This window comes from Paenibacillus silvestris (assembly GCF_009882985.1).
GTDB lineage: Bacteria > Bacillota > Bacilli > Paenibacillales > NBRC-103111 > Paenibacillus_E > Paenibacillus_E silvestris.
The window spans coordinates 230687-346029 of record NZ_WTUZ01000021.1; the positions used below are offsets into that span (position 1 = coordinate 230687).

At 45.6% G+C, this 115343-nt stretch carries 128 protein-coding genes, 1 tRNA gene, 1 riboswitch and 1 other annotated feature (2 of these 131 running past the window's edge); of the genes, 121 read left to right on the plus strand and 8 right to left on the minus strand.

Going from position 1 to position 115343, the window contains the following annotated elements:
• From fur to GQF01_RS19750, 15 genes are all read left to right on the plus strand, one after another.
• On the plus strand, window positions 1–485 hold the 3' portion of the coding sequence (gene fur, locus GQF01_RS19680; RefSeq protein WP_145655390.1) for a ferric iron uptake transcriptional regulator. It extends 1 nt beyond the left edge of the window; 485 of the gene's 486 nt are visible here — the last part of the coding sequence; only part of the start codon is in view: it crosses the left edge, with 2 bases visible at window positions 1–2; its stop codon occupies window positions 483–485.
• Between the two features lie 181 nt (window positions 486–666).
• Window positions 667–1782 carry an alanine dehydrogenase gene (ald, locus tag GQF01_RS19685; RefSeq protein WP_161408553.1) on the plus strand — a complete coding sequence of 372 codons (1116 nt, stop codon included), beginning with the start codon at window positions 667–669 and terminating at the stop codon, window positions 1780–1782.
• A 59-nt stretch (window positions 1783–1841) separates the two neighbouring features.
• Window positions 1842–2081 carry a DUF4227 family protein gene (locus GQF01_RS19690; RefSeq protein ID WP_161408436.1) on the plus strand — a complete coding sequence of 80 codons (240 nt, stop codon included), beginning with the start codon at window positions 1842–1844 and terminating at the stop codon, window positions 2079–2081.
• A 77-nt stretch (window positions 2082–2158) separates the two neighbouring features.
• On the plus strand, window positions 2159–3055 hold the full coding sequence (gene xerD, locus GQF01_RS19695) for a site-specific tyrosine recombinase XerD (protein WP_161408554.1): 897 nt from the start codon (window positions 2159–2161) through the stop codon (window positions 3053–3055).
• Between the two features lie 108 nt (window positions 3056–3163).
• Entirely contained in the window at window positions 3164–4336 is a 1173-nt protein-coding gene (gene deoB / locus GQF01_RS19700) for a phosphopentomutase (protein ID WP_161408437.1), read from the plus strand.
• Window positions 4337–4373: 37 nt separating this feature from the next.
• Window positions 4374–5201: a purine-nucleoside phosphorylase gene (locus GQF01_RS19705; protein ID WP_161408438.1), complete on the plus strand. Its 828-nt coding sequence runs from the start codon at window positions 4374–4376 to the stop codon at window positions 5199–5201.
• A 38-nt stretch (window positions 5202–5239) separates the two neighbouring features.
• Window positions 5240–6094, plus strand: coding sequence for a purine-nucleoside phosphorylase (locus GQF01_RS19710; protein ID WP_161408439.1), 855 nt, complete (start codon window positions 5240–5242; stop codon window positions 6092–6094).
• A 136-nt stretch (window positions 6095–6230) separates the two neighbouring features.
• Window positions 6231–6668 carry a flagellar protein gene (locus GQF01_RS19715; RefSeq protein WP_202556512.1) on the plus strand — a complete coding sequence of 146 codons (438 nt, stop codon included), beginning with the start codon at window positions 6231–6233 and terminating at the stop codon, window positions 6666–6668.
• 178 nt (window positions 6669–6846) lie between these two features.
• Window positions 6847–7230 carry a cupredoxin domain-containing protein gene (locus GQF01_RS19720; protein ID WP_161408440.1) on the plus strand — a complete coding sequence of 128 codons (384 nt, stop codon included), beginning with the start codon at window positions 6847–6849 and terminating at the stop codon, window positions 7228–7230.
• 83 nt (window positions 7231–7313) lie between these two features.
• Window positions 7314–8615 (plus strand): pyrimidine-nucleoside phosphorylase, encoded by a 1302-nt coding sequence (locus tag GQF01_RS19725; protein WP_161408441.1) that lies wholly within the window; start codon window positions 7314–7316, stop codon window positions 8613–8615.
• 173 nt (window positions 8616–8788) lie between these two features.
• Window positions 8789–9967 (plus strand): D-alanyl-D-alanine carboxypeptidase family protein, encoded by a 1179-nt coding sequence (locus tag GQF01_RS19730; protein ID WP_161408442.1) that lies wholly within the window; start codon window positions 8789–8791, stop codon window positions 9965–9967.
• Between the two features lie 170 nt (window positions 9968–10137).
• Window positions 10138–10491: an anti-sigma F factor antagonist gene (spoIIAA, locus tag GQF01_RS19735; protein WP_161408443.1), complete on the plus strand. Its 354-nt coding sequence runs from the start codon at window positions 10138–10140 to the stop codon at window positions 10489–10491.
• Window positions 10488–10934 carry an anti-sigma F factor gene (spoIIAB, locus tag GQF01_RS19740; RefSeq protein WP_161408444.1) on the plus strand — a complete coding sequence of 149 codons (447 nt, stop codon included), beginning with the start codon at window positions 10488–10490 and terminating at the stop codon, window positions 10932–10934. Before spoIIAA ends, spoIIAB begins: the two co-directional genes overlap by 4 nt.
• A gap of 11 nt (window positions 10935–10945) precedes the next feature.
• A complete protein-coding gene (gene sigF, locus GQF01_RS19745) occupies window positions 10946–11701 on the plus strand; it encodes an RNA polymerase sporulation sigma factor SigF (RefSeq protein ID WP_029192952.1) in 756 nt (251 codons plus the stop codon).
• Window positions 11702–11908: 207 nt separating this feature from the next.
• Complete coding sequence (locus GQF01_RS19750; RefSeq protein WP_161408445.1) at window positions 11909–13339, plus strand: SulP family inorganic anion transporter; 1431 nt, start codon at window positions 11909–11911, stop codon at window positions 13337–13339.
• Window positions 13340–13435: 96 nt separating this feature from the next.
• Here the strand turns inward: GQF01_RS19750 and GQF01_RS19755 are convergent, their stop codons facing one another.
• On the minus strand, window positions 13436–13645 hold the full coding sequence (locus tag GQF01_RS19755; protein WP_161408446.1) for a DUF378 domain-containing protein: 210 nt from the start codon (window positions 13643–13645) through the stop codon (window positions 13436–13438).
• Between the two features lie 144 nt (window positions 13646–13789).
• Here GQF01_RS19755 and GQF01_RS19760 point away from each other — a divergent pair, with 144 nt between their 5' ends.
• The 15 genes from GQF01_RS19760 to ytfJ all read left to right on the plus strand — a co-directional run bounded on the left by GQF01_RS19760 (window position 13790) and on the right by ytfJ (window position 28202).
• Window positions 13790–14455, plus strand: a complete 666-nt coding sequence (locus GQF01_RS19760; protein WP_235960050.1) for a stage V sporulation protein AA — start codon at window positions 13790–13792, stop codon at window positions 14453–14455.
• Window positions 14455–14874: a stage V sporulation protein AB gene (locus GQF01_RS19765; RefSeq protein WP_161408555.1), complete on the plus strand. Its 420-nt coding sequence runs from the start codon at window positions 14455–14457 to the stop codon at window positions 14872–14874. Before GQF01_RS19760 ends, GQF01_RS19765 begins: the two co-directional genes overlap by 1 nt.
• A 153-nt stretch (window positions 14875–15027) precedes the next feature.
• Complete coding sequence (locus GQF01_RS19770) at window positions 15028–16515, plus strand: spore germination protein (RefSeq protein WP_161408557.1); 1488 nt, start codon at window positions 15028–15030, stop codon at window positions 16513–16515.
• A gap of 166 nt (window positions 16516–16681) precedes the next feature.
• Window positions 16682–18013: a diaminopimelate decarboxylase gene (lysA, locus tag GQF01_RS19775; RefSeq protein WP_161408447.1), complete on the plus strand. Its 1332-nt coding sequence runs from the start codon at window positions 16682–16684 to the stop codon at window positions 18011–18013.
• Window positions 18014–18449: 436 nt separating this feature from the next.
• Complete coding sequence (locus tag GQF01_RS19780; protein WP_161408448.1) at window positions 18450–18881, plus strand: peptidylprolyl isomerase; 432 nt, start codon at window positions 18450–18452, stop codon at window positions 18879–18881.
• A 220-nt stretch (window positions 18882–19101) separates the two neighbouring features.
• The gene (locus GQF01_RS19785) at window positions 19102–20682 is read left to right on the plus strand and encodes a sensor domain-containing diguanylate cyclase (RefSeq protein WP_161408449.1); all 1581 of its coding nucleotides are present in this window, start codon (window positions 19102–19104) and stop codon (window positions 20680–20682) included.
• A gap of 68 nt (window positions 20683–20750) precedes the next feature.
• A riboswitch (FMN riboswitch) is annotated at window positions 20751–20931 on the plus strand.
• A gap of 234 nt (window positions 20932–21165) precedes the next feature.
• On the plus strand, window positions 21166–22275 hold the full coding sequence (ribD, locus tag GQF01_RS19790; RefSeq protein ID WP_161408450.1) for a bifunctional diaminohydroxyphosphoribosylaminopyrimidine deaminase/5-amino-6-(5-phosphoribosylamino)uracil reductase RibD: 1110 nt from the start codon (window positions 21166–21168) through the stop codon (window positions 22273–22275).
• A 16-nt stretch (window positions 22276–22291) separates the two neighbouring features.
• Window positions 22292–22963, plus strand: a complete 672-nt coding sequence (ribE, locus tag GQF01_RS19795) for a riboflavin synthase (protein WP_161408451.1) — start codon at window positions 22292–22294, stop codon at window positions 22961–22963.
• A 42-nt stretch (window positions 22964–23005) separates the two neighbouring features.
• Complete coding sequence (locus GQF01_RS19800) at window positions 23006–24232, plus strand: bifunctional 3,4-dihydroxy-2-butanone-4-phosphate synthase/GTP cyclohydrolase II (protein ID WP_161408452.1); 1227 nt, start codon at window positions 23006–23008, stop codon at window positions 24230–24232.
• 55 nt (window positions 24233–24287) lie between these two features.
• Window positions 24288–24758 (plus strand): 6,7-dimethyl-8-ribityllumazine synthase, encoded by a 471-nt coding sequence (ribH, locus tag GQF01_RS19805; protein WP_161408453.1) that lies wholly within the window; start codon window positions 24288–24290, stop codon window positions 24756–24758.
• Window positions 24758–25396, plus strand: coding sequence for a site-2 protease family protein (locus tag GQF01_RS19810; protein ID WP_161408454.1), 639 nt, complete (start codon window positions 24758–24760; stop codon window positions 25394–25396). Before ribH ends, GQF01_RS19810 begins: the two co-directional genes overlap by 1 nt.
• 16 nt (window positions 25397–25412) lie before the next feature.
• A complete protein-coding gene (locus tag GQF01_RS19815; RefSeq protein WP_161408455.1) occupies window positions 25413–26204 on the plus strand; it encodes a segregation and condensation protein A in 792 nt (263 codons plus the stop codon).
• Entirely contained in the window at window positions 26188–26790 is a 603-nt protein-coding gene (gene scpB, locus GQF01_RS19820) for an SMC-Scp complex subunit ScpB (protein ID WP_145656000.1), read from the plus strand. The genes GQF01_RS19815 and scpB overlap by 17 nt, the downstream gene beginning before the upstream one ends.
• A gap of 93 nt (window positions 26791–26883) precedes the next feature.
• Window positions 26884–27591 carry a DUF2953 domain-containing protein gene (locus GQF01_RS19825; protein ID WP_161408456.1) on the plus strand — a complete coding sequence of 236 codons (708 nt, stop codon included), beginning with the start codon at window positions 26884–26886 and terminating at the stop codon, window positions 27589–27591.
• Between the two features lie 116 nt (window positions 27592–27707).
• Complete coding sequence (gene ytfJ, locus GQF01_RS19830; RefSeq protein WP_161408457.1) at window positions 27708–28202, plus strand: GerW family sporulation protein; 495 nt, start codon at window positions 27708–27710, stop codon at window positions 28200–28202.
• 52 nt (window positions 28203–28254) lie between these two features.
• Here the strand turns inward: ytfJ and GQF01_RS19835 are convergent, their stop codons facing one another.
• Window positions 28255–29550, minus strand: a complete 1296-nt coding sequence (locus GQF01_RS19835; protein WP_161408458.1) for an ArsB/NhaD family transporter — start codon at window positions 29548–29550, stop codon at window positions 28255–28257.
• 257 nt (window positions 29551–29807) lie between these two features.
• Here GQF01_RS19835 and GQF01_RS19840 point away from each other — a divergent pair, with 257 nt between their 5' ends.
• From GQF01_RS19840 to GQF01_RS19880, 9 genes are all read left to right on the plus strand, one after another.
• On the plus strand, window positions 29808–31001 hold the full coding sequence (locus GQF01_RS19840) for a D-alanyl-D-alanine carboxypeptidase family protein (RefSeq protein WP_161408459.1): 1194 nt from the start codon (window positions 29808–29810) through the stop codon (window positions 30999–31001).
• Between the two features lie 24 nt (window positions 31002–31025).
• A complete protein-coding gene (locus GQF01_RS19845; RefSeq protein ID WP_145655343.1) occupies window positions 31026–31625 on the plus strand; it encodes a nucleoside recognition domain-containing protein in 600 nt (199 codons plus the stop codon).
• A 6-nt stretch (window positions 31626–31631) separates the two neighbouring features.
• A complete protein-coding gene (locus tag GQF01_RS19850; protein WP_145655342.1) occupies window positions 31632–32165 on the plus strand; it encodes a spore maturation protein in 534 nt (177 codons plus the stop codon).
• Window positions 32166–32226: 61 nt separating this feature from the next.
• Window positions 32227–32973 carry a pseudouridine synthase gene (locus GQF01_RS19855; protein WP_161408460.1) on the plus strand — a complete coding sequence of 249 codons (747 nt, stop codon included), beginning with the start codon at window positions 32227–32229 and terminating at the stop codon, window positions 32971–32973.
• 87 nt (window positions 32974–33060) lie between these two features.
• Window positions 33061–33594: a redoxin domain-containing protein gene (locus GQF01_RS19860; protein ID WP_161408461.1), complete on the plus strand. Its 534-nt coding sequence runs from the start codon at window positions 33061–33063 to the stop codon at window positions 33592–33594.
• A gap of 35 nt (window positions 33595–33629) precedes the next feature.
• The gene (gene resB / locus GQF01_RS19865; RefSeq protein WP_161408462.1) at window positions 33630–35291 is read left to right on the plus strand and encodes a cytochrome c biogenesis protein ResB; all 1662 of its coding nucleotides are present in this window, start codon (window positions 33630–33632) and stop codon (window positions 35289–35291) included.
• Window positions 35288–36547, plus strand: a complete 1260-nt coding sequence (gene ccsA / locus GQF01_RS19870) for a cytochrome c biogenesis protein CcsA (RefSeq protein WP_161408463.1) — start codon at window positions 35288–35290, stop codon at window positions 36545–36547. Before resB ends, ccsA begins: the two co-directional genes overlap by 4 nt.
• Window positions 36548–36586: 39 nt before the next feature.
• On the plus strand, window positions 36587–37300 hold the full coding sequence (locus tag GQF01_RS19875; RefSeq protein WP_127451191.1) for a response regulator transcription factor: 714 nt from the start codon (window positions 36587–36589) through the stop codon (window positions 37298–37300).
• A gap of 1 nt (window position 37301) precedes the next feature.
• The gene (locus GQF01_RS19880; RefSeq protein ID WP_161408464.1) at window positions 37302–39197 is read left to right on the plus strand and encodes a HAMP domain-containing sensor histidine kinase; all 1896 of its coding nucleotides are present in this window, start codon (window positions 37302–37304) and stop codon (window positions 39195–39197) included.
• 125 nt (window positions 39198–39322) lie between these two features.
• Here the strand turns inward: GQF01_RS19880 and serA are convergent, their stop codons facing one another.
• The gene (gene serA / locus GQF01_RS19885) at window positions 39323–40903 is read right to left on the minus strand and encodes a phosphoglycerate dehydrogenase (RefSeq protein ID WP_161408465.1); all 1581 of its coding nucleotides are present in this window, start codon (window positions 40901–40903) and stop codon (window positions 39323–39325) included.
• Window positions 40904–40976: 73 nt separating this feature from the next.
• Window positions 40977–41209, minus strand: a binding site (T-box leader).
• Window positions 41210–41447: 238 nt separating this feature from the next.
• Here serA and GQF01_RS19890 point away from each other — a divergent pair.
• A complete protein-coding gene (locus GQF01_RS19890) occupies window positions 41448–41771 on the plus strand; it encodes a rhodanese-like domain-containing protein (RefSeq protein ID WP_328803491.1) in 324 nt (107 codons plus the stop codon).
• Between the two features lie 76 nt (window positions 41772–41847).
• On the opposite strand, the gene GQF01_RS19895 is transcribed toward GQF01_RS19890, so the two are convergent.
• On the minus strand, window positions 41848–42768 hold the full coding sequence (locus tag GQF01_RS19895; protein ID WP_161408466.1) for a hypothetical protein: 921 nt from the start codon (window positions 42766–42768) through the stop codon (window positions 41848–41850).
• Window positions 42769–42857: 89 nt separating this feature from the next.
• On the opposite strand from GQF01_RS19895, the gene GQF01_RS19900 reads away from it, so the two are divergent.
• The 3 genes from GQF01_RS19900 to GQF01_RS19910 all read left to right on the plus strand — a co-directional run bounded on the left by GQF01_RS19900 (window position 42858) and on the right by GQF01_RS19910 (window position 45433).
• On the plus strand, window positions 42858–43469 hold the full coding sequence (locus GQF01_RS19900) for a CPBP family intramembrane glutamic endopeptidase (protein ID WP_161408467.1): 612 nt from the start codon (window positions 42858–42860) through the stop codon (window positions 43467–43469).
• Complete coding sequence (locus tag GQF01_RS19905) at window positions 43466–43669, plus strand: hypothetical protein (protein ID WP_145655334.1); 204 nt, start codon at window positions 43466–43468, stop codon at window positions 43667–43669. The genes GQF01_RS19900 and GQF01_RS19905 overlap by 4 nt, the downstream gene beginning before the upstream one ends.
• 105 nt (window positions 43670–43774) lie before the next feature.
• Window positions 43775–45433 (plus strand): stalk domain-containing protein, encoded by a 1659-nt coding sequence (locus GQF01_RS19910; RefSeq protein WP_161408468.1) that lies wholly within the window; start codon window positions 43775–43777, stop codon window positions 45431–45433.
• A 59-nt stretch (window positions 45434–45492) separates the two neighbouring features.
• Here the strand turns inward: GQF01_RS19910 and GQF01_RS19915 are convergent, their stop codons facing one another.
• Window positions 45493–46350: a polysaccharide deacetylase family protein gene (locus GQF01_RS19915; RefSeq protein ID WP_161408469.1), complete on the minus strand. Its 858-nt coding sequence runs from the start codon at window positions 46348–46350 to the stop codon at window positions 45493–45495.
• A gap of 165 nt (window positions 46351–46515) precedes the next feature.
• Here GQF01_RS19915 and GQF01_RS19920 point away from each other — a divergent pair, with 165 nt between their 5' ends.
• From GQF01_RS19920 to GQF01_RS20220, 63 genes are all read left to right on the plus strand, one after another.
• Entirely contained in the window at window positions 46516–46857 is a 342-nt protein-coding gene (locus GQF01_RS19920; protein WP_161408470.1) for a hypothetical protein, read from the plus strand.
• Between the two features lie 247 nt (window positions 46858–47104).
• Complete coding sequence (locus GQF01_RS19925; protein WP_127451207.1) at window positions 47105–47710, plus strand: genetic competence negative regulator; 606 nt, start codon at window positions 47105–47107, stop codon at window positions 47708–47710.
• 145 nt (window positions 47711–47855) lie between these two features.
• Window positions 47856–49364, plus strand: coding sequence for a DnaB-like helicase C-terminal domain-containing protein (locus tag GQF01_RS19930; protein WP_161408471.1), 1509 nt, complete (start codon window positions 47856–47858; stop codon window positions 49362–49364).
• 91 nt (window positions 49365–49455) lie between these two features.
• The gene (gene prsW / locus GQF01_RS19935; RefSeq protein WP_161408472.1) at window positions 49456–50151 is read left to right on the plus strand and encodes a glutamic-type intramembrane protease PrsW; all 696 of its coding nucleotides are present in this window, start codon (window positions 49456–49458) and stop codon (window positions 50149–50151) included.
• Window positions 50152–50222: 71 nt separating this feature from the next.
• A complete protein-coding gene (locus GQF01_RS35975; RefSeq protein WP_164819461.1) occupies window positions 50223–50378 on the plus strand; it encodes a hypothetical protein in 156 nt (51 codons plus the stop codon).
• 109 nt (window positions 50379–50487) lie between these two features.
• Window positions 50488–51861: a germination protein YpeB gene (gene ypeB / locus GQF01_RS19940; RefSeq protein ID WP_161408473.1), complete on the plus strand. Its 1374-nt coding sequence runs from the start codon at window positions 50488–50490 to the stop codon at window positions 51859–51861.
• Window positions 51862–51964: 103 nt separating this feature from the next.
• Entirely contained in the window at window positions 51965–52618 is a 654-nt protein-coding gene (locus tag GQF01_RS19945; protein ID WP_161408474.1) for a flagellar brake protein, read from the plus strand.
• Window positions 52619–52678: 60 nt separating this feature from the next.
• Window positions 52679–52951, plus strand: coding sequence for a hypothetical protein (locus GQF01_RS19950; RefSeq protein ID WP_235960054.1), 273 nt, complete (start codon window positions 52679–52681; stop codon window positions 52949–52951).
• Window positions 52952–53090: 139 nt separating this feature from the next.
• Window positions 53091–53774, plus strand: a complete 684-nt coding sequence (gene cmk / locus GQF01_RS19955; RefSeq protein ID WP_161408475.1) for a (d)CMP kinase — start codon at window positions 53091–53093, stop codon at window positions 53772–53774.
• 1 nt (window position 53775) lies between these two features.
• Window positions 53776–54357, plus strand: coding sequence for a lysophospholipid acyltransferase family protein (locus tag GQF01_RS19960; protein ID WP_161408476.1), 582 nt, complete (start codon window positions 53776–53778; stop codon window positions 54355–54357).
• A 152-nt stretch (window positions 54358–54509) separates the two neighbouring features.
• Window positions 54510–55820 carry a 30S ribosomal protein S1 gene (gene rpsA, locus GQF01_RS19965; RefSeq protein ID WP_161408477.1) on the plus strand — a complete coding sequence of 437 codons (1311 nt, stop codon included), beginning with the start codon at window positions 54510–54512 and terminating at the stop codon, window positions 55818–55820.
• A gap of 30 nt (window positions 55821–55850) precedes the next feature.
• Entirely contained in the window at window positions 55851–56909 is a 1059-nt protein-coding gene (gene fni, locus GQF01_RS19970; RefSeq protein ID WP_161408478.1) for a type 2 isopentenyl-diphosphate Delta-isomerase, read from the plus strand.
• A 128-nt stretch (window positions 56910–57037) separates the two neighbouring features.
• Window positions 57038–57664 carry a YphA family membrane protein gene (locus GQF01_RS19975; protein ID WP_161408479.1) on the plus strand — a complete coding sequence of 209 codons (627 nt, stop codon included), beginning with the start codon at window positions 57038–57040 and terminating at the stop codon, window positions 57662–57664.
• On the plus strand, window positions 57664–58569 hold the full coding sequence (locus tag GQF01_RS19980) for a YIEGIA family protein (protein WP_161408480.1): 906 nt from the start codon (window positions 57664–57666) through the stop codon (window positions 58567–58569). Before GQF01_RS19975 ends, GQF01_RS19980 begins: the two co-directional genes overlap by 1 nt.
• A 6-nt stretch (window positions 58570–58575) precedes the next feature.
• Window positions 58576–58755, plus strand: coding sequence for a capping complex subunit for YIEGIA (locus GQF01_RS19985; RefSeq protein WP_161408481.1), 180 nt, complete (start codon window positions 58576–58578; stop codon window positions 58753–58755).
• 129 nt (window positions 58756–58884) lie between these two features.
• Entirely contained in the window at window positions 58885–60210 is a 1326-nt protein-coding gene (gene der, locus GQF01_RS19990) for a ribosome biogenesis GTPase Der (protein WP_161408482.1), read from the plus strand.
• A gap of 14 nt (window positions 60211–60224) precedes the next feature.
• Window positions 60225–60833 (plus strand): glycerol-3-phosphate 1-O-acyltransferase PlsY, encoded by a 609-nt coding sequence (gene plsY / locus GQF01_RS19995; RefSeq protein ID WP_202556522.1) that lies wholly within the window; start codon window positions 60225–60227, stop codon window positions 60831–60833.
• 55 nt (window positions 60834–60888) lie between these two features.
• Complete coding sequence (locus tag GQF01_RS20000) at window positions 60889–61932, plus strand: NAD(P)H-dependent glycerol-3-phosphate dehydrogenase (protein WP_161408483.1); 1044 nt, start codon at window positions 60889–60891, stop codon at window positions 61930–61932.
• Between the two features lie 92 nt (window positions 61933–62024).
• Window positions 62025–62291: a stage VI sporulation protein F gene (locus GQF01_RS20005; protein WP_145655996.1), complete on the plus strand. Its 267-nt coding sequence runs from the start codon at window positions 62025–62027 to the stop codon at window positions 62289–62291.
• A 101-nt stretch (window positions 62292–62392) separates the two neighbouring features.
• Complete coding sequence (locus GQF01_RS20010) at window positions 62393–62572, plus strand: DUF2768 family protein (RefSeq protein ID WP_145655316.1); 180 nt, start codon at window positions 62393–62395, stop codon at window positions 62570–62572.
• Window positions 62573–62590: 18 nt separating this feature from the next.
• Window positions 62591–62884, plus strand: a complete 294-nt coding sequence (locus tag GQF01_RS20015) for a 2Fe-2S iron-sulfur cluster-binding protein (RefSeq protein WP_161408484.1) — start codon at window positions 62591–62593, stop codon at window positions 62882–62884.
• A gap of 21 nt (window positions 62885–62905) precedes the next feature.
• Window positions 62906–63490 carry a nucleotidyltransferase family protein gene (locus tag GQF01_RS20020; protein WP_161408485.1) on the plus strand — a complete coding sequence of 195 codons (585 nt, stop codon included), beginning with the start codon at window positions 62906–62908 and terminating at the stop codon, window positions 63488–63490.
• Window positions 63491–63525: 35 nt separating this feature from the next.
• The gene (locus tag GQF01_RS20025; RefSeq protein WP_161408486.1) at window positions 63526–63879 is read left to right on the plus strand and encodes a 2Fe-2S iron-sulfur cluster-binding protein; all 354 of its coding nucleotides are present in this window, start codon (window positions 63526–63528) and stop codon (window positions 63877–63879) included.
• Window positions 63880–63904: 25 nt separating this feature from the next.
• Window positions 63905–64654 (plus strand): hypothetical protein, encoded by a 750-nt coding sequence (locus GQF01_RS20030; RefSeq protein WP_161408487.1) that lies wholly within the window; start codon window positions 63905–63907, stop codon window positions 64652–64654.
• 264 nt (window positions 64655–64918) lie between these two features.
• A complete protein-coding gene (gene spoIVA / locus GQF01_RS20035; protein WP_145655311.1) occupies window positions 64919–66397 on the plus strand; it encodes a stage IV sporulation protein A in 1479 nt (492 codons plus the stop codon).
• Between the two features lie 247 nt (window positions 66398–66644).
• Window positions 66645–66917 carry an HU family DNA-binding protein gene (locus GQF01_RS20040; RefSeq protein ID WP_145655310.1) on the plus strand — a complete coding sequence of 91 codons (273 nt, stop codon included), beginning with the start codon at window positions 66645–66647 and terminating at the stop codon, window positions 66915–66917.
• A 155-nt stretch (window positions 66918–67072) separates the two neighbouring features.
• Window positions 67073–67146, plus strand: a tRNA-Pro gene (locus GQF01_RS20045).
• Window positions 67147–67241: 95 nt separating this feature from the next.
• On the plus strand, window positions 67242–68168 hold the full coding sequence (locus GQF01_RS20050) for a phosphatase PAP2 family protein (protein ID WP_235960058.1): 927 nt from the start codon (window positions 67242–67244) through the stop codon (window positions 68166–68168).
• 66 nt (window positions 68169–68234) lie between these two features.
• Window positions 68235–68483 (plus strand): trp RNA-binding attenuation protein MtrB, encoded by a 249-nt coding sequence (mtrB, locus tag GQF01_RS20055; protein WP_235960061.1) that lies wholly within the window; start codon window positions 68235–68237, stop codon window positions 68481–68483.
• A gap of 126 nt (window positions 68484–68609) precedes the next feature.
• Window positions 68610–69143 carry a hypothetical protein gene (locus tag GQF01_RS20060; RefSeq protein ID WP_161408488.1) on the plus strand — a complete coding sequence of 178 codons (534 nt, stop codon included), beginning with the start codon at window positions 68610–68612 and terminating at the stop codon, window positions 69141–69143.
• Window positions 69144–69240: 97 nt separating this feature from the next.
• Complete coding sequence (locus GQF01_RS20065; RefSeq protein ID WP_161408489.1) at window positions 69241–70107, plus strand: heptaprenyl diphosphate synthase component 1; 867 nt, start codon at window positions 69241–69243, stop codon at window positions 70105–70107.
• A gap of 19 nt (window positions 70108–70126) precedes the next feature.
• Window positions 70127–70876, plus strand: a complete 750-nt coding sequence (locus GQF01_RS20070; RefSeq protein WP_161408490.1) for a demethylmenaquinone methyltransferase — start codon at window positions 70127–70129, stop codon at window positions 70874–70876.
• A gap of 7 nt (window positions 70877–70883) precedes the next feature.
• Window positions 70884–71759, plus strand: coding sequence for a UbiA-like polyprenyltransferase (locus tag GQF01_RS20075; RefSeq protein ID WP_161408491.1), 876 nt, complete (start codon window positions 70884–70886; stop codon window positions 71757–71759).
• Window positions 71756–72358 (plus strand): UbiX family flavin prenyltransferase, encoded by a 603-nt coding sequence (locus GQF01_RS20080; RefSeq protein ID WP_161408492.1) that lies wholly within the window; start codon window positions 71756–71758, stop codon window positions 72356–72358. Before GQF01_RS20075 ends, GQF01_RS20080 begins: the two co-directional genes overlap by 4 nt.
• Window positions 72351–73214, plus strand: a complete 864-nt coding sequence (locus tag GQF01_RS20085; RefSeq protein ID WP_161408493.1) for a menaquinone biosynthesis protein — start codon at window positions 72351–72353, stop codon at window positions 73212–73214. The genes GQF01_RS20080 and GQF01_RS20085 overlap by 8 nt, the downstream gene beginning before the upstream one ends.
• Window positions 73211–74188, plus strand: coding sequence for a polyprenyl synthetase family protein (locus GQF01_RS20090; RefSeq protein ID WP_161408494.1), 978 nt, complete (start codon window positions 73211–73213; stop codon window positions 74186–74188). Before GQF01_RS20085 ends, GQF01_RS20090 begins: the two co-directional genes overlap by 4 nt.
• 173 nt (window positions 74189–74361) lie before the next feature.
• A complete protein-coding gene (ndk, locus tag GQF01_RS20095) occupies window positions 74362–74805 on the plus strand; it encodes a nucleoside-diphosphate kinase (RefSeq protein WP_161408495.1) in 444 nt (147 codons plus the stop codon).
• A 128-nt stretch (window positions 74806–74933) separates the two neighbouring features.
• A complete protein-coding gene (locus GQF01_RS20100) occupies window positions 74934–75719 on the plus strand; it encodes a CheR family methyltransferase (protein WP_161408496.1) in 786 nt (261 codons plus the stop codon).
• Between the two features lie 96 nt (window positions 75720–75815).
• Window positions 75816–75980 carry a hypothetical protein gene (locus GQF01_RS35980; RefSeq protein ID WP_202556524.1) on the plus strand — a complete coding sequence of 55 codons (165 nt, stop codon included), beginning with the start codon at window positions 75816–75818 and terminating at the stop codon, window positions 75978–75980.
• Window positions 75981–76219: 239 nt separating this feature from the next.
• The gene (gene aroC, locus GQF01_RS20105; RefSeq protein ID WP_127451384.1) at window positions 76220–77383 is read left to right on the plus strand and encodes a chorismate synthase; all 1164 of its coding nucleotides are present in this window, start codon (window positions 76220–76222) and stop codon (window positions 77381–77383) included.
• A gap of 1 nt (window position 77384) precedes the next feature.
• Entirely contained in the window at window positions 77385–78479 is a 1095-nt protein-coding gene (gene aroB / locus GQF01_RS20110) for a 3-dehydroquinate synthase (protein WP_161408497.1), read from the plus strand.
• A gap of 3 nt (window positions 78480–78482) precedes the next feature.
• Window positions 78483–78869: a chorismate mutase gene (gene aroH / locus GQF01_RS20115; RefSeq protein ID WP_157319999.1), complete on the plus strand. Its 387-nt coding sequence runs from the start codon at window positions 78483–78485 to the stop codon at window positions 78867–78869.
• A gap of 292 nt (window positions 78870–79161) precedes the next feature.
• A complete protein-coding gene (gene trpE, locus GQF01_RS20120; protein ID WP_161408498.1) occupies window positions 79162–80709 on the plus strand; it encodes an anthranilate synthase component I in 1548 nt (515 codons plus the stop codon).
• 24 nt (window positions 80710–80733) lie between these two features.
• Window positions 80734–81774: an anthranilate phosphoribosyltransferase gene (trpD, locus tag GQF01_RS20125; RefSeq protein ID WP_161408499.1), complete on the plus strand. Its 1041-nt coding sequence runs from the start codon at window positions 80734–80736 to the stop codon at window positions 81772–81774.
• Window positions 81764–82570 (plus strand): indole-3-glycerol phosphate synthase TrpC, encoded by an 807-nt coding sequence (trpC, locus tag GQF01_RS20130; protein WP_161408500.1) that lies wholly within the window; start codon window positions 81764–81766, stop codon window positions 82568–82570. The genes trpD and trpC overlap by 11 nt, the downstream gene beginning before the upstream one ends.
• Before the next feature lie 15 nt (window positions 82571–82585).
• On the plus strand, window positions 82586–83284 hold the full coding sequence (locus tag GQF01_RS20135) for a phosphoribosylanthranilate isomerase (protein WP_161408501.1): 699 nt from the start codon (window positions 82586–82588) through the stop codon (window positions 83282–83284).
• Entirely contained in the window at window positions 83281–84477 is a 1197-nt protein-coding gene (gene trpB, locus GQF01_RS20140) for a tryptophan synthase subunit beta (protein ID WP_161408502.1), read from the plus strand. The genes GQF01_RS20135 and trpB overlap by 4 nt, the downstream gene beginning before the upstream one ends.
• A gap of 3 nt (window positions 84478–84480) precedes the next feature.
• On the plus strand, window positions 84481–85290 hold the full coding sequence (gene trpA / locus GQF01_RS20145) for a tryptophan synthase subunit alpha (protein ID WP_161408503.1): 810 nt from the start codon (window positions 84481–84483) through the stop codon (window positions 85288–85290).
• 225 nt (window positions 85291–85515) lie between these two features.
• Window positions 85516–86616, plus strand: coding sequence for a histidinol-phosphate transaminase (gene hisC, locus GQF01_RS20150; RefSeq protein ID WP_161408504.1), 1101 nt, complete (start codon window positions 85516–85518; stop codon window positions 86614–86616).
• A gap of 23 nt (window positions 86617–86639) precedes the next feature.
• Window positions 86640–87728: a prephenate dehydrogenase gene (locus GQF01_RS20155; RefSeq protein WP_161408505.1), complete on the plus strand. Its 1089-nt coding sequence runs from the start codon at window positions 86640–86642 to the stop codon at window positions 87726–87728.
• 171 nt (window positions 87729–87899) lie between these two features.
• The gene (locus GQF01_RS20160; protein ID WP_161408506.1) at window positions 87900–88757 is read left to right on the plus strand and encodes a polysaccharide deacetylase family protein; all 858 of its coding nucleotides are present in this window, start codon (window positions 87900–87902) and stop codon (window positions 88755–88757) included.
• Between the two features lie 438 nt (window positions 88758–89195).
• Window positions 89196–89777, plus strand: a complete 582-nt coding sequence (locus tag GQF01_RS20165; RefSeq protein ID WP_145655289.1) for an RNA polymerase sigma factor — start codon at window positions 89196–89198, stop codon at window positions 89775–89777.
• A 7-nt stretch (window positions 89778–89784) separates the two neighbouring features.
• Entirely contained in the window at window positions 89785–90414 is a 630-nt protein-coding gene (locus GQF01_RS20170; protein WP_161408507.1) for an anti-sigma factor family protein, read from the plus strand.
• A 50-nt stretch (window positions 90415–90464) separates the two neighbouring features.
• Window positions 90465–91046: a histidine phosphatase family protein gene (locus GQF01_RS20175; RefSeq protein WP_161408508.1), complete on the plus strand. Its 582-nt coding sequence runs from the start codon at window positions 90465–90467 to the stop codon at window positions 91044–91046.
• 139 nt (window positions 91047–91185) lie between these two features.
• The gene (locus GQF01_RS20180) at window positions 91186–92340 is read left to right on the plus strand and encodes a hypothetical protein (protein WP_161408562.1); all 1155 of its coding nucleotides are present in this window, start codon (window positions 91186–91188) and stop codon (window positions 92338–92340) included.
• 174 nt (window positions 92341–92514) lie between these two features.
• Window positions 92515–92703 carry an IDEAL domain-containing protein gene (locus tag GQF01_RS20185; protein WP_127451411.1) on the plus strand — a complete coding sequence of 63 codons (189 nt, stop codon included), beginning with the start codon at window positions 92515–92517 and terminating at the stop codon, window positions 92701–92703.
• Window positions 92704–92852: 149 nt separating this feature from the next.
• Window positions 92853–93905 carry an LCP family protein gene (locus GQF01_RS20190; RefSeq protein WP_161408509.1) on the plus strand — a complete coding sequence of 351 codons (1053 nt, stop codon included), beginning with the start codon at window positions 92853–92855 and terminating at the stop codon, window positions 93903–93905.
• A gap of 72 nt (window positions 93906–93977) precedes the next feature.
• A complete protein-coding gene (locus GQF01_RS20195; RefSeq protein ID WP_145655285.1) occupies window positions 93978–94409 on the plus strand; it encodes a DUF2487 family protein in 432 nt (143 codons plus the stop codon).
• A gap of 281 nt (window positions 94410–94690) precedes the next feature.
• Window positions 94691–95236, plus strand: coding sequence for a QcrA and Rieske domain-containing protein (locus tag GQF01_RS20200; RefSeq protein WP_161408510.1), 546 nt, complete (start codon window positions 94691–94693; stop codon window positions 95234–95236).
• Window positions 95237–95253: 17 nt separating this feature from the next.
• Window positions 95254–95925 carry a menaquinol-cytochrome c reductase cytochrome b subunit gene (gene qcrB, locus GQF01_RS20205; RefSeq protein ID WP_127451419.1) on the plus strand — a complete coding sequence of 224 codons (672 nt, stop codon included), beginning with the start codon at window positions 95254–95256 and terminating at the stop codon, window positions 95923–95925.
• 20 nt (window positions 95926–95945) lie between these two features.
• Entirely contained in the window at window positions 95946–96836 is an 891-nt protein-coding gene (locus tag GQF01_RS20210; protein WP_161408511.1) for a menaquinol-cytochrome c reductase cytochrome b/c subunit, read from the plus strand.
• Window positions 96837–96898: 62 nt separating this feature from the next.
• Window positions 96899–97561, plus strand: coding sequence for a DUF1405 domain-containing protein (locus GQF01_RS20215; RefSeq protein ID WP_235960066.1), 663 nt, complete (start codon window positions 96899–96901; stop codon window positions 97559–97561).
• A 65-nt stretch (window positions 97562–97626) separates the two neighbouring features.
• Window positions 97627–98517, plus strand: a complete 891-nt coding sequence (locus tag GQF01_RS20220; protein WP_161408512.1) for a sporulation protein YpjB — start codon at window positions 97627–97629, stop codon at window positions 98515–98517.
• 333 nt (window positions 98518–98850) lie between these two features.
• On the opposite strand, the gene GQF01_RS20225 is transcribed toward GQF01_RS20220, so the two are convergent.
• Window positions 98851–99723, minus strand: coding sequence for a YitT family protein (locus tag GQF01_RS20225; RefSeq protein ID WP_161408513.1), 873 nt, complete (start codon window positions 99721–99723; stop codon window positions 98851–98853).
• A 114-nt stretch (window positions 99724–99837) separates the two neighbouring features.
• On the opposite strand from GQF01_RS20225, the gene GQF01_RS20230 reads away from it, so the two are divergent.
• From GQF01_RS20230 to GQF01_RS20295, 14 genes are all read left to right on the plus strand, one after another.
• On the plus strand, window positions 99838–100176 hold the full coding sequence (locus tag GQF01_RS20230) for a nucleotide pyrophosphohydrolase (RefSeq protein ID WP_145655280.1): 339 nt from the start codon (window positions 99838–99840) through the stop codon (window positions 100174–100176).
• Between the two features lie 62 nt (window positions 100177–100238).
• Window positions 100239–100748 (plus strand): tetratricopeptide repeat protein, encoded by a 510-nt coding sequence (locus GQF01_RS20235; protein ID WP_161408514.1) that lies wholly within the window; start codon window positions 100239–100241, stop codon window positions 100746–100748.
• Window positions 100749–100774: 26 nt separating this feature from the next.
• Complete coding sequence (dapB, locus tag GQF01_RS20240) at window positions 100775–101578, plus strand: 4-hydroxy-tetrahydrodipicolinate reductase (RefSeq protein ID WP_161408515.1); 804 nt, start codon at window positions 100775–100777, stop codon at window positions 101576–101578.
• 27 nt (window positions 101579–101605) lie between these two features.
• Window positions 101606–102025: a methylglyoxal synthase gene (locus GQF01_RS20245; RefSeq protein ID WP_161408516.1), complete on the plus strand. Its 420-nt coding sequence runs from the start codon at window positions 101606–101608 to the stop codon at window positions 102023–102025.
• Between the two features lies 1 nt (window position 102026).
• Window positions 102027–102719 carry a bacillithiol biosynthesis deacetylase BshB1 gene (gene bshB1, locus GQF01_RS20250; protein ID WP_161408564.1) on the plus strand — a complete coding sequence of 231 codons (693 nt, stop codon included), beginning with the start codon at window positions 102027–102029 and terminating at the stop codon, window positions 102717–102719.
• A 19-nt stretch (window positions 102720–102738) separates the two neighbouring features.
• Window positions 102739–103911: an N-acetyl-alpha-D-glucosaminyl L-malate synthase BshA gene (gene bshA, locus GQF01_RS20255; RefSeq protein WP_161408517.1), complete on the plus strand. Its 1173-nt coding sequence runs from the start codon at window positions 102739–102741 to the stop codon at window positions 103909–103911.
• Window positions 103912–103937: 26 nt separating this feature from the next.
• The gene (locus GQF01_RS20260) at window positions 103938–105224 is read left to right on the plus strand and encodes a CCA tRNA nucleotidyltransferase (RefSeq protein WP_161408518.1); all 1287 of its coding nucleotides are present in this window, start codon (window positions 103938–103940) and stop codon (window positions 105222–105224) included.
• A gap of 57 nt (window positions 105225–105281) precedes the next feature.
• On the plus strand, window positions 105282–106250 hold the full coding sequence (locus GQF01_RS20265) for a biotin--[acetyl-CoA-carboxylase] ligase (protein WP_161408519.1): 969 nt from the start codon (window positions 105282–105284) through the stop codon (window positions 106248–106250).
• A gap of 258 nt (window positions 106251–106508) precedes the next feature.
• Window positions 106509–107363 (plus strand): 3-methyl-2-oxobutanoate hydroxymethyltransferase, encoded by an 855-nt coding sequence (gene panB, locus GQF01_RS20270; protein WP_145655272.1) that lies wholly within the window; start codon window positions 106509–106511, stop codon window positions 107361–107363.
• Between the two features lie 27 nt (window positions 107364–107390).
• On the plus strand, window positions 107391–108254 hold the full coding sequence (gene panC / locus GQF01_RS20275) for a pantoate--beta-alanine ligase (RefSeq protein WP_161408565.1): 864 nt from the start codon (window positions 107391–107393) through the stop codon (window positions 108252–108254).
• Window positions 108255–108259: 5 nt separating this feature from the next.
• Window positions 108260–108643, plus strand: a complete 384-nt coding sequence (gene panD, locus GQF01_RS20280; protein WP_161408520.1) for an aspartate 1-decarboxylase — start codon at window positions 108260–108262, stop codon at window positions 108641–108643.
• 79 nt (window positions 108644–108722) lie between these two features.
• Window positions 108723–109316, plus strand: coding sequence for a tetratricopeptide repeat protein (locus GQF01_RS20285; RefSeq protein ID WP_161408521.1), 594 nt, complete (start codon window positions 108723–108725; stop codon window positions 109314–109316).
• A gap of 89 nt (window positions 109317–109405) precedes the next feature.
• Window positions 109406–112267 (plus strand): ATP-dependent DNA helicase DinG, encoded by a 2862-nt coding sequence (dinG, locus tag GQF01_RS20290; RefSeq protein ID WP_161408522.1) that lies wholly within the window; start codon window positions 109406–109408, stop codon window positions 112265–112267.
• The gene (locus GQF01_RS20295) at window positions 112264–112884 is read left to right on the plus strand and encodes a redox-sensing transcriptional repressor Rex (protein WP_161408523.1); all 621 of its coding nucleotides are present in this window, start codon (window positions 112264–112266) and stop codon (window positions 112882–112884) included. Before dinG ends, GQF01_RS20295 begins: the two co-directional genes overlap by 4 nt.
• Window positions 112885–113209: 325 nt before the next feature.
• Here the strand turns inward: GQF01_RS20295 and GQF01_RS20305 are convergent, their stop codons facing one another.
• A complete protein-coding gene (locus tag GQF01_RS20305; RefSeq protein WP_161408525.1) occupies window positions 113210–114211 on the minus strand; it encodes an inorganic phosphate transporter in 1002 nt (333 codons plus the stop codon).
• Window positions 114212–114274: 63 nt separating this feature from the next.
• Window positions 114275–114901 (minus strand): DUF47 domain-containing protein, encoded by a 627-nt coding sequence (locus tag GQF01_RS20310; RefSeq protein WP_127451452.1) that lies wholly within the window; start codon window positions 114899–114901, stop codon window positions 114275–114277.
• A 244-nt stretch (window positions 114902–115145) separates the two neighbouring features.
• On the opposite strand from GQF01_RS20310, the gene GQF01_RS20315 reads away from it, so the two are divergent.
• On the plus strand, window positions 115146–115343 hold the 5' end (the start) of the coding sequence (locus GQF01_RS20315) for an amidohydrolase (protein WP_161408526.1). Its footprint extends 1098 nt past the window's final position; 198 of the gene's 1296 nt are visible here — the first part of the coding sequence; its start codon is at window positions 115146–115148; its stop codon lies off the right edge, out of view.

Consider the following 115343-nt stretch of genomic DNA (forward strand, 5'->3'; position numbering starts at 1 on the left):
TGGAAGCAAGGATTGAGAAAATTAAGCAGCAGTTGCAATCCCAAGGGTACAAGCTTACCCCTCAACGGGAAGCGACTGTGCGTGTACTTTTAGAAAATGAACAAGATCATCTTAGTGCCGAAGACGTGTTTATGCTTGTGAAGGACAAAGCTCCGGAAATCGGTCTGGCAACCGTGTACCGAACATTAGAGCTGCTGAGTGAGCTGCATGTCTTGGAGAAAATGAATTTTGGCGATGGCGTAGCTCGTTATGATTTGCGCGATGACAGCACTCGTCACCATCACCATCACCTAATCTGCGTCCAATGCGGGACTGTGGATGAAATTATGGAAGACTGGCTAGGGCCTTTAGAAGAAAGGCTGGATACGGATTTTCATTTTCAAGTATTAGATCATCGACTTGATTTTCAAGGTATATGCTATCGCTGTAACGAACGAGGGAAACCGGACTCATTGGACAAATCCAAGAATAACAGCTCGGAATAGAGCTGTTCATACTAAGAAAATGCCTGTAAGCACATGTTGTGCGTACAGGCATTTTTGCATCTTTCTCATATACTGGATATTAGGTAATAGAATCTCCTTCCACATAATTGGACTGGAAGCATGGGTACATTATGACTAACGTTCATGAGAAAGAAGGTAGACGCGAGTGGCTGAACAATCGATGGTGATCGGCGTCCCAAAGGAAATTAAAAATAATGAAAACCGCGTCGCACTGACCCCTGGCGGAGCAACGATGCTGATGATGGCTGGACATCAAGTGCTCGTTGAAGCCGGCGCTGGAGCGGGCAGCGGGTTTAGTGACGAGGATTATGCCATGGAAGGCGCCATACTTATTGCGGATGCCGCGGAAGTATGGGCTCGCAGCGACATGATCATGAAAGTGAAAGAGCCGCTTCCAGCCGAGTATGGTTATTTTCGAGAGGGCCAGCTGCTTTTCACGTATTTGCACTTGGCTGCAGCGGGTGATTTGGCAGAGCACTTGCTTAACAAGAAGGTGACAGGGATTGCTTATGAAACCATCCAGCAACCCAATGGATCGCTTCCCCTGTTAACACCAATGAGTGAAGTTGCAGGACGTATGTCGGTCCAGATTGGCGCTCATTTTCTGGAGAAATTTTATGGCGGGCGCGGGATTCTTCTAGGCGGTGTGCCTGGCGTCCCATCAGCTAATGTGGTCATACTCGGAGGTGGGATCGTTGGAACCAATGCAGCCAAGATGGCGCTTGGGCTAGGAGCTAACGTCGCCATAATTGAACGGAGCGCGGAACGGATGCGTGCTTTGGATGATATCTTCGGCGGACAGCTCAATACCTTAATGTCGAATCCCTTTAATATAGCACGCGCCGTTGCCAAAGCCGATCTCTTGATCGGGGCTGTACTTATTCCTGGGGCGAGAGCGCCAAGATTAGTGACAGAGGCGATGGTCAAAACGATGAAGCCAGGCGCTGTCATTGTGGATGTTGCCGTGGATCAGGGAGGCTCTATCGAAACGATCGACCGGGTGACCACACATAGCAACCCTACGTATGAGACACATGGCGTGCTGCATTATGCGGTAGCGAATATGCCGGGGGCAGTTCCGCGAACATCGACACTTGCTTTAACGAATGTAACGCTGCCCTATGCCTTGGAGCTGGCGAGCAAAGGATTAACAGAGGCGATTACAGCTAACTACGCTCTGCAATTGGGGGTTAATACGTACAAAGGCAGTGTAACCCATCCAGCTGTTGCAGAAGCGCTAGGAATGCCTTATGTGAAGTTGTCCGATCTGTCATAATCAGGGCCTGAGCCTCATATCCTGTCCTAAAGAAAGGGACAGAAATGGGGACCTGGCCTATGATTTTTTCTTATCGAAAATTGCTTGTTCGTTTGCGCTTTATCCTGCTTTTCATGACATTAACGGTTGTTTTGTATCAAGTGATGTTGGTGCTCTCCAGCTGGATTGAGCCAGTGAATCGCTACCGCACGCCAGCAGGAAACTCCGTCAAGGTGTTTGGACAGCACGAGCATGCAGCACTACCAGAGTCAGGCAGAATGAGCGACAGGCTACGTTTATTTTATTGGTATGGTGAATAAAAGAGGAGTTCCTAGATCCATCGTTGAATGCTATCAATTAGAAATATGGCATGTTAACGAAGGAGCTACATTACATGATGATGGTTGATTTGCAATCCTTCATCCGATTTTTATCTGTAGAACGCGGATTATCTAAGAATACGCTGGAATCTTACGAAAGAGACCTGCAGCAATTTGTTGACTATTTACATCGGCAGGGAATCACAGCTTGGAAAGAAACAAGTAAAACCAACATTGCGGGTTTCATGGCTCAGTTGAAATCACTTGGCAGGGCTGCAGCAACCTTGTCGCGGAATCTTGTTTCAATCCGTGCTTTCTATCAGTATCTCGTGAGAGAACGTTTGGTGGATGCAGATCCATCCCTTTTCATTGAATCGCCTAAGCTGGAGAAGAAGCTGCCCAAGGTGCTTTCCGTCGAAGAGGTTGGTCAATTGCTGGATGCACCTCATCTAGAACTTGTAAGCGGCGTGCGCGATAAAGCGATGCTTGAACTGCTGTATGCAACGGGGATTCGCGTCTCAGAACTTATCTCGATGAACGTTGATGATGTTCATTTACAGCTTGGCTTTATTCGCTGTATGGGGAAAGGAAATAAAGAACGCAATATCCCGCTTAGTTCCATTGCTATCCGCTGCTTAACCGCCTATATACATAAAGATCGCAAGAAGTTGTTGAAGAAGTCGGCAGATGAAGAAGCTTTGTTTATTGGACATTTGGGGACTCGGATGACGAGACAAGGCTTTTGGAAAATTTTGAAAAGGTATGCAAGTGAGATCAACATTGAGAGTGATATTACGCCTCATGCCTTGCGGCATTCTTTTGCTGCCCACCTGATTGAAAACGGCGCGGATTTAAGATCCGTCCAAGAGATGCTCGGGCATTCGGATATTTCCTCCACTCAGCTGTATGTTCAAGTCACCAAGCTCAAAATGAAGGATGTTTACAATCACGCTCATCCCAGAGCGAATATGTAAGTGATGGCAGCGGCGTTTCCTCGAGGAAAAGCTGCTGTTTTGCATTCATAGAGTGGAAGTGCGATAATCAAGGGTGGATAACATTGTGAACAATTTGGAGGGACAAGAGTGCGCTTTGAACGAATCGGTTTAATCGTATTGGATAGCGTAGGCATCGGCGAATTACCGGATGCCAAAGAGTTTGGCGACACAGGTAGTCACACGCTTGGACATATTGCTGAAAGAGTGAGCGGATTCTCGCTTCCTAATTTACAGCGCATGGGTCTAGGCAGTATTGCTGAGATAAAAGGCATCCCGGCTGCTGAGGTGCCAGAAGCCTATTATGGCAAAATGGCCGAGGTATCGGTTGGAAAAGACACGATGACAGGGCACTGGGAATTGATGGGGCTTCGTATTTCTACGCCGTTTAACGTATATCCGGATGGATTTCCGGAAGCATTGATTTCTCAGTTTGAGCAGGAAACAGGACGCAAGGTTATTGGCAATAAACCGGCCTCAGGGACAGAGATTCTCGATGAGCTTGCCGAAGAACAGATGAAAACAGGAGCATGGATCGTCTACACGTCAGCTGATAGTGTATTTCAATTAGCGGCTCACGAAGATGTGATTCCACTGGAAGAGCTGTATCGTGCATGTGAAATTGCCAGACGTTTGACGCAAGGTGAATTTGCTGTAGGCCGAGTTATCGCAAGACCTTATCTTGGTGAGCCGGGCGCATTCAAGCGTACGCCGAATCGGCATGATTATGCCGTGAAGCCGCCGGAACCGACAGTGATGAATCACTTGAAGGACGCTGGATATGATGTGATTGCCATCGGCAAGATCAATGATATTTTTGACGGTGAGGGTGTCACCAAAACAACATCTACCAAAAGCAATTTGGATGGCATTCAGAAGACCATCGAAGTGCTTGGTGAGCCGTTCAAAGGGTTGGCTTTTACAAACCTTGTTGATTTTGACTCGTTGTACGGTCACCGTCGCGATCCTGAAGGTTATGGCCGAGCGCTGGAGGAATTCGACAGCTTCGTGCCACAGCTCAAAGAAAAGCTAGGGCCCAAAGACCTGCTGATCCTAACAGCAGACCACGGTAATGATCCCGTGCATCCGGGAACAGATCATACACGCGAGTATGTGCCTATTTTGTTATACAGCCCGAGCTTTGAGGCGCCTGTCTCTCTAGGTATTCGCGGAACTTTTGCCGATCTAGGGGCTACAATTGCCGATAATTTCGGCGTAAAAGCTACAGATCAGGGCGAGAGCTTCCTGCACCTTCTCAAATAGTGATTGTTGAACCGAAAAAGCCAAGGAGGAATATAACATGTCAGAAACATCCATGATTCTTAAGATTCAAGAGGCCGCTGCCTTTATTTCGAAGGAAACGAACATTAAACCACAAATCGGTCTTATTCTAGGTTCAGGACTGGGCGTCCTTGCCGACTTAATCGAGCAGCCGATTGTCGTTGACTATTCGCGCATTCCACATTTCCCAGTATCAACGGTTGAAGGCCATGCGGGAGAGTTGGTCGTTGGAACGATTAAAGGTAAGCAAGTATTAGTCATGAAAGGACGCTTCCATGCCTATGAGGGCTATGGTGCTGAAACAGTTTCTTTCCCTGTTCGCGTTATGAAAGAGCTAGGTGTAGAAACGCTGATCGTAACGAATGCAGCTGGAGGCATTAACGAGTCATATCAAGTCGGCGATTTGATGGTTATCAGCGATCACTTGAATTTGACGTACCGCAATCCATTGATCGGACCTAATGACGCTGCGCTTGGCGTTCGGTTCCCGGATATGTCGGAAGCGTACAGCAAACGTCTGCGTAAAGTGGCGCATGAAGTTGCGGCGTCGCAAGATTTTAAACTGCAAGAAGGTGTGTATGTTGGACTTCTTGGTCCTAACTACGAAACCCCTGCTGAGATCCGGATGTTCCGAACGCTGGGCGGTGACTCAGTAGGTATGTCTACTGTGCCTGAAGTTATCGTTGCCCGCCACGCCGGCATTGAGGTGCTTGGGTTCTCCTGTATTTCCAATATGGCTTCAGGGATTTTGGATCAACCCCTTTCTCACGCAGAAGTGATGGAAACGACGGAGAAAGTTAAACCTAAGTTTTTGAAATTGGTATTGGGCATTATTGAAGCTATTTAATTAGAAATTAAGGGTATTTAACAGATAAGGAGATCAACATGGAACTGACTTACATAGAGAAAATTAATGAGGCAGCAGCGTTTATTAAACAAAAATTAGACGGAGTCGCGCCTGTCATCGGTTTAGTACTGGGTTCGGGCCTTGGCGATATGGCGAATCAGGTGGAGAATCCGATTGCGATCGATTACAGCGAAGTGCCGCATTTCCCCGTTTCAACGGTTGAAGGGCATGAGGGACGTTTTGTTGCAGGGACACTTGAAGGTAAGCAAGTCATTGTGATGCAAGGTCGTTTTCATTATTACGAAGGTTATGATATGAAAAAGGTTGTCTTCCCTGTGTACGTGATGAAAGCGATCGGCGTTCATTCTGTTGTCATGACGAACGCAGCAGGGGGCATGAACCGCGGCTTCAAAGCCGGCGATCTCATGGTGATTAGCGACCATCTCAATATGACAGGCGATAACCCGTTAATCGGACCTAACCACAGTGAGCTGGGTGTTCGTTTCCCGGATATGTCCGAAGCGTATAGCCGCGATTATCGGGCACTTGCGCACAAGCTGGCACTAACGGTAGTTGGAGAAGACGGCGTGCCTCTGAAGCTTCAGGAGGGCGTATACGCAGGGATTACAGGACCTACCTACTGTACACCAGCTGAGCTGATGATGCTCGCTCGTATTGGCGGCGATGCAATCGGTATGTCTACCGTGGGTGAAGTCATCGCAGCACGTCATGCAGGACTGAAGGTGCTTGGCATATCGTGTATTACGGACATGGCGGTTGGCGAGGAGCTAGAGCCCCTAACGCATGAGCAGGTTGTAGCGGTAGCTAATCGGACGAAACCGAAGTTCATTGCTTTGGTGAAAGCATTTGTACGTGACGTGCAATTGGGATAAAATTTTAAAGATTTTTGTGTAAATGCACATCTTAGGACCTATCCATCTATGGCGACCCGTGTTAATATGTAGTTAATTAGAACTATATATGAGGGTAATTCATTAAGGGTTACCCGTTCCGGGGATGTGATGGAGCATGTCAGTCCAACAATTACTGGTAGCCAACTGTCCGCGCTGCGGAAGAGTATTCCAGAAAAACTTGCGAAATCAATGTACAGATTGCAGCAGAAGTCTGGACGCCAAGCTACAGGGGTGTCTAGATTATTTGCGCCGCAATTATCGCTCTACCAATGAGCAATTATATGCTGCTGGAGGTATTACTAGCGAGCAGATGTATGCGTGGATCAAAGAAGGAAAGCTGCTGCTCACGGATTACCCGAATTTGAGCTATCCGTGTGGATCTTGCATGAAGCCGATTCGGCAGCATAAGCTTTGTCAGGAATGTGCGTACCGAATCAGCCGCGATATTAAAGAGCTTCATGAGAAGCAACAAATTTTACAGCCTTTAGCGCGGACCAAACAAACAACAATGTCTGGTGGTTTCCGAATTCTCGATAGACGAAGTGGTGTGTAATTTACTTCAGTGTGGGAAATAGTAAGGGTAATGTCCCCCGTTAAGGGGGATGTTTTTACGAAGACCCATTCACAATTCCGTCACAAAATATTCAAAGATTTGCCACTAAACCTGTATGGGATTGTCTCGCGATGTTAGGTAGAATAGATGAAGTGAACACATTATGAGGGGGATATGCATGCAAAAGTGGATTTTCTTTGTGTTATTTATACTTGCGGGCGCACTGGGGCTGGGAGTCCTTTTTCAAGATATCTCTGATCGCCAAGAGGCGAAAGCAGCAGAGGAAGCCGGCAGCAAAATTCAACAGCTTAAGATTGCAGCTTCTAACTGGCAATTTGACGCTACGGACTACACGATCAAAAAGGGTGAACCTACGAAAGTTTCTTTGTCTCTAAAAGAAGGCGTACATGCGATTGAAATCAAAGGTTTGGATATCAAACTGGACAAAGAAAACCCTTCAAAAGAAATTACGTTCGACAAACCAGGGACTTATGAGATTGAGTGCGTACTTCCTTGTGGTGAAGGTCATACCAAAATGAAATCCAAATTAGTTGTACAATAAAAGAGAATACTAGTACAAAGGGGGCTCATGCAGCTCCCTTTTTTCGATTTATGATTCGATTTATGATTGAAGGAGGAACGTTTATGAGAATGGTTGATTTAATACATAAGAAACGGTCTGGCGAGGTGTTAACGGAACAAGAAATCACTTTTATCGTTCATGGGTACACCAAAGGAGATATCCCGGACTACCAAATGTCAGCGCTGTTGATGGCGATTTTCTTCAATGGCATGATAAGTGAGGAAATTTCTGCGTTAACAATGGCGATGGCAGGATCAGGAGAAATGATTGATCTCTCGGAGATTGCCGGGATTAAAGTAGATAAGCACTCGACTGGCGGAGTAGGGGACAAAATTAGTCTGATTGTTGGGCCGATCGTCGCTTCCCTAGGAATTCCCGTTGCCAAGATGTCTGGCAGAGGTCTCGGTCATACGGGCGGAACCGTGGATAAGCTGGAGTCAATTCCGGGATTCCAAATTGAATTATCGAAGGAAGATTTTATTGCAGCTGTCAATACAAATAAAATTGCCATTGTTGGTCAGAGCGGTAACTTGGCTCCTGCCGATAAGAAGATGTACGCGCTGAGGGATGTAACCGCGACGGTTGATTCCATCCCGCTGATTGCCAGCTCCATCATGAGCAAGAAGATAGCATCTGGGGCCGATGCCATCGTTCTTGATGTGAAAATCGGATCAGGCGCTTTCATGAAAACCGTTGATGACGCAAGAGTGCTAGCCCGGACGATGGTGGATATCGGCGTCAAACTGAATCGCAATACCATTGCAATGATCACCGACATGGAGCAGCCGCTTGGCCGCGAAATCGGCAATGCCAACGAAATTCGCGAATCCATCGAAGTGCTGCGCGGCACTGGCGACAAGGAGCTGACCGAGGTCGCCATTTCCGTAGCGGCATATATGTCGCTGCTGGGTAAGGTATTTGAGAGCTTCGAGCAGGCGCAGGAGGCTGTTCGTGACATTGTGATGAACGGGAAGGCGCTGGACACGTTCAAACGCTTTGTAGCGAGCCAAGGGGGAGATCCAAGGGTAGTGGATCAACCTGAGCTGCTGCCGACAGCGAGCTATCACTTTGAGGTACTTGCCGAGCAAGATGGCTATGTGAATCAAATCGATGCCGAACAAATCGGGATCGCCGCGATGCTGCTTGGAGCAGGGCGCGCCAAGAAGGAAGATCAGATCGACTATGCGGTAGGTCTCACCTTGAATAAGAAGATCGGTGACGCTGTTCAGGCAGGGGAGTCGATTTGCACGATTCATGCGAATCGCGAGGATGTGAAGGAAGTCACGTCGATGATTCAAGGGGCTTATCGCATCGCAGCTAGTAAACCAGCACCTGTTCAGTTGATTTATGATGTAATTGTTTAGTACATGCTTGGTCAATAAGCTATCTCAAGGGTCTTCAAGGCCTGAGGGATAGCTTTTTTATTTTCCCTCCTTTGGAATATTTTGATGGAAAATCGTCAAGACTGATTAGCAGTCATTCAAGCTGCAAGTGTCTGGTTTTCACTTCATAATCTCACAGGAGGGGTACAAAGGCTATGCGAAAAAAAGGGCTAATAAGTTTAATCTGTTTACAGTTATGTGTGATGCTGATCTTACCGGTTGCTTTTGCGGAAGAGAAGAAGGCGCCGACAGTCGATTTAACGCCGAATGCGCAATCCGCGGTATTGATGGACGCAGACACGGGCACAGTCATTGCGGAGAAAAACAAAGACACCAAACTTCCGCCAGCTAGTATTACGAAAATCATGACGATGCTTCTCATTATGGAAGCCATTGACAAAGGCAATATTAAAATGGATGAGAAAGTCCGGGTCAGTGAGTATGCCGCTTCTATGGGAGGTTCACAAATCTTTCTGGAGCCAGGCGAAGAAATGACGGTTCAGGAAATGCTGAAAGGCATTGCTATGGCTTCTGGTAATGATGCTTCTGTGGCTATGGCCGAGAAAATCGCAGGATCCGAAGAAAATTTTGTGCAAATGATGAACGAGCGCGCGCAGCAGTTGGGAATGAAAAATACGCATTTTTCAAACTGTAACGGTCTGCCTGTTGCTAATCACTATACAACAGCGAATGATATTGCTGTCATGTCCAGAGAACTGCTTAAGCATGAGGGGATTACGAAATTCACAGGTGCTTATCAGGATTATCTGCGCAAAGAATCACCAAATCCATTCTGGTTGGTAAATACGAATAAGCTTGTACGTTTCTATAGCGGCGCAGACGGGCTCAAAACCGGTTACACCAGCGAGGCAAAATTCTGTTTATCAGCAACGGCCAAGCGGGATAATTTGCGTGTTGTGGCTGTGGTGCTGGGTGAACCTAACACCAAAACACGGAACGCTGAGGTCACGAAGCTGTTTGATTACGCTTTTGCCCAATACACCAACTATCCTTTATTCAAATCAGGAGATAGTCTGGGGAATTTTACGGTAAACAAAGGGCAAGTTTCGACAGTACCGCTAGTTGCGAAGCAAAATTATAGCATTTTAATGAAAAAGGGAACTGCTACAGATAACATTCGACATGAGCTGCAACTGGAGCCGAACCTGAGAGCGCCAATTACGATGGGCCAACCTATCGGCAAAATTGTCGTGTACAGCGGGGATGATGTGCTGTCGGAGTACCCACTTGAGTCACCAGTTGCTGTGGATAAAGCGTCCTGGTGGAAGCTATTTAAGCGTACGACCTCACATATGTTCCACACAGATAATTGATGAGATTTCGTCGAATAAACAGGCTTTTCTTCTAGTTTTAGCGGTTTTCTTCTAGTTTTGTCGGTGGTGCAGGAGTTCCTAACTCAGTTGTAGAAACTTAAGTTTCATGACTTAATATAGAGATCTTTGAGTGTTGTTCAAGGTCTCTCAGCTGAGAGGAGTGAACATGGTTGAGCCTGCAAATTGAATTCGAGCAAGGCCGAAGAGCGCTGATTGTTAGATTAAAAGGCGAGCTTGATCACCATACTGCCGATGTAGTAAAGGCCAGGATGGAGGAAGCGATTGCCAAAGAGCATACGCTTCACTTAATCCTGAGTTTGAAAGATCTTACTTTCATGGACAGCTCAGGTCTAGGCGTTATTCTCGGCCGCTACAAGCAGATTACGAATAAAGGCGGCAAGATGGTCGTTTGTGATGTTTCTCCTGCCGTTTACCGATTGTTCGAGCTCTCCGGAATGTTCAAAATCGTATCGATCCAGGATAACGAACGTAATGCAATGTCCAGTCTGGAGGTTGCACTATGAGCGAACACAATTTTATGACGCTGCAGTTTGCCAGTCGTTCGGAGAATGAAGCTTTTGCACGTGTTGCTGTTGCTGCTTTCGTCTCGCAATTGGACCCAACCTTGAATGAGCTAACCGATATCAAAACGGTTGTTTCTGAAGCTGTGACGAATTCGATTATTCATGGGTATAACAATAAACCAGATGGTGTAATTACCATTACAACGCAAATTGATGATGACATGGTCCGAATTACGATTGAGGACAAAGGTTCAGGCATTGATGACTTGGAACAAGCGAAACAGCCACTCTACACATCCAAACCAGAACTCGAACGTTCCGGAATGGGCTTCACGATTATGGAAAATTTCATGGACGAAGTGGAAGTTGTGACGGCCGTCGGAATCGGAACCAAAATAAACATGTTGAAGCGAATAGAATCTAAAAAAGCTTTATACAATTAGGGGTTTGATCTATGGATGTCGATCTGAAGCATGCTTCTCACAGTTATTTAGACGATTCGGAAGTCAAACGGTTAATCGCCCTCAGCCAATCCGGAGATGGACTCGCCAGAGAAACACTCGTCAGCTGCAATATCCGCTTGGTCTGGTCTGTGGTTCAGCGCTTTTTGAACCGGGGATACGAAGCCGAAGATTTGTTCCAGATCGGTTGCATCGGACTGCTCAAGTCCGTTGATAAATTCGATCTGTCCTATGATGTGAAGTTTTCAACCTATGCGGTGCCGATGATTATCGGCGAAATTCAGCGCTTCCTTCGGGATGACGGTACACTCAAAGTTAGCCGTTCGCTCAAAGAACTGGCTAATAAGATTCGCAAGACGAAGGACGAGTTATCTAAAAGGCTTGGCAGGCTTCCTACGATTAAAGAGGTGGCAGAAGAGCTTATGATCACAGCGGAGGAAGTTGTCTTCGCGCAAGAGGCGAATAAGCCGCTTTCTTCGATCCATGAGACTGTTTTTGAGAACGACGGAGACCCCATTACGCTAATGGATCAAATCTCCGATGAAAGCGGTGAAAAGTGGTTCGAAAAGTTGGCGCTCAACGAAGCCATTGGGACGCTCTCCGAGCGGGAGCGGCTCATTGTCTACCTCCGCTATTTCAGGGATCAAACACAGTCGGAGGTTGCTAGCAGATTGGGCATTTCCCAGGTGCAAGTATCACGATTGGAAAAGAAGATTTTGCAGTCGATCAAAGATCAGATTGCACAATAACGGTATTGGAATGAGGCTCTCCCAAAAAAGAGGCATGTCCCGCGGTCATTGGATGACTGGGACGGCCTCTTTTTTGTGTGCCTTATTATTTGGTATAGAGACACTTGCAAGATTTATGTATAATAGGTACTGCCAATAACGGTATGGATTTTTCTGAAAGTGGAAAATCAATCAATGATTTTTATCAGTTGGGGAGTGTGCGTTTTGTTGTACGAGAAGTGGAAGGATTCGTGGTTTTTTAATGTCCGGAAGGATGTCTTGTCAGGGATAACGGTGGCTTTAGCTTTAATACCCGAGGCTATTGCTTTTTCCATTTTGGCTGGTGTAGACCCCATGGTTGGCTTATATGCCTCATTTATCATTGCCCTTGTGATTTCATTTACCGGTGGACGGATGGGGATGATTTCCGCAGCAACAGGCGCGATGGCCTCACTGATGGGGCCTTTGGTCGCGAAGTATGGCATTGAATATCTATTCGCTGCCAGTATTTTAACAGGTGTCATTCAATACCTCATGGGCGTTTTTAAATTTGGTAAATTTATTACATTCATCCCGCATTCTGTTGTTATTGGATTTGTTAATGCCCTCGCCATTATTGTTTTCATGGCTCAACTCCCTAGTTTTGCAGGTGCGAACTGGCAGATGTACGCCATGGTAGGAGGCACTCTGCTCATTGTGTACGGACTACCGAGGATTACCAAAGCCGTGCCTTCTGCGCTAGTCGCAATTATTGTAATGACGATCATCTCGATCAATCTGCATCTGGATGTTCGCACGGTAGGAGATATGGGGGAAATTACGCAGACCCTGCCCTTCTTCCATATCCCTGACTTCCACCTGTCCCTGCAAGCGATCGGAGTGATTCTTCCGATATCCTTGGCTTTGGCTGTTGTCGGTATAACGGAATCCTTGATGACGGCTACGATCGTAGATGAAATGACGGAAACAAAAAGTGACAAGAACAAAGAAGTTCGCGGGCAAGGGATCGCGAATGTGTTTTCCGGTTTTTTTGGCGGGATGGCAGGCTGTGCGATGATTGGCCAAACGGTGATTAATGTGAAATCAGGAGGAAGGTCGCGTCTATCCACTTTTGTATCCGGCGTGTTTTTGCTATTTTTGATTATGGTGCTTGGTAATGTCGTTAAGCAAATTCCGATGGGTGCATTAGTCGGTGTCATGTTCATGGTGTCCATCGGCACTTTCGATTGGAAATCCCTAAGAACGATTGCCAAAATTCCAAGAAGCGACGCGTTGGTTATGGTGATCACTGTCGCAATCGTTGTTGCAACGTCCAATTTAGCCATTGGGGTCTTGTCCGGTGTTGCGTTAAGTGCGCTCATTTTCGGTTGGAGATCGGCAAAGATCAAGGCCTTCTCTTCTCTAGAATCTAATGGATCCAAAACATATCGCATTTCCGGTCAGTTATTTTTTGGCACGATGACCTACTTTATTGATTTATTTGATTATAGAAATGACCCCGACACAATAACAATTGATTTCAGCAGCTCTCACGTATGGGATCACTCTGCTGTTACGGCTATCGCTAAAACGATTGCGAAATATGAGCAACTTGGTAAAACGGTGACTTGCATCGGCTTGAATGAGGAAAGCAAGCTTTTGGTGAAACAAGCAAGTTAAACTTAACTAAACATGCTAGGTATTCTAATATAAAAAAGAGCCGCTATTTACCCGTCGATCCACTGGGTATGGCGGCTTTTTCGTTCACCTATACACTTATCGTGCAGAATATCTGGTGTCAGCATAAAATCTTACGCAGTAAATTCCGCATATACCGACGATAGTATAGATGATTCGACTTATCGCCGAAGATTCCCGATGAGAATCCCCGCCCAGTATAGCTGAAACTAAATCCCATTCGAAGAGCCCAACTAAAAGCCAATTCAGCGCACCAATTATCACTAGTGTTAACGCTAGTTTTGCCATGTTATCACCTTCTTTGTATGGAATAAGTTATCGTTATTCATTTCTTACTATGCCAAGTAGAGATAGGCTTTATTCCTGGAGAATTTACCATTGAAGCGGGCGATTATGGGTAGGAAACATTTTGCATACTACTCCTATACATGGATGATACCCGTAAGTATTGAAGGGAGTGAGACCATGGTGATGACTGGAGCTCCATATCTATATATCCGGCTCAGGCGTAGAGCGAATGTTCGCAAAGGAAGTGTCGTACAGCTTCGGCATATCGCTCAAATTATCGTGGAACCTGAATATGAAACAGCTCTTAACGAGCTGATTATTCATAAGCCGCAGCAGGAGGATGGCAACCGCGTCCTGATTGATATGATGCTGATTGTTCGAAAAGTGAAAGAGCGGTATCCGGAGCTGCAAATTGAGCATTTCGGGGAACCGCATGTGCTCCTTGAAATTTTTGCTGATAATAAAAAAGCTAGTCCAGTGCTTATCGGATTAGTATGGCTTCTGCTGTTCATTGGATCAGGTCTGGCCATTATGAATTTCCATGCAGATGTCTCCATGCTGGAGGTTCACCAACGGATCTACGAGCTGATGACGGGGAAAAAGGTGGAGCACCCGCTCATCCTGCAAATTCCGTATTCCCTTGGCATAGGTGTTGGGATGGTTATTTTCTTCAACCATTTGTTCAAAAAGAAATTTAATGAGGAACCTAGTCCGTTAGAAGTCGAGATGTTCATGTACCAAGAGAATATAAACCATTATGTGATCACCGAAGAGTATATGAAAATTCATGAGGAAGGGGAGTCGAAGTGATGACTTTCCTTGGGGAAATCCTTTTGATTGCCTTTATCGGTTTAGCAGGAGGAATTGCCGTTGGAAGCGGTATGGTGGCATTCCTGGTGGTTCTGGACATTATCCCGAGGCTAGCGCAGATTACACGATCATTTTCCAAAATACACGCCTATGAAGCTGCGGTTGTTCTGGGTTCCCTTTTGTTTACCTGGGTAGATTTTAGCGATATGAAAGTGCATCTATTTCCTATCAGTACTGCGCTCGTTGGACTATTTGCCGGTTGCTTTGTTGGTATGCTGGCAGCTGCGCTCACGGAAATTATTAATGTGCTGCCGATCCTTGCCAAGAGGGTGGGCATGGGTTCCTATATGATTTTGCTGCTCATGGCGATGATTTTCGGCAAAGTGTTTGGATCCTTGTTTGAATGGTTGTTTTATTAAGGATTGAAGGAGGCGCTCGGTGTGAAGGTGATTGTTAAAACAGGACATGACAACGAACATGAACATGAGAATAGGGATGAATCTAAAGAAAAGTTAGATAAATTAGCGATTGATGAGGAAGGGAATTTATCCGAATATAATCCAATTACGAATATGACCCCTGAGGAAAAGGAACTCAAAATTCAGGAGGACATTCCAGATAATCTAGAGGATGTAACACGAGTTCTGGAGGAGCGCGTTGGCCTCAACCGCAGCTTCGATCTTGTACTTAGAGAAATGGTGTTCGGTTCCAAAAGAGTGGGGATCTTCTATTGTAATGGGTTCGTCAAGGATACGGTATTGACCGATATCCTAACGCGTCTGTCCTATGCCCCAGAAGAGAGTGTTTCTCACAATACCCTTGAAGCTTTCATGGATAAGCTAATCCCACATAATCAGGTCAAGTCCTATAAGAAAATGTCCGAAATCGTGGGTCAGGTGTTAATGGGCGGGACCGCATTTTTTATTGAGGGGGAGACGGCTGCTATCGCCGTCGATGTCAAGAGCTTTCCTGTCCGTTCGATTGGCGAGCCGGATTTGGAACGGGTAGTCAGAGGTTCACGGGACGGTTTCGTAGAAACCTTGTTATTGAACGTGACCCTCGTTAGACGAAGAGTACGAGATGAGCGGCTGAAGCTGGAAATTATGCAAATTGGCAAGCGAACCAAAACAGATGTCTGCATTGGTTATATCAACGATATTGCCAATTCGGATTTAGTCGATGCTGTGAAAGATAAAATCAGCCAAGTGAAAATTGATGGTCTTCCCCTTGCTGAAAAGCAGTTGGAGGAAGCTATCGTTAGTAAAGGCTGGAACCCTTATCCGATGGTGCGCTACTCAGAGCGTCCTGATGTCGTATCCGCCCATTTGCTGGAAGGTCACGTCTGCTTGTTTGTAGATACATCCCCAAGCGTCATGATATTGCCGACGACCTTCTTTCACCATGTACAGCATGCAGAAGAGTATAGGCAAACGCCGTTTATTGGCACCTACTTGAGGTGGGTGCGGTTTGCAGGGATTATGTCCTCCATCTTCCTGCTTCCCCTTTGGTTTATGATGGTGATGGATCCTTCTTTAAAACCAGCCGGTTTGGAGTTTCTTGGCCCACAGAAAGAAGGAACACTGCCGCTGATTGTGCAATTCCTAATCGCCGATATTGGGATCGATCTGATGCGGATGGCCGCGGTGCATACCCCGTCTCCGCTCGCCACTGCGATGGGCTTGGTGGCCGCCATTCTCGTAGGAGATATTGCCGTTAAAACAGGATTGTTCATCAATGAAGTGATCCTGTATCTGGCTCTCGCATCTATTGGGATGTTTGCTACGCCAAGCTATGAGTTGGGGCTTGCCAACCGAATCGTCAGGCTGGGACTGCTGATTGCCGTGGCCATCTTCCATGTGCCGGGTTTTGTTGTCGGATCGACGGTATGGCTGATCTGGCTTGCTACAAGAAAGTCCTACAATGCCCCTTACATGTGGCCGCTCATTCCATTTAACGCGAAAAGCTTTTTCGCGATCCTTGTTCGCCGTCCTGTACTGGCAGCCAAAACGCGTTTAAGCATTACAAAACCGATTGACGGCACACGTCAACCTAAACCGTAATAGACTAAAAGGACAAGGGATTTTCATCTTGTCCTTTTTACGATTTAAGGCAGGAGGGATATTGTCAAATACGCTTTTCCTATGTTACTTTAAATAGTAATGCGCATTCGGCCGTTTGAGCGGAATATGAGTAGCAGCAGGTTCAAGGTGAGGGGGAAATGAAGCTATGTATTTGCATGGTACAAGTAAAATTAACGGTCAAGGTCACCTTGAAATCGGTGGTGTCGATGCAACGAAGCTGGTTGCTGAATATGGTACACCTTTATATGTGTTTGACGAAACGCTTGTGCGTGAACGTTGTCGCGAATTTGTAGATGCTTTCAGGGCGTCTGGTCTCAAATTCCAAGTGGCTTACGCAAGTAAAGCTTTCTGTGTGATGGCAATGTGCCGCATTGTTGAAGAAGAAGGAATGTCCCTTGATGTTGTTTCTGATGGTGAGCTATACACGGCTCTTCAAGCTGGATTCCCAGCTGAGCGGATTCATTTTCATGGCAATAACAAGACGATTGATGAAATCGAAATGGCGATTGATGCGAAAATCGGCTGTTTCGTCGTAGATAACTTTATCGAGCTTCAAATGCTGAACGCTATTGCTGGTGAGAAGCGTCAGAAGGTGAAAATTTTACTGCGTATTACGCCAGGTGTTGAAGCACATACGCATGAATATATTTCCACAGGCCAAACGGATTCCAAGTTCGGTTTCGACTTAGGCAACGGCTCCGCATTCCGCGCGGTAGAAGAGGCTTCCAAGCTTAGCCATTTGGAGCTGCTCGGTATTCATTCGCACATTGGCTCGCAGATTTTTGAAGTGGAAGGTTTCCGCATGGCTGCTGAGAAAATGGCAAGCTTTGCCGTTCAAGTTCGTCAAGAAATTGGCGTTACGTTCAAAGTTATTAATCTTGGCGGAGGCTTTGGCATCCGTTATGTGAATGAAGATACACCTCTTCCGGTTTCTGTGTACGTGAAAGCTATTACGGATGCGATCAAAGATAATTTCGGGCGCAACGAATATCCGCTTCCAGAAATTTGGGTAGAACCAGGCCGCAGCATCGTGGGAGATGCTGGAACGACTCTCTACACGGTTGGAACATCCAAAGATATTCCGGGAGTACGCAAATATGTATCCGTTGATGGCGGTATGACAGATAATCCGCGTCCTGCCTTGTATGAGGCTGTGTATGAGGCTATGCTGGCGAACCGTGCTTCAGAGGAGCCTACAGAGGTCGTATCGATTGCTGGCAAATGCTGTGAGAGCGGCGATATGCTTATTTGGGATTTGAACCTCCCGAAAGTAAACTCAGGTGATGTGCTTGCAGTCTCTTGCACAGGCGCTTATAACTATGCGATGGCAAGCAACTACAATCGTATCCGCCGTCCAGGCGTAGTTTTCGTAAGCGAGGGGCAAAGCGATCTCGTCGTGAAACGTGAAACATTCGACAACATTGTCGGGAACGATCTGATTCCTGCAAGAATGAAACAAGTGAGCAAAACGGTATAAAATAGACAACAGCCTGGATCTCCAGGCGGCGTATAGGCTATCCCTCAGGTTATTCGCGACCTGAGGGATGGTTTTTTGAATTTGAGGGAACTATGGTCCGCTAATTCACTGAAAATGCGCTATTTCCACGTGTGTGGGGAACTACGTTCCGCTATTTTACCCCATTCCTCTGATAAACCTGCTTTGAGGGCAATCTAAGTGCTTGCAGTTCCGCTCAGAGAGGAAACAACCCATTTTCCTCCAGATAGAGGACTCCAGTTCCCTCCGTCTGGGTAAAGCTGTAGCGGTACAGTCCATCACACTACGTTATTTGGGAATTTGTACTAGCCAAGCCGGTCTTATTCAAGGCAGAATTATACGTGAGATGTAGCTATGTTTGTGAAATGCATGTTTTCATAGTAGAATAAGATATTATTGTCTAAAGGAGTGGACCACAATGGCCAAACAAGCAAAAATTAAACTAGCAGGCGGTGGCGAAGTTCTAATCGATCTATTCGAGAATGACGCGCCAAATACCGTTGCCAACTTTGAAAAATTAGCAAACTCCGGTTTCTATAACGGACTTGTTTTTCATCGTGTAATTCCAGGATTCGTCGCACAAGGCGGTTGTCCATCCGGCACAGGAACTGGTGGCCCAGGCTACCAAATCAACTGTGAAATCAACCCTAACAAACATGAGCGCGGCTCCTTGGCTATGGCTCATGCAGGCAGAAACACTGGTGGAAGCCAATTCTACATCGCTTACCAACCACAGCCGCACCTTGATGGACAACATACTGTTTTCGGTAAAGTGTCCAAAGGTATGGAATTAGTCGATGCTTTCAAAGGCAAAGATTTGATGGAAAAAGTAGAAGTTGTAGAAGTTTAATTCTTACAGCTCTGCATAGGGAAGAACCTGCTGATAACTTTCAGCAGGTTCTTTTTTGTGCGCCAACCTCCCTTCATGTGAAAGGTTTCGAGGTTTATATTTACAAATAAATACATAAGTGTGTTGAAAACTAATATTCTAACTCGCTCTTAACGTAATTTTTCTAACACTTCTCTAAGAAAATAGGAGCCGTAGCCAAATTGCTAACGGGAGAGAAGTTATGGCACGTAGAAGAGATTTTAAACTGAGGGCTTTGGTCGACATCCTGATTCTTGTATCTGTTCTGACGACGTTAAGTGTAAGTATTATTGTGGCGTATCATCACGAGAAGAAATCGTTAACGCAAACGACATTTGAGTTGAATAAAATATATGCCGATAAAATTACAGATACCGTTAACGGTCTTTTCGTTAATTTGAAACAAGGATTTGAGGTCACAGGGGCTTATATTGTCAAGGATATGCAGAGTGAGAAAATGGGGGAAATACTAGATTTACTTCAGCAAAATCATACAAGTCTGGATTCGATCACTCTGATTGACCGTTCAGGAGTAATAATCAACACGACCTCAAATCTGAAACGTATGAAGGGAAAGAAAATCGCAGGTGCCATAGAAGGGTTATTTTCTCAGCATCTAGCAGGGATTTCCGATCCTTTCCTGATGGATTCTGACGTACTATCTATTGCTATCCTTCAACCTCTCCTAAGTGACGACGGAGAGTTTCAAGGAGCGTTAAGCGGGACAATCCGGCTGCATGAGTCGAACTTGTTTAATACGCTGCTCGGGGACTATATGCAAGATGTAGATGGCACATATGCCTATGTGGTGAGCTCCTCAGGAAAGCTGATTTACCATCCTGACCCCACCCGTATCGGTGATGACGTTTCGCGCAATGCGGCCGTACAAGATGTTTTGAGAAGGATTGGCGGCGTGCAGAGGGTTACAAACACCAAAGGAGTTGATATGCTGGCTAGCTATACGTATATCAAAGAGTCCGGCTGGGGAATTATTGTGCAGACACCAACGGAATCCGTGCTTGACGACTCTCGCCATCTGGTACGGCAAATATTGATTTATGTTGTCCCCATTTTGCTTGCATTTCTAGTAGTCATTTATGTGGTTATCGGTAAAATGGCGGAGCCGCTGGTGAAGCTGGCTAATTATGCTCAGAGGCTTACGGCTAGCAATTTGATCCAAGATGAGCCTCCACGCATTCATTCTTGGCTATATGAGGCTAATAAACTTCACAGAGCGTTTGGACTGGCTGTAAGACATTTGCGATCAGACTTTGACCATCTTTCACTCGATGCACAGACGGACGCCTTAACGGGCTTATATAACCGCCGAACGCTCGAAGCTTATTTGCATAATTTGATTTCAAATGAGAAGTCTTTTGGATTTCTTGTCATGGATATTGACCGTTTTAAATTAGTAAATGATAAAGATGGTCATGAAATGGGGGATAGAATCCTGCAATTCGTTGCTGCAACGATGCAAGCTTATGTGAATAGCCAAGGGGCTTGTTTCCGCTATGGCGGCGAAGAGTTCGTTATTTTATTACCGAATATGACGATGGGAGAAGCCATGGCAAAGGCTGAATGCATTCGAAAGTTAGTTCAATCATCCAAAGGACCCAAAGGGAAAAAAGTAACTTTGTCCATCGGAGTAGCGTCATATCCCGAGACAACCCATGAAGCTGATAAACTGTTTGAATTAGCAGATAAAGCGTTATATCGAGCTAAAAACTTAGGACGCAACCGGGTTGAGGCGGTGCAAAAAGAGTCGCTTTTTGGAGGGTGAGGTAAAAAAGGCCTTGCTTTTTCGATGAGTGAGTGATAAATTTTTCATAAGTTACTTTTCATATGTGTGCAAACCTTCGGGGCGTGGTGAAATTCCACACCGGCGGTGATTCGACGGCAGGTTCTTTATCTGCTATCGATTAGTCCGTGACCCGTTTTGAAGCTAGCGGTACCTGATATACAGCTTCGCTACGGCTGACCCGGTGAGAATCCGGGACCGACAGTATAGTCTGGATGGGAGAAGGAATACGCGAACATTAGATTCGCTATGCATGCTTGTACATTTTTTCACGAGAACAAAAATTCGGCAGGTCTATGCTTTCGCATGGCTGCGTCGTGCTTGTTTGATTTGATCAAAAATGCAGCAAGTGTGGATGGATGAAGCTTCTTCGTGTTACCTAAACAATCTCTGGCCCCTATCCGATATACGGAGGGGCCTTTTTGCATTCTTATTACAAATAGCTTGGAAAGGCAGTGAACACACATGCATGTCATGAATGATGAAGCTTATATGAGGCTGGCTCTGCAAATGGCCGAGAGTGCTCTTGGTCAAACAGGGATTAATCCCGTTGTCGGATGCGTTCTGGTGAAAGAGGGACGTATCGTGGGGATGGGGGCGCATCTGAAGCGCGGACATGGCCATGCTGAAGTTCTTGCCTTGCAGATGGCAGGCGAGGAAGCGAAGGGCAGTACGGCATATGTTACACTCGAGCCGTGCAGTCACTTCGGCAAGACGCCGCCGTGCAGCGACCGTCTCATTGAAGCCGGTGTTACCCGTGTTGTCGTTGCGGGTACAGATCCGAACCCGCAGGTTGCGGGCACGGGAATCGCCAAACTGCGTGCCCATGGCATCGACGTGTCCGTTGGGCTGCTGGGAGAGGAAGCCTCAGTTATGAATGAGGCATTCAATAAATACATCGTCACGCGGATGCCCTTCGTTACACTGAAAACGGCCAGCACGCTCGATGGCCGCATTGCTTCCAAGACAGGCGACAGCAAGTGGATCACGTCGCCTGCATCTCGCGCATTCGTCCATACCCTGCGCCATCGGCATCAGGGTATCATGGTCGGCGTCGATACCGTCATCGCCGACGACCCACGCTTAAGCGCGCGCGGCGACGTACCGGCTGTGCAGCCGGTGCGGATCATCGCGGACTCGCGCTTGCGAGTCCCGCTGGGCGCCCAGGTGCTCACCGAGCAGGATCGTCAGCCGACGATCCTGCTCGCCACCGCACAGGCGCCCGCCGAGCGGCGTGCCGCGCTGGAAGCGCGCGGCATCACGGTCCTCACCTGCGGGGACGGCCCGCAGGTGGACCTGACGCTCGCTATGCGGCAGCTCGGCGAGCGCGAGATCGGCTCCATCCTCCTCGAGGGTGGAGGCAAGCTGAGCGGCGCCATGCTGGAGCGGCGCCTGCTGGATAAGCTGGTGCTGATGTTTGCGCCGAAAATTATCGGCGGGGGGCAGGCAGCACCTATGAACATCACCTTCGAAGGCTTCGCGAAGATGGATGAAGCAATTACGCTCGACCGGTTGAAGGTCGAGCAGTTCGGACCGGATGTATGCCTAACGGGGTATCCGGTTTATCAAAGCTAACGAATGGAGGGCTGTCATGTTTACCGGCATTATTGAAGAAATCGGCCACATGCGCCGCATTCATAGCGTAGGTCAAGCTATGGTATTAACGATAGGTGCGAGAAAGATCCTGGAGGATGTTCATCTGGGAGACAGCATTTCGGTGAATGGCGTTTGTCTGACGGTCATTTCGTTTGATAATGAATCTTTTTCCGTAGACGTCATGCCAGAAACATACCGGAAGACGAATTTACGCAAACTGCAAGCTGGCACGCGCGTGAATTTGGAGCGAGCGATGGCGGCGAACGGCCGCTTCGGCGGTCACATTGTGCAAGGACATGTGGATTCAACAGCAACGATCATTTCACGTATCCCCGAAGAAAATGCGGTTGTTTATCGGTTCGAACCAGAGGATAAACACATTTTCCGATATATCATAGCTGGCGGCTCGATCACCATTGACGGGATTTCCCTAACGGTGGTTGATGTCACAGAGCGCGACCTGGCGGTTTCGATTATTCCACATACGCTGGCTCAAACTGTTCTGTATGATAAAAAAGCAGGAGATACTATTAACATGGAATGCGATGTTCTGGGCAAATATATGGAACGACTGCTAAAGTTCGGCCCTGCTGATGCCTCAGAAGGCAGCGGCAGAAAGCAAAGTACGCTTACTGCAAGCTTTTTGGCGGATCACGGCTTTATGTAAGGAGACTAACTTACAAAGATAGTTTGGTTAGGAGAGGTGAATATGACAGAAATCAAATTCAGTACAATCGAAGAGGCACTGAAAGATCTTAGTTTAGGGAAAGTAATCATCGCTGTGGATGATGAGGATCGTGAGAACGAAGGGGACTTTATCGCACTGGCGGATAAATCGACGCCGGAAGTGATTAATTTCATGATCAAAGAAGGCCGCGGGCTTGTTTGCACGCCGATTACGGAAGAGCGGGCTCAAGAGCTTGACTTGCCGCCGATGGTCGCTAGAAATACTGACTATCATGGAACTGCCTTTACGGTCTCTGTAGACCATATGGAGACAAGTACAGGAATCTCCGCACATGAGCGTTCAAGAACGGTTATGGGCTTGATCCATCCTGATACCAAGCCGCAGGATTTCCGTAGACCAGGACATGTGTTCCCGCTTATCGCCAAAAAGGGTGGCGTACTTCGCAGAGCTGGACATACAGAAGCAGCAGTTGATTTGGCTATATTATGCGGTTCTTATCCTGCTGCAGTTATTTGTGAAGTCATCAAGGAAGACGGGACAATGGCTCGGGTACCGGATCTTATGGAACTTGCCCAGAAACATGATTTGCGTATTATCACGATTCAAGATCTGATCCACTATCGCAACCAGCAGGAGAAATTAGTTGAGCGTGAGGTCGAAATCAAGCTTCCTACGGATTTCGGTACTTTTAAAGCGATCGCCTATACGAATCAACTGGATAACAAAGAGCATGTTGCTCTTGTCAAAGGGACAATTGACCCTTCCAAACCAACGTTGGTACGCGTACATTCCGAATGTTTAACTGGCGATGTTTTCCATTCTCACCGCTGCGATTGCGGTCCTCAACTTGATGCTGCATTAAAACAGATTGATGAAGAGGGCAATGGTGTATTATTATATATGCGACAGGAAGGTCGCGGCATCGGTCTAATCAACAAATTAAAAGCTTATGCTCTGCAAGAGCAGGGATTAGATACCGTAGAAGCGAATATTAAGCTTGGATTCGCTCCAGATCTTCGTGATTATGGCATTGGCGCGCAAATCCTCAAAGATCTTGGTATTACACAACTGCGTTTGTTAACGAACAACCCTCGCAAAATTAAGGGGCTCGAAGGCTACGGTCTTGAAGTCGTTGAACGCGTTCCGATTCAAATGGCCAGTAAAGAAGACAACGTGAATTATTTGCGGACGAAAAAACAAAAACTTGGGCACCTCCTGAGTTTTCACGATTCCGGCAGCGGGATCTAAATGGCATGACAAACTAACTAATAACGGTTTTTATATAGAAAAGGAGAATTTAATCATGGCTACAATTTATGAAGGACATTTAATCTCGCAAAATTTGAAATATGGTATCGTCGTAGGACGTTTCAATGAATTTATTACTTCCAAATTGCTTGGCGGCGCTCAAGACGCTCTGAAACGTCACGGTGTCTTGGAAAGTGAAGTTGATATTGCATGGGTACCAGGGGCTTTCGAACTTCCACTTATTGCTCAAAAAATGGCGGAGAGCGGGAAATACGATGCTGTTATTACCCTTGGTGCTGTCATTCGTGGGTCAACGCCTCACTTTGATTATGTGTGCAGCGAAGTTGCGAAAGGTGTATCTGCCATTAACTTGAAAACAGGTGTACCAACGATCTTTGGTGTTTTAACGACGGATTCCATCGAGCAAGCCGTTGAGCGTGCGGGAACGAAAGCTGGCAACAAAGGTTGGGAAGCGGCAGTAACGGCAATTGAGATGGCCAACTTGACGAAGCAATTCACTTCCTAATGCTTTCTTATTATCATCTGGAATCACTGCTTCCCAGGCTGCTCGCCTTCCTGATTGCTATGACGCTCCATGATGCTGTACATGCAGGAGTTGCTTGGCTGCTCGGTGATCGAACAGCGCGGGACAGCAAACGTTTATCGCTTAACCCCTTGGTACATTTAGATGCCTTGGGGTTGGCGATGATTGTTTTTGGACCATATGGCTGGTCGAAGAAAATGCCCGTGGAGGCTTTGCAGTTTAAAAAGCCGAAATTATATCATACAATCGTGTATGCAGCAGGTCCTTTTACCAATTTGCTGCTCGCTTTGTTCTTCTGGTGGCTCTATTTCTTTCTTCCATCATTTTTTGGAGGAGCATCCGAGTCGATCGTTGTGGAACAGTGGCGAGTCTATTTGCAGTACGGCGTCATTGTTAATCTCATGATTACATTCATACATATGTTACCGCTTTATCCGCTAGATGGCTGGTATATACTGAAAGGCCTTATTCCTCCGCAAAATCAAAGATGGATGGATCGCAATCGGCGATATGCACTTATTCTTGTCATCGTTTTGATGATTACACCTACAGGGCAATGGGCGCTAGAACATGTCTATCCGTTTGCCGCGCAGTTTGTTATGAATATATTTTCACTATGACAAGGGGGAGATTAACATGAAAGTTACCTATAAGTTAGAAGCTTTTGAAGGCCCCCTTGATCTTTTGCTGCATCTAATCGATAAAGATGAACTTGACATTTATAATATTCCAGTCAAAGAAATTACAGATCAATATCTGGCTTATGTACAAGCTATGCAAGAGTTGGAGTTGGAGATTACAAGTGAGTTTCTTGTTATGGCTGCTACGCTTCTCTCTATCAAAAGCAAAATGCTGCTGCCTAAGCCGCCTGTTATTGAATTTGACGAATATTTTGACGATATGAACGATGAGCTTGATCCTCGCGCAGAGTTGGTCGCTAAACTTATTGAGTACAGAAAGTACAAGTCTATCGCTGATATGCTCAGAGACAAAGAAGTAGAGCGGAGCTTGGTGTATACGCGTGAGCCCGAAGACTTGACGCCGTTCTTGCCTCATGTGCAGGAGAACCCTGTTGAGGGGCTGGACGTGGCTGATTTGTTATTCGCTTTTCAGCGGACACTTCGCAAGCTGGTGAACCGCAATATTGTTACTAGAATTCGAAGAGATGAGATTTCCGTCAAGGAACGGATTAGAGAGGTTATGGATTTGCTAAAAGTAAAAGGCGGCAAGCTGCTTTTCTCGAAGTTGTTCGATTACGAAATGACCCGGGAAGAGATTGTCGTCACCTTTTTAGCCATTCTTGAATTGATGAAAATGAAAAAAGTCGTATGCTATCAATATCAATTATTTGAAGATATCGTTATTCAAGCCAAAGAGGAGGTCTCTGACATTGACACTCAGTTTTCCACAGATGAAATCAATTATTGAAGGACTGCTCTTTGCCTCTGGTGACGAGGGATTGGACGCCAAGCAGTTAGCTGAGGTCATGGAGCTTGATTTGTACATCGTTCGTGATTTGCTTAAAGATATGCGAACGGAATTTAAACGCAAGGGAAGAGGAGTTCAGATTGTCGAGGTGGCAGGTGCTTACCAGTTAACCACATTGGCTGAGCATGCGCCCTATTTTGAGCGTCTGGCTTATACGCCTTCTCGTTCCTCTTTATCTCAAGCTGCACTTGAGACTTTATCCATTGTTGCTTATAAGCAACCAATTACAAGGGTAGAAATCGAAGAAATACGTGGCGTGAAATGTGATCGTGCTTTGGCAACCTTAGTAGGAAAAGATCTTATTTTAGAAGTCGGACGGGCAGATGCTGTAGGTAAACCAATCTTGTATGGGACATCCAAGCAATTTCTCGAGTATTTCGGGCTCAGCTCCATCCAAGAGCTACCGGATTCAGGCAGCTTCCAAGGCAATTTTGATTTGGAGGAAGAGACTCGCATGTTGTTTGACCGGATGGGCGGGGATCAGAAACAGATTACGCTCGATGATGTTTCGGAGGAAACCGAATAACCTAAATGCATTTCATTTCCTAAATTAGCTCATACTAACTCTACTTGCCAGAAGATATCTTCTAGCTGTGGAGTTTTTTTGTTAAGGGGGAGAATGGGGTTGTTGTGGGTAGGATTCGTGCTTCTAGTCGTCATCCTTGCCATTATCATTGTGCTGCTCAGTTTCATTCGGGGAGAGTTTTATTTCTCTAGGGTGAAAGATAATGACACACTTTCTTTGGAGATGCGTGCGTTATTTGGGTTAATCCGTTATCGCTACGTCATCCCCATTATACAGTTCAAGGGATTCACGAAAGGAATCCTTATTAAATCTGAAATCGTGAGTAAAACATACGCGAAGCTGAAAGATGAAAGCAAGGATCATATTACGAAGGACAAAGTGATTCAATTTTATAAAGAGACAAAAGACGTCCTGGTTCATACTCTTAATCTGTATGATTGGACGAAACAAACCTTAGCTAAAGTGGAATGTACAGAGCTCAAATGGATTACACGCGTGGGTGTGGGAGATGCCCCGGAAACGGCTATTACGACGGGAGCGATTTGGGGGATCAAATCTTCGCTTCTAGGGTTTACCATGCGTTATGTTCAGGTGAAAGCAACACCGCGGGTAGATGTGATACCGCAATTCAATGAGAAACATTTCTCAACGGAAGTAAGAGTTGCGGCCCGAATCCGCGTCTGGCATATGGTTTTTGCAGGTGTGAGGCTGATGGTTAGGGCATCTAAAGTAAAAGGCGGCATCCGCACCTGGATTCAAATAGCCCTCAAAGCAAGGTCGCGGCTTAAAACAGCTTCATGATGTACATAACGATATTCCTCTAAGGGTACTCTAAAAAAGAACCAATATTGGTCTTAGACGATTAAGCTTCCGATGCCAGTTTTTAATGGCGAAAAACGCTAAGGAGGAATATTATCATGTCAGAACACCCAATTCAAGGTCTCATGAAAGTCGCCATGGAAAATATCAAAGAAATGGTCGACGTGAACACGATTGTCGGAGACCCGGTTGAAACCCCGGATGGCAGTGTCATAATGCCAATATCCAAAGTCGGTTTCGGATTTGCGGCGGGAGGCAGTGAGTTCGTGACCGATTCCGAAATTGAGATTGATGGCGGCTCGATGGGCAAAAGCGATGCGCTGAATGCGAAGGTTTCCCTTCCATTCGGAGGCGGCAGCGGCGGAGGGGTTTCCATTACACCAATTGCCTTCCTCGTTGTTGGCAAAAATGGCGTTAAGGTTGTTCCTCTCGACAACCAGACGCATATTCTGGAGCGCCTCATAGATTCTGCGCCGCAAGTCGTAGACCGGATTCAAAGTATGATCAAAGGCTTCAACACGAAGCAAGGCACAGTCGGAACAAACGGCGCGAACAACGTAACGAATATCGAGAATCAAAATTTCATCGTTTAAGTGATCGGTTATCGTCTGGGCTGTCCTCTGTGACAGCTTTTTTTCATTGTGCTCACAGTAGGTAACGAAGATAAATATAAACATGCGCTAGAAGCAAAGAGACCAACGTAATAGGAACGCCTACTTTTAAAAAATCCAAATAGCTAAAACCCTTCCCCTCTTTGGCCGCGAGGCCAGCCACGATGACATTCGCTGATGCACCGATAATGGTGCCATTTCCACCTAAACAAGCCCCTAAAGCAAGTGACCACCATAGCGTGTTGATTGGCGCTGAATCTACGGCAAGGCCGAGTCCGTCAGCCATATCTTTGATGAGAGGTATCATGGTAGCGACAAACGGAATGTTGTCAATGGTTGCTGAAGCCAGACCGGAGCCCCAAAGAATAAGCAAAGAGGCGCTTTGCATATTGCCTTCTGTCACGTCCAGCGCAAGCATGGCCAGCTTTTTAATGAGTCCAACCTCTTGAAGTCCCCCGACTAGGCTAAATAATCCCGCGAAGAAGAAAATCGTCACCCACTCAATCGAGGCCAAAGCTTTTTCCACATCGTGCTCTTTTAATCCGAAAAGCATGAGTAAAACCGCCCCTGTAATCGCAACAACTGCCGCGTCTACATGAATAACTGCATGTAGCATAAACCCGATAAGGGTCAGAGCTAAGATAATAAGAGATTTGATCATTAGCCGCTGATCTTTGATAACCTCTCTCTCATTCATCTCCATCAATTTGGCTTGGCGCTCAGGATTGGGATGCATCTGCTTCCGGAACATGAGGTAAAGCATGACAAGCGATACAATCATAATGAGTAGAGCAATCGGACCGAGGTGGAGCGCAAAGGCATTAAACGTTAAATGCGGATTCGCGGACCCAATCATGATGTTAGGCGGATCGCCTATTAGCGTAGCAGTTCCACCGATATTAGAAGCAATAATTTCAGCCATAAGAAAAGGGACAGGATTTATTTCCAATATGCGTGTGATGGCGATTGTAACGGGGACAACTAGTAAAACGGTAGTTACATTGTCCAAAAGGGCAGAACCAAACGCAGTTAATGTGGCTAGAACAAGCAAGATCTTCATAGGATCACCTTTGACAGCTTTGGCGGCGCGTATGGCAACAAACTGAAATACACCTGTTTGGTTTGTAACACCGACTAGAATCATCATCCCGATTAGCAAGGTGATGGTTTCCCATTCGATGTACTGCTTGAATACGTTGTGAACATCCAGAATACCCGCGAATACCATGATCACTGCACCTAGTAAAGCAATTACCGCACGATTAATTTTTTCCGAAATAATGAACGCATAAGTGACTAAAAAGATAATTAAAGCTATCCATGTAAGCATCGTTGACCTCCATCATGTTCCAATTTAGTTATGACACAAGCGAGCGGTTCTTAACCAGATTTCCCGGGAGTACCCGAAAACGGCAAAAAGGAGCCTGTAATGACAGACTCCTCCGGTGATCTCGTTATTCAATTCCAACTCATTATACCGATGCATGCTCATTTTGTAAATAACAGGACTTGGACATATCCCCATTTCAAAAGCATATACTTGTACAAAGTTTTTGTCTTGTCTATTTGGTAAGTAGGGGGATAACGATGAAGAAAAGATCTAGGTTCATCATCTTGTGCAGCGCACTGATCAGTCTATTGCTCGCACCTTGGGCGCAAGTGGATGCAGCGCCTCCGGGCATTCGTACCCATGCAGTTGGCGCTTCGCTAATTGACGTAGAGTCCGGACGCATCCTTTATAGTGAAAAAGGGGACACGCCTATGCGAATTGCCTCCTTGACCAAAATCATGACCGCCATTATCGCGATTGAACAAGGGAAGCTGAATGATAAAGTGAAGGTCACGAAAACGGCCTTCGGCAAAGAAGGCTCATCGATTTATCTAAAACTCGGTGAAGAGATGAGGCTGCATGATATGCTCTATGGCTTAATGCTGCGCTCAGGGAATGACGCTGCTACGGCCATTGCGGAAAATGTAGGCGGAAGCGTGGAAGGTTTTGTCTACCTAATGAACGAGAAAGCGCGATCGCTTGGCATGGATCATTCGCATTTTACGAATCCTTCCGGGCTTGATGAGGGGGAAGGTCACCGTTCCAGTCCAAACGATATGGCCAAGCTTACCGCTTACGCGCTTAAGAATCCAGTGTTCAAGGAAATTGTCTCGACGAAGCTGAAAAAAGTGCCAAACCCGAATGAAGCATGGGACTATTCGTGGTTGAACAAAAACAAAATGCTCTCCCTCTTCGAAGGAGCAGACGGTGTGAAAACAGGTTACACGAAGCTGGCTAAGCGTTGTCTTGTGTCCTCAGCGACCAGGAACGGCCAACAGCTCGCTGTCGTCACGCTCAATGATGGCGATGATTGGGCAGATCACGCAAGGCTGCTGCAATACGGTTTTAATTATTACCCTCTGCAGACGATTGTGAACAAAGGCGATACCGTCGAAGGGACGCCTTGGGTAGCGGGCAGAACGTTCTCTTATCCTTTAGCAGAAGGAGAATCGGCCCAATTGACGCATCAAGTGAAACTGGTTGATCCTGCTTCGACGTCGTATCGATTAGCCGAGCGGGGGACTATACAGTTTTCACTTCAGCAGAAACTGATTCAAACGGTGCCAATCTACGATAAGGCGAGTCCGTTGTTACAAGCGCAGAGTCAGTCTACATTCTCTTTTCAAGAGAGTAAGCCTTATCAAGAGACGCTGCTCTCCCATTATAGTTTAATATGCCGGATGTTAATTCAGGAATTGTTTTCGATCTCTAGATCAGAGTGGGCGGACTAGAGAGTTCGCAAGGAGGCCATCGATATGGTGAACTGGATTTGGTTGTTTTTTATCGTCATCGGCTTCGTTGTTGCTGCTTTGAATGGGAATATTGAAGCCGTGACACAAGCAGCTTTCGACGGTGCGAAGAGCGGCGTGACGGTCTGCTTCGGACTCATTAGCGTGCTTGTATTTTGGATGGGCATGATGCGGATCGCCGAGGATGGAGGCCTTCTGAGCAAGCTTGCCAGATTACTGCAGCCAGCCGTTCGTTTCTTGTTCCCGAGCGTCCCCAAAAACCATCCGGCTATCGGTTACATCATGTCGAACATGAGCGCTAACATCCTTGGTCTGGGTAATGCGGCAACGCCGATGGGGATCAAAGCCATGCAAGAGCTGCAGAAGCTCAATGGGGATAAGGACACAGCAAGTACTGCGATGTGTACGCTGCTTGCATTGAATACTTCAAGCATTACGTTAATTCCTACTACGTTAATTGCCATACGAATGAATTATAACTCCGTCAACCCCGCGGAGATCGTGGGAACAACGCTGATTGCTACGATAATCTCGACGGCTGTTGCTATTTTTGTGGATCGATGGTACCGAAGGTCTCGCTCTCCCATCCCTCCTCTGAAAGGATGATTACGCATGTATGCCTTCGTTTCTCTCATCTCTGCATGGGCCATCCCCATCATGATCGTGTTCATCCCTTTATATGCGGCTTATCGGAAGGTGCCTGTCTATGAATCGTTCGTCGACGGCGCCAAGGAGGGCTTTGACACAGCAATCAAAATCATTCCGCATCTGGTCGGCATGATGGTAGCCATTTCGGTATTCCGCGCATCGGGTGCGATGGATTTGTTAATTGGCTGGATGCGGCCCTTCTTTGAGAGTATCGGCGTTCCTACCGAAGTTCTGCCGCTGGCCATTTTACGCCCGATAACTGGAGCGGGCTCCCTCGCTTTTACGACCGATTTAATCGAGCAATTCGGTCCTGACTCTATGATTGGCCGAATTGCCTCTACCGTACAGGGAAGTACAGATACAACCTTGTATGTGATTACGGTGTATTTTGGAGCGATTGGCATTCGTAAGGCAGGGTATGCCTTGAAAGTAGGGCTGATTTCCGATCTCGTTGGCTTCGTTGCGTCGATTGTCATCTGCTATTTAGTGTTTAGCTGAGCCCGTGCTCTTGTGATTTGCAGTCAACTCCGTTATCATTAGCTTGAGGTGAAAGCGGATAATGGAAAGACTGCAAAAGGTATTAGCCGAAGCGGGGGTCGCATCCCGCCGGAAATGTGAAGAAATCATCACTGCGGGACGTGTACAAGTGAACGGTGAAGTTGTCACGACGCTTGGCGTTAAGGTGAACCCGGCTGAGGATGAAATCAGAGTCGATGGACGAGCTATCGGCCAACAAAAGAAGATATATGTGATTTTACATAAACCAAAGGGTGTCATTACAAGCGCGACAGACCCTGAGGGACGTAAAGTAGTTACAGACTTCTTGCCAGGCATAAGAGAACGCGTGTATCCAGTCGGTCGATTGGATTATGATACGGAAGGCTTGCTCATTTTAACAAATGACGGGGAATTTGCTCATCTGCTCACGCATCCTAAGCATCATGTACCGAAGACGTATCAAGCAACTGTCAAAGGCGTGCCGCACGGAACGTTATTAGATAAGCTAAAAACGGGCATACAGTTAGAAGACGGGCTGACAGCACCTGCTGAGGTTGAGTATGCGGATGTGAATTTAGAGAAGAATGAGTCCGTCATTCAGATAACGATCTACGAAGGCAGGAATCGACAAGTCAGACGGATGTTCGAGGCAATTTCCTTCCCAGTGATCCGCTTGAAACGGATTAAATTCGGTCCAATCTTTCTTACAGGCCTGCCAAGATCGAAGTATCGCCACTTGACGCCCAAAGAGGTTGAGGAGCTTAGGAACGAGGCTCTCAAGACACATAACGTTCAAAAAGGCCAATAAGAATTGGCCTTCTTTTCGTTATAATAAAGATATTCCCTCTATGTGAAAAAACTAACATAGCTAAAGAAAAAGCGAAGGTGATTAATCGTGGGTGCAAGAAAGAAATGGGTACAGATCGGGATCTTTGCGATCGTGCTTATTATTGGCGTGTTTACCATTATTACGAATTTGTCGGCTTCTGACAGTAAAAAATATCCCCAAGTTGGCGACAAAGCGACGAACTTCTCGTTAGTCGGCTTAGATGGCAAGACACATGAGCTATCGGAATACAAGGGAAAGCCGGTGTTGATTAATTTCTGGGGCACTTTCTGTCCGCCGTGCAAGGAAGAAATGCCTGCTCTGCAAAAGCAGTATGACAAATGGAGCAAAGAAGGCGTCGTATTCTTAGAAGTAAACGTCGACAAAAACAAAGTGACAGTACAAGGCTTCATGGATCAGTATAGCTTGAATATGCCTGTGCTGCTGGATGCGAAGGAAGTTGTGCGCAAGCAATATGGCGTAATGGACTATCCGACGACTTTCTTTATTAGTGCAGACGGCAAAGTAGCCGTCAAAAAAATTGGGCAAATGACAGAAGCTTTTGTTGATGAAACACTCGCGAAGCTTGCCGTTAAGTCTTAATCAGATTGAATGCTTAGAGTTTTCAGGAGGTCATCATGTTCTACAACACCAAATGCGATTGTGGGCATCAGAACCCCACAGGAACAACGCTCTGTGAATCCTGCGGGAATCCGCTGATCGATACGGATGGCAGAGATATACTTGAAATGCGCTATGACGGTATGGCCCGCCGTTCGCAGAAATCCAACCCCTCTATTTTAGATAAAGTCTGGAATTTCTTCTCCTCGGTTAAAATAGCGGTATGGATTATTTTCATCACCTTGCTGGCTTCTGCCGTTGGTACGATCTATCCACAAGAGAACACGTTTTTAGATATGGATCCTGCGCAGTATTATTCGGAAACGTACGGGAAATTGGGAACGATATATCACTTTCTCGGTTTATCACACACATTTAACTCATGGTGGTTCATCACCTTGCTGTTTATGATCGGAACATCACTTGTCATTTGCAGTTTGGACCGTGTATTGCCGCTTTACCGTGCTTTGTCCAAGCAACAAATCCGCAAGCATCTTAATTTCTTGACTCGGCAAAAGGTTACCCTAGTGACAGATTTGCCACAAGGAACAGATGAAGCAGCGTGGACGGATAAGCTTGGCGTGCTTTTACGCAAAAAAAATTACCGCATACATAAGGATGGGACGGCACTTCTGGCCGAGAAATACCGTTTCAGCCGTTGGGGCCCTTATATTAACCACATTGGTCTTATTATTTTTCTGATCGGTGTCTTAATGAGAAGCATCCCAGGTTGGCATATGGATGAGTATATGGGTATTCTGGAAGGTGAAACCAAAGCCATCCCCCATTCATCTTATTTTATTAAAAACGAAAAGTTTACTTTAGAGCTTTATGACGAAAAGGATTTACCTGAAAGCATCAAGTCCAAGGGACAAGTCGTACCCAAAACGTATGAAACTCAGGCTGTTCTGTATCATTGCACGGCGAATTGTGATGATTCTACGAAAGAGCCGGTTTTGGAAGAAGTGCATAAAGCGAATATTTTGGTGAATCATCCTCTAGATTATAAAGGTTTGCAAGCGTATCAATTTGACTACAAAGCGACGCCGCTACTGATCTCGGTCAAACCAACATTAAGCAATCCTACAACGGGTGAAACGTATGGAAGTTTCGATTTGCCGATGAATAACCCGAAGGATGTTTATCAAGTAGGGCCTTACAAGCTGACATTAAAAGGGTTCTTCCCTGAGTTTGGCTTAGAGAAAGGACAACCTATCTCCAAGTCGAATGAGCCGAAAGCTCCAGCATTTATTTTTAGTATTACAGGCCCGGGGTTAGCTGCAAATGGTGAACCGTACTTGTATTTCCCAAGACAAATTGATAAAGAAGCATTCTCCCAAGACACGATCAACGGAGCGATTAGCCAGAAGCTGAAGATCGCGGTCGGAACCATGGAAGGCGTGCAGTTTGCCAACTATACCACTTATCTGAACATCCGTGTAGACAAAGCAATGCCTTATATTTGGGTTGGTTCCGCGATATTCATGATTGGGGTCATTATGGGCTTTTACTGGCAGCACCGCCGTATCTGGATTCGCATCGACGAAGGTAAACTTACGCTCGGTGGACACACGAACAAGAACTGGTTCGGCTTACGTAATGAGGTTGCAGCAGCCTTAAAGAAAAATAACTTGGAAGTACTGCCGAAATCATTAGACAATGGAGGGAACCAGGGGTGAATGTCAATTCAGTCAGCAGCACCTTTTTACTTATAGCGTTTTTCGTTTACCTGGCAGCATTTTTGCTTTTCGTCCTCTCGATTACAGGTAAAAAGTGGAGTAATCGTGATCCGGAGCAGCATCAGAGACAGTGGGGGTTCGCAGCCTTCCTGACCTCAGTTGTCGGCTTTGCCTGCCAAGTGACGTTCTTTTTTACAAGATGGGCGGAAGGGAATCATATTCCGACTTCGAATATGTATGAATTCATGACCTTCTTAGGGATGATGATCATGTTTGCTTTCTTGATCGTTTATCTCATTTATCGCACACCAGTACTTGGTGTTTTCGCATTGCCGATCGGATTTATTATCATTGCTTATGCCTCTGTTTTTCCGAGCGAGGTACAGCCTCTGATTCCGGCTCTGCAGAGTTACTGGCTGAAGATCCACGTAACGACAGCTGCAACTGGAGAAGCATTCTTCGGCGTCGGTTTCGCTGGCGGACTTATGTATCTGCTGCGTGCTGTGGACTTTAAAGGCACAAGCAAAACGGAAAAGCGCGAACAAAGAGGCGTAGAGCTAACCCTCTTTTTTATCCTAATGCTAATCGCATTTATTGCTTCTATTTTTACATTTAACGGTTCAGGCTATAAAGCTGTATTCTCCAAAGAGGTCACCGTTATGGATGCGCAAGGCCAGCAGCAAACGAATATTCAAAACGAGACTTACGTACTTCCTCCAATCGTGAAGCCTTACAATACGAAAGTGGTTGAAATGAAGCCGTTCTTAGGTGTGAAGGAACCTTTATTTACAGCACCATCTTGGATGGAAGGCGCGAGTGCGGGGCGTAAACTGAACACGGTAATTTGGTCCATTCTCGGTGGCCTTGTGCTTTATTGGCTAGCCAGACTAGTTGCTCGCAAACCTCTAGGGGCTGCTATTGGTCCAATCGTCAAAGGCATGGATCCTGAGGATCTCGATGAAATCAGCTATCGGGCTATTGCTATCGGCTATCCGATTTTTACACTGGGCGCATTGATATTTGCGATGATTTGGGCTCAGGAAGCGTGGGGACGATTCTGGGGCTGGGATCCCAAAGAAGTATGGGCATTGATAACTTGGTTATTCTACGCCGTATTTTTACATCTTCGGTTGTCCAAGGGTTGGCAAGGTAAGAAGTCAGCATGGTTAACCGTTATCGGCTTTATTGTGGTGATGTTTACGTTAGTTGGGGTAAACCTTGTTATTGCGGGGCTGCACTCCTATGCAGGTGTATAAAACAATTCGAACTTAATTTAGATAAGGATGTGAAGCTCCATGGAAATGAAAGCTAGCATACTCGTTGTTGATGATGAAGAACGTATTCGGAGATTGCTCCGCATGTATTTAGAAAAAGAGGGCTATATCATTGAAGAAGCAGAGGATGGCGAGAATGCCCTGCGCATGGCGACAGAAACAGACTATGACTTAGTGCTGCTTGATGTCATGCTCCCTGGCATTGACGGAATTGAAGTTTGTGCAAGGCTTCGCCAGGTGAAGTCTACACCCGTCATCATGCTGACAGCCAAAGGGGAGGAAACGAACCGGGTCAGCGGATTTGAAGTTGGGGCGGATGACTATGTCGTGAAGCCGTTCTCGCCACGCGAAGTTATTTACCGCGTTAAAGCGATTTTGCGCCGGTCTTCAGCTACGGCGTATCTATCCAAGGATGCGAGCTCGAGCAACAACATTGTGTTTCCAAACTTGATCATTGAACATGATGCACACCGCGTTACTGCAGGTGGTCAGGAAGTGGCTTTAACGCCAAAAGAATACGAATTGCTGCATTACTTGGCTGTTTCACCGGATAAAGTATTCTCACGTGAGGAGCTCTTGAAGGATGTTTGGAACTATGAGTTTTTTGGAGATTTGCGGACGGTCGATACCCATGTCAAAAGACTGCGTGAAAAATTAAACAAGGTTTCCCCGGATGCTGCTGCGATGATTACGACCGTGTGGGGAGTAGGCTATAAGCTAGAGGTGCCTAAATAACGTGTTTATATTCAGAACCGTCGTAGGTAAGCTTTGGTTGACAATCATTGGCCTAGTTGGGGTAGTACTGCTCATACTAGGTCTTTTTCTTGTTAATTATATGGAAAATTATTTCTCCCAAGCGAAGGATCAAACCGCAAACATTGAGAAGCTAGCTCGGAACTTTTCAGAAGAAGCCTCTCATCATATGTATAATGAACAGTTTTATCAGCTAAGCAACGAGCTTTTAGGCTTTCAGGATGCGAAAATGCTGGTTATTTCTAGGGAAATGAAGGAAATGACGCTGCCTTCCACCTTAGGAAATACGTTAGGTGGTTTCCATGCTACGGATTTGTATACGGATGCTGAACTACAACGTGTATTTGCTGGGGAAACCATCGATAAATCGATTAATAAGTCTAAAATTGGTCGTTTAAAAGCCGGGGAAGAGTATCTGGTTGTAGCTGTTCCATTGAAAAATTTGCAGGGCAGCATTGCTGGGGCAACCATTATTTATCAATCCCTGCAATCGCTTGAAGCGACACAGTCCTACATGCTCAGATTGTTCATCTATGTATCCATCGTTGGTTTCCTGATGACTACTTTCTTCGCTTTCTTCTTGTTCGCAAAAATCACAAGGCCGCTTCAGCAGTTGAAAAAAGCTGCGGATTTCATCACTAGAGGAGAATACGGGACTAGAGTACCGATTATATCCAAGGATGAAATTGGTGAATTGGCTAAGACGTTTAATCATATGGGAGAGAAGATGCAGGAAAGTATTCGAGAGCTTTCCCAAGAGAAAGAGCACTTATCGAGTATCTTGCACAGTATGACCGATGCGGTAATCACGTTGGATGCGAATGGTTCAGTTATGCTGACCAATCCGCAAGGGGAGAAGATCGTGCAGGAGTGGAGCACGATCGAATGGTCGGAGGATGATGAGGAGACCAAACGGTACCGGAAACCTGATACAGCGCTCGGTGATTGGGGTTTAACGAGCTACAGCAATCCGTTTTTGATTCCGATTCCTGTTCCGCTGATTCCCCTCTTTGAAGCGGTTGTGGACGAATCAACGGAAGCGGCAACCAAGCTGCATGTCCAGAACGGCGTATGGTCAGTTGCCATGACGCCATTATACATGAGCGAACAAAGCGAAGAAGTACGCGGCGCGGTAGCGGTTCTCCGTAATGTGACGGAGGAAGAGCTTCTCGATAAGCTGCGCAAAGACTTTGTGGCGAACGTCTCGCATGAGCTGCGTACGCCGATCTCGATGCTGCAGGGCTATAGCGAAGCCCTGCTGGATGACATTCCCTCCACGCCGGAGGAGCGCGTGGAGCTTGTGCAGGTCATCCACGACGAGTCGCTCCGCATGGGGCGACTCGTCCGTGACCTGCTCGATCTGGCGCGGATGGAAGCCGGCCATCTCGAGCTTGCCATCAGTGAGGTCGATGTCGACTCACTGATTAAGCGGATGCACCGCAAGTTTTCGGTGCTGGCCAAAGAGCGCGGCATCGCGCTAAGCGTGACGCTGCCGGATAAGCCTCTCATCCTCGGACGAGGGGATGAGGACAGGCTGGAGCAGGTGCTGACGAACCTGCTCGACAATGCTTTCCGGCATACGGCCTCAGGGGCCAGTATTGCCATGAAAGCGGAGCCGGCTACGTATAAGAATAAGCCGGCGATTCGCATTGAGGTCTCCGACCAGGGGCAGGGGATACCTGCCAATGACCTGCCGTTCATCTTTGAACGGTTCTACAAAGCGGATAAAGCCCGTACGCGCGGTTCATCGGGAGGCACGGGCTTGGGTCTGGCGATCGTGAGAAATATTATAGAATCACATTTCGGGATTGTCACGGCGCAGAGTGTGCTGGGGCAAGGCACAACGTTTACCATATTACTACCTTGCGAAACCAATTAATGTCACAATTTCGACACAAAAGAGGCGTTTGCTGTGAAAACTCACAGCAAACGCCTTTCATTTTGTAGAATATTCAGACAAAATCTTGTTGTTCGTGAAACACTTTGTACCTTTTGGTGATCGGATTATACGGTAAGTGCACGAACATTCACGATTTCAGCTTGTGTCGACAGGTCGGCCAACACTTCAGATGGTGCTGGTTTGTCGATTGTCAGAACCATGATGGCAGATCCGCCGATCACTTTACGGCCTACTTGCATCGTTGCAATGTTCACATTGTTGCTTCCTAACAGCGTTCCTACACGACCGATGATACCTGGTTTATCGTTGTGGGAGATAAGCAGCAGGTTGCCTTCAGCGGCAAAGTCAACTGGATATTGATCGATACGTACGATACGTTCGCCGTAACCAGAGAGCAAAGTTCCAGCAAGCGTTTTTTCTTCTTGTTTTGTTTTAACGGTAACTGTTACAAGGTTTGTGAAAGTGCTTGATGAACTCGATGTTTGAACAACGATGTTCACATCGCGTGATTTAGCCAAGTGCATGGCGTTAACGATGTTAATGCCTTCCAATTGGTTCTGGAAAACACCTTTAACAATGTAACGAGTTAATTGGCTTGTATCGACATCAATCAAATCACCAGCATAATTGACAACAATTTCATAGACAGCGCCTTGTGCGATTTGACCAAGAATGGAACCGATTTTTTCGCCAAGTCCGAAGTAAGGTTGAAGTTTGTTCAAGACATTTGCTGGTACTGGCGGCAAGTTAACCGCATTTTTGAATGGCTCATTGCGCAAAATGTGAAGGACTTCTTCCGATACGTCAATTGCAACGTTTTCTTGCGCTTCAATTGTAGAAGCACCAAGGTGAGGAGTTACGATAACTTTCGGATTGTTCAAGAAAGGGTGATCCTTTTGTGGAGGCTCTACTTCAAATACGTCAAAAGCGGCGCCAGCAACGATACCTTGATCGATTGCTTCAACCATCGCCATTTCATCAATAATTCCGCCGCGTGCACAGTTAATCAGGCGCATGCCTGGTTTCATGATTTCGAATTGAGGCTTGGAGATCAAGTGACGTGTTTCAGGTGTAAGTGGTGTGTGGACAGTAATGAAGTCGGCTTTCGCAACGATCTCATTAACAGTTCCAAGCTTAACGCCTAGTTTCTCTGCACGCTCTTCCGTTAAGAACGGGTCATACCCGATAACTTCCATGCCGAATACTTTCGCGCGTTTGGCTACTTCGCTTCCGATACGTCCCATTCCTAGGATACCGAGTGTTTTGTAACGAAGCTCAACACCGATGAACTTACGGTCCCATTCACCGCCAACTGTTTTCTTATAAGCTTGTGGAATCATACGAGCAGTGGACATCATCATGGCAAAAGTAAGCTCGCAAGTGGCGATTGTATTACCGTCTGGTGCATTGATAACAATAATACCGCGTTTTGTTGCTGCTTCCAGATCAATGTTGTCTACGCCAACGCCTGCGCGGCCAATTACTTTTAGTTTAGCTGCCGCATTCATAATTTTCTCTGTAACTTTCGTTTGGCTGCGAACCAGGAGAGCGTCATATTCACCAATGATGGAAACGAGCTCATCTTCGGATAGACCAGTTTGTTTTACCACTTCAACATCAGCTGCATCATAAAGCATTTGAATTCCCATGTCACTAATTGGATCGGATACTAGAACTTTAAACATCATTCGAACCTCCTTAGAATATGAACATAAAAAAAACTCCCAACCCTCCGGAATAGACACGGATGTCTATATCCAAAGGGACGAGAGATTGCTTTCGTGGTACCACCCTAGTTCGCTCCCCATTCGCATGAGAAGCCTCAATCGGTCTAATGACCTGGAACTGTAACGTGTTCCTGTTCCGACTGCATCTACTAAACTTCAATGCAATAACTCTGGAGTGCTCCGCAAAATGTTCGTTACCGATTCTCACCAACCATCGGCTCTCTGAAAACTACTTTACTTGCTTGGCTCCGTCAACGCTTTACTGTGATAGAATTTTCATTAGATTACCATGCTGTTGAAATCGTGTCAATACATGTCGAATCATTTTCATCAAATCTACATAAAAGCCCTGTTTGACATCGATGTGATAGCATTTTTGTTTATTTTAAAGCAACGACCCTTAGAAAGCAATGCTATTTTTGCTTGTATTTTGTCACGATTTTCGCTAATGTACTGATAAATAGGAATTGTATTTGCAGCAGGCTAGGGAGGAAGTGCATAAGTGGACATATCAAGTATTCACCCGCAGAAATTTGTTGAAGCACTTGATCAACAGACGTTGAAGGACAGCATCATTATTGATGTGAGGGAACAACATGAATGGGATTTTTATCATCTTGATGAAGCTAAGCTGATCCCCATGGGGCAGATTCCACATCGTTTAGGAGAGCTGCCAGAAGATCAAGATATTTATCTCGTATGTGCGCATGGCGTGCGCAGCTATCGGGTTGCTGAGTATTTGCAAGAGAATGGGATCGATCGCGTTATTAATGTAGATGGCGGCATGGCCGCAGTAGCGATGCTCCGCGGTTTTCAATACGACTGAGTAGTATCTATTGGCACCAAAAAGGAGTTAAGCACCTTGAGGCCGCTTAACTCCTTTTGCTATCATAATCGATATATTAATTGACATCCGAGAAGAACGGCAGCTGTGGCAGCTGTTCGTTCGTATACCATTTGGCCTTGCCTTTCACAAAATCGCCGGATCGAACGGCATTTGTACTTAGCAGAAGATCCATCGTTTGATTGACGTCATTGACGTTCAGTTTCTTGGCTTGTCCAGAAGCGATAAACTCATCAATGCGGATCGTCAAATCTTGTGGGTAAAAGGGTGCAAACGATTTGTTTTTTAGAAGTTTTGCGGTTATGTATAGATTTTTGACATTTAAATTCATTGCACGCCACTGATCTAAGTTAGCATTATTAGCAGGATCGAAATTTTCAATGTCAGGATCAATTGTTCCGTTCCAAGCAACAATAGAATCAAAGTAATTTTTCTGAGCCGTTAGCGCCTGGGTTTTCGCTTCTACGAAATAAGCGTCTTTTTGAATGGCATCGAGCAGTTGTGGTCCGCTCAGCCCATTGGCCTTGCTCTGATAACTTTTCAGCGTGTCCGCAAAAAGCTTCAAGCTTTTGAGATACCCTTGATGCGACTGAACGAGAAGCGGTGAGGTTGCCGGCATGTTCTTGCTTTGGAGGGCAGCATATTTCTCGTCAGCTAGCTTGTTTAATTCTTTCAGCACGGCAGAGGCGTCAATGGTTGAATTGCCAGCTTCGATTTGACTCATCAATTCAAACCATTTATTCTGAAATTCCCTAAAGGGCAAAAAGATGGTATGGTAGTAAGAAACGAGTACTTGCTGGTCGTAGGCTCCATATTCTTGCGCCACCGCCTTGTCAGCGTGCAATATTTTTTCGTATTTCTGATCCGATTTTTCCTGCCCGATTTTCAATCCGTAGAAGAAGGCGCCGAGGATACAAACAAGCATAAAGATAAACATGAGGGCAAATAAATAATCAGTGCGGGTAAGACGCTTATCCATAATCAAGCTCCTTATTCTCTCTTTTTCTTTTAACTTAGTATAGGTGAAATAGGTATAAAAGGGAATATGTGAGGAAAGAGGCTGCAGGTATGAAAAAATTCGATTTTAAGAATATCCGTTTCGGAAAAGTCGATGTGAATGATCTCAATGACCGAACTTTACTGCTCAATCTGTACATAACCCAACTACTTACGCTTATTATCGGAATCATCATCATTTTTTTTCAGAGCAATCATAAGTTTATTTCAATGTTTACGATTCAGGGCGGTTGGAAAATCCCAATTTGGGGGAGTTTATTTGCAATAGCTGTTCTTGGGATCGATATGTTAATCTCAAGATGGGTGCCTAAGGAAGTATCTGATGACGGCGGAATCAATGAAATGATTTTCGGACAGCGTCCGATCTGGCACATTGCGCTCATTTCATTTATTGTTGCTATCTGCGAAGAAGTGTTGTTTCGCGGTGCCATCCAACATGCTTGGGGACCTTATTGGACCAGTATATTGTTCGCGGCAATCCATATCCGTTATTTGCAGCATTGGCTCATGACAGGGATGGTATTTAGTATAAGCTATGGTCTTGGCTGGATTTATTTACAAACCGGGAGTCTCTGGGCACCGATTATTGCCCACTTCATCATTGACTTTGTCATGGGATGCATACTTCGTTTTGGTAAGGAGGAGGAAGAACAGAGCACATGAATGCAGAGGGAAAGATGCCTTCTCGTTCTCAGCGAAGGCCAATTGAAATGGAGGAAGATGACACCTATTTACCGCCGCGGAAAGCGGTGCATCCCTCTGAACGGGGAAAATGGACCCAAATCTTTTACGTGACATTACTTTGGTTATTTGTCATTCTTGTTATTAGTTTAACGGTATGGGGGATTAGGTATTATTCATAAGATCTCCCAGTTGAGTAAAGTTGTGTAAATCAAATAGAGAAGCTATGATAGATTCATAGCTTCTTTTTTTATGGGCTCACTTTTTAATAGGGGGATATTATTGCAATGAATGTGATTCAAGTAAGAAGAAAATGGACAACTTCAGTGAAAATAATAGCAGCTTTGTTCGTTTTGTTATCTAGTTTGATTTGGTCGTCAAAGCCGTCTTATGCGTTGTCATATGGATACTTGACCTATCCGCAAGGAGATGTAGGACTATTACGTCCGGATATTGGGGTGAATATAGATCTAAGTGAAGGGAGAACACCAGAAAGCTATCATTTTTACCTCAATAATCAGGAAGTGACGGCGACTTACGATCCTGTTTCTGTTAAATATGTGTATCAGCCCAAAGCGGATTTGGCACCTGGCAAGTATTCGGCACGTTTATCTTTTAGCTTCACCGGTTATGAACCTGTTCAGATTTATTGGGATTTTACTGTAGTAGACGGTGCTGTCACCCTTTCTTCAGAGACAAGTAAAGAGCAGCAAGCAGGTCTGCAAGCGATTAATGACTATCGGGTAAAAATGGGCTTAACAAAAGTGAAGTTTAGCGATGCCCTGAATGTAGCTGCTAAGAAGCATGCGCAATATTTGTCGCAAAACAAAATCGATCCGATTAAAACGGCCGTTTCCTTGCATGATGAGGACCCAGCGCTGCCTGGATATATTGGAAAGTCCTTGAAAGAACGAGCTCAATTTATTGGATATGCTCGCTCAAGCAGCGAGGACGTAGCTTACAATAATGTGTCCCTTGTTGAAGCCATTGATAGTTTATTTGATGCTCCTTATCATCGAACACCATTCATGGTACCTGGACTCGTCGAAATTGGTGTTTATAAAGATGGGCCTTATCATGTCATAGAATTCGGATTTTCAGAAGGGGTATCACCTGAACTGGTTGTTTCTCCAGGAAGTAACGATGTCTATGTCCCTACTATGTTTGATGGTCATGAAACACCGGATCCCATCCGTAATCATGCTGCAGCGTCATATCCAGTCGGCTACCCGATCATGGCCTCCATCTATGGACCTGGTGTGAAGAAAGTTAGGTTGGATGAGGCAGAATTAAAGGATGAAGCTGGGAAAGCGGTCAGCTTGCTGAAGAATGAGCCTGGCACGGACGATCATCTGGATACTGAAGTTATTATCATGCCATCGAAACCGTTAGAGCTCGATTCAACCTATAAAGCGAAAGTCAAACTAACGGCAACCATGGAGGATGGCACCACCAAATCTTACAGTAAGGAATGGATGTTCCGTACAGAGCCTCGCGAGGGCGTAGGTGTGCTCAAACTGCATAATGATGCGGTTTCTTACACACTGCAAATGGGCAATTTCGGACTAAATCGAAGTCACCTCGTTTCTTTTGCCTTAGCTGGCGACAAATATGTTCTTGATCTCATTCCATATCCGATGAAACAGAAGCCTTACATTCAAGAGGGGACCTCATTCCTATATATCCGTGATCTCGCCGCGGCCCTTGGTGCAACGGTGGAGTGGGACGATAAGCAGAAGGCAGCGGTGTACAAGAAGAAAGACAAGACGATTATTTTCTACACAAGCCGGAATGCTTATAACTTAAATGGTGTGGAGCATCAAACGGAGTCCGCGGCAAAATTAGTGAATGAAACAACGATGATTCCAGTTCGTTTGCTGTCAGAAGCGCTTGGAGCCAAGGTAACCTACGTAGAAAGCACGAAAACAGTCAATATTAGCTATTAAAAGAAAAAAGCTTTGCATGCCCCTGTAGATGCTTGAGGGAGCTGCAAAGCTTCTTTTTGTTATCTCATTTCTAGCTCAATGGCATTCGGATCCACGAACGAATACCCTTTTTCCTCAAGCTGTGTGAGGAGAGTGTCTAATATTTTGACCGTCCAAGGCAGTTCATGCATGAGAATATTGCTGCCGCCGTGCAGCTGCTTCATAACATTCTCGATGACTTTGTTGGGATCATTTTTTTGATTGGTCATTTCCCAATCCAATGATCCATTTGACCATGTCATATAAAGCATTTTATTATCTTTGATTTTGGCTTTCAAATAATCGTTCCCCGCACCAAAAGGAGGGCGGAAAAACTGCGGGGCTTGCCCCGTTAATTCTTTAATAATTTTCTGAACATCGTCCACTTGCTGATCAATCTTGGCATTCGGCATGTCTTTCAAATTGTCATGGTCCCATGCATGATTGCCAATGATATTCCCGCTGTCGTGGATGAGCTTAACGAGCTCGGGCTTTTGTTTGATCCGGTAGCCGTTCAAAAAGAAAATGGCCTTCGCGTTATGTTTTTTGAGAGTATCGATTAGCGACTGATTCATCTCTTGCTCTTTGGGGCCGTCATCAAACGTTAAGAGGATAATTTTCTTGTTCCCGTTCGGGTCGTTGGGGACGATATCATAATTTTTGTTCATATGATAGTCCTTCTTTACTTCTTGTGGAACTGGTTTAGTTGGCTCTGGTGTAGGTGTGGGAGCGGGCGTTACTGTTGATGCAGCCGTAGGAGCAGGGCTGGCAGCTGTCGTAACTGCCGTTGTTGGTGTCGCACTGGTTGTGGTAACTGGGCTTTTGGCCGGTTGGCTATCACTGCAGGCAGCTAGGAATATCATCATGCTGATTAACAGGATACTGGCTTTGTTAGTCATTTCTCGTTCTCCTCAGGCAAATTAACTTCAATTGTCTCTCCTTATAGTACCACATTTCGCATGGATCATATCTCCTTTGTTTTCCTATTGTTTGAACGTATGCCCTCTCTTCAACTCGCGCAACCTATGAAGGATTCATACTAAATTAACATGGAGGGAGACCCAATGAAGATAGGTACTTTCTTGTTAGGCGGTATTGCCGGAGCAGCAGCGGTCGTTTATCTGAATCGCAAAAGTAAATCAATGTTGTTCTCCGCGTTCAGCTCATCCAGTGAGTCGATGGGGAAAGTAGTAGATAAAGCGAAAGACACTTTTGCGAATAAATCATTCAGCAGCGATTCACCAGTTCGGAATTTCTCAAGTACAAGTACAAGTACAAATGCAGGCGCAAACTCAAGCGGCGGGCTTGGCACGGTGGAGAAAATCGTGAAGGAAGATCCGCATTTGAGTGTGACCGTGAACGAAATTTTGCAAGCCAACAAAGAAAATTCGTCGACAATTCAATAAATACTCACGGCAGGCACAGTCAGGCATACCCACGGGGCCGGCTGTGCTTTTTCTTTTTATACATAACTTGCGCGTGCAATTGGAATCAAATAGTGTTAACATGGTAGGTGAAAACGATAAAAGAATACTTGTCCAAATCTTGCTTCAAGGTTCACATTTTTATTTTTTTATCATATTCTGTTTTAATAAGATGACCATGCTTTCGATGCAAGCTTTCCAATCGGGAGGCTCAAAGGAGGATCCTATCATGAAAATAGAACGCTTAAGTCAGGATAAGATACGGATTTTCCTAACATTCGATGACTTAACTGAACGCGGAATTCAAAAGGACGACATGTGGAGAGAGATCCCCAAAGTACACGAGTTATTCAGTGAAATGATGGATCAAGCCTATTCAGAGCTCGGATTTGACCCGTCCGGACCTCTTGCTGTTGAGGTGTTTGCACTGCCAGCCCAGGGAATGGTTGTCATTGTGACAAGAGGCAAGCTTGATTTGTATGCGAATTCAGATTCGTATGATGATCATGAAGCTGAAGAAGTGTATGAGATGGAAGTAACGCTTGAACAAAGCGATTTAGTCTCCTATGCGTTCCGTGACTTTGAAGATCTGCTGCGTGTCTCCAAAGTAATCAATCCGCTTCTCATTGAGGGCGGCACCCTTTATTCCTACAAAGGGAAATATATTTTACAACTAGAGCCTGTTGACCTTGAAGATACGAAGTACCAAGCGTTAATCGCGGTCCTGTCCGAATTCGGGGAAGCTGCTTCCGTAACACAAGCGGTGCTTGAAGAGTATGGGAAGACGATTATTGCCGATGACGCCGTGAAGGTGCTTTGTCAGCACTTTAAATAAAGGCCATCCTCTTTTCTTTTGTTGTTGAATGAAACAAGCATCTTCAAAAACAACCGTTTTTGTTGATGCTTTTTTTAATTGGCTTTTTTATATGAGATAGAAAGTGGTTTTGCATCCTTGCGAAGAGATGATGGGGGAGAAAATCATGACGAATTTAGAGCATAAGCGCCTAGCGCCAACGTTGGCAGCGGTTGATTTGGACAGTTTGCTAAGCTACTACCAGAAACAGATGCGAGAAGAAGCTTATTTATATTTGCAAAAAAGGGGAATTACCGAAGAGACCGCGCAATTGTTTCGGATTGGTTTTGAAATCGGAAAAATCGGGTTCTACGTCGATCAGAATCAACTGGGCGATTACTTTGAACACAGAGTGATCCTGCCCATTCGTAATTACGAGGGCGAAATTGTCGACTTAATCGGACGTTCTGTTGATAATAAGGAGCCGAAATATAAGGCCTTGTATGGGGTTGACCAGTATCTTTTTAATTACGATGCCATGGAAGATTCGGATGAAGTCATTTTGTGCAGTGGCATTTTCGATGTGCTTTCTCTTACGCAGGCCAAAGTCCCGGCTGTTTGTGTACCGGATTATGGGATATTCAAAGAACACCATCTTTCCCTGTTTACAGGAAAACGTGTATACATTTGTATGGGGAACGATGAGTACGGGCGGAGAGAGTCTACACGGATTGAATCCGTCTTACGAGAACAAGGAAACGAAACGTATATTATTTCCTTGCCAGAGACCATTCGCGACATCAATGATCTATTCGTAAGAGCTAAGAGTCCGGTAGAGACATTCCTCACACTGGTTAATCAATCTGTTGAAGAGGCTATGTTAGCTCCTGTAGCGCCAGATATTAAGAATAGCACGGTTTATTTGGAAGAATACATGAAGAGATTCCGTGGGCAGGTAGCCTCGATTCGAACGGGCTTTGACAAACTGGACACGCTCCTATTCGGTGGCTTTGGAAATGGCTTGTATCTTCTTGCGGGATCAGGATCTATAGGCAAAAGCATGCTGCTGAAGCAAATGGCTGATCATATCGCACTTGAAGAAACTCCAGTCATATTTGTTTCCTGGGACATGACGAATTTTGAATTATGGTCTCGCAGCATCGCGCGGATTATTGGTGTAGCACCTCAGAAGGTGCTTGGCGGGAAAATAGATCCCGAACAAGTGGCTGAGGCGAATAAGCAGTACGCCAAAATTAGTAAGATGTTGTGGATGCTTGAGTGTACGATGAGTACAACGCTCGATCAAGTAGCTGCTAACATAGAAAGAATAGCCGTCATCGTGGGCAAAGAACCTGTTATTTTCATCGATCATTTGCAGCGAATTCCGATGGGCGAAGGTGCGGCGGCGCTGACTTGGCAACAGCAACAGGCGGCCATAGCGTTTACGCTTAAGCAGTGGTCCCGGGAATGGGATTGTCCGATTATCGCAGCAACTGCTCTGGAGTTAGGCGAAGATAACGTACCAGACCGTGTGCAGGCTTCTGCTGATGTCGTGATGATTATGCAACCTGTGAAATCGGATGTGGATGGTCAACAGGCGATTTCGCTTGCACTAACGAAGAACAGAAATGGCACAATAGGGAATATCCCTCTCGTTTTCCATAATGATTGTGCACTTTTTACGGATAAATCATAGAAATATCGTTCCAAAATGACTATAATGTAAGATGACATAACTGTACTGAGGGTACTTCATAACTACTTCTAGCATAAGGGGGAAGCCGCATTTGCAAATATTACCGATTGTTCTTGCAGCCGTAGCCCCAGGTCTCTCACTGCTTGCATACTTTTATTTAAAAGATCGTTACGAAACGGAACCCATCCATTTGGTTATCCGCATGTTCTTATTTGGTGTGCTGCTCGTATATCCAACGATGGTGCTTCAGAATGCTCTGATTCAGGAAGTAGGCGAGGGTACCTTTATTTCGTCGTTTCTCCTATCGGGGGGCATTGAAGAGTTCATGAAATGGTTCATTCTGTATCATTTGATCTTCAGGCATGAAGCCTTTGATGAACCTTATGACGGGATCGTATACGCGGTTGCGGTAAGCTTGGGTTACGCGACTTTAGAAAATATCATATATGCTTTCTTAAATGCAGCATCTTTCTCTGCGCTAATGATCCGCGCTCTTCTGCCGGTTTCGGCGCATGCGCTTTTCGGAGTCATGATGGGCTATTACTTGGGGAAGGCCAAATTCGTTCCTCACAAGGCCCAGAAGTATCTGTGGTTCTCGCTCCTGCTGCCGATTTTCTGGCATGGATTGTTTGACTACATCCTGCTCTTCTTTAAATCCAACTGGATCTGGGTCATGATACCGGTAATGACATTTCTATGGATTCGTACCATTTGGCGGGTTGACCGGGCAAATGCTCATTCGCCGCTGCGCGTCGCATCAGCAGATGAGAAGATTAAAATGAGTTAATTTGGGCAATACTGGACATTATAGAAGGCGATTCCTGGCTCAAAGAGCTTGGAACTACCGGGAGGGTGTACATGTCCATAACACGAGTGAAAGTAAAGATCCGCTGCAGACAATGCGGGGAAAAGTTCGTGCTGAAAGGTAAGAGAGAAAAAGGTAAGATCGAAACAGGATTTAGGCAATGTATTTGCAGCAATGAGCATGATTTCGAAATAGAGACAGACGAATAATGAGAGGCCATTCTTTATGAATAGGCCTCTTTTTTGTTGTCATTCTTGTATAAACCTGTCTATTCGCGCAAAAACTAAGCCAAGTTTAGGGGATGAAAGGGGTATTCACGTGTATAAAAGATTGAGCATTGTCATGTTTCCATTCCTTTTGATTGCTTTAATCGGTGCGTCCGTTTGGGGGTACTTGGAGCATCAGGAGAAAAATACGATTTTGATTAAAGCAGAGAACCAATATCAGCGCGCTTTCCATGATCTCTCTTTCCATATGGACAAACTGCATACGGAGTTAGGAAACACGCTTGCTGTTAACTCGACGGCTGAGCCTTCCTACCGCAAAGGGCTTGTGAATGTGTGGCGGTTGACCAGTCAGGCACAGGGGGATATCACACAGCTTCCATTAACACTGCTGCCTTTTAACAAAACTGAGGATTTCTTGGCGAATATGGCTAATTACTCTTACCGAATGTCAGTTCGAGATATGACCAAGCAGCCGTTAACGGAGAGTGAAATAAAAACGCTAAGTTCGCTTTACGATCATTCCGCCGAGATTACGAAGGAGATACGCGGAGTCCAGGATAAAGTAATGACGAACAATTTGCGCTGGATGGACGTAGAACTGGCACTTGCTTCGGAGAATGAAGTGCATGATAATGCGATCATTGACGGTTTCTCCATCGTAGACAAAAAAGTAGGCGCCTATGAGGAGTTGAACTGGGGACCAGGCAGTATGGGGATGCTTTCCCAGAAAAAGATTAGCATGCTGTCCGGCAATGATATGACGGCAGATCAGATTAAGCAAAAAGCGGCTCAATTCCTTGGTCAATCCGATACAGCTGCTATGCAAGTGGTAGAAAACGGCGGGAATTCGCCTGAGAATCAAAGCTTCAGTGTTGTGGTCCCGAGCGGAACAAACGGAGCTGATAATGTTCAAATGGATTTTACGAAAAAAGGCGGTCAACTGATTTATTTCATGAAGCCGCGAGACGTCAAAGAGTCGAAGTTTGACCTTCGGCAAGCCCGTGATATATCAAATGAGTTTCTGGATCAACATGAATATAAAGATATGAGTGCTGTAAGTTATGATCAATATCAAAACATTGCGAATATAATTTTCGCTAAGCGTGAGAAAGATGTGACCATTTATCCGCAACAAATTAGTGTTAAGGTTGCACTGGACACGCTTGAAGTGATTGGACTTCAAGCAGCTGATTATATTTATGGACAGGTTCAGCGGAATATTGGACAACCCAAAATTACAGCGGCTGAAGCACGGAAGCAACTTAGTCCGAATATGAAAGTGACGGCGGAATCTCTTGCTATCATCAAAAATGATCTAGATGAAGAGGTTCTCTGTCATGAATTTGTCGGGAAAATGAACAATAATTTATATCGTGTGTATATCAATGGTGATTTAGGAATGGAAGAGAGAATCGAAACGATTCGTCCAGATCAAGCGCAAGCTGCTGCAGAAAAAGCAACATAAAGTCGAAAAAAGAAGCGGGTTCGAGCCCAGCTTCTTTTTTTTGCTATTCAAATAAGAGCGGCGTGGTATAATTGTGTCATAATATGTTTCGGAGGTGCAGGGATTGCTGCCCAAGGTTAACCAAATTTTACATATACAAGTAAACAGCATTGATGATGAAGAATCAAGGATTGAATACAAATCCAGAATTGCCGATGTAACGGATAGCTCAATCGTTATAGAAATTCCGATCAATGAGCAATCGGGTCGACTCAAGAAGCTGTATTATGGCGATGAGTTAAGCACCTTTTATATTGAACAAGGCGGCGTGAAACATTACTTTACAACAACAGTAACTGGTTTTCGCGAAGATGTGATTCGGCTTGTTGAACTTCATAAGCCCGAGCCTGAAGCAATTACGCAAGTGCAACGCAGAAGCTTTCTAAGAGTACCTGCTGAACTGGAAATCGCGGTCAAGGTATCCGACCAAATTCAATTTATCGGCATGACCGACGATGTAGGCGGAGGCGGCATTTCAGTGGTTTATGATGGCCAAATTCCGCTAGGTATCAACACAACTATTTCCTGCTGGCTCCTTGTTCCATACAAAAATGGAAACATTGAGCATATCCCGTTTAGCGGCGAAGTTGTGCGCGTCAAAAAATTGGAAACTGGCAAGCAGCTCGCCATGGTTAGATTTGTTGAAATTTTGGATAGAGAGCGCCAGAAACTAATTCGTTTTTGTTTTGAACGCCAGATGGATTTCCGGAAAAGATAATAGAGGATCTTTTGACTTTGTCAAAAGTCTCTCTGCTTGTAAGCATGAGAGTTAGCTCGCATGGGTATACTACCAAACAATATGCCTATTCGAGCAGGTGAAAAGCTCATGTCCAAAGATCGGGAAGCGAAGTCCTATGAGCAGTTGTTTATCCTCTTCTCTGCGAAAGTAGAAAAGGTGATTATTCGGACAACGCTTGTATGTTTTATCGTGCTTATTTGTGTGCAGCTTTTACTCCAAATCCCTTATATACGCAAGCATTTTACGAGGGTTGAACCGCTAGAAGGAAAGCCTTATATGATGCCCCAAAATGGGAAGGGAGAGCGCTCTTAAGCATGTCAGCAAGCAATCTATTATGCGTCCAAGTTTTGCATATACCTAGGTAGTGTGATATAATTTGAATCAATTAGCAGGCAGTGCCTGCTTTTTTGTTCGTAAGGTATTGTTGAGTATCGTTGGGAGGAACAGCAGCTTGGATAAGTTCAATATTGCCATTGATGGACCTGCTGGAGCCGGTAAAAGTACCATCGCTCGGCTTGTTGCCGGGGCGCTTGGATTCGTTTACGTGGATACAGGAGCCATGTATCGGGCAGTAACATGGAAAGTACAGCAAGAAGGGCTGCTACCTGAGCAAGAGACAGAAGTGGCTGCTATGGCCAATCGCATGAAGATTGAGCTAATTCCTGGAGAAGAAGGCCAACAGGTATTTGTCGATGGTGTTGATGTGACGAAAGCAATCCGCACAACAGCCATTACAGATCATGTTTCCCAAATTGCCAGTTATGGCGCGGTACGTGAACTGCTGGTTTCCCTGCAGAAACAAATGGCGATTTCCAGAGGTGTGGTCATGGATGGCCGGGATATCGGCACTCATGTCATGCCGGATGCAGAAATCAAGGTATTTCTAACAGCCAGCGTAAAGGAACGCGCAGAGCGACGCTTCAAAGAGATGCAAAGCAGCGGTACTTGTACACTGACGCTCTCCGAACTTGAACAGGACATCGCTCGTAGGGACCAATTGGACCAAGATCGAGAGATTTCTCCGCTCAGACGTGCTCATGACGCTGTATTGATGGACAGCACCTCAATGACAATTGAAGAAGTTGTGGACGAAATACTTGGGCTTTGCAAAGACAAAGTCGGGGGTGGCAAATAAGATGCTGTATCGCATCGGCAGGGCCTTGTTTCGTTGCTTTTTCACCTTGTTCTTCCGGTTACGTGCCATTGGCATGGAAAATGTCCCAAAACAGGGTGCAGTAGTGCTTTGCGGCAATCATACAAGTGTATTAGATCCTCCATTATTAGGAACACCGCTGAAACGTATGGTGCATTTTATGGCGAAAGCCGAACTATTCGATATTCCTGTGTTGGGCGCAGCCATTTCTAAAGTCGGCGCTTTTCCAGTTAAACGCGGTGGAGTAAGCAGAGAATCGATCCGTCTAGCGGTGCAATTGCTCCGCGATGGTAATATGTTAGGCGTTTTCCCAGAAGGTTCGCGTAATAACGCTGGGGGAATGGGCAAGAAGGGCGCTGCCTCGCTTGCTCTGAAATCTGGTGCTGCTGTCGTTCCTGTGGCAATTGTTGGTACTTATTCATTATTCCGCCGCATGACCATCGTATACGGCAAACCACTTGATTTGAGTGCTTATGCGGGAGCTAGCTCAGAAGATCTGGAGCTGGCGACTGAAGCCATTATGAAAGAAATTCGCCGCTTACACAGTACATATAGCAAGGCATAGGCCACATGTATGGAAATGAAAGCTTGGAATTATACTATCTTCAAAAGCGAATGATTAAGATTGTTTTGTTTGAAACAGAGTAGAAGCTTACATACTGCTTTGTGACTTATAAATTATTTTTTTGTTGGTTGTAATTAGAGGAGGCTAATCTCATGTCAGATGAAGTAAAAGTTCAAGATCAAACGCAAGAAGCTCAAGAAACAGCCGTATCGCAAGCAGAAGCGGAGCATGCCATGAACAATGTTGCTGTGCTGAAGAAAGGCGCTACCGTGAAAGGCAAAATCGTTAAGGTAGACGCAGATCAAGCCTTCGTGGATATCGGTTACAAATACGATGGTGTTATTCCGGTTCGCGAACTATCTTCCGTTAGCTTGGAAGATGCAGGTCAAGCGGTACAGCTTGGACAAGAAGTAGAACTGAAAGTCGTTTCTATCAATGACGCGAAAGAAACTTTGGTTCTTTCCAAACGTGTTGTAGACAGCGAAAAAGCTTGGGAAACACTTCAAGGTCAATTGGAAAGCAAAGAAATTATCGAAGCTTCCGTTGCTGAAGTTGTTAAAGGCGGTTTAGTAGTGGATATCGGCGTACGCGGTTTCGTACCTGCTTCCATGGTTGAGCGTCAATTCGTTGAAGATTTCTCCTCCTACAAAGGCCGCACATTGCGTCTTCGTGTGAAAGAAATCGATCGCGAGAAAAACAAAGTCATCCTTTCACAAAAAGATGTATTGGATGAAGAATTCGAAGCAAACAAAAAGAAAATCATCGAAGGATTGCAAGTAGGACAAGTTCTAGACGGAACTGTTCAACGCTTGACTCAATTCGGTGCATTTATTGATATCGGTGGTATCGACGGTTTGGTTCACATTTCCGAACTAGCTTGGCACCATGTAGATCAAGCTTCTGATGTTGTTAAAGAAGGCGACAAAGTGAAAGTGCAAATCCTTAAACTTGATCCGTCCAACGACAAAATCAGCCTTAGCATCAAAGCTACACAAGCAGGCCCTTGGTCCAATGTGGAGAATGATTTCAAAGCTGGCGACATCGTAACAGGTACTGTGAAACGTCTTGCTGCTTTTGGCGCATTCGTTGAAGTAGCTCCTGGTGTTGAAGGTCTTGTGCATATTTCCCAAATCGCTCACCGTCACATCGGAACGCCTCATGAAGTATTGAAAGAAGGCCAAGAAGTTCAAGTGAAAATTTTGGAAATCAATGCCAATGAGAAACGTGTTAGCCTAAGCATCAAAGAAACAGAAGAAGCTCCTGAAGCTCCTGCTGGCGCAGCTGCTCCGTCTGCTGCTAAACCAGAAAGAGAAAGACAACCTAGAGGCGACCGTGACCGCGGTAACAGCGCTAGCCACCAAAAAGAAATCGCTGGTAACGAGAACGTATCTTTAAGCAACCAAGGTCTATCCATGACACTTGGCGAGCGTTTCGGCGACAAACTTTCCAAATTTAAAAAGTAAGTGATACTTGATTTGTAGGAGGACCAAGGAATGCGCATCTCACGCAAAATGGAGCATGTCCATTACGCGCTGGAGCTTGGTCAATCCAGACAGCAAGGGCTGTCGGATATCAAGCTTGTGCATAACTGTCTACCTGAGACTTCAACGGATCACATTGCATTAACGACTGAAATCGGCGATCTCATTATGAGTTCGCCGATTTTAATTAATGCGATGACCGGAGGCGCCCAGGAGACAGAGAGCATCAACCGCGAACTAGCCATCATGGCAAGGGAGAAGGGAATGGCTATGGCTGTCGGCTCCCAGATGTCAGCGCTGAAGAACAGCGAGGTAGCGTCCAGCTACCAAGTCGTGCGTCGCGAAAACCCGAAGGGGGTCGTGTTCGCGAATTTGGGCAGCGAGGCAACGGTTGACCAAGCAGTTAGAGCAATTGAAATGATTGAAGCGAATGCACTGCAGATTCATTTGAATGTTATGCAAGAGCTGATCATGCCTGAAGGAGATCGCAGCTTTGTAGGTATGCTGAAGCGGATTGAAGCCATTGTTCGGCAAGTGGAAGTGCCGGTCATTGTCAAGGAAGTCGGCTTCGGCATCCTGAAGGACAACGCCAAACAATTGCAAGAGATTGGTGTTCGTGTCTTGGATGTTGGTGGTTCGGGCGGCACGAATTTCGCCGCCATAGAGAACGCGAGACGTCCAGCGGCAATAGAGTGGCTGAACGACTGGGGTACCCCGACAAGCATCTCGCTTTTGGAGGCGCTGTCTATTTACCCAAGAGGCTCTGTGATTGCCTCAGGGGGGATTACGAACGCTTTGGAAGCGGCCAAAGCGCTGGCTCTTGGCGCATCAGCCGTCGGCATGGCTGGAGCATTTCTCAAGGTGCTGCGTGAGCAAGGCACCCAAAGCCTGCATCGCTTTGCGGACGAGCTGCATCAAGGACTTATTTTAATTATGACGGCGCTAGGCGCACCTACGATTAGAGATTTGGGGCAGTGCCCCGTTGTCATTATGGGAGAAACGGCAGAATGGTGCCGGACCCGCGGGATTGATTTAACTTCATACGCAGATAAAACCAATCGGAGTAAATAATCGAAAGATTGCCATACTAAGGATCAAGATGTGCTTCCCTCTACATAAGAAGAGCGGAAGCCGTAGATCCGCAGGCAAGCGGTGATAGATATCATCGGTTCGCCAGTGCCTTGTAGGGTGGTCAGATTATGAACTCCGGTTATTTGTCTCTCATTCTCCTTTGCATCACGTTGATTTTGTTTGCCAGCGGGTGGAAGGAGCTGTACGTCAGAAGTATATCGCATAAGGGCATGCTTCTTTTTTTTGCCCTGTGGATTGTGGGTTCGTGCTTTTCTGTGACGATTAAGCAAGTACATATTCAACTCGTTTATCTCTTGGTTTTCGCCATTAGCCTAGTTATTCTCTTCGTGATTCAAGGCTTCATACATAAGCTTCATTTGCTTTCTATCGGGCTTCTGCTGGGTTCGCTTCATTTCTTGCTGCATCAGCTGCTGGAGATGGATCCGATCCTTATTGTGCGAAATTCAGACTGGGATATTGCCTTATTGCTCGCTTTGATAGCGGTTGTTCTGCAGCGCAATGCGCTGGAGCAAATTGCGGCTATTTCCATGGGATATTTGCTTGGTGATATGTATCAGGCGGGCATTCATCCTGTTGGGGGCTACCATCAACTTGGCCATTCGACATTTCAAGACCAATGGTGGCTTTCTGTCTTTACTGCGCGAACAATGACGATTATTCTGCAAGCGGCCTACACAGGCTGTCGAAGTATGATAAGAAGCTGGATAGAGCGAAGAGGAGGCTGGAGAAAGTAATGGACTGGTTTTATGCACATCGGTATACGATAGGCATCGTTGTTGGTGTTATTTTTGGAATTTTAGCTAGGCTCAATATGCTTAGGACAGATTACAGGCAATACCCAACATACCCGCATGGAAAAATCATACATATTTCCCTTGGTGTTATCGCGGCAGGCCTAGGAGCTGTAGCAGTGCCCGCTTTGCTGGACAAAAACTATACGGCGGTTACGTTTCTTTCCTTAGCGGCTCAGCAGTTCAGAGATGTTCGTAATATGGAGAGACAGAGCTTAACAAAGGTTGATGAATTAGAGTTAGTTCCAAGAGGAGCAGCCTATATTGAGGGCATCGCCATGGTCTTTGAGGGAAGAAATTATCTGGTCATTTTCTCAGCTTTTCTGGCGTCCCTCTTCAGTATTTTGTTTGCTTGGTACTGGGGAGTCTTAGCCGGCATTTTGTCGATCTGGCTTGCACACTTTTTCAAATCGGGTAAAAAATTAGGGGAAATAGCGGATATAGAAGCCGTCCCGATTCGGATAGATGGGCCAGATTTGTTTGTTGGCTCCATTTATATCATGAATGTGGGGCTGGAGGATAGCCGAAATAAGATTAAAGAACACGGGGTTGGCTTTCTGATTAAACCCAAAAATCGCAATTCTCGCGTGACCTTGGCGAATCTAGGCCAAAGACAGGCGATTCTTCATGATATTTCTACCTTGTTTGGTGTTTACAGGGATGAGGGTGAACCGTCTCTGCGGCCAATGGCCAAGCTGGATATGAATACAGGAACTGTCGGTGTGCTGCTGCTGCCACAAGAGAAAGATGAGAACAAGACATTTGTTGCTCTTCATCGGGTTCCTGTCCTGGAAAGCGCTGTGCGTATGCCGTCTGAGGCTGGTGTAAACAAAAATAAGGGGGCGTGAAACGCCATGTCGCAAATTGTTGCTGTTGTGACAATAATGAAGGAAAGAGTTGGTGGGGGTGCCCCAATCTTTGTGGTAGACCAGGAGGATGACCTGCAGAAAGTCTCGTTCTCACTGGAGAAAATATTGGATGCGAACGCGCATGATTTGAAAAATGGCACGATGATTTTGGTTAAGCATACCTAAGATACTGGTATTCCATGATCAATTTGGCGAAGTCTCAAAAGAGATTAGCCAATCCGTGTCTTTTTTGTTATGATGTAAGTTGCGTATTTTTCCATGGCTGATCATGGAATCAGGAGGAGTGAATGAGAATTGGCTAGACCAGTACTTGCAATTGTCGGCCGACCGAATGTCGGAAAATCCACCATTTTCAATCGGATCGTAGGAGATCGTCTTGCGATTGTAGAAGATAAACCGGGTGTAACACGTGATCGACTCTATGGTGTGGGCGAATGGCTGAATACGTCATTCAGCGTGATTGATACAGGCGGGATTGAAATTGATGGCGAGGATGCGATCCTCAAGTCTGTTCGTGTGCAAGCTGAGCTTGCGATTGAAGAAGCGGATGTTATTGTGTTCATGGTAGATGCCAAAGCGGGTGTAACCCCATCGGACGAAGAAGTAGCGCAGTTGCTATTCCGTTCCAAAAAGCCGGTCGTACTTGCCGTGAACAAGGTCGATAACCTCGCGCGTCAAGATGATATCTATGAGTTTTATTCTCTAGGATTTGGTGATCCGGTAGGGATTTCGGGTTCACATGGTATCGGGATCGGCGACTTGCTCGAAGTCGTCTGCGGGCTTTTCCCAGACAAAAAGGATGACGAGTATGGAGACGAAGTTATTAAGTTTGCTCTGATTGGTCGCCCGAACGTCGGCAAGTCGTCCATGACGAATGCCATTCTTGGCGAAGAACGCGTTATTGTCAGTGATGTTGCGGGTACGACGCGCGATGCCATCGATACGCCATTTGAGCGGGATGATCAGAAGTTTGTTATTATTGATACCGCTGGTATGCGCAAAAGAGGCAAGGTTTACGAGAACACGGAGAAATATAGCGTCATGCGGGCTATGAAAGCAATCGAACGTGCAGACGTTGTGCTCGTTGTCATTGATGGTCAAGAAGGCATCATTGATCAGGACAAGCACATTGCTGGATATGCGCATGAAGCAGGAAAAGCGATTATCATTGTCGTAAATAAATGGGACATCGTTGATAAAGATGATAAAACCATGCAGCATTTTACACAAACGATCCGCGATCATTTCTTGTTCTTGAGTTATGCTCCGATTGTTTTTGTATCAGCGAAAACAACGCAACGCTTACATAAGCTGTTGCCGGTTGTTATTCAAGTAGCAGAAAATCATGCCCTGCGTGTTCAAACACATTTGTTGAATGATGTTGTTTCTGATGCCGTAGCGTACAACCCTCCTCCGACGGATAAAGGCAAACGTCTGCGGATTAACTATGTAACACAAGTAGCGGTTAAGCCTCCTGTCTTTGTGCTCTTTGTGAATGAGCCTGAGCTCATGCACTTTTCATATGAACGGTATTTGGATAACAAAATCCGTGCAGCCTTTGGTTTTGAAGGAACACCGATTCGTATCCTAAGCCGTAGAAAGACTTCGGACAAAGAATAAGGAGATGTTGCAGCTTGCTTTTAATTTCCATAATAACAATCGTAGCAGGGTATTTATTAGGGGCTATAAGCTTTAGTTATTTATTTGGGAAATGGTTTAAAGGCATCGATATCCGCAAACATGGAAGCGGCAATGCGGGAGCAACCAATACACTGCGCGTATTGGGCAAAGGCCCAGCGATCATGGTATTGATCTTGGACGGTTTGAAGGGAGTTGCTGCCGTTTGCCTTGGCATCTGGGCAGCTCCTGGACCCGACGATTTGTGGGTTCGTGTATTGTGCGGACTTGCTGCCATCGTTGGACACAACTGGCCAGTGTATTATGGGTTCCGTGGCGGCAAGGGTATTGCCACGACAATCGGCGTAATGGCTACGCTTTGCTTCATTCCTACGTTAATTGCAGGTTTAACGGCTATCGTCATTATTGCGATAACTAGATTCGTATCGCTCGGTTCACTAATTCTAACCGCACTTTTACCTTTTCTAATTTGGGGAATGGATCGACCAATAGAAGTTTTGTGGATCAGTATCTTGCTATGCGCGTTTGCGTTCTTGCGCCATCGAACCAATATTGTGAAGCTCGTTCAAGGTAAAGAGAATAAATTGGGCCAGAAAAGAGCATAGTTTTGGGCGAACATCACCCAATAATTAGAGTGCATAACGTTTAGGAGGGGTAACCATGTCAAACAAAGTATCGGTTCTGGTAGCAGGCAGCTGGGGAACGGCTCTTGCCACGGTACTGGCGGATAATGGACATCAGGTGTTGTTATGGTCTCGCAATGAGGAGCAAGTGCGAGAGATCAACGAACAAAACCGGAATAGCCGTTTTCTCCAAGATGTGGAATTATCACCGCTTATTGTAGCGACTCATTCGCTGCAAGGAGCGGTCGAAGGGGCTGATGCGATCATTATGGTCGTCCCTTCATCCGGCATGCGTGAGGTTGCATCCAACATGCGTCCCTATTTGAATAAAGATGCTTTGCTGATCCACGCGACCAAAGGGTTTGAAACGGGTTCCCTCAAGCGTATGACCGAGGTCATCGCAGATGAGCTGCCCGAAATCAATCCGAATCGGCTAGTGGTGCTTTCAGGTCCCAGTCACGCTGAAGAAGTCATTCGCAAATGCCCGACGACTGTCGTAGTCGCGGCGCAAGACTTGGAAGCGGCAGAGGCCGCCCAGGATCTATTGATTAACGCCTATTTTCGCGTCTATACGAATCCGGATGTGGCAGGCGTTGAAGTTGGCGGAGCGCTCAAGAACATTATTGCTCTGGGTGCAGGGCTGACAGATGGCCTGGGTTTTGGCGATAATGCCAAAGCTGCTCTGATGACCCGAGGCTTGGCAGAAATCGCTCGCTTAGGTACCGCGATGGGGGCTAATCCGCTGACTTTTGCCGGATTAGCTGGCATCGGTGATTTGATCGTGACTTGTACGAGTCAACATAGCCGAAATTGGCGCGCCGGAAATAAACTCGCGAAGGGTATACCTCTAGATGAGGTGCTTCAAGAGATGGGAATGGTCGTCGAAGGCGTGAAGACTACGAAAGCAGCTTATGAGTTGTCTCGGAGGTATGATGCAACGATGCCTATTACCGATGAGCTGTACAAAGTGCTATTCGATGGGAAATCGCCACAGTTAGCCGCGCAGGACCTTATGGGCCGCGTTAGAACGCATGAAATAGAAGAAGTAGCTACGGATGCTATCACAAATGTATTGAAGTAGCCTACACCACATTCTTCCCGCACTCATACTATACCGTATAAGTATTTAGTTCTTATCAGGTATAGGAGGCGGCACATTTGGCAAACAAAGATATGTCTAAAGACGTACTCAGCGTGGTGAAGAAGAAAACGGGGAAAAACGTTACACCTAAAGATATCGAGCGAATTGCGAGCGGTGTGAAACCTTCAACACTTCAAAGTGAGACTCAGCTGCGCCAGTTGATCAAGCAAGTCTCTGGCCTTGTAAATGTCAAAGTATCCGAAGAGACGATCAATGATATCATCCAGGCTGTAAAAAGTTCCAAGCTCGACAGCAACAATATGCAGCAGCTTATGAACATGATGATGGGTAAAAAATAAAAGCATGAAGGGGAGCTTGCTGCCCTTTATGCTTTTTTTCTCATCCTATGCTATACTTACTGTTGATAATTTTTAAAGATTATACATAAGGAGTTAAAAATATGTCAAGTTTGGACAAAATGTGGGCGTCTTTTGTAGCCATTGGTCTAATGGTTGTCGCATCATTATTGATTTCGTACGCAAGAACGCGTACCCAAGGATGGATTCGTGTCGTTCTTTCGACCGTAGCCTTTATTTTATTCGTTCCAATTTTACTCTATATGCTGCTATCATTGTTCTAACTGGGAGGCGATACATACATGCTGGAATTAAAAACGCGCAAAACGCAAAAAACGATGGAGCCGGAAATTGGTTTAAGTATTTTGGATCATGCGCTCAAAAATGACGTGGATTGGGGCTTCTCGTGTACACGAGGTACGTGTGCCAGATGCCGCTGTTATGTAGCTCATGGACGTGAACTGCTCTCCTTGCCTTCTGATGAAGAAGAGAGTCGACTGGAGCCCGAAGAAATAGAACAGGGCTACCGACTTGCGTGCCAATGCATGATTAAGCAAGCAGGAACCATTTCTGCTACGCATAAGCCATATTTTTAAAATCTGAAAGGTGTGGGCATCTTGGTCCTGCTGGAACCGTTAGTACCAACGATTACGACCATTCATACACAATTAATGCAAGTTCCTGGCGTACGATGGCTCATCGGTGGCAGCTGCGGACTACTTATGCAAAACGTAGATATTGGAAGAAGTCCGAGAGATCTGGATATTTATGTGGATAAGAACGATGTATCCGTTATTCATTCTTCTCTTCAAGATTATTCAGTTGATACACCTGTGTATAGTCAAACAAGTATATATGCGTCGATCCTCAGCCATTATCAGATACATGGAGATACGGTTGAAGTGGTAGGGGATTTCAAGGTTCAAGCATTTGATTCCTTCTATCAAGTGGAGGCTGCGTACTTATGGGAAGACCATAGCTATACGGCTGCGATTGGGAACCATGAGGTGAAAGTTATGCCTTTAGCTCATGAACTTCTCTTTAATCTATTGCGAAATCGGCCTGACCGCTATGAGGCGATCTATCGTGCGATGATTGCTGCTCCAGAGCTGCACATGCCGACATTACATGCGTTACTGCAAAGAAATAGCTGGGGACTAGCGTTTGAAAAAAGGCTCGGGGAATTAATAGATTCGTGCTGAGGAATGGGAAGTTGACAGATAAGTAGGTGGACCTGATGAGTGGGATTGACGTGCATTTTTGGCCAGACGACAAGAAGATAAGTGTTCGATCAGGCACAACTTTACTGGATGCCGGACGGAAGGCTAAAGTTCATATTCGCACGCGCTGCGGGGGCAAAGCCGCATGTTTGATGTGTAAAGTGAAAGTGAATGACTCTAGCAGCAAGGGGCTTGCCCCTATGAACGTGAATGAACGGTTGAAGCTTGGCTCACAAGCAGAGGAAGGCTACCGCTTGGCCTGTCAGGCTCGTGTGATTGGCCCTGTGCAAGTGACGATTCCCGAGGACCCTCTGAAGGCAGCTATACGTGCTCAGCTTGCCAGGCAAGCTGAAGAGGATGATTTATTTTAGAGAACAAAGATAGGATGATGGATGCGTGAAAATAGTTCGAGGCATTGTATATGGCAGATGGATAGGCATAATCCTTAGTTTAGTTCTATTGTTAAGCGGATGCGCTTACCCGAAAGAACTGCGTAAGGAGAATCAAATTAACCCTGCGGAGTTTATTACCGTCGTTCAGCAAGCCGTCGATCTTTTCCATGAGAAAAGCGGTGTTCTGCCTATAAAAAATAGCGATATGACGACGCCGCTCTATGAGAAATATGTCATTGATTTTGCGAAGTTGAAAAAGTCGAACTATTTAAGCACCGTTCCTGCCAACGCTTTTGAAAGCGGAGGTATTTTCATCTATGTGCTTGTAGATGCGGAAACGAAACCAACTGTGAAACTGATGGATTTATCGGCGTATCAAAGCGTGGAAGATGTCCAGAAGAAAATAAATGATTATAAAGCGAGTCATGACGGCAAGCTGCCTGCTGGCATTGCTATCAATGAAGCATTCGAGTATGTGGATTTCAATAACTTAGGGATGAAAGCCCCCGAAATCAAGTCGGTTTATAACCGTCAGAACCTCGTAACCTATTTGGTCAATAAGCAAACGGGCGAAGTTGCTATCGATTATGCCATGGATATTATGAAGTTTATTCAAGATCAGGGTTTAGCTAGCTCATTAAAACCGGATCAGGATTTGCGAGAGATTCTCGTGAACAAATCATACTTCGTGCCAATTCGCAGTTTTGAATATCGTTGGCAGAATAATCAGCCACTTCCCCAAGTGACGCCATAAATGGAGATACCTCTTACAGTAATCTGTAGGAGGTTTTTTTCATTTTTCAGAATATCGACGTCGATGCAATCATATATTTTTTCAATGTGGTGAGGAAAGCCCTATATGTGCTTCATAAAATATGAGCGAAAAAAAAGATATGGCACATCTATCATATTTCTATCGAAAGTACATATATTTCTTACTAGTCCAAATGAATGTACGAGTAGTCAATTGTTAACGTCTCAAAAGTCAGTTGACGACCAAACTGTAGGAGGGATTCTCTTGGAGAAAGTGGATATCTTTAAGGACATTGCAGAACGAACGGGAGGGGACATTTACCTGGGGGTTGTTGGAGCAGTCCGTACAGGAAAATCAACCTTTATTAAGCGTTTTGTGGAATCTGTAGTGCTGCCGAACATTCAAAGCGAAGCGGATAGGATCCGGGCTACCGATGAACTCCCGCAGAGCGCTGCTGGCCGCACGATTATGACAACGGAGCCAAAGTTCGTGCCGAATACGGCGGTCCAAATTTCCGTGGCCGAAGGGCTGAATGTGAATGTGCGCCTTGTTGATTGTGTAGGTTATGCAGTTGATGGCGCCAAAGGCTATGAAGACGAAAACGGACCACGAATGATCAACACGCCTTGGTTCGATGAACCGATTCCGTTCCAGGAAGCGGCAGAAATCGGAACTCGCAAGGTGATTCAGGAGCATTCAACATTAGGTGTTGTGGTGACAACCGATGGCACGATCTCGGATATCCCACGGTCATCCTATGTGCTGGCAGAAGAAAGAGTGATTAATGAACTGAAAGAAGTGGGCAAACCTTTCATCGTCATTATTAACTCTCAGAAGCCAAATAGCGAGCCAGCGCTAGAGCTGCGCAGCGAACTGCAAAGCCGTTATGATGTACCTGTTGTAACGATGAGCGTAGCTAGTGCAGGCGAAGAAGAAATGGTTTCAGTCCTGCGTGAAGTGCTCTACGAGTTCCCTGTTCATGAAGTGAATGTGAATTTGCCAAGCTGGGTTATGGTTCTAGATGAGAATCATTGGCTGCGTACTCAATTCGAAAATTCCGTACGTGATACGGTTCAAGATATTAGACGCTTGCGCGACGTGGATCGGGTCGTCAGCCAGTTTGCTGAATACGAGTTTATTGATAGGGCGGCACTCGCCGGGCTAAGCATGGGGCAGGGTGTTGCCGAGATTGATCTGTTTGCACCAGATGAGCTCTATGATCGCATCTTGGTGGAAGTAGTTGGTGTTGAAATTCGCGGCAAAGATCACCTTTTGCAATTGATGCAGGACTTCACTCATGCCAAACGAGAGTACGATCAATTCGCAGAGGCGCTGGAGATGGTCAAAACAACCGGTTATGGCATCGCGCCACCTACTCTTGCCGAGATGGCGCTGGATGAGCCAGAATTGATCCGCCAAGGCTCTAGATTCGGTGTTCGCTTACGGGCAACCGCGCCATCGATTCATATGATTCGGGTAGATGTCGAATCTGAATTCTCCCCGATTATTGGAACCGAGAAGCAAAGTGAAGAGCTTGTCCGCTATTTGATGCAGGATTTTGAAGATAACCCGCTCAAAATCTGGGAGTCCGATATTTTTGGAAGATCCCTGCATTCCATTGTGCGTGAAGGTATTCAAGGCAAGCTTGCTCAAATGCCGGATAACGCGCGGTACAAATTGCAGGAAACACTTGGACGTATTATTAACGAAGGATCTGGCGGTTTAATTGCCATAATTTTGTAAGAAAATAGACAAAAAAACACTCGTGAGAGTGTTTTTTGTCGTTTTATAGCAAAAATACCCACATAAAATGGAAAACGATACTTGAAATTGATGTCGTAGTATATTACTATGAATTTATTCGTCTGCTTTCGATGTTCATTTTTACTAAGAAAATCAACGTTTTTTCATGGAATCATGTATATTTTCTGACGAAACGGTGAAAACAGGAAGTAACGGAAGTAAGAAATCTTGGGGGGAGGTGAATGGCATGAATAAATCTGAATTGATTAACAAGGTTGCTGAAACCTCTGAGCTTTCCAAGAAAGATGCAACGAAAGCAGTTGATGCTGTTTTTGAAGCAATTTCCGAAGCGCTGCAAGGCGGGGATAAAGTACAATTAGTTGGGTTTGGTAACTTTGAAGTTCGTGAACGTTCCGCTCGTAAAGGACGTAATCCACAGACTGGTGATGAAATCGAAATCCCAGCAAGCAAAATTCCAGCTTTCAAACCTGGTAAAGCACTTAAAGATGGCATTCAATAATTGCGTTTTACATACTATTGAACGTTATATAACAACGAAGCCGTGACCGCATTTTGCTGTCACGGTTTTATTCATTTATAGGTAGAAAATGCCTTTACAATTCGAAAATCTCCTACTATAATTACAAAGTGAATGAGTAAGCTAGGGGCTACAGACGGGGTATGGCGCAGCCTGGTAGCGCGCACCCTTGGGGTGGGTGAGGTCGCACGTTCGAATCGTGTTACTCCGATTATGAAAAAGACATCGAAAGTCCGATGTCTTTTTCTCTTGAAGAGACTTGTTCCGAATTATATGTACTTCGTAGATGATTTAGGGGGAACAGTCTTGAATAAGGGGAAACTCAGCGAGCTAGTAAAGTCGCAAGATTGGACAATGTTCGGTATTATTGCTTCGATTTACTTAGTTTGGCGAATTGGTGTCGTTGGGAACTGGAGTAAAGAATGTTGGATCTTGCTGTTAGTTTGTTTGTTAGGCGTTCGTAAAGATCAGATTGATGTGGATTGGAAGCGGTTTTTTCTTTTCGGCATACCGCTGCTAGGCGTATTCTACTATTTCTATGGATCCGGGAACGGATTTTGGTGGAAAATCGCCAATTGGATGTTTGAAAATAACCGCCATCCCTGGCACTGGGATGATTATATGAATGCAATTCCACTGAACACGGGTGGATGGGCGAGATGGATTGCTACTCCGTTTCTGGATAAAGCCATGGTTTGGATTTATAATTACGGATTCGTATTATCTTTATGGATTTGTATTGTGAGAAGTTTTTGGACACGCAGTATTAAGAAAATGCTTTCGTACGCGCTGTCTGGCCACATGCTGCAATTTCCGCTGATTTTGCCATTCTACAACCTGATCTTGTTGCACGAGGTGTGGTATGTGAATAAGCAGCCGGATTTGCTGAATCGTGTATTTGCGGATCAAAATTCATTGCTTGTAGCTGTAATGAACTGTTTCCCAAGCATGCATACCTCGATTTCATTTGCCATGCTTCTCCTGGCCTTACGAGAAAAAGATCGTATTTTCAAAACGATGATGGTGACTTACTGCGCTTCAATCATTTTCTCAACGTTGTATTTGCAAATTCATTGGTTAATTGATGTGTTTGCCGGCATGCTATTTGCGTATGGAACGGTTAAATTATCGGATTTCCTCATTCGATTAGGATCTACGCGTGTGCTGCCTGCCCGATTCAAGAAATTTTACAGTAGTGGTCTGCAAACGACTTCGAATGAAGTTTCCATTTAGGTAAGTTGACTTCGGGATGCTTTTTTTGGCATGATTAGGTAAGGAAGGTAAGAACGGAGGATGAGAATGGACGACACGAGCAAAATGAATCAACCGAATACGAACGGCAATGAATATTTCGTTATCAAAGCCAAAGACAACGGTGTTCATGTTATTGGATTAACACGCGGTCAGGATACACGCTTTCATCATACGGAGAAACTGGACAAGGGCGAGGTTATGATTGCCCAGTTTACGGAGCACACATCCGCAGTTAAAGTAAGAGGAAAAGCGCTTATCATTACGAAATACGGCACCGTAGATACTGAAGAATAATTTATTATTGATAAAGCAGGCATAGCCTGCTTTTTTTCTTTGTACAATGGTGTATAGAGCTTGTAACAGAAGCAATCTGTATAGTCCGATTTGCTCTTGCTGATTAGCCAGGAGGTGCAATATGATATGAGATGGTCGATGCGCATCGTTATGACGTTAGCGGTATCTATTGTCATAGTTGTTTGTTTGTCTTTACTGCCCAAAATGGATAGTTCAACGGGATTAAGTTCACCTTATCGATGGCCAAGCAATCGAGTTGGGCAGGTTACGGACAATAATTTACCGGACTTACTCGTACAAGTACCTCTGCAAATGCGGATTCGCAAAGTTGAGTTGACGAACGCCCGAATGTCGCTTGATTTGAGTTTGCCTAAAAATGCGGACTCGGCAGCCGTTTATCGGGATCTATACACGATCGCTCAGACCATGCTGATGAAAACAAAAAATGTGAATCAAGTGTGGGTTCGGGTCATTGATTATTCTAACGTGTCTGACAATGCCTCAACGCAGCTTGTACTTGCTATGGTTGCCGAACGTGAATCTGGGAAGGATATGGAGAAGAGTGCGAATGACCTCAGTCTTATCCAACTTGAACAGGAGTTACAGAATCGGTTTCGTATTACGTACACCTCAAAATGGCAGCAAAGATATCCCTTATAATTAATTGTGCTTCTCTTTACGTGTTATGATATAATGATTTGAATTGAAACTTGACCAACATTAATGAGATTTGGCACACGGTTACGGAGGCTTTTGCATGAATTCTTATCGGATCCCAGAGATCGCCAAGCAGTACACGGAGTATGATATGATCCAAATTCACACAGACTTGCCCGATTTCCCGGAGCTGCGCACGCGTCTGTTGTTTGCATTCTTGAACGGTAATAGTAAACTAAGCTCCTCAAGTGAGTTGTACACGCTAGCAACCTCGCTTGTGCAGCTTGGACTTGACACGCATGAATTGGTTACGGCTTCGAATGACATCAAAGAGAAAAAGGCCGCAAGATCCAGACAGCTTAAGGTTCTTGCTGGAGATTATTTCAGTTCTCGCTTCTATCATCTCCTTGCCGGTGCCGGCCAAATTGACATGATTAAGCAATTGTCGAATGCCATTTGTGATGTCAACAGGTTAAAGATGAATACGTACATGAAAATGAAGCAATTGAAATTATCAGCAGAAGATTACATCCACCAAACGGTGGAGATCAAATCTCAGCTTTTTTTGTCATTCTCGGAATTTATGTCTGAGGTGTATGACCAAGCATGGCCGGAGATTCTGAGAAGCTATACGAGATGTGAAGTGCTTTTCGAAGAAATTTTCCGACTTGAATCCGGTTCGGATTTCAAGGACAGCTGGGGTTTCTGGCACATTTTGCAGCATGGTACGAAGGATGAGCGGAAACAGCTTCAAACCGAGGAATCGGATCAAGCCAGAGTACGTACACTCATGCACAAATATCATATAACTTCGCAACTGTATCAAATGCTGGACTCTCAGACTAAGCTGCTGCAAGCCAAAGTAAAGCAGCTTGAATCGGACAAACTAATAAGTGAACTGTTTCACATAGGAGAGCCGTTCCTGCGATTTTTAGCCAAGCAGCCCAAAGTGCTGGAAGAAATTTGAGGTGACATGACAGATGAATATGACAAAAACAAAAACCCCCGTTAAACCCACGAAAACTAAAGAAGAATTCGTGCACTCGGTTTTCGAGAGCATTGCGCCAAAGTATGATTTAATGAACAATATTTTGAGCTTCAACAGACACAAAGCATGGCGTAAATTCACAATGAAGAAGATGAATGTTCAGCCAGGCGAGACCGCGATTGATTTATGCTGCGGAACTTGTGATTGGACCATTTCTCTTGCTAAGGCAAGCGGTACCGGCAAGATGGTAGGGCTTGATTTCAGCCAAAACATGCTGGATTATGGTGCAGAGAAAATTAAACAGCTTCACTTGGACAAGCAGATTGAGTTAATTCAAGGCAATGCGATGAGTCTTCCATTTGACGATAACACGTTTGATTATGCAACGATTGGATTTGCCCTCCGTAATGTACCCGATTTGGAGCAAGTCATTCGTGAAATGCAGCGTGTCGTTAAGCCAGGAGGGCTAGTTGTGTCTCTAGAATTGTCGAAACCGACATGGCAGCCGTTTAAGTCCATCTATTATTTTTATTTCCAACGCGTTCTGCCTTTCTTGGGTAAGATGATTGCTCAGAAATATGAACAGTACAAGTGGTTGCCGGAGTCATTAATTCATTTTCCCGACCACAAACAATTAGCAGCTATTTTTACAAACCAAGGATTGAAGAGTGTACAGGCTTACCCATTAACCGGTGGGGTTGCCGCCTTGCATATTGGTACCAAGGGGAATACGAAATCAGGAGAGTAATGCGCATATGTTTACTAAACTAAAAATCTTTCTGGAAATGATTAAATTTGAACACAGTGTATTTGCACTGCCTTTTGCATTCATGGGAGCAATTCTAGGCTCGGTCGTATTAACAAACCACTTGCCAAGCTGGTCTCAAATCGGCTGGATTACACTAGCGATGGTTGGAGCAAGAACCGCGGCGATGGCACTAAATCGAGTGATTGATAAAGCGATCGACAAGAAGAATCCGCGTACGGAGAATCGGGCAATACCCGCTGGATTGATTTCCATTCCGCAAGTCATTATTTATATTATTATTTCATTTGCTGTGCTTTTCTGGGCAACCTCCAATCTAAGCTCGTTATCGATGAAACTGCTGCCAATCGCAGTGTTTTTTCTTGTCTTTTACTCTTATACCAAAAGATTTACATGGACCTGCCATTTTGTGCTTGGATTGACTTTAGGACTCGCGCCGCTTGGTGGCTGGATTGCTGTTACGGGTCAATTCACATGGGCATCCATTATATTTTATTTAACGGTAGTTTGTTGGAGCGCTGGGTTTGATCTCATCTATGCCTGTCAGGATGTTGAATTTGACCGTAATGAAGGTCTTTATTCATTGCCAAGCCGCTTTGGCATCAAGGCAGCACTGAATACAGCTCGAGTCTTGCACGTTCTGACAGCGGTTGGTCTAGTAACCCTATTTTTCATGACACATCTAAGCTGGTTTTATTTAGTAGGGCTTGTCATTGCCTATGTTATTCTGTACAAAGAACACAAACTGGTTTCACCTCAGGACTTATCCAAGCTGAATACAGCCTTTTTTACAATGAACGGTGTGCTTAGCCTTGTGATGTTTGCTTTTACACTGCTTGATGTGCTTGTGAGAGAGTACTTATGAGCGGCGGCAATTGGGTGGTAGGGATTACTGGGGCAAGCGGTGCCATTTATGGCATTCGATTGTGCCAGGTCATGCTGGACCAAGGCTTGGATGTGCATTTGATCATCACAGAGGCTGGCTGGAGAGTGCTGCATGATGAGCTCGACTGGCAGGCAAGCAAGCGCAAAGAAATGCTGCAAGAGCATTTTGGCGGCCGCACAGGCTCGTTCGAGCACCATCCGATTGCTGATATTGGAGCAACTGTTGCCAGTGGATCCTTTCGGACCAAAGGGATGGTTGTCATCCCTTGCTCGATGGGCACGCTATCCGGCATCGCGCACGGCTCATCCGATAATTTATTAGAGAGAACAGCAGATGTCATGCTGAAAGAAGGAAGAAAATTAATTCTGGTTCCAAGGGAAACGCCATTGCATGCCATTCATTTGGAAAACATGCTGACCTTGTCTAGAATGGGCGTACGCATGCTTCCGGCGATGCCAGCCTTTTATAATCGTCCGCGCTCCATTGAGGAGATGGTCGATTTTTTAGTAGGCAAAGTGCTGGATAGCATGGACATTGAGCATTCCTTGTACCGAAGATGGGGTGATAACCATGAGTAGCTCTGACCCAAAAATTCGTATTGGCCGTATCAATTATACAAATGTTTGGCCGATCTATTACTATTTTCCTGAACTTATGAACACGTCCGAAATAGACATTATTGAGCAGGTGCCGACTTCGCTCAATAAAGCCATGGCTGCCGGAGAGATTGACATGGGGCCAATTTCCTCCTTTGCGTATGGAGAATCCTTCGAGAATTACTTGTTGTATCCAGATCTTTCAGTTAGCGCATATGGGGAAGTCAATTCCATCCTATTATTTCATGAGAAGCCGCTCCGCGAGATTGCGAACGGGCATATTTTGCTGCCTACAACTTCAGCTACATCGGTAAATTTGCTCAAGATTATACTTGAGAAATTTTACGAAGGGAAACCCACGTATGAATATGCTACTCCCGATGTTGAGCAGATGATGGCGCATGGGGATGGCGCACTGCTCATTGGAGACGATGCGATCAAAGAGAGTTGGCGCAATAAAACGTATATGATTACGGATCTTGGGCAAGAATGGGCGAAATGGACAGGACAATGGATTTCGTTCGCCGTATGGGCGATTCGTAAGGAGACGGCAGAGCTGTATCCGGAGCTTGTGACCGATGTGTTCAATGCGTTCATGGCAAGTAAAGCCAAGGCACACAGTAACCCGGAAGAAATGATTGAAGAGGCGCAAGCTTCTGTTGGCGGTACGGCTTCTTATTGGCATCATTATTTTCATACGTTATGTTATGATTTTGGTCCGGAACAGTGGGAAGGGCTTGCTTCCTATTACAAGTATGCTTATGAGCTTGGTTTCCTGCCGAAGCCGGTAAATATCGCTTTATGGTCTGAGAATAAAGTGGCACGGGTGACAGAATGAAAAATTTATTGGATATTTATTCAAGAAAGAAAAAAGATATAGCTGCTATTGAAAAGGCGCTCGAGGAAAGCGTATATTCGGATCACGCTATGCTGAGAGAAACATCGAGTCATTTATTGAAAGCTGGCGGGAAACGAATCCGTCCCGTTTTTGTACTTCTTTCCGGTGAGTTCGGAAACTATCAGTTAGAAACGATGAAGCGCGTGGCGGTGCCACTGGAGCTCATACATATGGCATCGCTCGTTCACGATGATGTCATTGATGATGCGAATACAAGACGTGGGCAATTAACGGTCCGATCCAAGTGGGATAATCGGATTGCGATGTATACAGGAGATTATATATTTGCTAAGGCGTTAGGTGTTATCACGCAAATCCACAAGCCAGCCGTGCATCAGATCTTGTCTAAGGCTATTGTAGAAATGTCCATTGGAGAGATGGAGCAAATTCGGTTCTTTTTTCACTCCGAGCAGACGATTCGTGATTACTTATTGAGAATTAGGCGCAAAACAGCCCTTCTTATCGCTATTTCCTGCCAATTAGGGGCAATGGCTGCGGGAGCACCAGATTGGATCAGCAATAAGCTATATGGATTTGGTTATAACGTCGGCATGACGTTCCAAATCAGGGACGATATTCTGGACCTTATAGGGACCGAGAAGCAGATCGGTAAACCGCCAGGGTCCGATGTGAAGCAAGGTAACATTACGATTCCTGTCCTGTTTGCCATGCAGGATCCTATACTTAAACCTCTTATCATGGCTGAATTAGATCGCATACATAAATTAGATGGACAAACAGACGTTAGCCGTTTCTTGGATATCATCCGTAACAGTGAAGGCATTGCAATGGCAGATTCACTGTCACAGAAATACATTGACAAGGCGATTGCTTCCTTAGATCCCCTGCCGAATGGGCAAGCCAAAAGAGATTTGATTGAGGTTGCACACTTCATCGGCAATCGATCCTACTAAGGAATTTTGCAATTTGAGAAAAGCTGCCAAAAAGTGTAAACTAAGAGGGAATACATAAGATTTAACCCTTTTGGGCGTATAGGCCTACGTTGGAAGTCAGTTTTCTAACGAAAACTCAGTAGATGCTTACGAAGCAAGTTTTCTAAAGAAAACGCTAAGGAGGATATCGTTACATGGAAAAAACATTCTTGATGGTGAAACCAGATGGCGTACAGCGCGGCCTAATTGGTGAAATTGTAAAGCGCTTTGAACAGAAAGGCTTTCAATTAATTGGCAGCAAATTGACGATGGTATCGAGAGAACAAGCTGCGTTTCATTATGCCGAACATGAAGGCAAAGATTTTTACGAAAGACTCGTGAATTTCATTACGTCCGGACCCGTGTTCGCCATGGTATGGCAGGGGGATCAAGTAATTCCTCTATCACGTACGTTGATCGGAAAAACGAATTCCCTGGAAGCAGCGCCTGGTACGATCCGTGGCGATTATGCGGTACATACGAATTTCAACCTCATTCATGGCTCTGACTCACCGGAAAGCGCTGAACGCGAGATCGGCAATTTCTTTAAAGCGGACGAGCTCCTTGAATATACAAAAGTCATTCAGCAGTGGATTTAGCTTTCCAGAAACTTTAAGAACCTGTCATCTTCCACGATGCAGGTTCTTTTTTGTCGTGATTTGAAGGATTTTGGGAAGGAATGCAAGAATGTATGATACTTAGACAACGACCAAGGTAGGTGGACAGCATGGAAGAGGATCAGGATTTTTTGTTATTTATAAAAAAAGTAAAGGAACATACGTCCATTGATCTTGCTCTTTACAAAGAGGCACAAATGAAAAGACGTCTGACAACACTTCGAATGAAACGTGGCTATCATACGTTTGTCTCCTTTTTTGATGCCATGATGAAAAATAAAGAACTCTTTTATGAATTTCTGGATCGGATGACAATCAATGTCTCGGAGTTTTGGCGGAACCCGAATCGTTGGGAACTGGTGGAATCCAGATTCATTCCCGAGATGCTCAAAAAGAATCGACGACTCAAGATTTGGAGCGCTGCCTGTTCAACAGGCGAAGAGCCTTATACGTTAGCCATGATTCTGGCCGAGCAAGGGGCCTTGAGCGATGTCCATTTGCTCGCAACGGATATCGATGAAGGCGCCCTGGATAAGGCGCGTAAAGCAGCCTACCTCGACCGTTCCTTACGAGATGTGCCTGAGAAGTACGTCACGAAATATTTTCGACAAGATCAACTTATGTATCATGTTTCGGATGAGCTACGGAAGCCTATTAAATTTCAAAAGCAGAACCTGCTTGTCGATACGTTTGATACCGGCTTTGATTTGATCGTTTGCCGAAATGTGATCATATATTTTACCGAAGAGGCAAAGCATGTGTTGTATCAGAAGTTTGCCAAAGCATTGAAACCAGGAGGATTACTATTTGTAGGGTCCACAGAACAAATCTTTTCACCGGGGCAATACGATTTAGAACCGGCGGATACTTTCTTTTATCGGAAAAAAGGCGTATAAGATCTTCCATAAATTCCAATACTAAGATGTAGCAAAGCTCAGTGAACGTTAATGAGGTACAGTACATAAAACTGATGCAACTCTTAGGGGGCTCTTATGGACAAACGCAAAGTGATAACCGCTTATCGCAGGGGAATGATTTCCATTCAGGAATGTGCACAAATTTTGGGCGTAGATTCTTCGCAAATCATGGGTTTGATGAATGATCCGCAATTGGCAGAACTTCCAAGAGTTGTCCAAAAGCAGCCTATGCACGGGTAATCTTTGCTCCTGAGCAGATGTTAACACGCTTGCGCCTAAGGGAATACCCCTTATATGCGAAGCGTGTTTTTGCGTTTGTGCTGTTGCCAAACCAGAGTACCTATACTATAATGACTAAAAGATAATCGCGCGTCAAAGCGCTAAAGCGTTTGAAACAATTTCAAGTTGAAGCGGCAGAAACTTCATCTTGACAGCACTTATAAGTGATGGCTTCACCAAATTATAGGGGGTAACAGATTGTGAGATATTTAACGGCTGGCGAAACACATGGACCGCAGCTCACTGCGATTATTGAAGGGTTTCCAAGTAATGTAACCCTTAACTTTGAGGATTTGAATTTTCAATTACATAGACGTCAGAAAGGGTATGGCCGTGGTCGTCGGATGCAAATTGAGAAAGATACGGCTACGATTGCAGGCGGTGTTCGTCATGGCAAAACTACAGGGGCTCCGATTGCATTAGTTGTTGTCAACAATGACTGGAAACACTGGACCACTGTAATGGGCATTGAGCCAGTCGAAGAGGATAACGAAGGCAAACGCCGCGTGAACCGTCCTCGTCCTGGACATGCTGATCTGAATGGCGGTCTCAAATATAATCAAAAAGATCTGCGCAACATCTTGGAGCGCTCAAGTGCCCGCGAAACGACAATGCGCGTAGCGACTGGGGCTGTAGCACGCCAGTTGTTGGCAGAGTTCGGAATCAAGGTTGCTGGACAAGTCATTCGCATCGGGGATGTAGAAGCTCAGCGTCAAGAGCTTCCAATTGATGAACTGATTGCAATTACTGAGGAATCACCTGTACGTGTCGTTGACAAAGAAGCAGAAGCCAAGATGATCGCGGCTATCGACGCTGCCAAGGAAGATGGCGACACGCTCGGCGGGATCGTCGAAGTTATCATTGAAGGCGTGCCGGTAGGACTAGGCAGCCACGTGCAATGGGATCGTAAGTTGGATGGTAAAATTGCGCAAGCCGTGCTTTCTATTCAAGCATTTAAAGGCGTGGAATTCGGAATTGGCTTTGAAGCTGCTGAGCGCAGAGGTTCGAATGTCCATGATGAAATTTTATACACAGAAGAAAGTGGCTTTAGACGCAGAACGAATCGTGCAGGCGGATTCGAAGGCGGGATGACCACTGGTGAGCAAATCATCGTTCGCGGTGTTATGAAGCCAATCTCGACACTCTACAAACCGCTGCAAAGCGTTGATATTGATACGAAGGAAGTATTCACAGCGCAGGTTGAGCGCTCTGATACTTGCGCAGTCCCAGCTGCTGGCGTCATCATGGAGAACGTCATTGCCTGGGAAGTGGCAAATGCCTTCTTGGACAAATTCGGAGGGGACTCCATTGAGGAAATTCGTGCGAATCTCAACAACTTCTTGAAACAAGTGGAGAACTACTAATATGAGAGAGCTAACGGTAGAGCTTGGCGAACGTTCTTATCCGATCTACATTGGTCAAGGTATCCTGAACGATATCACGGCTTTGTTCGACCGCGCGAAGCTCAGCCGTAAGTCACCGCTGCTCGTTGTTACAGATAGCGAGGTGGCTCCACTTCACCTCGAGCGCGTCATGGCGCTGCTGCGCGCAGGCGGCTTCAATGCAACCTCCTGCGTGGTTCCCGCAGGCGAAACATCCAAATCCCTCTCGCAGCTCGAGGGAATTGTCACCTCCGCCCTCCAGGCGGGCCTTGATCGCAGTTCTGCGATCGTCGCCCTTGGAGGAGGCGTGGTCGGCGATCTCGCCGGCTTCGCGGCGGCGAGCTTCATGCGCGGGATCCGCTTCGTGCAGATCCCGACGACGATCCTTGCCCACGACAGCTCTGTCGGCGGCAAGGTAGCGGTTAACCATCCGATGGCGAAGAACATCATCGGGGCGTTCCACCAGCCCGAGCTCGTGCTCTTCGACATCGACTTGCTTTTGACCTTGCCGCCGCGCCAGGTGAAGGCGGGCCTCTCTGAAGTGATCAAGCACGGCTTGATCTGGGATGCAGCGTTCACGCAGTGGTGTGACGACAACACGGAGAAGTTATTGTCTCTTGATCCTGAGGCGCTTGGCTATGCGCTATATATTGGCTGCAAAGTGAAGTCTATCGTCGTCTCACAGGACGAACGTGAGAACGATTTGCGCGCAATTTTAAATTTGGGGCATACGATTGGTCATGCTCTGGAAGCTGTAGCAGGTTATGGTGAGCTATTGCATGGAGAAGCAATCTCAATCGGTATGGTTGGCGCTGCTAAGCTTGCTCAGCAGTTCGGTTATTCCGAGGAGATCCATGAAGTAACCAAGGGCCTGTTCCTGAAATACGGCCTGCCTGTCAGCATTCCGCCGCATTTGGACACGGATAGCATTATGAGCGCAATGATGCATGATAAGAAATTCAAAGAAGGCACAATGGTCTATATTATTCCAATGGAGATTGGTAAAGTTGAAATCCGTAAGGATGTTACAGTGGAGCAAGTCAGACAAATTGTCGAGCTTCTAAAAGGGAGAGGGTAGTCGATGTTCTGTAGGGGAATTCGTGGCGCAACGACAGTTGAACACAATGAAGCGGAAGAAATTCTAACCGCTACTGGAGAGCTGCTTCGTGCCATCGTTGAGGCGAATGATTTTCGCCCAGAAGATATTTGTTCAGTATTTATTACAGTAACGGAAGACATTACAGCAACGTTTCCTGCACGGGCCATTCGTACGATGGTTGGATGGGAACTGGTGCCGCTGATGTGTTCATTAGAAGTTCCAGTTGAGAACTCTTTGCCGAAATGTATCCGTCTTATGGTTCAAGTGAACACAACGAAGAGCCAATCGGAAATCAATCATATTTATTTGAAAGAAGCAAAAGCACTTCGCCCTGATATTGTTAAATTGACAAATGAAGCTGCACGGTAGTATAGTGGAGATAGATGAGATTAGGTAAGTAGAGCAGAGTTTAGTTGAGTAGAGCAGAGCCCAGATGAGATGAGAAAGATAACATAGGATTGTATGGAGATGGACACGACTCATTCGGAGGCGTCTGTTTCGTCATACTTTCAACGTTTATTTTTCATATTCTTCTTAATCTTCTACATTTAACTAAAAGCCAGCCTCTACTTCGGTAGAGGTTTTTTTGTTGTTATTCAATTAGAGTTTGGAGCACCTCGGAAGACGACGGTAGGCTCACAAGCTGAGAGGGGATGTTACCATGTATACACCTGAAATTCAAGAAGTGATTCGACTATCCAAAGACTATAACCTCATTCCTGTGGTGCGTCATCTATTGGCTGATACAGAAACCCCAATTCGTGTGTTTCAACACTTGTATCAAGAAAAGCGTGCGTTCCTGTTAGAAAGCGTAGAGGGCGGCGTGAAATGGGCTCGATATTCCTTCATTGGAAGCGATCCTTTCCTGATGATTAAGGCGAAACATGGGAAGACGGTCATTGAGACACAAAACGAGAATAAGGTTACGGATGAGAAACCAATCGATGTGTTGAAGGCGTATCTAAGATCCTACTCCAGTCCTCAGCTTGCGGATCTGCCGAGGTTCACGGGTGGCGCTGTCGGATTTTTTGGATACGATCTTCTGCAATACTATGAGAAGCTGCCTGCTCATCAAATTGATGATTTGCAAATGAACGACATTCAATTCATGTTTTGTGATCAAGTTATCGTTTTTGACCATTTTAAACAGCAGATCAAAGTGATTGCTAACGTGCATGTACAGCCTTTTGCCACAGATGCAGATATCGCTAAGGCGTACCAGGCGACTTGTGAGAAAATCGATGCGACAATCGAGAAAATTAAGCGGCCGCTCAGTACGGAAACGATGACACATAATCCGATTGTCCTGGAGCCGGATTTAGGTGACATTCGCTCTAACGTCACGAAGGAGAAGTACATTGCCAATGTGAATAAAGCGAAGGAATACATTCGTGCCGGTGACATATTCCAGGTAGTGCTGTCACAGCGTTTTGAGATGGAAACAACCGTCTCCCCACTGCAGGTGTATCGGGTTCTTCGAACAATGAATCCGTCCCCCTACATGTATGTGCTCAAAATGGATGATGAAGTCGTCGTTGGCACATCGCCGGAATTGCTTGTAAGGGTTGAAGAGGAGAAAGTCGAAACGCGCCCGATTGCTGGAACAAGACCTCGCGGCAAGACGCCGGAAGAAGATTTAGCTCTAGAAAAAGAGCTGTTGGCGGATGAGAAGGAACGCGCAGAGCACTTGATGTTAGTTGACTTAGGCCGTAATGATATTGGCCGTGTATCGGAATTTGGTACGGTGAAGTGTGATACTTTCATGGATGTTGAGCGCTACTCACACGTCATGCACATCGTTTCCAACGTATCCGGAAAAATTGCGAAAGACAAAGATTTCTTCGATGCTTTTCTTTCCTGCATGCCAGCAGGGACGGTGTCTGGAGCACCTAAACTGCGAGCTATGGAGATTATTGCTGAGCTGGAGCCTGAAGCGCGCGGCACTTATGCAGGGGCTATTGGTTATCTAGGCTTCTCAGGGAACTTGGACACTTGCATCACAATTCGTACGATTGTTTTCAAGCATGGCAAGGCCTATGTGCAAGCAGGCGCAGGTATTGTTTGGGACTCTGTACCGGAAAGCGAGTACCAGGAAACGGTGAACAAAGCAACAGCTTTGCTCAAATCGATTCGGATGGCAGAAGCAATGTTCAGCCCAGAGCCTAGACCAGTAAGCGATATTAACAAAGACTACTTTGTTAACTCTTAAGGGAAGATGAGGAGGAATCATGTCATGAGTGGACTTATTCAGATACAGCAAGCGCTTGGTAAAGTGATTGGCGGCGGCGATCTTTCCCGGGAGGAAGCGCGCGGCGTGATGTCGGAAATTATGGAAGGCTTGGCTTCGCCTGCGCAAATTGGCAGTCTGTTGACGGCTCTTCGAATTAAAGGCGAGACGCTGGAAGAGATAACGGGATTCGCTGAATCGATGCGGAATAAGGCGTTGCAGGTTCATGTACAGCAGCATGACCTTCTGGACACATGCGGTACAGGTGGTGACGGTGCAGAGACGTTCAATATCTCGACAACAGCAGCAATTGTTGCGGCTGCGGGAGGCATTCGAGTAGCCAAACATGGCAATAGGGCGATGTCCTCCAAAAGCGGCAGTGCGGATGTGCTCGAAGCCCTTGGCGTGAAGATTACGCTTAGCGGCGAGCAAGCGGCACAATGCTTAGACAAGATAGGTATTTGTTTTATGTTTGCACAAGCGTATCATCAATCCATGAAGCATGTTGCGGCACCGCGCCGGGAGTTGGGTTTCCGCACAGTATTCAATTTGCTAGGCCCGCTTACGAATCCTGCGGGAGCGGATCGCCAAGTGTTAGGTGTGTTCGATCGTACGAAGACGGAGTTGGTCGCGCAAGCCTTGCAAGCGCTTGGCTTGAAGCGGGCTTTGGTTGTAGCAAGCGAAGATGGATTAGATGAATTCAGCATTTCTGCGCCAACCAAAGTAACGGAGCTTAAAGCAGATCAGATTAGCACTTATACCATTACGCCTGATGATCTTGGCTTACGGGCTCATAGTATTAAGGATGTAGGCGGCGGGGATGCGATCCTGAATGCCGAGATAATCCGTCATATCTTTGCTGGAGACAGAGGGCCTCATCGCGATATCGTGCTTGCGAATGCAGCCGCGTGCTTCTACGTGACTGGTCATGTTGGAAGCCTTCAGCAAGGGGTTAAATTTGCCGCTGATGTCATCGATTCGGGCCGCGCCGAACAAAAGTTGAACGACTTAATCCATTTCACAGGAGAGTTAAGCCATGTTTCTTGATAAAATTGTTGCCACTAAACGAGCTGAAGTTGAAGCAATGAGCTCCTTTTCCATTGCGCAAGCGGAGAAAGTTATTTCGGAAATGTCGCCTTGCTTAGGTTTTGAAAAAGCTTTGACGACACGTAAGAATCGCGCGATGGGCTTGATTGCCGAAGTTAAAAAGGCATCCCCATCCAAAGGCTTGATCCGTGAGGATTTTGATCCCGTGTTGCTGGCAAGTGCCTATCAACGTGCAGGTGCTGATTGCATCTCGGTGCTTACGGATGTGGATTACTTCCAAGGAAGCAACGAGTACTTGAAGGCTGTACGACAAGCCGTAGGCGTGCCTTTGCTGCGCAAAGATTTCACGATTGATCCGAAGCAAATTTATGAAGCTCGTTTGATTGGCGCAGATGCGATTTTACTCATCGCTGCGATATTGACCACTGACCAAATGAAACAGTATCTGTCGCTTGCTAGCGATCTTGGCTTGGATGCTTTGGTTGAAGTGCATGACCGTGAAGAGCTGGAGCGCGCGCTTGAATTAGATACTCAATTGATTGGCATCAACAACAGGAACTTGAAAACTTTTGTTACCGATTTGAAAACAACGGAAGAGTTGATTCAATTCATTCCGGCAGGCAAAACCATTGTCAGCGAGAGTGGAATCTCCAAGGTTCAAGATATGGCTTATTTGCAGCAAATCGGCTCTCAGGCTGTATTGATTGGTGAACATTTCATGCGTCAGCCCGTTGTCGAGCAAGCGGTTCATGATTTAATGGGTCCGATTGTGAATACAACGAATCAGATGGCTTAGAAAGAGGCGAATAGGATGCCTGCAGGCACGATTCCAACGGTTAAAATTTGTGGACTTCAAAGCGTTGAAGTGTTAAAATCAATCATACATTTGCCAATTGATCATATCGGTTTTGTCTTTGCTCCAAGCAAGCGTCAAGTCAAGCCAGACAAGGCTGGGGAGCTAATTTCATACTTGAAAAATGAAGCGGATCATGGTGTTTCCGTGCCGCTAACAGTAGGTGTATTCGTGAATCCGAGCAAGGAGCAGCTTACTGAAATCATGGCTGCTGCTCCACTTGATGTCGTTCAGTTGCACAGTCAGGAAACTCCTGAATTTTGCCAATGGGTGCGTGAACATTTCCAAGTTCAGGTGTTTAAATCTGTCTCCATTTCCAGATCGGAGAATAAGATCCCTACAAGCGCAGAAGTAGCTGCACAGCTGGATCCGTATGTCGGATCAGTTGATGCAGTATTACTAGATACCTTTGATCCCGTGTATGGGGGAGGATCTGGGAAAACCTTTGCTTGGGAGTGCATTCCCGTTTATCAGGAGTGGGCCCGTTTGGCAGGCGTCAAATTGTTAGTAGCTGGCGGACTGCAGCCTGACAATGTGGATCAACTAGTGGAAGCCTATCGTCCTGACGGCGTGGATGTGTCCAGCGGCGTAGAGACAGATGGTGTCAAAGATATTGCGAAAATTACCGCATTTGTGGAAAGGGTGACCGGAAAGTGACGCAAGTACCTGATAAACATGGCAGATTCGGCAAATTCGGCGGCCGTTACGTACCAGAAACATTAATGAATGCCTTGACTGAACTGGAAGAAGCATATAACCAATATAAAGATGATCCGGAATTTATTGCTGAAGTTCGCTATTTGCAAAAGCAATACTCCGGCAGACCGACTCCCCTATATTACGCAGAGCGTCTCTCTGAACAGCTAGGTGGAGCCAAAATTTACTTAAAGCGAGAAGACCTGAATCATACAGGTGCACATAAGATTAATAACACCATCGGACAAGCCGTTCTTGCGAAAAGAATGGGCAAAAAGAAAATCATTGCTGAGACTGGCGCAGGTCAGCACGGTGTTGCATCGGCAACGGTTGCTGCATTAATGGGCTTTGAATGCAAAGTCTTCATGGGCGAAGAAGATACAAAGAGACAGCAATTGAACGTTTTTCGGATGAAGTTGCTTGGTTCAGAAGTCATTCCGGTTACTTCAGGAACTCGTACACTGAAAGATGCGTGTAACGAAACGCTGCGCTACTGGGTAAGTAATGTGCAGGATACTTACTATATCCTCGGTTCGGTTACAGGACCACATCCTTATCCAATGATGGTACGTGATTTTCAGCGCGTTATTGGCGACGAGTCACGTGAGCAAATTCTAGAAACGGAAGGCAGGCTGCCGGATGCCGTTGTCGCTTGTGTAGGCGGAGGCAGTAACGCCATGGGGATTTTCTACCCGTTTGTACAGGATGAAACGGTTAAACTTATCGGCGTAGAGGCTGCTGGCCGCGGTGTTAACACCGAAGAGCATGCAGCGACGATGACCAAAGGTTCACCTGGCGTGTTCCAAGGCTCGCTAAGCTACCTGCTGCAGGATGAATACGGGCAAGTACTGCCAGCTCATTCGATCTCGGCAGGGTTGGATTACCCTGGTATCGGACCCGAGCACGCCTATCTCAAAGATATCGAGCGCGCGACCTATTTTCCAATTACAGATCAAGAAGCACTTGATGCTCTGCAATTACTTAGTCGCACGGAAGGGATCATTCCTGCCTTGGAGAGCGCTCATGCGATTGCACATACGGTCAAACTAGCTCCAACGATGTCCAAAGATCAAATTATTGTCGTCAACCTATCCGGTCGCGGTGATAAAGATGTGGAATCCATAATGAGCTATCTTGGAACAGGGAGGGAATAAGTCATGAACCTAATTGATAAGCGATTTACTGAGCTTAAAGAGCGGGGGGAAACAGCGATGATCCCTTTCCTGACTATTGGTGATCCATCGATTGAAGCTTCCTTAGAGCTTATTCTTGAAATGGAGCGGGCTGGAGCCGATTTGATCGAGCTTGGCGTCCCGTACTCAGACCCACTAGCTGATGGTCCTGTGATCCAACGCTCATCTGAACGTGCGCTGCTGAGTAAAATTACGATTTTTGACGTTATAAATGTTGCTCGCGAAGCGCGTAGCAGAGGTTCTAAGCTGCCATTCATTCTTTTCACTTACTACAACCCTGTCCTGCAGATCGGGCTAGAACGGATATTCAAGACCATGCAAGAAAATGAAATTAGTGGAATCATCATTCCAGATCTTCCACTAGAAGAAGATAGTGAAACTAGAGCAATTGCAGAAACCTATGGTGTCCATTTGATTCCATTAGTTGCGCCGACATCGAATGAACGCGTTAAGCGTATCGCAGCGGGAGCTCGTGGATTCGTTTATTGTGTGTCTTCACTCGGTGTAACGGGTGAACGGGCTGAATTTTTCGGCGGGATCGAAGAGTTTCTATCCACCGTTCGGGAAGCAGCAAATGTACCGATCGTCGTTGGATTCGGTATTTCTAACCGGGAACAGGTTCAGCGCTTTGAGAAGCTGTGCGACGGTGTTGTTGTGGGTAGCGCCATTGTCCGCTCGATTGAAAGCGCGCTGCATCATTTTAAAGAAGATGCTGCTCATCCAGAAGGGTTACAGCAAATTGGCGGCTTTGTTAGCCAGTTAAAAGGCAAATAGTGCAATCCCTCTAGACACTTGTCTAGGGGGATTTTTTAAATATTACCTATTTACTGTTAAGCGTTAAAGCAGTACACTATAATGTGTTGATCATCGAGACTTTTTGTCTCAAATGAGTGGCTAAAGCAATATTCCTGTTACATAAAAGGAACCACATTTTACAACGCTACTAGTTTTGTGGGACAATTACAAAATTCGGACAACTAATTGATGAGGTGGCTACCAATGAAACCGAAACAAACGATTGTACATTTGCCGGTCTATCAACCGGGTAAACCTATTGAAGAAGTAAAAAGAGAGCTAGGACTCACGGAAGTGATTAAACTCGCATCCAACGAAAATCCATTTGGCTCCTCGCCAAAAGTAAAAGCAGCTATTGAGGCGGAAATCGCTAACATCAGCTTGTATCCAGACGGCGGAGCTGTTCAATTAACGGAAGCGGTGGCTGAGTACCTTGGAGTCGCGACGAACCAATTAATTTTCGGTGCAGGTTCCGACGAGGTTATTCTAATGCTAGCACGTGCTTTCCTCGTACAAGGCGATGAAACAGTGATGGCTTCTCACACCTTCCCGCAATATAAGCACAATTGTGAGATTGAGGGAGCTGTGTCCATCGAGATCCCATTGAAAGATGGCACTCATGACCTGGACGGCATGCTGGCTGCTATTACGGACCGCACGAAGATTGTCTGGATCTGTAATCCGAACAATCCAACGGGGACAATGAATACGGATGCGGAAATTAAAGCATTTCTAGCCAAAGTTCCTGAGCATGTATTGGTCGTTCTGGATGAGGCGTACTGTGAGTACAATACCACGGGAGAATTCCCGGATAGTATCGAGCTGATTGGGCAGTATCGCAATGTCATTGCACTGCGTACTTTTTCCAAAATATACGGACTGGCTTCCTTGCGAATCGGTTATGGCGTTGGGCATCCAGATGTGATCCGATCCATTAATCAAGTCCGCGAGCCGTTCAACACAACTAGATTTGCTCAAGCTGCAGCTTTAGCGGCGATTAAGGATCAAGATTTCATCGCAAGCTGCCGCGAAGCGAATACAGCAGGCTTGAATTATTTAACGGAACAGTTTAACGAAATGGGATTACAGGCTTTCCCAGCACATGGTAACTTCGTTATGGTTAATGTAGGACGCCCAGCGGCTGAAGTATTTAACGGTTTGCTGCGTAGAGGTATTATTGTTCGTGGCGGACATATGCTTGGCTTCCCGACATCCCTTCGAGTTACAATCGGCTCACGCGAACAAAATGAGAAATTCATTGCAGCTTTACAGCAAGTGCTGGCTGAGGTTGCCGTTCAAGCCTAATACAAATTAAAGGTTGATCTCTTATGACAAAAATTGCGATATTTGGTGTAGGGCTTATCGGCGGTTCACTGGCCTTATGTTACAAAGGAAAACCGGGTTTTACCGTTGTTGGCCATTCTCCGAATCCGAAATCCGTTGATAAACTGCTCAAACGGAACGTGGTCGATTCTGCAACAACGAGTATGGCTGAGGCCGTTGACGGAGCTGACTATATCTTCCTATGCGTGCCGGTTGGTATGTTAGAGGAGTATGTTCAGCAGTTGATGAACCTTCCGCTCAAGAAAGGCTGTATCATTACGGATGTGGGCAGCACGAAGGCAACCATTACGGAAAGTGCAGAAACCATGGTGAAAGATGGCGTTTTCTTTATTGGTGGTCATCCAATGGCAGGCTCCGAACGTCACGGCGTTGAGGCAGCATCTTCGCATCTTTTTGAAAATGCCTTCTACGTGTTGACCCCAGCAGAGGGCACACCGCAGGCAGAGGTTGACCGCTTAACCGAGCTGCTCAAGACGACGAAAGCACAAATCGTGCAAGTCGGTGCACGGGAGCATGATGATATCGTTGGGGCGATCAGTCACCTGCCACACATTATTGCAGTTGCACTGGTTAACCAAGTCAGAGGGTATAACGAAACCAACCCCTTATATCAGAATCTGGCTGCTGGCGGCTTCAGAGATATCACACGCATAGCATCAAGCGAACCGATGATTTGGCGGGATATTTTAGTGAACAATCGGCAAGTGCTGCTCAAGCTGCTTACGGATTGGAATCTTGAAATTTCTCGTTTCATCGAACTCATTGAGAAAAGTGATGGCGAGGGAATCGTTGAACAATTCCGTATGGCTGGTGAGTTCAGAAGCCAACTGCCAGAGCGCAGAAAAGGCATGATTACTTCTTTGTTTGATATTTATGTCGATATTCCAGATCATCCAGGTATTATTGGTCAAATTACAACACTATTAGGTAATGCTAGAATTAATTTGAGCAATATCCAGATTATTGAGAGTCGTGAAGATGTGCCTGGTGTGCTGCGTTTATCTTTCCGTAATCAGGAAGACGCAGACCGCGCAGTAGAGCTGCTTAGCGGGCCATATGCTGTACATGTTTAAAATAAATTAGGCACGCAAATAAGCTGATTTCTCCTCTTTTGGGACTTCCCAAAAGAGGAGGAATCAGCTTATCTTTTATTCTATTGAAATTGATTCTCAAATGAAAAACTTCGTGCTATAATGACATCGTTCATATAAATATTACAAACTTCTAGGTGTGGGGCGAACGAGATGAAGCTATGGATGATGTTAAAAAGCACGTTAATTATTATTGTAATTTTTGTTAATTTTTTCCCCTCATTTGTAAGTGCGAACAATGTCATTTACTCGAAAGAAGTTGCCGTTCTCGTCTATCATCACGTGGATGATCAGGTGGAGGGCTCTGTGACGATTTCGACGAAATTATTTGAGCGGCAGTTAGGTGCCTTGCAGCGGCAAGGATACAATTTCATCTCGATGGATCAGTTCAAGAGTTTCATGAGGGATGGAGCGAAAATTCCTGATAATGCGGTTCTAATCACTTTTGACGACGGGTATGAAAGCTTCTATACGAATGCGTATCCGATTCTCAAAAAGATGCGTGTACCGGCTGTGAATTTTGTGATTACCAAAGATTTGGATAACCCGACAGCGACATTGCTGCCATCTTTGTCCAGAGATCAAATTAGGAAAATGAGAAAAGAATTTTCAAATATTGATTTTCAGCTTCACTCAGATCAGTTGCATGCAATGAAAGATGGCAAGCCTATGTTGAACAACAGAATCACGAATAACGGCGTAACCGAGACGCAGGAAGATCTCAGACAAAGGGTAATCTCGGATACGAAAACTTGTATGACTAAGCTTCGAGAAGTAAATGGTTCAAAATCAATCGATTCCTATGCTTACCCATTTGGCAGCTATGATGATTTTACGATTTCCTACCTCAATGAAGCCGGGGTTAAGTATGCATTCACAACCAAAGCGGGATTAACTTCCATGCAAACGGATCCTATGCAAATACCACGTATTAATGCAGGAAGTCCTTATATTCGGCCTCATTCCATTAATAATTTAATCAATCAATCCAAAAGGCATCAACTGCAATAGAACAATTCTTAATGAAAAAAAAGACAAGGTAAACGTTTTCAAAAAAGTGTTGACAGAATGAAACCGTATACATATAATAAAAGTACAGTATGGTTTCTCTCCACTCCTATCCGATAATCGCACCATAAGTGCAGCCGCCAATTTGGCGGTTTTTTTTTTTTGCTCATAGATACCATATTTTTCTGAAATTAATATATAATGGATAGGGTGGGTTGTTGCTTTCAACAGACAAGCTTGGAATGTGAATTTTTTTCAACAATTTGTCGAATGGAGCAGGAATATCGCATTTTATCGAGAAGTTTTTAATAGGTCATATTTTACATATGGATCCTTTCACATTTATTTTACAAATGAACGCAACTTTTCACTCTAACTGCAGTACAACATGTATGAGCAGTTGGAGTGGTACCCGGGAACCGTTAGGAGGGTCGCCACGTAATGACCGATTCCCAATTGATCAGAGAAATCAAGGATGGAAATGTTCAGCTTTATGACGAGCTTATGCGTCGTTACGAGCGTAAAATCCTTGCATTCATCTTTCATATGCTCAAGAGTACACAGATGGAAGCAATCGCAGAAGATTTGTGTAACGAAACGTTTTACAAAGCGTACCGCAGTCTGCACTCTTTTAGAGAGATTGAAGCATCCTTTTCTACCTGGTTGTATACAATTGCTCGGAATACCGTTTTGAGTGAGCTGCGCAAAAATAAAAGTGTTCAAGTTTCGTTGGAGCAAAGTGGATTGACGCCACATGCATCATTTGATGCCATGCCGGAGCAAGCTATGCTGCGTAACGAGAAAGTATCAATGGTTCGAGATGCGATTAATAGTTTACCAGAGAAACAACGATCTGCTTTGATATTAAGAGAGTATGATCAGATGGATTATCAGGAAATCGCCAATATTTTAGGTCAAACAGTAAGTTCGGTGAAGTCTCTATTATTCAGGGCTAGAGCATCTGTCAAGCTACAGTTGGACCCTTACTTCAGTGAACCGATATTCGAAGAATCGAAGGGATGAAACAGCGATGAAGTGTAGCGAGATCCAGGAATTATTTGGGGTGTATTGGGACTTGCCGAATGATGACCTGCGACGTACTGCGGTGGATGAGCATATTGCTACATGTGCCGAATGTGCAGAAGAATTTCTAATTTGGGAGGAAAGTACGATCCTCATACGTACTGCTGCTATCGAGAGCGAGCTTCCCGATTATGAATCGATGGTCTCAGGCAAGGTCATGAGTCGAATTTATGAGGATGAATCATGGCGTATTCCGGTTTCCGAGCGCATGTATACGATCTCTTACAAGCTTCGCCGCAACCTTACGGCAGTTATTGCTTTTTGCTTAGCGTTATTCGTATTCAGCTTTTTATTTGCAATTGTCTATGAAGGTACTCCAAAATCTTCGATAGCCGCTGCTGATAATACATTATTCGATCTCCAAGCGCCGCAAGCGATGAAGGCAACAGGCACTGAATCGATGAATGGTCATAAGATGGTGGATGCCGTAGCAAGTCTAAACCCAAGCTTTATGGAGCCATTAAGATTCCATGTAGGGCCGATTCATTCGTATCCGCATTATTTACTCGTTGTATCGATTCTGGGTTTGATTGCAACTATTATCATTATGAACTGGTTATCACGAACCAAAGCCTAGTGCTCCGGAAGGGGCATTTTTCATTTTATTGACTGATGGAGGAATATGTAATGACAACGATTGGCTTTATCCGGCACGGAAGCACGGAATGGAATCGCTTAGGCAAGCTGCAAGGGCAGTTGGATACGGATTTAACCGATGAAGGAAGAGAACAAGCCAGGTTGCTTGGAATGCGATTAGCCAATGAGTCCTGGGACGGGATTATCTCCAGTGATCTGAAGCGAGCAAAGGAAACAGCTCAAATCATGTCTAAGTTGTCGGGAATCCCGATTATTGGTACGGATAATAGGCTTCGCGAGCGCAGATATGGTCAGGTCGAAGGAACTACTGTAGCGGAAAGAGAAGAACGCTGGGGGCCCGAGTGGAAGCTTCAGGACTTAGGCCAGGAGTCGGATGATGAGCTATGGAAGCGTTGGTCCGAGCTAGAGAGTGAGCTGCTTGAGGCCTATCCGAATCAGAAGATACTACTGGTGTCTCACGGCGGATTCATCGTGCAGATACTCCGAGTATTGCGTATGGACAGCGAGCAATTCCTGCAAAATACGTCTCTAACCATCCTGCTGCGTCAAGAAAAAGGGTGGGAGCTTCAGTTGTACAATTGTTTATCTCACTTGGAAATCGTGCACGAATAAATGCGTGACAAGAAGCATGACTCTGTTCTGGAGTCATGCTTTTTTTGCGTGGCTTGGAATATTTTCGGGAAAAAATCCCATAATGGTTACTAGAAACCACGGAGCTGGAAGCTTCGCCAAATGGGGGATGTAGATGGAAATGAACCTAGCGGACATGCTCAGCTACGCCGATATTCACGAGCTAGGCCGAATCGCTAACACTTATGAGTGTGAGTGCAATGGCCATTCAAAGAACGAGTTAATTCAATCGATTTTGAGTACAGCCTTGCGCAGAGAAATTTTCGAAAAGCATATTCAAAGCTTGAACTTGGAGGACATCCGATTTCTGAATTCTCTCCTCTTCGATCCTCGCAATGCATTCAGTATTGAAGAACTGATCGCTAGAGTTCAACAATCAAGGTTTCAAAAAGATGAATCGGTTGAATGGAATCCCCGCGACATGGTTATTAAATTTAAGAAGCTCGGATGGCTGTTTAACGGGTATTCCCAGCAAACCAAATTTTTGTTTCACGTTCCTAATGATTTGAAGCGAAAATTTAGCGATGTGCTTACGGGACTATTCAAGCAAAGTTTGAATCTGACCCCTGAGCCAAGCGTTTACCGGGACGAGCAATTACTCATCATTGAGGATATCTTTCATTTCTTGACGTTCATTTCTCATGTGCAGGAATTACCTTTAACTACTGAAGGATCTATCTACAAGAGGCAGCTTCAGCAAATTCTAGATCGGTTGTCTGTGCAGGAGGAAATGGTGTCGAAAGGATCTTGGCGCTTCGGCTATGGCCGTATGTTTAAAGACTATCCGAACCGGTTTTCGTTCATCTATGACTATTGTTATTACCGGCAGCTAATTAGTGAACAAGGCCAAGTGCTGACTTTGACGGAGGAAGGAAAAGCACGCTTGCTAGAAGGTAAGAAAGAGAACCTAGCAGAGGTGTATAAGTTCTGGCTTAGGCTTTATAAGAACCCTATCCCTAATGTGCAAAGCCTCACAGGCTGGGTTGACCGCCTAAGCGGACAGTGGGTTACATTAGCCTCACTAAGTGACGTGTTATGTAAATTGGTTAAACCGTTTTATTACGACAGTTCAGAATCCATCGTAGAACAACGCATTTTACAAATGATGATGCATCTTGGGCTTATACGCATAGGAGAAGATCACGAGAATGGTATGGTTGTGCAGGTCACTAAGATGGGTTCTAAAGTGATACAGGGTACTTTTGTTGCAGAAGAAGACAAGGTTGTCCTCTTCCTGGATCAAGAGAGCGCTCGTTTCAAAGGGGACAGCAAGTAGTAGGTAAAGGCACATTCCTGATCAAGCGGGCTTTTGAACGAAGCGCGATTGTATGGAGTGAATATGATAAAAGTAGGAGCACACAGGGGTTGGCAGACACCTAGGAACGGACTTTCATGTTTTTGCGAATAAGAAGCTCCTGACAAACCGCGTACACATTTGGAGGTAGGTCTCATGGGAAAAATGAATGTATCTAACAACGCGCTGCTGGCACTTTTCGCGGAAATGGTTTGGGATGATGCCATTCGCAAATATAAAGAACAAAATCTCTACAAAGAGATTGATCTTGCATTAGCAAAAGGGGATCAACCAACATTCCTTGCTCTGACATCTGAGCTTAAAATGCTGCAATCTTCCGGATAATGATCGTGGTGGCAGCCACAGTAGGGACGTAAGACATGTGAAACCATTTCACATGTCTTTTTTTGCTGGAAAGATGACAAAAAAGAACTATTTTGTAACTCCATACGTCGATTAGTTAGACCATATTGCGACGCAAAAGGAGAATACCTATGAGAAAGCTTATGAAAACCATGCGGAAACGGAAAGTGCTGTCATCCTTTCTTCTATTAACCTTACTCGTTGTCGGTGCTGCATCCGGCTACGCCGCTTTTCTGATGAATAAATGGAATCATGCCTTGGATCAAATAGCTGCTCCGATCGTGCCTTCAACAAATGACATTCAAACAAGCAATTACCCCGTTTCACAGACGTCACATACATCCAATACATCCAATACGACTGAGAATGAAGAGAAACCGCTTACCTTGCTGCTTACGGCCATTGATGAGCGCTCAGGAAGCCAGGGATCGCTGAATACGGATGTTATGATGCTTTTTCGTGTGGATCCAGTGACTCATCAAGGGACTGTAGTTTCAATCCCCAGAGACCTTGAGGTATCTGCAGAAAAGTCGGGCCTAGAAACCTCTCACAAAGCTAACTATTTCTATGCTTATAATTACAATAAGAACAAAGAAACGGCCCTTGAGGAAACGAAACAGCTGTTTAGCAACGTTTATCAAGTTCCGATTGATCATATGGCTGTCATTAATTTTGATGGTTTCCGAAAGCTGATTGATCAATTAGGCGGAATGACAGTGGATGTCGATATGGATATGAAATACCAGGATGAGAGCGACGGAACAGACATTAATCTTAGAAAAGGAACACAGCGCTTAAATGGCAAACAAGTGCTTGATTATATTCGATATCGGAAATCGAATTTGGGAACGGCGGAATCATCTGATATGGAGCGGAACCAACGGGAGCAATTTGTCCTTAATGAATTATTAGATAAATTAACTTCAATTAATGGTGTAACGGCGTGGGGAAAGGTGCTTGATATTATGGGAAGCTCGATTAAGACAGATATTCCTGCAGATGAACTTCGCACTTTAACCAAATCGTACCGTGACTATAAGCCTGCGAATGTGCAGTATATACATCTGGATGGGACATGGGAGAGTCCTTACCTGGTCGTGAAGCAGCAGGATTTAGAAGAAGCGTTGGAAGCGTTGCGGGGAGAAACGGAAAGTTCAATTGACAGCATTTTGCAGACAGATTAAAGTGTACAAGAAGCGATGGCTATTGCTACATAGCAAACGCATTTTTGGTAAAGGATAGAGGGGGAAGCACGGTTGAAGTTTAATGAAATTTCTGCGCAAGAATGGCACGATTTAAAACCATACTTGGACACATGTTTGCTGCCAGTAACGGGGTTGACTGGATTTGAAGACCCCGCACAAGTGACTTTGGCACTGGAGCAGCTCCGAGATGCACTGGAAACCATCGAAATTCCATACAAAGGTAGGGTAGTGACGTACCCAGCGCTTCATTATATGACGGCGGTGAGCATGAGGGACCAGCTAGAAGCCCTCTCTCTTCATTTAAAAAGGATGGGATTCCGTTATGTCATCGTACTGACCATACATACGGAAGGTGCAAGCTGGAAAGCGGATCAAACCGATTTGTTGATCGCTGTCGATATGGAGCAGTGGGAAAGCAAATCCGAACAGATCAAATCAAGTATTTCTAAGCAAGTCCAGCACTTATGGCAGCATAGTGATTAACTTTAGCTGTTAAGTGTATTATTGGAAAAAAAATTGTGCAGGATAAGGGGAGTAATGGCGTACATTGGCTGCCAAAAAGTTGTGACAATTTCGTTAAAATTTGTCCGAACGCCAAGTTTTCAATGGCTCAAAAGGAGTTCTGGATTCTTGACGACCTAGTAGTCGTAGGATATTATTAGTAATGTCCTAGTTATGTAGTGTAATGTCGAACGACACGTGATAGAGGTAACTGACGTCCGAGAGGGTTGGACATCGGCCAATGTAGGAGGGTAGACCTGAGAATGAGTGATCATAACAATCACAATGAAGAACAGCATGGGAAGAAACCCGGGACAAAACGCGAAATGTCTCGTCGACAATTTCTATCCTACACCCTAGGTGGCGCTGGAGGATTCATGGGGGCCGGCATCATTATTCCAATGATTCGGTTTGCGGTAGATCCTGTACTTCAGAAGAAGTCAGAATCAGATTGGATTAAAGTTGTCGAAGAAAGTAAAATTACAAATGTACCACAATCATTTACGTTCCAAGTGCATCAAGTAGATGGTTGGTACGAAAGTGACGCTGAATTGGTTGCGTGGATTTCCAAAGACAGCAGTGGCAAACTCTTTGCACTAAATCCTACTTGTAAGCACCTTGGATGTACGGTTAACTGGAACGATAACCCGGCTTACAAAGATCAGTATTTCTGTCCTTGTCATGGTGCTCACTATACGCAAGATGGTAAAAACCTTGCTGTCGCACCAAAACCATTGGATGAATACACAACCAAAGTTGAGAATGGGTTCGTTTATGTGGGACAACTGCATGCTAACACAAGAGTATAAGGAGGCGTCACAGTCAGATGTTTAAAAACGTATACAACTGGATTGACGAACGTCTTGATATTACGCCTATGTGGAGGGATGTAGCAGATCATGAGGTTCCAGAACACGTAAACCCTGCTCATCATTTTTCCGCTTTCGTGTATTGCTTCGGCGGATTGACGTTTTTCATTACAGTCATTCAAATCCTTTCAGGTATGTTCTTAACGATGTATTACACACCTGATATCATCAATGCTTATGCAAGCGTTGACTACTTACAACATAAAGTAGCTTTCGGTGTTATCGTCAGAGGTATGCACCACTGGGGAGCTAGTTTAGTTATCGTAATGATGTTCTTACATACCCTGCGCGTGTTCTTCACAGGTTCTTACAAAGCACCACGTGAAATGAACTGGGTAGTAGGCATGCTCATTTTCTTCGTTATGTTAGGTCTAGGTTTTACGGGATACCTGCTTCCATGGGATAACAAAGCATACTTCGCTACACAAGTAGGTATGAAAATTGCAGCGTCCGTACCTTTAGCGGGTCCGTACATTGAAACGTTGCTGCAAGGCGGAAGCATCGTTGGTGCGCAAACACTAACTCGTTTCTTTGCCATTCACGTGTTCTTCCTGCCTGGCGTTCTGCTCGCTTTGCTTGCTGGACACTTCTTCATGATTCGCAAACAAGGTATTTCCGGACCGCTATAAATTAGGGAGGGGCGAATAGCGTGGCGCATGGTCATAAGTCAGACGAGAAAATCGTTTACGTAGGGGATTCCCGCGTAATTAAGAAAACAGAAGAACAAAGATTAATTCCTCGCGATTACTCTGCGTATCCGGGAAAATCGGAAGCCTTTATTCCAAACTTCTTGTTAAAAGAGTGGATGGTAGGGGTAGTTGTATTAGTCGGTATGTTAGTGTTGGTAATGTCCGATCCGGCACCGTTAGGTTATCCTGCGGATCCTAAAAATACAGCGTTTATTCCGATGCCTGACTGGTACTTCTTGTTCATGTATCAATTATTGAAATATCCGTATACATCTGGGGATTACGTAGTACTTGGAGCAGTTGTCGTGCCTGGTTTGCTGTTCGGTGGTTTGTTGCTGGCTCCTTTCTTGGATACAGGCAAAGAGCGCCGCTTCTACAGAAGACCAATCGCTTCTAGCTTGATGATTTTATGTCTAATCGCATGTACATACTTAACGTACACATCTTGGGATCACTACCAATTTGAGTTGAAAGAGAAAAACATCATTCCTGAGCACATTAAGCGTGAAGAAGAAATGCACGCTAACAAAGGCGCAGCTGCTGGCGGCGGTGCTGCTAAGGATACGAAGAAAGCTCCGGCTATCGTAGCTGCAGATGATCCGGGTGCTGAAATTTACAAAAAAGCAACGTGCTTGTCTTGTCATGGTGCAGGACTTAAAGGGATGCCGGCTTCAGGCGTACCAGCGCTGCTTGGCGTAGGTGACAAACATCCGCAAGATGAGATTATGAACATCGTCAAGAACGGTAAGGGTAACATGGGTAAACAATACCAAGCTAACATTGATAAAGGTTTAACAGATGCCGATATCACGAAACTTACTGAATGGTTGTCCAAACAAAAAGCCCAATAAAATAGGGAAACCTGGTCGCGAAAGCGGTCAGGTTTTTTTAAATCACTGGAGGAGGAGCTTCCTTGCATCAAGGCGTGTCCATTTCTTATTTTTGGAGTAAGGATTTCTTGTTAAGCAAAAAGATGCTGTGGCTGTTTTTCATTATGAATCTGTTGGGCACCGTGTATGGTTATGAGTGGTATTGGATTCAAATGATGGACACGATAGCTGATTACCCGTCATGGTATGTTATTTTTGTGCCCGATAGTCCGACAGCCAGTTTATTCTTCACTTTGTCGGCAGGTTACTTGATTATTGACCGCACATGGGGCAGACCATCTGGGAAAGTGTACCAATCCATTAGAGCCTTTGTGGAAGCCTTTGCTCTTATCACATCATTTAAATATGGCATTTGGGCAGTTACCATGATTTGGGCAGGCGCTTGGCAAGGAGTTCCTGTTGGCTGGGATGGCTGGATGCTTACATGCTCGCATTTGGCAATGGCAGTAGAAGCGCTATTATTTGTGAGATGGTTTACTTACCGGATTCCTGCCATCCTACTTGTTGCGTGCTGGACGATATGGAACGACTTCATGGATTATGAACGAGGGGTATTTCCTAGATTGCCAGAAGTGCTTGTAAACAACTACTATAGAACCATAGAAGGGTTTACAATCAGCTTGAGCGTTATAGGTATCTTGATCGCTTTCATCTGCTTGGGTTTACGCCAGAAGAAACAACGATAATCACATAACCGATGGTCTAATTTGGGACAAACCTCCATATGATGATGGTGAAGGAGGGATGTCCCATGTTTATATTTCCCGGGGGAATTAAACGACTGACGGTCACACTTTTACTGGCAGCAGTCGTAAGTATAAGCTCTGCATGCGCAGCTAGCACCAGTACGATTGGACAAGCCGCTAAACCAATAGATCCGGAACAGTTGAAGCGGGTTGAGTTTTTGAATCAAATTGCTGACGAGATGTACAAGCAAACGATGGACGGTCAAGTGCTGGAGGCACGAAATAAGCTGATGCAAATGTCAGATCAAATTCCGAAGATACAATTTGAAGGCATTACATCCGTAGAGGGGCTTAATGCGTTAACGGAAACGATTACGCAGGCCAAGAGAGTCTATAACGCCGCGAGCTACTCACCGGAAGAAGCACAAATGGCTGTAGCCAAAATAAGACTTGCAACGGATGCTCTTACCCATAAAAATCAACCCATGTGGCTGCAATATTATAAAGTACTGCAAAATGACACAGCTGCATTGACACAAGTTGTAAAAGCAGGCAAGCAGCAAGAGAGCATTGCAGGCTTCGGAAAGCTATCGCAGCATATTGCCATCATTCATCCTTCATTATTGATTAGCCGGGATGCTTCCTCTGTCGAGAAGCTTGATTCTGTCATCCTCTTTCTAAGAAAGAACATTAATAGTGAGCCTATGATAGGCCGTCAAGTAGAAACAGGGCTGGACCATTTGGGTCAAGTATTGGATGAATTGTTTTTGAAAAACAAAGATGCAATTGCTTTCGTTCCCATTACTGACCCTAAACATCCAATTATCTGGTCTGCAGGGATTGGACTTATCATCGTTAGTGTATTGTCGTTCGTGGGCTGGCGGATGTACCAATCCGGCCGACATATCGTTCCAATCAAAAATCCCCGGGTGCGGGAAAAGGAACTTGGAGATTAATAAGGCTGTCCCGAGAGTCATTATATGACCGAGGGACAGCCTTTTGTGCGCTTGGCAGCGCCTCATTAGATTAACTGGAAATGCTCCCGCTAAATAGTTGAATAACACAGCCAGAGGGGTGAATTAATGGAAGTTCTCCTGTTAATGTAGACAATTGAGCCTGGATATAGGGTTATGGAGCAAATTAACGGGATTTTTTCCAGTTATTAGGACTATCTAGCCCAGAATTTCTTGAAATAAATGGGGTTTTTCCCGCTACTCGATTCGGCTCTAGAAAAAGGCTTTCCCAAGGCAGGAGCGTCTCTTTTGTGAAGCTTTTGCGAAGGCCTCCTTTTATTGTGCTTTAAAGCCTTCGCCTATCACGTCATGGACTTCCCCGATGATGATAAAGGCGCGAGGATCGATGGATTGAATAAGCTCGCGAAGACGTCTTGTTTCATGACGATACACGACACAATACAATACTTCTTTATTGTTGCCGGAGTATGCGCCCCTAGCAGGAAACAGAGTCACTCCACGGTCTAATTCCTTTGTAATAGCTTCCGATAAAGGCACAGCTTCATCGCTTATAATTGTAAATGCCTTAGCTGCATGAGCGCCTTCAGATATGTAATCGATGAGCCTAGAAGTAACAAAGACTGCAACGAGTGAGTAGAGGACTTTTTCCTTCGGCAAATAGAGAAAGGATGTACCAATTACGATAACGTCAATAATTAAGATAACTTGTCCAACACTCCAGCCCCTTTTCTTATTCCCGATCCGAGCCAGGATGTCTGATCCGCCCGTGGTGCCCCCGAAGCGGAAGACAAGACCAAGTCCGGTACCTAGTGTGATTCCGGCATAAAGTGTAGCTAGAAAGTAATCCTGTGTGGTATGAAAGGGGATAAGCCAGTTATTATGTATGAGTTGTTCCATGACCCAAAGAAAAAATGACAAGGAAACTACCCCGTAAATTGTGTACAACATGGGGCCTTTCCCGAAAACACGCCATCCGAGATAAAACAAGGGGATATTACATACCAAAGTAGATACGGATGGAGGAACGTTAAGCACATACTTCAGAAGCAAAGCTACACCCGTAACACCGCCTTCCATGAGCTCATTAGAAATCACAAAATAATGTAAACCAAACGCATAGATTGCGGTGCCAATCGTTATGGCAAGTACATTTGTAAATTGATCAGCCAATCGTTCCTTAAAAATCATTTCATTTCCTCCAAACCTCATGGTTCGCATCTGTCAAAAAAATTTGTCAACTTTTCTTGTTTAGTTTAACATAGTAATGATATCTTGGTGAAGAAGAAGGAAAGAAGGGTGAACATGTCGGAACGCACGCTGAAAGATATACAGAAAGAAGTCGATACTTATATTTCCCAGTTCAAGGAAGGATATTTCAGTCCTTTGGCTATGCTCGCTAGAATGTCCGAAGAAGTGGGAGAACTAGCTCGTGAAGTGAACCATTCCTATGGTGAAAAACCGAAAAAAAGCACGGAAGCGGACAACTCCATCGAGTTAGAACTTGGCGATATCATGTTTATAACGATCTGTTTCGCGAACTCACTAGGGATTGATCTGACGGAAGCGCATGATAAAATCATGCATAAGTTCAATACGAGAGATGCGGGTAGATGGACTAAAATTAACACCGAAATTACATAAGCTTCATAAACTATACCATCCCCTCTGAAGGGAGACTCTCTTTCGATAAGGAGGATGGGCAGATGAATGGAGAAGATCAAATACAGAAAGCGTACGAATCTATACTTTCACAAGACTTCGAAAAAGCCATCGAATGGTTTGAAAAAGCGATAACCGCAGAACCGAACAATGCTGCCTATCACTACAAACTATCGATAACCTATGCAAGAAGCAACAAGCTGAGTAATGCCATTGAACACGCTTCAAAAGCTACCCAGTTGGAACAAGATAATCAAGTGTACCGGTATCATTTGCAAGTGCTGCATGCCAGAGAATTGGTCGGAAAAGCTCGCAAGCAGCTAAGCACGCAATCCGAGCATGCCGAAAGAGCGATATTCTTGTTGAAGGAAGCGATTGTGCTCGATCCTCTTGCAATAGAAGCCTACCTGATACTTGGGGAAGCTTTTGCTTTTCGTAAAGACTACGGGAGAGCCTATCAAACGGTGATGGAAGCCGTTCGACTAGAGCCAAATCACGAATTAGCCAAGCAGCAGGCTGCTCGCTACCAGCAAAAGATGAAAAATAGAGTCTGAAACATACACAAAGGAGAAACATCGTCATGGATCGTAAAATTCGAGTAGCCGTCATTGGGGCAAGTGGAAGAATGGGGAGAGAGGTTGTAAAGACCGTACTCACGGAGTCCGATATGGAATTAGTGGCGGGCATAAGCCGCTCCTCTGGCCCAATTGATCTTGGAAAAATGGTAGGATTAGAAGAATGCGGCGTCAAAATGAGCAATGATTTGGAACTTGCGCTAACCGAATCCAAACCAGATGTAGTAGTGGATTTTACTGGACCGCAAACGGCATTTTCGCATACAAGTTTAGCGATTCGGTTAGGCATTCGTCCCGTGATGGGGACTACTGGTTTCACACCGCAGGATATTGCTGAGTTGGACAAGCAGTGTCAGGACAAAGGTATCGGCGGAATTATCGCACCTAATTTCTCCATTGGAGCCATTCTAATGATGAGATTTGCAGCGCAAGCTTCTAAATACTTCCCGCATTTGGAAATTATCGAGTATCATGGTGATCAAAAGCTCGATGCGCCTTCAGGAACTTCCGTGAAAACGGCTGAACTTATTTCTGAAGTTAGAGAAGAGATGAGGCAAGGCAATCCGAAAGAAGAAGAAACGATTGAAGGTTCGCGCGGCGGGTATTACAATGGGTTTAGAATACATAGCGTACGTCTGCCAGGTATTTTTGCTCAACAGGAAGTCATTATGGCTGAACAAGGGCAGGCGCTTAAGATAAGACATGACTCTTATGACCGTGCTGCCTATATGCCTGGCGTAGCGATTGCTGTTCGTAAAGTAATGACATATAGCGGTATGATTTATGGATTCGAGCATTTTATAGATTAAGTAAGTCCTAGGGGAGTGGAAGTCAGAATGTTAAATATTGCGCTAATTGCTCACGACCGCAAAAAAGATGAGATGGTCAATTTCGTTACAGCCTATGAGCATGTCTTTGCAGATCACAAATTATATGGAACAGGTACGACGGGCCAGAGAATTATGGAGAATACGAAGCTCGATGTCCATCGCTTTATGTCGGGTCCACTTGGCGGAGACCAGCAAATTGGTGCTTTGGTCGCCCAAAATGAAATGGACTTGATTATCTTCTTGCGCGATCCATTAATGGCGCAGCCACATGAGCCTGACATCATTGCTCTATTGCGCTTATGCGATGTTCAAGGAATCCCATGCGCGACCAATATTGCGACGGCGGAAATCCTCGTTAAAGCGCTGGATCGCGGAGATTTTGCATGGAGAGAACTCGTACATAAATATAAACCGGGACTTGAATAAGATGAGCGAACAATTAGATATTCTTATTTTTGGTGCACATGCCGACGATGCTGAGATTGGGATGGCTGGAACGATTGCAAAGCATACCGCGATGGGCTATCGGGTGGGTATTTGCGATCTAACCTACGCAGAGATGTCTTCCAATGGGACGGTTGAAACGAGGAAAGAAGAAGCAGAGCAAGCGGCACAATTATTAGGATTGACCGTGCGAACGAATCTGGGGTTGCCAGATCGGGGCTTGTTCGTGACTCCCAGTCATATTGAACGAATTACAGCAGAAATCCGAAAATATAAACCTAGAATCGTTTTTGCTCCTTACTGGCAAGATCGACATCCCGATCATATTGCCTGCTCGGCATTAATTCAAGAAGCTGTCTTTAATGCCAAACTGCGCAAATATTTGCCGGAGTCTGATCCCGTGAACGTGGAGAACATGTATTTTTATTTTATAAATGATGTGTACGAAGCTGATTTCATAGTCAATGTAACAGATTATTACGAGACCAAAAAGGCGGCACTGAGCGCATATCGTTCGCAGTTCATAACAGGGCAAGGCAGCGTAGCGACACCGCTTAATCAAGGTTATATAGAACGTGTAGTGGCTCGTGACCATTTATTGGGACAAAAGCGTATGCTTCCATATGCAGAAGGTTTCGTCTCTAAGCTGCCAATGGTGGTAGATCGATTCGATTGATCTGGAAAAGAGGTGCAAAATGAACGATAAACTTAAAATTGGAATTACGTGTTATCCAACGTTAGGCGGTTCAGGCGTTGTTGCAACAGAGCTCGGCAAGCTGCTTGCCGAAAAAGGGCATGAGGTGCATTTTATTACGCATAGCATGCCGTTTCGCCTGGGTAAATTTCATAAAAACATTTTTTATCATGAAGTGGAAGTCAGTCAGTATTATGTATTCCGTTACCCTCCGTATGATCTATCTCTTGCAAGCAAACTTGCACAAGTTGCGAAGATGGAAGAGCTTGATCTGCTTCATGTTCACTACGCGATTCCACATGCCGTGTGTGCACTGCTGGCCAAACAGATGGTTGGAAGCAAGCTGAAGGTCGTTACTACCCTTCACGGAACGGATATTACGGTACTTGGTCAAGATCAATCCATTTCAGATTTAATTCGATATGCAATTAATGAGAGCGATGCAGTTACGGCAGTGTCGAAGGATTTAATTAAGGAAACTAGGGAATTACTGGATATTGACCGCGATATCGATTTAACCTATAACTTTGTTGATAAAAGGGTGTATTACCCCAGAGATGTCACGAAGCTTCGTGGGGAATTTGCAAGGCCGGAAGAAAAGATTCTTATTCATATTTCCAATTTTAGACCGGTCAAGCGCGTTCAGGATGTCATTGATATCTTTGCGAATGTAAGCAAGAGGATTCCTTCAAGGCTCTTATTTGTCGGCGAAGGTCCTGATTTGTCCAAAATGATTGCCAAGGTAAAAGAGCTAGGTCTTACCGATAAAGTCACGTTCTGTGGCAAGCAGGACGACGTATCACAGGTGATTTCTCTTGCTGATGTCATGCTCCTGCCTTCGGAGAAAGAAAGCTTCGGATTGGTCGCTCTGGAGGCGATGGCCTGTGGTGTGCCTACCATTGGGTCAAATGCAGGAGGAATTCCAGAGTTGATTACGCATGGGGAAACCGGTTACCTTGCCGATGTGGGCGATACAGAAACAATGGCAGACCATGTAGTGAACCTGCTAAGCAATCAAGTACTGTATGAGCAAGTGGTGCAAAATTGTTTGGACCGTGCCAGATACACGTTTTGTAATGATATCACCACGCAGCAATATGAAGAAATTTATTATCGCGTATTGGGAAGAGAACTACCGGAATCACATCGGATTACAGCCTCATCCTGTCAATAAGAGGATGTACGCTGGATAGGAGTAACATGTTGGATGTTCGAAAAATAGGGGAGGAAGATCGAGGCGCTTCGTACGTTCTGACTAAGCTTACGGAGGCAGGCTATGAAGCTTACCTCGTAGGTGGCTGCGTACGGGATGCTGTACTCGATCGGCCGATTAAAGATATCGATATCGCGACGTCAGCTTTGCCGGAGCAGGTGATTGCCTGCTTCCCGCGGACGGCGCCGACAGGACTTCAACACGGAACGGTTACAGTCATCCTGCAACAGGGGACGTATGAAGTGACGACGTTTCGCCAAGAGGCGGAGTATGAAGGTTTTCGCCGCCCGGCTTCAGTCGCGTATATCTCCGACTTGACGGAGGATCTGAAGCGGCGTGATTTTACCATGAACGCGATGGCGATGGACCGCGAAGGCGAAGTGATCGATCCGTTTGATGGGCAAACGGATCTCGCATTAGGCGTGCTCCGCTGCGTAGGCAAAGCGGAGGAACGCTTCGGCGAAGATGCGCTGCGCATGCTTCGCTGCATTCGTTTTGCCTCGACCTACAATCTGCAGGTCGAGGAGAGCACGTGGCAGGCGCTGCTGGTGCAAGCACCGCTGCTGCGCCACATCGCCATGGAGCGCGTGCGCAGCGAGCTCCAGCGTATGATTGACGGCCCCGCCCCTGCGCGGGCCGTCAGGCTGCTCCTGGCGAGCCGCCTGACGGCGCACCTCAAAAAGCAGCTTCCGCTGCCTTTTGAGCGCTGGCTCGCCTGGGATGACGCGCTGGACGCTGTCAGCGCGCTGGAGGAGCAGCATGACCGCTGGTCCATGCTGCTGATGCTCCTGGAGGTGCCGGCGGACGTGGTCCGCACGGCGCTCCAGGAGCTGACCTTCTCCCGCGCCGATGGCGACGCGGTAGGGGCTATATTGGCCCTGCGCGAAGCAGTGGCCGCCTCACCATCAGACCCTGCTCCGCTGGAGCGGGTCTGGAAGCTTGGCGCGGTGCGCAGCGGCGCAGCCGCCGCTCGCGCGCTGCTGCGGCTGCTGCGTGTGCTGCAGCCGAGTCATGGTCAGCGCGGCAAGCTCGCGCTGTTTCTTGAAGCTACCGCGCCGGAGCTGGTGCGCCGCGGGGAGGTTTGGCTGAGCGAGGTACCTTGCTTCAGCCTGAAGGACCTCGCCATATCCGGCAAGGATCTGGCGTCAGAGCTGGCCATGCAGCCGGGCCCATGGATGGGCAAGCTGCTGCAGGAACTGCTGGAAAGAACCGCGCTCGGCGAATTGCCGAACGAGCGAGAGTCGCTTTTACAAGCCGCGCGTGCTGCGAAGTAGCAGCGCGCGTGGTTTTTTTACTTATGTTTTTCAACTAGTTAATTTGGAGTGAACAGAATGAATGAGCGGATATTAGAGCTATTTCAAGAATCGCCGGAAACTTACGTGTCAGGTGAGGAAATCAGCCGTAGATTAAACGTAAGTCGCACAGCGATTTGGAAGCATATCGAAGAGCTGCGGGCGGCTGGGTATGAATTTGAGGCAGCCCCGCGCAAAGGTTATCGGCTGGTAAGCAAGCCGGATAAATGGCAGGTCGCTGAGCTGCTGCAGGGATTGAAGACGAAAGTGCTCGGACAAAAGGTGCATGTGTATGGAGAAGTAAGCTCCACCCAGACGATTGCTCACGCACTGGTTGCGTCAGGGGCTTCTGAGGGCACGCTGGTGCTTGCTGAAGCACAAACAGCTGGGCGCGGCCGAATGGGGCGTGCGTGGCATTCTCCATCGGGTAAAGGGATTTGGATGAGTCTGGTGCTCACACCCAAGGTACCTGTTTACTTTATGCCACAGCTGACACTGCTGAGCGCAGTCGCGCTTTGTCGCTCCATCCAGAAAGTGTGCCGTGTTGACATCGGGATCAAATGGCCGAATGATTTGCTGATTAAAGGGAAGAAAGTCAGCGGGATTTTGCTGGAGAGCAGCGGCGAGGATGAAAGATTGAAGTATGTCATTGCCGGGATTGGCATATCCGTGAATTTGAAAGTTGAAGACTATCCGGAGGAGCTCCGTTCTATTGCAACTTCTTTGGCGATTGAATCTGGTACGGATATCAAAAGAGAAACATTAGTACAAGCCTTTCTTTTAGAATTCGAAGAGCTGTATGCTTTGTACTTGGAAGAGGGGTTCTCCCCAATCCGATTGCTTTGGGAAGCCCTGAGTGTCACTCTCAAGCGTCCTATCCGAACCTATACACCTAATGGCGTAGTGGAGGGTATTGCGGACTCCTTGGATGACTCAGGCGCGTTAACGGTGATTAAAGGGGACGGAGAGAAAATCAAAGTCTATTCTGGCGATATTGAACTGCGTTAGCAAAAGTTGAGGTATCAATTGGAAGCTACATTTGGTATAATTGAGAAGCGAGGCGGTATCCTTAAAGGAACTGCACTTGCTGCTATACAAGCGTAGTTACATGGTTAACTCAGTCAAATAATGAGTAAACAAGATGTTAGATTCTGCTCTGAGCCTACGGGACCGAGACAGAAGAATCATTGGATTCTTTCTGAACGCGATCCTTTTAGCTCTTAGCTAAAAGGTTTTTTTATTTTATATGAGGAAGCTGGGATATGAATGGAAAAGCGGAAGCCGCTAACAACAGCTAGAATGAGAAAAATGAAGCAAGACGGGGTACCTATTACGATGGTAACAGCTTATGATTACCCGTCAGCTCGTTTGTCCGAAGAAGCCGGTATTGATGTGATCCTCGTTGGAGATTCACTTGGAAATGTCGTACTGGGGTATGATTCGACTTTGCCAGTGACGCTCGATGACATGGTCTATCATACACGTGCCGCGGTACGCGGAGCTTCGAACACGTTTATCGTAGCGGATATGCCATTCTTCACGTACCATGGAAGCTTGGACACGACATTAAAAGGCGTCGCCCGCCTAATGCAAGAGGGTGGAGCGAAGGCTGTGAAACTCGAAGGAGGAGCTGAGATTGCCGCAACGGTCAAAGCGATCACAGAAGCTGGTGTTCCTGTCATCGGGCATCTTGGGCTGACTCCGCAATCGGTTCATCAGCTCGGCGGTTTCCGCGTGCAAGGCCGGAGTTCAGAGCAAGCAGAGAAGCTGCTCAGCGATGCCAAAGCTATTGAGGAAGCGGGTGCTTTCGCGATTGTGCTGGAGCTGGTTACGGATGAATTGGCTGAATGGATTACCAAGCAGCTATCCATCCCGACAATTGGCATTGGATCAGGGGTTCACTGCGATGGGCAGGTACTTGTCTATCATGATCTATTACAGTATGGTTCTGACAGCGCGCCCAGAAAGTTTGTAAAAGCTTACGCGAATATCGGGGAAACTATTCGTGAAGGCATTCGTGAATATGTAAAAGAAGTGAAAGAGCGCACATTCCCCGCACAGGAAAACACGTTTCATATGGATAACGATGTAGTTCAATATTTGTACGGCGATAAGGAGTAGTGAGCGGCCATGAAAGCGATCCAGACCATGGAAGTGATTCATTCGATAGCCGATCTGCGTTCTCGTATCAGCGAATACCGACGTAAGAATGATGGATCTGTAGGTTTTGTACCTACAATGGGTTATCTGCACGAAGGACACGCGAGCTTGCTGCGTAAAGCACGTTCGCAGAGCGGGCTTGTGGTACTGAGTATTTTTGTTAATCCGCTGCAGTTTGGTCCTGGAGAGGATTTTGAGCGCTATCCGCGCAACACGGAGCGAGATCTTGAGGTTGCAGAAGCAGCCGGCGCCGATCTGGTTTTCATGCCCACGGTGAGTGAAATGTATCCGACTCCGACACGTACGACTGTTGCTGTGTCAGGCCTAACATCGAGGCTCTGCGGAGCGTCCAGACCAGGACATTTTGACGGCGTAGCAACAGTGGTTAGTAAGTTGTTCCACATCGTGCAGCCAGATCAGGCGTTTTTTGGACTGAAAGATGCCCAGCAGGTTGCCGTGATTCAGCAGATGGTGCAGGATTTAAATTTACCTGTCGAAATCGTCCCCTGCCCAACACTGCGCGAAAAAGATGGCCTCGCCATGAGTTCACGCAATGTTTATCTATCGGACGAAGAGCGGAAGCAAGCGTTAGTTCTTTCGCAGGCTTTGGATAAAGCGAAGGAATTCGTCCAATCTCGACCTAATTTCCACGCTGCAGAACTAGAAAACTTGGTTACCAGCCATATAGCGTCAGCACCATTAGCCGTTATTGATTATGTGGAAGTACTTGCATTTCCAAGCTTAGAACCATTTGAAAATAGCACTCATACCGATTCAATCATTCTTGCACTTGCTGTTAAATTCGGCAAAACACGTTTAATCGATAATGTCATTTTACAATTAAGGAAGTGAAGTTTATGTTTCGCACGATGATGAAAGCCAAAATACACCGCGCTACCGTAACAGAAGCGAATTTGAACTATATTGGAAGCATTACAATTGATGAGGATTTGCTTGATCTTGTTGATATGCTGCCTAATGAGAAAGTGCAAATTGTTAATAACAATAACGGCGCACGCCTTGAAACGTACATTATTGCAGGCCCACGCGGGACTGGAGTCGTCTGTTTGAACGGTGCCGCGGCACGTTTGGTTCAGGAAGGTGATACGGTCATTATTATGACGTATGCCACGATGACCGACGAAGAAGCCAGGAAGCATCAGCCGACGGTTGCTATCATGGGAGAAAATAATAAAGTTGCCCAATTGTTAAAAGCAGAGGAGCATTCCACCATCCTTTAAGATGGTCCTTTCCATGCATGAAATCGGCTCTGTTTACAAAGAATGAGGGTAAGCTTTCGAAGCAAAGGTGGGATGCCAAATGTTTAAGCATTTATTTTCCACAATGAACGAGGTTTTGGAAGAAATCCAAAAAGAATATCCGAATAGTGATGTGGAGAAAAGAGCGGAGCTTGACGAACAATTGCAAGTGTTGAAAACAATGAGCGATGAGTTCATTGAGGCGTGGCTGCTTTTTGAGGAGAAGCTGGGAAAGTTTTATGGGGCCGTGCCGATCAGTACCCAAACCCTTCATAAAGAACTGATGGATCTTGATCTGTCAGGGAAACAAACGGATGAGTTTGTACGCGGGCAAGGGTACTACAAGCTTTACATGTATGATCAAGCGATCAAGGAATTTGAAGTCTTGATTCGCAGGCAGCCTGATTTCTTGTTGGCAAGGGTCTATTTGGCGATGGGGCATCTGCGCAAAGGGGAGTTTGGGGATGCGTATAGGCACTTCAAATTCCTGCTGCCGCTAACGGATAACTCCAAGATGAAGGCAATTTCCTACAACGCCATGGGAGTCATTCAGGTGCAGAATCAGAATATAGAAAAAGCTTTCGAGTATTTTCAAAAAGCGTACCATACGGATCCATCATGTATGGAGCCTCTCATCAATCTGGACGAGTCCTAAAACCAATATGGCGATCAGGTATTCCCTTTTCCTAATAAGATTTGGTATGCTAGGAGAAGTGCAGGACGAAGGGATTGAAGATACACGTCATGAAATTTGCAGTTTTGGATTTTGAAACGACAGGAAGTCAGCCTGCGGATGAAATCATCCAAGTTGGACTGGTCATTATAGATCAATTTCAAATTATCGACAGGTATACTTCTCTGGTTAATCCAGGGATTGGTATACCTTCTTCCATTACAACACTTACTGGCATTACGGATGAGATGGTTGCAGATGCTCCCGCGCTTGATCAAGTAATGTCGGATATGTTTCCACTTTTGTTTGATTGCGTACTTGTTGCGCATCATGCAGCTTTTGATCTTTCTTTTTTGCAAAAGGGACTGACCAAAACCGGTTACCCGCCATTTTCAGGCCGAGTGCTGGATACGATGGATATGCTTCGCATATTATTCCCATCTATTTCCAGTCTTCAATTGAGCATGGTAGCCGGTTTGTTTGGCATTGACCATGAGCGGCCACATCAGGCTGACAGTGACGCTGAGGTTACGGCTGAGATCTGGGTTCGATGCCTGGAAAGGCTGATTGGACTGCCTCTCCTTACCGTGCAGCGGTTACAACATATTTTCGAAAATAGCTCTAGCGATTTAGGCTGGTTTTTGGACGAAATATGTCTATATAAAGAATCGATTACGAGTATCGACACGGATACGAATCGTTATTTCCGCCAATTTACGTTGAATGTTACGGATTGGGGCGAAGAGGATGACATCCGGGGGGCTTCTGCTGATGACGGACTAGGTGCTTCCTTCAAAGAATTCCAGACAGGCTTGAAATTAGCGCTTCAGCAGAAGTTTGAAGTGTTTGAAGAGCGGGAATCGCAAGAGCAAATGATCTACGAAGTAGAGAAATCGCTTGAGAACGATCAGCATTTGATGATTGAGGCTGGAACAGGCACTGGGAAATCACTTGGATATTTGATACCGGCACTTTATTATGGCATTAAATATGAGAAGAAAGTGGTTGTCTCCACGCATACGATTAATTTGCAGGAGCAGCTTAGAGAGCGGGATATTCCGCTGTTGAAAGAAATTTTTCCGGTTCCTTTCAAAGCGGCGGTGCTGAAAGGAAGAAGTCACTATTTATGCTTGCGCAAATTTGAGACGAAGCTGACAACGCGTGATTACGAGAATGGCAAAGAAGATCCAGTGACGGCGGCACAAATGGTTGTGTGGCTGAGCGAAACGGAACATGGCGATGAAGAGGAAATCCATTTTGGGAATAAAGGCGCTCAATTCTGGTATTCGGTTGCCAGTGACACGGACTCTTGCTTGAATCGGATGTGCCCATGGTACAAAAAGTGTTTCTATCATCGCGCGCGTAATGACGCCAATACGGCTGATGTGATTATCACGAACCATTCCCTCCTGTTTACCGATATGAAAGCGGAGAACCGCCTTCTGCCGGCTTACAAGCACCTTGTCATTGATGAGGCGCATCACTTTGAGGAAGTGGCCAGCAAACATCTTGGTATCGAACTGCATTCCTCGGCGATGTATCATTCGTTGATCTGGCTTTACAAAGATAATCGCAGCGGACAATTGCCTATGCTGAGGTTTCGATTGCAGAAATCAGATGAGCAGCAAGAACGTGCAGCGGCATGGAGTCATACGATTGATGGGCTCTTTCCCAAGATTGTGCAGATGAAAGAGGATTGGGACCAACTGAGTGAATCCCTATATGAGCTGGTGTCGTCCAAAAGCGACCCTTCGCAGACGGAGAATTCCACGTATGTGCTGCGCATGAAACCAGAGACATTGCCACCTAATTGGCATGAGCTGATGACGATGGAGGACAATTTCTATCTGAATGCCAATGATTTGCTTCGCACGCTTGATAAATTGTTAAGCGATGTGAAAGAGCATCAGGAGGTATTCGGGGTTCAAGGATTAGTGACGGACCTCAATGGTACTGTGAAAGAGCTCTACGAGCATCGAGATGCCCTGCATTTCTTTATGAAAATGGCGGATGAAGGTTATGTGTATTGGATGGAAGCCGGAACCTTTGCCAGAACGAAATCGCTACAGCTTTTCTCAATTCCAACAGATGTCAGCAGCTTGCTTCAGCAGCATTTCTTTGAGACGAAAGACAGCATCATCATGACCTCCGCGACTTTGTCTGTGAATAAATCATTCCAGTATTCAGCCGATCAATTGGGGCTGTTAATTCCGCAGGATGAAGAGAGCGGTAAGCTCAAAACAGTTCAACTGCCTTCTCCTTTTAATTACCGGGAGCAAGCTTTGGTAGTGATTCCAAGAGACTTTCCTACGATTAAAGGTGCTGGAGACCCTGTTTTCATCGCATCGCTTATTGAATCGCTAAGTGAAGTAGCTATTGTGACCAAAGGTCGAATGCTAATCTTGTTCACATCCAATCGAATGCTTAAGCAAATTTATGCCGGGATGAAAGATTATTTGAAATCATACGGCATTACAGTGCTCGGTCAAGGAGTGGACAGCGGCAATCGCAGTAAATTAACCCGGATGTTCCAAGACAATAAGATGTGTGTGCTGCTTGGCACAAGTTCATTCTGGGAAGGTGTTGACATACCTGGTGATGCGCTAAGCTGTTTGGCCATTATCCGGCTGCCGTTTCAACCTCCGAACCATCCGCTTGTCGAGGCAAAATGCGAAAATATTAAGAAACGGAATGAGAATCCGTTCATGAAATTTTCTGTGCCACAGGCGGTCATTCGATTTAAACAAGGCTTCGGCCGGTTAGTTAGACGCGCATCTGATAAAGGGATTGTGATCATTTACGATACGCGTGTCATTGAAACCTTTTATGGCAAGCACTTCCTCTATTCACTGCCAGGACCCAAAATCGAGCATATGACAACGGAACAAATGTTACCTAGGATTGAGCAGTGGATGGGGGAGGTTCAGAAATGAAATCACAAAAAATATCGGAGGCTGTTGTTCGCAGGCTGCCCATTTATTTACGATTCCTCAACGAGCTTGCTATGAAAAATGTCGCAACGGTATCTTCGCAGGATTTGGGTCAAAAGCTTGATCTAAATCCGGCACAGATTCGTAAGGATTTGGCGTATTTCGGAGAGTTCGGCAAAAAAGGCATTGGTTACGATATTGCTTACTTGATCGAGAAAATTAGACAGATACTCAAGCTGGACCGGCATATTCAGGTTGCTCTTGTTGGAGCGGGGAATCTTGGCCGCGCATTATGCAATTATAATACCTATCTGCGAAATGATATGAAAATTGTCGCTGTTTTTGATGAGATGCCCTCCAAAGCAGGCGAGACCATCAATAACTTGACGGTGCAACCGATGGCGGAAATGAAGAAGGTTTTATCAGAATTAGGCGTGCGAATCGGAATTATTACAGTGCCTGCCAGCGAAGCTCAAAATGTGGCCAATCAATTTGTTGATTGCGGCATTGAAGCCATTTTGAATTTTGCTCCAGTCATTATTAAGGTCCCTCCGGAAGTACGCGTGCATTACGCGGATTTCACAACGGAGCTGCAAAGCTTAGCTTACTATTTAGATTAACTGAAAATTAGGGGACTTTGAGGTCTAGTTCCCTTGAGCGTAACCTATGGAGCCGAATCGAATAGCTGGAAAAATTACCTTTGTTTCAAGCAAATCTCCACCAGATGTTACCAATAACTGGAAAATACCGTTAATCAGTTTATTTGAACCTGTTTTCAGGCTCAGTCGTCCGCAGTAACAGGAGAAATTCCATGTATTCATGCCTGTAGCAGTAATTTTCAACGATTTAGCGGTAGTTTTTCCCCTTAATCCAAAAAGACAACACAAAAGTTCAAAAAAAGGCTGTTCCGACCGTCATTCAATGACGTTCGGGACAGCCTTTTTTTTATAAAATCAGTCTAAAGATAAGGAAGTAAAGCGAGTACGCAAGCGCAATGCTGATAGGTATGGTAATGACCCATGTGATCAACATACGGCTGACGGTGCCCCACTGAACTTCATGGAAACGCATGACACTGCCTGTCCCGATAATAGCGGAGGAAATAACATGTGTTGTTGATAGTGGTTTTCCGATATGCGTGGAGAACTGGATGACAAGCGACGATGTGAGATCAGATGCAAATCCGTTGATGGGTTCGATTTTGACAATTTTCCCAGACACGGTTTTGATAATTTTCCATCCACCGATCGAAGTTCCAAGACCCATGGCCAAAGCGGCTGAAATTTTAACCCAAAGCGGGACGTCGAGCGTCGTTTGGACATCGGCTGCGACTAGACCGAATACGATAATTCCCATCGCTTTCTGAGCATCGTTACCGCCATGGGAGTATGAGAGTAATCCGGCAGAAATAATCTGTAAAGTCCTGAATATACGATTTAGCTTCGATCTAGACGTATTTCCGGACCATATGACGATGTATTTGATCAATAGCATGATGAGGTAACCAAGGCCGAAGGCGATGATTGGTGAAAGAATCAAAATGATAATGATCTGTGTAAAACCGCTCCAATTCACAGCATTCACGCCAGCACCAGCAATAACCGCACCGGCAAGGGCTCCGAGCAAAGTGTGAGAAGAAGAGGAAGGAATGGCAAGATACCATGTTAGCAAGTTCCATATAATCGCCGCGAGAAGGGCTGCAATAACGATTTCGACGCCATTTTCAATTTTGGCTGGGTTCGCGATACTCCCGCCGACCGTTTTGGCTACTTTGGAGGATACCATCGCACCAACAAAGTTAAGCGTCGCAGCCATGGCGATAGCTACCCGCGGGCTGAGTGCGCGCGTAGAAATGGATGTCGCAATCGCATTAGCTGTATCGTGAAAGCCATTAATGAAATCAAAAAGTAAAGCTAGTACAACAATTACAATTAAATAAGTTAACATGATTTCCTCCTAAGAGCTTTCCATTCGGAAAACTATCCTTCGTACACATCGACTGTTGTGGTCTTATGAATAACGAAGTACTACGCTGTCTAGGATATTAGCTACGTCTTCGCAAGCATCCGTTGTTTCTTCTAAGCGCTCGTAGATTTCTTTGAGCTTGAAGTCTTCGTACACGTCTTTGCGTGTGATGAAGATTTGACGAATTCCTTCACGCATCAAGCGATCACCGTCATTCTCAAGTGAGTTAATGGCAACCGTATGTTCAGGGATTTGCATATATTTCTTCTTCGCAAGCAGTTTGAAGGCATCAAGCATATGTTGGCAGGAATCCACGATGACAGCCGAGAAGTCTTTCATATATGTATCCGTATGCGAGACGTTCAAGTAGTCAAAACGAGCGATTGTAGCTTCAATCCCATCCGTGACATCATCCACTTTGGAGGCAAGGACCATGATGTCCTCACGATCGATCGGTGTAATGAACACTTTATTGAGCCCTTTGAAAATTTCGTGCGTGATGGAGTCTCCGGCATGTTCAAGATCGTGAATGGACTGAACGTAGTCTATTGGGGATTTGTCACCCATCATGGCTGTGCGAAACAGCTGTGCAGTTTGCAATGCGTTCTCTGCAGCGCGGATGAGCAGTTGCAAGAAATCGACTTCGTTCTTTTTTGTGAATAACGTGGTCATAAATGCCTCCTAGTATTTACTATATGTACAAGATTTTGATCGAATTTATAAGATAAACAGACCAACTTGTTGAAAAAACTCACAAAGTTAAAAATATCATAACAATTGGACCTAAAGCAACGAAAATTCCGTGACATTTTACAATTTCTTAACATTAGGCACTTCCTTGATTTTACAAGCCTGAAGATGTAAAGTTTATAAAGCGGTGTTTAACTTAGAATGAGCATAGAGAGGGATTTTTAGTATGAAAAAAACATTAATTATGAACGGTCATTTCATTTCTACTATTAAAGGGAAATCATCTATCAAAGGCTGCATGGTCATAGAAGGCGATCTGATTACATATATCGGTGAAGAAACTCCTGAACCCAAGGAAAACTACGATGAAATCATCGATGGTACGAATAAGTTGTACATGCCTGGTTTAGTCAATACGCATGGT

Excerpts from the sequence above, each read along its gene's own strand:
- ald (WP_161408553.1), top strand. The coding sequence starts at position 667 with ATGGTGATCGGCGTCCCAAAGGAAATTAAAAATAATGAAAACCGCGTC.
- GQF01_RS19690 (WP_161408436.1), top strand. The coding sequence starts at position 1,842 with ATGATTTTTTCTTATCGAAAATTGCTTGTTCGTTTGCGCTTTATCCTG.
- xerD (WP_161408554.1), top strand. The coding sequence starts at position 2,159 with ATGATGGTTGATTTGCAATCCTTCATCCGATTTTTATCTGTAGAACGC.
- GQF01_RS19705 (WP_161408438.1), top strand. The coding sequence starts at position 4,374 with ATGTCAGAAACATCCATGATTCTTAAGATTCAAGAGGCCGCTGCCTTT.
- GQF01_RS19710 (WP_161408439.1), top strand. The coding sequence starts at position 5,240 with ATGGAACTGACTTACATAGAGAAAATTAATGAGGCAGCAGCGTTTATT.
- GQF01_RS19715 (WP_202556512.1), top strand. The coding sequence starts at position 6,231 with ATGTCAGTCCAACAATTACTGGTAGCCAACTGTCCGCGCTGCGGAAGA.
- GQF01_RS19720 (WP_161408440.1), top strand. The coding sequence starts at position 6,847 with ATGCAAAAGTGGATTTTCTTTGTGTTATTTATACTTGCGGGCGCACTG.
- GQF01_RS19725 (WP_161408441.1), top strand. The coding sequence starts at position 7,314 with ATGAGAATGGTTGATTTAATACATAAGAAACGGTCTGGCGAGGTGTTA.
- GQF01_RS19730 (WP_161408442.1), top strand. The coding sequence starts at position 8,789 with ATGCGAAAAAAAGGGCTAATAAGTTTAATCTGTTTACAGTTATGTGTG.
- spoIIAB (WP_161408444.1), top strand. The coding sequence starts at position 10,488 with ATGAGCGAACACAATTTTATGACGCTGCAGTTTGCCAGTCGTTCGGAG.
- sigF (WP_029192952.1), top strand. The coding sequence starts at position 10,946 with ATGGATGTCGATCTGAAGCATGCTTCTCACAGTTATTTAGACGATTCG.
- GQF01_RS19755 (WP_161408446.1), bottom strand. The coding sequence starts at position 13,645 with ATGGCAAAACTAGCGTTAACACTAGTGATAATTGGTGCGCTGAATTGG.
- GQF01_RS19760 (WP_235960050.1), top strand. The coding sequence starts at position 13,790 with ATGATACCCGTAAGTATTGAAGGGAGTGAGACCATGGTGATGACTGGA.
- GQF01_RS19765 (WP_161408555.1), top strand. The coding sequence starts at position 14,455 with ATGACTTTCCTTGGGGAAATCCTTTTGATTGCCTTTATCGGTTTAGCA.
- GQF01_RS19770 (WP_161408557.1), top strand. The coding sequence starts at position 15,028 with ATGACCCCTGAGGAAAAGGAACTCAAAATTCAGGAGGACATTCCAGAT.
- lysA (WP_161408447.1), top strand. The coding sequence starts at position 16,682 with ATGTATTTGCATGGTACAAGTAAAATTAACGGTCAAGGTCACCTTGAA.
- GQF01_RS19780 (WP_161408448.1), top strand. The coding sequence starts at position 18,450 with ATGGCCAAACAAGCAAAAATTAAACTAGCAGGCGGTGGCGAAGTTCTA.
- GQF01_RS19785 (WP_161408449.1), top strand. The coding sequence starts at position 19,102 with ATGGCACGTAGAAGAGATTTTAAACTGAGGGCTTTGGTCGACATCCTG.
- ribD (WP_161408450.1), top strand. The coding sequence starts at position 21,166 with ATGCATGTCATGAATGATGAAGCTTATATGAGGCTGGCTCTGCAAATG.
- ribE (WP_161408451.1), top strand. The coding sequence starts at position 22,292 with ATGTTTACCGGCATTATTGAAGAAATCGGCCACATGCGCCGCATTCAT.
- GQF01_RS19800 (WP_161408452.1), top strand. The coding sequence starts at position 23,006 with ATGACAGAAATCAAATTCAGTACAATCGAAGAGGCACTGAAAGATCTT.
- ribH (WP_161408453.1), top strand. The coding sequence starts at position 24,288 with ATGGCTACAATTTATGAAGGACATTTAATCTCGCAAAATTTGAAATAT.
- GQF01_RS19810 (WP_161408454.1), top strand. The coding sequence starts at position 24,758 with ATGCTTTCTTATTATCATCTGGAATCACTGCTTCCCAGGCTGCTCGCC.
- GQF01_RS19815 (WP_161408455.1), top strand. The coding sequence starts at position 25,413 with ATGAAAGTTACCTATAAGTTAGAAGCTTTTGAAGGCCCCCTTGATCTT.
- scpB (WP_145656000.1), top strand. The coding sequence starts at position 26,188 with ATGAAATCAATTATTGAAGGACTGCTCTTTGCCTCTGGTGACGAGGGA.
- GQF01_RS19825 (WP_161408456.1), top strand. The coding sequence starts at position 26,884 with ATGGGGTTGTTGTGGGTAGGATTCGTGCTTCTAGTCGTCATCCTTGCC.
- ytfJ (WP_161408457.1), top strand. The coding sequence starts at position 27,708 with ATGTCAGAACACCCAATTCAAGGTCTCATGAAAGTCGCCATGGAAAAT.
- GQF01_RS19835 (WP_161408458.1), bottom strand. The coding sequence starts at position 29,550 with ATGCTTACATGGATAGCTTTAATTATCTTTTTAGTCACTTATGCGTTC.
- GQF01_RS19840 (WP_161408459.1), top strand. The coding sequence starts at position 29,808 with ATGAAGAAAAGATCTAGGTTCATCATCTTGTGCAGCGCACTGATCAGT.
- GQF01_RS19845 (WP_145655343.1), top strand. The coding sequence starts at position 31,026 with ATGGTGAACTGGATTTGGTTGTTTTTTATCGTCATCGGCTTCGTTGTT.
- GQF01_RS19850 (WP_145655342.1), top strand. The coding sequence starts at position 31,632 with ATGTATGCCTTCGTTTCTCTCATCTCTGCATGGGCCATCCCCATCATG.
- GQF01_RS19855 (WP_161408460.1), top strand. The coding sequence starts at position 32,227 with ATGGAAAGACTGCAAAAGGTATTAGCCGAAGCGGGGGTCGCATCCCGC.
- resB (WP_161408462.1), top strand. The coding sequence starts at position 33,630 with ATGTTCTACAACACCAAATGCGATTGTGGGCATCAGAACCCCACAGGA.
- GQF01_RS19875 (WP_127451191.1), top strand. The coding sequence starts at position 36,587 with ATGGAAATGAAAGCTAGCATACTCGTTGTTGATGATGAAGAACGTATT.
- serA (WP_161408465.1), bottom strand. The coding sequence starts at position 40,903 with ATGTTTAAAGTTCTAGTATCCGATCCAATTAGTGACATGGGAATTCAA.
- GQF01_RS19895 (WP_161408466.1), bottom strand. The coding sequence starts at position 42,768 with ATGGATAAGCGTCTTACCCGCACTGATTATTTATTTGCCCTCATGTTT.
- GQF01_RS19900 (WP_161408467.1), top strand. The coding sequence starts at position 42,858 with ATGAAAAAATTCGATTTTAAGAATATCCGTTTCGGAAAAGTCGATGTG.
- GQF01_RS19905 (WP_145655334.1), top strand. The coding sequence starts at position 43,466 with ATGAATGCAGAGGGAAAGATGCCTTCTCGTTCTCAGCGAAGGCCAATT.
- GQF01_RS19910 (WP_161408468.1), top strand. The coding sequence starts at position 43,775 with ATGAATGTGATTCAAGTAAGAAGAAAATGGACAACTTCAGTGAAAATA.
- GQF01_RS19915 (WP_161408469.1), bottom strand. The coding sequence starts at position 46,350 with ATGACTAACAAAGCCAGTATCCTGTTAATCAGCATGATGATATTCCTA.
- GQF01_RS19920 (WP_161408470.1), top strand. The coding sequence starts at position 46,516 with ATGAAGATAGGTACTTTCTTGTTAGGCGGTATTGCCGGAGCAGCAGCG.
- GQF01_RS19925 (WP_127451207.1), top strand. The coding sequence starts at position 47,105 with ATGAAAATAGAACGCTTAAGTCAGGATAAGATACGGATTTTCCTAACA.
- GQF01_RS19930 (WP_161408471.1), top strand. The coding sequence starts at position 47,856 with ATGACGAATTTAGAGCATAAGCGCCTAGCGCCAACGTTGGCAGCGGTT.
- GQF01_RS35975 (WP_164819461.1), top strand. The coding sequence starts at position 50,223 with ATGTCCATAACACGAGTGAAAGTAAAGATCCGCTGCAGACAATGCGGG.
- GQF01_RS19950 (WP_235960054.1), top strand. The coding sequence starts at position 52,679 with ATGGGTATACTACCAAACAATATGCCTATTCGAGCAGGTGAAAAGCTC.
- GQF01_RS19960 (WP_161408476.1), top strand. The coding sequence starts at position 53,776 with ATGCTGTATCGCATCGGCAGGGCCTTGTTTCGTTGCTTTTTCACCTTG.
- rpsA (WP_161408477.1), top strand. The coding sequence starts at position 54,510 with ATGTCAGATGAAGTAAAAGTTCAAGATCAAACGCAAGAAGCTCAAGAA.
- fni (WP_161408478.1), top strand. The coding sequence starts at position 55,851 with ATGCGCATCTCACGCAAAATGGAGCATGTCCATTACGCGCTGGAGCTT.
- GQF01_RS19975 (WP_161408479.1), top strand. The coding sequence starts at position 57,038 with ATGAACTCCGGTTATTTGTCTCTCATTCTCCTTTGCATCACGTTGATT.
- GQF01_RS19980 (WP_161408480.1), top strand. The coding sequence starts at position 57,664 with ATGGACTGGTTTTATGCACATCGGTATACGATAGGCATCGTTGTTGGT.
- GQF01_RS19985 (WP_161408481.1), top strand. The coding sequence starts at position 58,576 with ATGTCGCAAATTGTTGCTGTTGTGACAATAATGAAGGAAAGAGTTGGT.
- GQF01_RS20000 (WP_161408483.1), top strand. The coding sequence starts at position 60,889 with ATGTCAAACAAAGTATCGGTTCTGGTAGCAGGCAGCTGGGGAACGGCT.
- GQF01_RS20005 (WP_145655996.1), top strand. The coding sequence starts at position 62,025 with ATGTCTAAAGACGTACTCAGCGTGGTGAAGAAGAAAACGGGGAAAAAC.
- GQF01_RS20010 (WP_145655316.1), top strand. The coding sequence starts at position 62,393 with ATGTCAAGTTTGGACAAAATGTGGGCGTCTTTTGTAGCCATTGGTCTA.
- GQF01_RS20015 (WP_161408484.1), top strand. The coding sequence starts at position 62,591 with ATGCTGGAATTAAAAACGCGCAAAACGCAAAAAACGATGGAGCCGGAA.
- GQF01_RS20025 (WP_161408486.1), top strand. The coding sequence starts at position 63,526 with ATGAGTGGGATTGACGTGCATTTTTGGCCAGACGACAAGAAGATAAGT.
- GQF01_RS20040 (WP_145655310.1), top strand. The coding sequence starts at position 66,645 with ATGAATAAATCTGAATTGATTAACAAGGTTGCTGAAACCTCTGAGCTT.
- mtrB (WP_235960061.1), top strand. The coding sequence starts at position 68,235 with ATGGACGACACGAGCAAAATGAATCAACCGAATACGAACGGCAATGAA.
- GQF01_RS20060 (WP_161408488.1), top strand. The coding sequence starts at position 68,610 with ATGAGATGGTCGATGCGCATCGTTATGACGTTAGCGGTATCTATTGTC.
- GQF01_RS20065 (WP_161408489.1), top strand. The coding sequence starts at position 69,241 with ATGAATTCTTATCGGATCCCAGAGATCGCCAAGCAGTACACGGAGTAT.
- GQF01_RS20070 (WP_161408490.1), top strand. The coding sequence starts at position 70,127 with ATGACAAAAACAAAAACCCCCGTTAAACCCACGAAAACTAAAGAAGAA.
- GQF01_RS20075 (WP_161408491.1), top strand. The coding sequence starts at position 70,884 with ATGTTTACTAAACTAAAAATCTTTCTGGAAATGATTAAATTTGAACAC.
- GQF01_RS20080 (WP_161408492.1), top strand. The coding sequence starts at position 71,756 with ATGAGCGGCGGCAATTGGGTGGTAGGGATTACTGGGGCAAGCGGTGCC.
- GQF01_RS20085 (WP_161408493.1), top strand. The coding sequence starts at position 72,351 with ATGAGTAGCTCTGACCCAAAAATTCGTATTGGCCGTATCAATTATACA.
- GQF01_RS20090 (WP_161408494.1), top strand. The coding sequence starts at position 73,211 with ATGAAAAATTTATTGGATATTTATTCAAGAAAGAAAAAAGATATAGCT.
- ndk (WP_161408495.1), top strand. The coding sequence starts at position 74,362 with ATGGAAAAAACATTCTTGATGGTGAAACCAGATGGCGTACAGCGCGGC.
- GQF01_RS20100 (WP_161408496.1), top strand. The coding sequence starts at position 74,934 with ATGGAAGAGGATCAGGATTTTTTGTTATTTATAAAAAAAGTAAAGGAA.
- GQF01_RS35980 (WP_202556524.1), top strand. The coding sequence starts at position 75,816 with ATGGACAAACGCAAAGTGATAACCGCTTATCGCAGGGGAATGATTTCC.
- aroB (WP_161408497.1), top strand. The coding sequence starts at position 77,385 with ATGAGAGAGCTAACGGTAGAGCTTGGCGAACGTTCTTATCCGATCTAC.
- aroH (WP_157319999.1), top strand. The coding sequence starts at position 78,483 with ATGTTCTGTAGGGGAATTCGTGGCGCAACGACAGTTGAACACAATGAA.
- trpE (WP_161408498.1), top strand. The coding sequence starts at position 79,162 with ATGTATACACCTGAAATTCAAGAAGTGATTCGACTATCCAAAGACTAT.
- trpD (WP_161408499.1), top strand. The coding sequence starts at position 80,734 with ATGAGTGGACTTATTCAGATACAGCAAGCGCTTGGTAAAGTGATTGGC.
- trpC (WP_161408500.1), top strand. The coding sequence starts at position 81,764 with ATGTTTCTTGATAAAATTGTTGCCACTAAACGAGCTGAAGTTGAAGCA.
- GQF01_RS20135 (WP_161408501.1), top strand. The coding sequence starts at position 82,586 with ATGCCTGCAGGCACGATTCCAACGGTTAAAATTTGTGGACTTCAAAGC.
- trpA (WP_161408503.1), top strand. The coding sequence starts at position 84,481 with ATGAACCTAATTGATAAGCGATTTACTGAGCTTAAAGAGCGGGGGGAA.
- hisC (WP_161408504.1), top strand. The coding sequence starts at position 85,516 with ATGAAACCGAAACAAACGATTGTACATTTGCCGGTCTATCAACCGGGT.
- GQF01_RS20155 (WP_161408505.1), top strand. The coding sequence starts at position 86,640 with ATGACAAAAATTGCGATATTTGGTGTAGGGCTTATCGGCGGTTCACTG.
- GQF01_RS20160 (WP_161408506.1), top strand. The coding sequence starts at position 87,900 with ATGAAGCTATGGATGATGTTAAAAAGCACGTTAATTATTATTGTAATT.
- GQF01_RS20165 (WP_145655289.1), top strand. The coding sequence starts at position 89,196 with ATGACCGATTCCCAATTGATCAGAGAAATCAAGGATGGAAATGTTCAG.
- GQF01_RS20170 (WP_161408507.1), top strand. The coding sequence starts at position 89,785 with ATGAAGTGTAGCGAGATCCAGGAATTATTTGGGGTGTATTGGGACTTG.
- GQF01_RS20175 (WP_161408508.1), top strand. The coding sequence starts at position 90,465 with ATGACAACGATTGGCTTTATCCGGCACGGAAGCACGGAATGGAATCGC.
- GQF01_RS20180 (WP_161408562.1), top strand. The coding sequence starts at position 91,186 with ATGAACCTAGCGGACATGCTCAGCTACGCCGATATTCACGAGCTAGGC.
- GQF01_RS20185 (WP_127451411.1), top strand. The coding sequence starts at position 92,515 with ATGGGAAAAATGAATGTATCTAACAACGCGCTGCTGGCACTTTTCGCG.
- GQF01_RS20190 (WP_161408509.1), top strand. The coding sequence starts at position 92,853 with ATGAGAAAGCTTATGAAAACCATGCGGAAACGGAAAGTGCTGTCATCC.
- GQF01_RS20200 (WP_161408510.1), top strand. The coding sequence starts at position 94,691 with ATGAGTGATCATAACAATCACAATGAAGAACAGCATGGGAAGAAACCC.
- qcrB (WP_127451419.1), top strand. The coding sequence starts at position 95,254 with ATGTTTAAAAACGTATACAACTGGATTGACGAACGTCTTGATATTACG.
- GQF01_RS20220 (WP_161408512.1), top strand. The coding sequence starts at position 97,627 with ATGTTTATATTTCCCGGGGGAATTAAACGACTGACGGTCACACTTTTA.
- GQF01_RS20225 (WP_161408513.1), bottom strand. The coding sequence starts at position 99,723 with ATGATTTTTAAGGAACGATTGGCTGATCAATTTACAAATGTACTTGCC.
- GQF01_RS20230 (WP_145655280.1), top strand. The coding sequence starts at position 99,838 with ATGTCGGAACGCACGCTGAAAGATATACAGAAAGAAGTCGATACTTAT.
- GQF01_RS20235 (WP_161408514.1), top strand. The coding sequence starts at position 100,239 with ATGAATGGAGAAGATCAAATACAGAAAGCGTACGAATCTATACTTTCA.
- dapB (WP_161408515.1), top strand. The coding sequence starts at position 100,775 with ATGGATCGTAAAATTCGAGTAGCCGTCATTGGGGCAAGTGGAAGAATG.
- GQF01_RS20245 (WP_161408516.1), top strand. The coding sequence starts at position 101,606 with ATGTTAAATATTGCGCTAATTGCTCACGACCGCAAAAAAGATGAGATG.
- bshB1 (WP_161408564.1), top strand. The coding sequence starts at position 102,027 with ATGAGCGAACAATTAGATATTCTTATTTTTGGTGCACATGCCGACGAT.
- bshA (WP_161408517.1), top strand. The coding sequence starts at position 102,739 with ATGAACGATAAACTTAAAATTGGAATTACGTGTTATCCAACGTTAGGC.
- GQF01_RS20260 (WP_161408518.1), top strand. The coding sequence starts at position 103,938 with ATGTTGGATGTTCGAAAAATAGGGGAGGAAGATCGAGGCGCTTCGTAC.
- GQF01_RS20265 (WP_161408519.1), top strand. The coding sequence starts at position 105,282 with ATGAATGAGCGGATATTAGAGCTATTTCAAGAATCGCCGGAAACTTAC.
- panB (WP_145655272.1), top strand. The coding sequence starts at position 106,509 with ATGGAAAAGCGGAAGCCGCTAACAACAGCTAGAATGAGAAAAATGAAG.
- panC (WP_161408565.1), top strand. The coding sequence starts at position 107,391 with ATGGAAGTGATTCATTCGATAGCCGATCTGCGTTCTCGTATCAGCGAA.
- panD (WP_161408520.1), top strand. The coding sequence starts at position 108,260 with ATGTTTCGCACGATGATGAAAGCCAAAATACACCGCGCTACCGTAACA.
- GQF01_RS20285 (WP_161408521.1), top strand. The coding sequence starts at position 108,723 with ATGTTTAAGCATTTATTTTCCACAATGAACGAGGTTTTGGAAGAAATC.
- dinG (WP_161408522.1), top strand. The coding sequence starts at position 109,406 with ATGAAATTTGCAGTTTTGGATTTTGAAACGACAGGAAGTCAGCCTGCG.
- GQF01_RS20295 (WP_161408523.1), top strand. The coding sequence starts at position 112,264 with ATGAAATCACAAAAAATATCGGAGGCTGTTGTTCGCAGGCTGCCCATT.
- GQF01_RS20305 (WP_161408525.1), bottom strand. The coding sequence starts at position 114,211 with ATGTTAACTTATTTAATTGTAATTGTTGTACTAGCTTTACTTTTTGAT.
- GQF01_RS20310 (WP_127451452.1), bottom strand. The coding sequence starts at position 114,901 with ATGACCACGTTATTCACAAAAAAGAACGAAGTCGATTTCTTGCAACTG.